This is a genomic window from Streptococcus equinus (genome assembly GCF_900104225.1).
GTDB lineage: Bacteria > Bacillota > Bacilli > Lactobacillales > Streptococcaceae > Streptococcus > Streptococcus equinus_D.
Map to the genome: position 1 here is coordinate 288,357 of NZ_FNJK01000002.1, position 115,343 is coordinate 403,699.

General features: G+C 36.2%; 111 protein-coding genes, 3 tRNA genes, 1 other RNA gene and 3 pseudogenes (2 of these 118 cut by a window edge). 97 read left to right on the forward strand and 21 right to left on the reverse strand.

The features are described from left to right. The 10 genes from BLP98_RS04190 to BLP98_RS04230 all read left to right on the forward strand — a co-directional run. A protein-coding gene (locus tag BLP98_RS04190) for a hypothetical protein (protein ID WP_074482240.1) crosses the window boundary here: on the forward strand, positions 1-207 show its 3' end. Its footprint begins 654 nt before the window's first position; 207 of the gene's 861 nt are visible here — the last part of the coding sequence; the start codon falls outside the window, past its left edge; the stop codon is at positions 205-207. Positions 208-305: 98 nt separating this feature from the next. Beyond that, the gene (locus BLP98_RS04195) at positions 306-806 is read left to right on the forward strand and encodes a YkgJ family cysteine cluster protein (protein WP_074482241.1); all 501 of its coding nucleotides are present in this window, start codon (positions 306-308) and stop codon (positions 804-806) included. A gap of 77 nt (positions 807-883) precedes the next feature. Then, positions 884-1,837, forward strand: a complete 954-nt coding sequence (locus BLP98_RS04200; protein ID WP_074482058.1) for a helix-turn-helix transcriptional regulator — start codon at positions 884-886, stop codon at positions 1,835-1,837. Positions 1,838-1,916: 79 nt separating this feature from the next. After that, positions 1,917-2,042 carry a hypothetical protein gene (locus BLP98_RS09625; RefSeq protein ID WP_267888035.1) on the forward strand — a complete coding sequence of 42 codons (126 nt, stop codon included), beginning with the start codon at positions 1,917-1,919 and terminating at the stop codon, positions 2,040-2,042. A gap of 53 nt (positions 2,043-2,095) precedes the next feature. After that, positions 2,096-3,436, forward strand: a complete 1,341-nt coding sequence (locus BLP98_RS04205) for a DUF262 domain-containing protein (RefSeq protein ID WP_074482059.1) — start codon at positions 2,096-2,098, stop codon at positions 3,434-3,436. Beyond that, positions 3,433-5,334 (forward strand): DUF262 domain-containing protein, encoded by a 1,902-nt coding sequence (locus tag BLP98_RS04210; RefSeq protein WP_074482060.1) that lies wholly within the window; start codon positions 3,433-3,435, stop codon positions 5,332-5,334. The genes BLP98_RS04205 and BLP98_RS04210 overlap by 4 nt, the downstream gene beginning before the upstream one ends. A 151-nt stretch (positions 5,335-5,485) precedes the next feature. Continuing rightward, positions 5,486-6,538: an ABC transporter permease gene (locus BLP98_RS04215; protein WP_074482061.1), complete on the forward strand. Its 1,053-nt coding sequence runs from the start codon at positions 5,486-5,488 to the stop codon at positions 6,536-6,538. A 9-nt stretch (positions 6,539-6,547) separates the two neighbouring features. Beyond that, the gene (locus tag BLP98_RS04220) at positions 6,548-7,231 is read left to right on the forward strand and encodes an ABC transporter ATP-binding protein (RefSeq protein ID WP_074482062.1); all 684 of its coding nucleotides are present in this window, start codon (positions 6,548-6,550) and stop codon (positions 7,229-7,231) included. Between the two features lie 83 nt (positions 7,232-7,314). Beyond that, on the forward strand, positions 7,315-7,644 hold the full coding sequence (locus BLP98_RS04225) for a potassium channel family protein (protein ID WP_074482063.1): 330 nt from the start codon (positions 7,315-7,317) through the stop codon (positions 7,642-7,644). 10 nt (positions 7,645-7,654) lie between these two features. After that, positions 7,655-8,341 (forward strand): pyrimidine 5'-nucleotidase PynA, encoded by a 687-nt coding sequence (locus BLP98_RS04230; protein ID WP_074482064.1) that lies wholly within the window; start codon positions 7,655-7,657, stop codon positions 8,339-8,341. Positions 8,342-8,380: 39 nt separating this feature from the next. On the opposite strand, the gene BLP98_RS04235 is transcribed toward BLP98_RS04230, so the two are convergent. Both BLP98_RS04235 and BLP98_RS04240 read right to left on the reverse strand, forming a co-directional pair. Then, positions 8,381-9,052: a Crp/Fnr family transcriptional regulator gene (locus BLP98_RS04235; RefSeq protein ID WP_074482065.1), complete on the reverse strand. Its 672-nt coding sequence runs from the start codon at positions 9,050-9,052 to the stop codon at positions 8,381-8,383. Between the two features lie 79 nt (positions 9,053-9,131). Next, the gene (locus tag BLP98_RS04240) at positions 9,132-9,998 is read right to left on the reverse strand and encodes a LysR family transcriptional regulator (protein ID WP_074482066.1); all 867 of its coding nucleotides are present in this window, start codon (positions 9,996-9,998) and stop codon (positions 9,132-9,134) included. Positions 9,999-10,104: 106 nt separating this feature from the next. Between BLP98_RS04240 and BLP98_RS04245 the strand changes: the two genes are divergently transcribed. The 21 genes and pseudogenes from BLP98_RS04245 (at position 10,105) to BLP98_RS04340 (ending at position 29,335) form a co-directional block, all read left to right on the forward strand. Continuing rightward, positions 10,105-11,130: a YeiH family protein gene (locus tag BLP98_RS04245; protein ID WP_074482067.1), complete on the forward strand. Its 1,026-nt coding sequence runs from the start codon at positions 10,105-10,107 to the stop codon at positions 11,128-11,130. Positions 11,131-11,290: 160 nt separating this feature from the next. Continuing rightward, positions 11,291-12,667 (forward strand): NAD-dependent succinate-semialdehyde dehydrogenase, encoded by a 1,377-nt coding sequence (locus BLP98_RS04250; protein WP_074482068.1) that lies wholly within the window; start codon positions 11,291-11,293, stop codon positions 12,665-12,667. 143 nt (positions 12,668-12,810) lie between these two features. After that, positions 12,811-13,131 (forward strand): T7SS effector LXG polymorphic toxin, encoded by a 321-nt coding sequence (locus tag BLP98_RS09545; RefSeq protein ID WP_234792789.1) that lies wholly within the window; start codon positions 12,811-12,813, stop codon positions 13,129-13,131. Between the two features lie 159 nt (positions 13,132-13,290). Beyond that, positions 13,291-14,343, forward strand: coding sequence for a hypothetical protein (locus BLP98_RS04255; RefSeq protein ID WP_234792790.1), 1,053 nt, complete (start codon positions 13,291-13,293; stop codon positions 14,341-14,343). Next, a complete protein-coding gene (locus tag BLP98_RS04260) occupies positions 14,340-15,047 on the forward strand; it encodes a hypothetical protein (protein ID WP_074482069.1) in 708 nt (235 codons plus the stop codon). Before BLP98_RS04255 ends, BLP98_RS04260 begins: the two co-directional genes overlap by 4 nt. Positions 15,048-15,056: 9 nt before the next feature. Next, positions 15,057-15,515 (forward strand): hypothetical protein, encoded by a 459-nt coding sequence (locus BLP98_RS04265; protein WP_074482070.1) that lies wholly within the window; start codon positions 15,057-15,059, stop codon positions 15,513-15,515. Continuing rightward, positions 15,515-15,969, forward strand: a pseudogene (locus BLP98_RS04270) (DUF5085 family protein). The gene BLP98_RS04265 and the pseudogene BLP98_RS04270 overlap by 1 nt, the downstream one beginning before the upstream one ends. 96 nt (positions 15,970-16,065) lie before the next feature. Next, positions 16,066-16,965 (forward strand): hypothetical protein, encoded by a 900-nt coding sequence (locus tag BLP98_RS04275; protein ID WP_074482071.1) that lies wholly within the window; start codon positions 16,066-16,068, stop codon positions 16,963-16,965. A gap of 193 nt (positions 16,966-17,158) precedes the next feature. Then, positions 17,159-17,887, forward strand: a complete 729-nt coding sequence (locus tag BLP98_RS04280; protein ID WP_074482072.1) for a hypothetical protein — start codon at positions 17,159-17,161, stop codon at positions 17,885-17,887. Then, on the forward strand, positions 17,880-18,806 hold the full coding sequence (locus tag BLP98_RS04285) for a hypothetical protein (RefSeq protein WP_234792791.1): 927 nt from the start codon (positions 17,880-17,882) through the stop codon (positions 18,804-18,806). The genes BLP98_RS04280 and BLP98_RS04285 overlap by 8 nt, the downstream gene beginning before the upstream one ends. After that, entirely contained in the window at positions 18,784-19,599 is an 816-nt protein-coding gene (locus BLP98_RS04290; protein WP_074482073.1) for a hypothetical protein, read from the forward strand. The genes BLP98_RS04285 and BLP98_RS04290 overlap by 23 nt, the downstream gene beginning before the upstream one ends. Further along, on the forward strand, positions 19,592-19,912 hold the full coding sequence (locus tag BLP98_RS04295; protein WP_234792792.1) for a DUF4176 domain-containing protein: 321 nt from the start codon (positions 19,592-19,594) through the stop codon (positions 19,910-19,912). Before BLP98_RS04290 ends, BLP98_RS04295 begins: the two co-directional genes overlap by 8 nt. A gap of 100 nt (positions 19,913-20,012) precedes the next feature. Continuing rightward, positions 20,013-20,894 carry a hypothetical protein gene (locus tag BLP98_RS04300; protein ID WP_074482074.1) on the forward strand — a complete coding sequence of 294 codons (882 nt, stop codon included), beginning with the start codon at positions 20,013-20,015 and terminating at the stop codon, positions 20,892-20,894. Continuing rightward, positions 20,887-21,195: a DUF4176 domain-containing protein gene (locus tag BLP98_RS04305; protein ID WP_074482075.1), complete on the forward strand. Its 309-nt coding sequence runs from the start codon at positions 20,887-20,889 to the stop codon at positions 21,193-21,195. The genes BLP98_RS04300 and BLP98_RS04305 overlap by 8 nt, the downstream gene beginning before the upstream one ends. 213 nt (positions 21,196-21,408) lie before the next feature. Beyond that, positions 21,409-23,208, forward strand: a complete 1,800-nt coding sequence (gene uvrC, locus BLP98_RS04310; RefSeq protein ID WP_074482076.1) for an excinuclease ABC subunit UvrC — start codon at positions 21,409-21,411, stop codon at positions 23,206-23,208. After that, positions 23,195-23,569, forward strand: a complete 375-nt coding sequence (locus BLP98_RS04315) for an ACT domain-containing protein (protein WP_074482077.1) — start codon at positions 23,195-23,197, stop codon at positions 23,567-23,569. The genes uvrC and BLP98_RS04315 overlap by 14 nt, the downstream gene beginning before the upstream one ends. 22 nt (positions 23,570-23,591) lie before the next feature. After that, positions 23,592-24,548: a ketopantoate reductase family protein gene (locus tag BLP98_RS04320; protein ID WP_074482078.1), complete on the forward strand. Its 957-nt coding sequence runs from the start codon at positions 23,592-23,594 to the stop codon at positions 24,546-24,548. Positions 24,549-24,664: 116 nt separating this feature from the next. Continuing rightward, on the forward strand, positions 24,665-26,383 hold the full coding sequence (locus BLP98_RS04325; RefSeq protein ID WP_074482079.1) for a hypothetical protein: 1,719 nt from the start codon (positions 24,665-24,667) through the stop codon (positions 26,381-26,383). Positions 26,384-26,504: 121 nt separating this feature from the next. Beyond that, positions 26,505-27,107 carry a nitroreductase family protein gene (locus BLP98_RS04330; RefSeq protein ID WP_074482080.1) on the forward strand — a complete coding sequence of 201 codons (603 nt, stop codon included), beginning with the start codon at positions 26,505-26,507 and terminating at the stop codon, positions 27,105-27,107. A gap of 165 nt (positions 27,108-27,272) precedes the next feature. After that, on the forward strand, positions 27,273-28,679 hold the full coding sequence (gene pepV, locus BLP98_RS04335) for a dipeptidase PepV (RefSeq protein ID WP_074482081.1): 1,407 nt from the start codon (positions 27,273-27,275) through the stop codon (positions 28,677-28,679). A gap of 71 nt (positions 28,680-28,750) precedes the next feature. After that, on the forward strand, positions 28,751-29,335 hold the full coding sequence (locus BLP98_RS04340; protein WP_074482082.1) for a uracil-DNA glycosylase family protein: 585 nt from the start codon (positions 28,751-28,753) through the stop codon (positions 29,333-29,335). 390 nt (positions 29,336-29,725) lie between these two features. On the opposite strand, the gene mnmE is transcribed toward BLP98_RS04340, so the two are convergent. Then, positions 29,726-31,099: a tRNA uridine-5-carboxymethylaminomethyl(34) synthesis GTPase MnmE gene (gene mnmE, locus BLP98_RS04345; RefSeq protein ID WP_074482083.1), complete on the reverse strand. Its 1,374-nt coding sequence runs from the start codon at positions 31,097-31,099 to the stop codon at positions 29,726-29,728. A gap of 270 nt (positions 31,100-31,369) precedes the next feature. Between mnmE and rpiA the strand changes: the two genes are divergently transcribed. From rpiA to BLP98_RS04385, 8 genes are all read left to right on the forward strand, one after another. Next, positions 31,370-32,044 carry a ribose-5-phosphate isomerase RpiA gene (gene rpiA, locus BLP98_RS04350; RefSeq protein ID WP_074482084.1) on the forward strand — a complete coding sequence of 225 codons (675 nt, stop codon included), beginning with the start codon at positions 31,370-31,372 and terminating at the stop codon, positions 32,042-32,044. A 148-nt stretch (positions 32,045-32,192) separates the two neighbouring features. Then, positions 32,193-33,404: a phosphopentomutase gene (locus tag BLP98_RS04355; RefSeq protein ID WP_074482085.1), complete on the forward strand. Its 1,212-nt coding sequence runs from the start codon at positions 32,193-32,195 to the stop codon at positions 33,402-33,404. Between the two features lie 10 nt (positions 33,405-33,414). Then, positions 33,415-34,227 carry a purine-nucleoside phosphorylase gene (locus tag BLP98_RS04360; RefSeq protein WP_074482086.1) on the forward strand — a complete coding sequence of 271 codons (813 nt, stop codon included), beginning with the start codon at positions 33,415-33,417 and terminating at the stop codon, positions 34,225-34,227. A 37-nt stretch (positions 34,228-34,264) separates the two neighbouring features. Further along, positions 34,265-34,969, forward strand: a complete 705-nt coding sequence (locus BLP98_RS04365; RefSeq protein WP_074482087.1) for a type 1 glutamine amidotransferase — start codon at positions 34,265-34,267, stop codon at positions 34,967-34,969. Further along, positions 34,953-36,245 (forward strand): chloride channel protein, encoded by a 1,293-nt coding sequence (locus BLP98_RS04370; RefSeq protein WP_074482088.1) that lies wholly within the window; start codon positions 34,953-34,955, stop codon positions 36,243-36,245. Before BLP98_RS04365 ends, BLP98_RS04370 begins: the two co-directional genes overlap by 17 nt. Next, positions 36,202-36,909: a purine-nucleoside phosphorylase gene (gene deoD, locus BLP98_RS04375; RefSeq protein ID WP_074482089.1), complete on the forward strand. Its 708-nt coding sequence runs from the start codon at positions 36,202-36,204 to the stop codon at positions 36,907-36,909. The genes BLP98_RS04370 and deoD overlap by 44 nt, the downstream gene beginning before the upstream one ends. Beyond that, positions 36,909-37,679, forward strand: a complete 771-nt coding sequence (locus tag BLP98_RS04380) for a LytR family transcriptional regulator (RefSeq protein ID WP_074482090.1) — start codon at positions 36,909-36,911, stop codon at positions 37,677-37,679. Before deoD ends, BLP98_RS04380 begins: the two co-directional genes overlap by 1 nt. Positions 37,680-37,842: 163 nt before the next feature. Next, entirely contained in the window at positions 37,843-38,142 is a 300-nt protein-coding gene (locus tag BLP98_RS04385) for a type II toxin-antitoxin system RelB/DinJ family antitoxin (protein ID WP_074482091.1), read from the forward strand. On the opposite strand, the gene BLP98_RS04390 is transcribed toward BLP98_RS04385, so the two are convergent. Continuing rightward, positions 38,108-39,010, reverse strand: coding sequence for a LysR family transcriptional regulator (locus BLP98_RS04390; RefSeq protein WP_074482092.1), 903 nt, complete (start codon positions 39,008-39,010; stop codon positions 38,108-38,110). The two genes, BLP98_RS04385 and BLP98_RS04390, sit on opposite strands and share 35 nt — an antisense overlap. A 359-nt stretch (positions 39,011-39,369) precedes the next feature. Here BLP98_RS04390 and BLP98_RS04395 point away from each other — a divergent pair, with 359 nt between their 5' ends. From BLP98_RS04395 to BLP98_RS04510, 25 genes and pseudogenes are all read left to right on the forward strand, one after another. Next, positions 39,370-39,807: a hypothetical protein gene (locus tag BLP98_RS04395; RefSeq protein WP_074482093.1), complete on the forward strand. Its 438-nt coding sequence runs from the start codon at positions 39,370-39,372 to the stop codon at positions 39,805-39,807. A 246-nt stretch (positions 39,808-40,053) separates the two neighbouring features. Continuing rightward, positions 40,054-41,430: a sugar transferase gene (locus BLP98_RS04400; RefSeq protein ID WP_074482094.1), complete on the forward strand. Its 1,377-nt coding sequence runs from the start codon at positions 40,054-40,056 to the stop codon at positions 41,428-41,430. 2 nt (positions 41,431-41,432) lie between these two features. Continuing rightward, the gene (locus BLP98_RS04405; protein ID WP_074482095.1) at positions 41,433-42,890 is read left to right on the forward strand and encodes a flippase; all 1,458 of its coding nucleotides are present in this window, start codon (positions 41,433-41,435) and stop codon (positions 42,888-42,890) included. Further along, positions 42,890-43,996 carry a UDP-galactopyranose mutase gene (gene glf, locus BLP98_RS04410; protein ID WP_074482096.1) on the forward strand — a complete coding sequence of 369 codons (1,107 nt, stop codon included), beginning with the start codon at positions 42,890-42,892 and terminating at the stop codon, positions 43,994-43,996. The genes BLP98_RS04405 and glf (BLP98_RS04410) overlap by 1 nt, the downstream gene beginning before the upstream one ends. Positions 43,997-44,013: 17 nt before the next feature. Next, positions 44,014-45,024 (forward strand): annotated as a pseudogene (locus BLP98_RS04415) (NAD(P)H-dependent glycerol-3-phosphate dehydrogenase); the annotation flags it as partial. Between the two features lie 57 nt (positions 45,025-45,081). Beyond that, positions 45,082-45,480, forward strand: a complete 399-nt coding sequence (gene tagD / locus BLP98_RS09550; RefSeq protein WP_234792797.1) for a glycerol-3-phosphate cytidylyltransferase — start codon at positions 45,082-45,084, stop codon at positions 45,478-45,480. An 11-nt stretch (positions 45,481-45,491) separates the two neighbouring features. Then, positions 45,492-46,307, forward strand: a complete 816-nt coding sequence (locus BLP98_RS04420; RefSeq protein WP_074482097.1) for a LicD family protein — start codon at positions 45,492-45,494, stop codon at positions 46,305-46,307. Positions 46,308-46,327: 20 nt separating this feature from the next. After that, positions 46,328-47,167: a LicD family protein gene (locus tag BLP98_RS04425; RefSeq protein ID WP_074482098.1), complete on the forward strand. Its 840-nt coding sequence runs from the start codon at positions 46,328-46,330 to the stop codon at positions 47,165-47,167. A gap of 28 nt (positions 47,168-47,195) precedes the next feature. Then, the gene (locus tag BLP98_RS04430; protein WP_074482099.1) at positions 47,196-48,260 is read left to right on the forward strand and encodes a glycosyltransferase; all 1,065 of its coding nucleotides are present in this window, start codon (positions 47,196-47,198) and stop codon (positions 48,258-48,260) included. 43 nt (positions 48,261-48,303) lie between these two features. Continuing rightward, positions 48,304-49,551, forward strand: a complete 1,248-nt coding sequence (locus BLP98_RS04435) for a hypothetical protein (RefSeq protein WP_074482100.1) — start codon at positions 48,304-48,306, stop codon at positions 49,549-49,551. Positions 49,552-49,560: 9 nt separating this feature from the next. Continuing rightward, the gene (locus tag BLP98_RS04440; protein ID WP_074482101.1) at positions 49,561-50,556 is read left to right on the forward strand and encodes a stealth family protein; all 996 of its coding nucleotides are present in this window, start codon (positions 49,561-49,563) and stop codon (positions 50,554-50,556) included. Positions 50,557-50,919: 363 nt separating this feature from the next. Then, on the forward strand, positions 50,920-52,440 hold the full coding sequence (locus BLP98_RS04445; RefSeq protein WP_074482102.1) for an LCP family glycopolymer transferase CpsA: 1,521 nt from the start codon (positions 50,920-50,922) through the stop codon (positions 52,438-52,440). 5 nt (positions 52,441-52,445) lie between these two features. Next, entirely contained in the window at positions 52,446-53,177 is a 732-nt protein-coding gene (gene cps4B / locus BLP98_RS04450; RefSeq protein ID WP_074482103.1) for a capsular polysaccharide biosynthesis protein Cps4B, read from the forward strand. An 8-nt stretch (positions 53,178-53,185) separates the two neighbouring features. Beyond that, positions 53,186-53,875, forward strand: coding sequence for a Wzz/FepE/Etk N-terminal domain-containing protein (locus BLP98_RS04455; protein WP_074482104.1), 690 nt, complete (start codon positions 53,186-53,188; stop codon positions 53,873-53,875). Positions 53,876-53,889: 14 nt separating this feature from the next. Further along, complete coding sequence (locus tag BLP98_RS04460) at positions 53,890-54,612, forward strand: tyrosine-protein kinase (RefSeq protein ID WP_074482105.1); 723 nt, start codon at positions 53,890-53,892, stop codon at positions 54,610-54,612. A gap of 21 nt (positions 54,613-54,633) precedes the next feature. Further along, positions 54,634-56,010, forward strand: a complete 1,377-nt coding sequence (locus BLP98_RS04465; protein ID WP_074482106.1) for a sugar transferase — start codon at positions 54,634-54,636, stop codon at positions 56,008-56,010. Positions 56,011-56,063: 53 nt separating this feature from the next. Continuing rightward, positions 56,064-57,476: a flippase gene (locus tag BLP98_RS04470; RefSeq protein WP_074482245.1), complete on the forward strand. Its 1,413-nt coding sequence runs from the start codon at positions 56,064-56,066 to the stop codon at positions 57,474-57,476. Positions 57,477-57,485: 9 nt separating this feature from the next. Then, positions 57,486-58,595 carry a UDP-galactopyranose mutase gene (gene glf, locus BLP98_RS04475; RefSeq protein WP_074482107.1) on the forward strand — a complete coding sequence of 370 codons (1,110 nt, stop codon included), beginning with the start codon at positions 57,486-57,488 and terminating at the stop codon, positions 58,593-58,595. A gap of 17 nt (positions 58,596-58,612) precedes the next feature. Continuing rightward, positions 58,613-59,404: a DUF4422 domain-containing protein gene (locus BLP98_RS04480; RefSeq protein ID WP_074482108.1), complete on the forward strand. Its 792-nt coding sequence runs from the start codon at positions 58,613-58,615 to the stop codon at positions 59,402-59,404. Between the two features lie 21 nt (positions 59,405-59,425). Further along, positions 59,426-60,778: an O-antigen polymerase gene (locus BLP98_RS04485; RefSeq protein WP_074482109.1), complete on the forward strand. Its 1,353-nt coding sequence runs from the start codon at positions 59,426-59,428 to the stop codon at positions 60,776-60,778. A 53-nt stretch (positions 60,779-60,831) separates the two neighbouring features. Continuing rightward, positions 60,832-61,935: a glycosyltransferase gene (locus BLP98_RS04490; RefSeq protein WP_074482110.1), complete on the forward strand. Its 1,104-nt coding sequence runs from the start codon at positions 60,832-60,834 to the stop codon at positions 61,933-61,935. 20 nt (positions 61,936-61,955) lie between these two features. Continuing rightward, positions 61,956-63,086: a glycosyltransferase family 1 protein gene (locus BLP98_RS04495; protein ID WP_074482111.1), complete on the forward strand. Its 1,131-nt coding sequence runs from the start codon at positions 61,956-61,958 to the stop codon at positions 63,084-63,086. 13 nt (positions 63,087-63,099) lie between these two features. Then, positions 63,100-64,077, forward strand: coding sequence for a Stealth CR1 domain-containing protein (locus BLP98_RS04500; RefSeq protein ID WP_074482246.1), 978 nt, complete (start codon positions 63,100-63,102; stop codon positions 64,075-64,077). 2 nt (positions 64,078-64,079) lie between these two features. Further along, the gene (locus BLP98_RS04505; protein WP_081341160.1) at positions 64,080-65,273 is read left to right on the forward strand and encodes a glycosyltransferase; all 1,194 of its coding nucleotides are present in this window, start codon (positions 64,080-64,082) and stop codon (positions 65,271-65,273) included. A gap of 115 nt (positions 65,274-65,388) precedes the next feature. Next, positions 65,389-66,444 (forward strand): glycosyltransferase, encoded by a 1,056-nt coding sequence (locus BLP98_RS04510; protein ID WP_074482112.1) that lies wholly within the window; start codon positions 65,389-65,391, stop codon positions 66,442-66,444. Positions 66,445-66,555: 111 nt separating this feature from the next. Here the strand turns inward: BLP98_RS04510 and BLP98_RS09310 are convergent. Further along, a pseudogene (locus BLP98_RS09310) lies at positions 66,556-67,866 on the reverse strand (transposase). Between the two features lie 288 nt (positions 67,867-68,154). On the opposite strand from BLP98_RS09310, the gene rfbD reads away from it, so the two are divergent. Continuing rightward, positions 68,155-69,009, forward strand: a complete 855-nt coding sequence (gene rfbD, locus BLP98_RS04525; RefSeq protein WP_074482114.1) for a dTDP-4-dehydrorhamnose reductase — start codon at positions 68,155-68,157, stop codon at positions 69,007-69,009. A 254-nt stretch (positions 69,010-69,263) separates the two neighbouring features. Here the strand turns inward: rfbD and BLP98_RS04530 are convergent, their stop codons facing one another. Together BLP98_RS04530 and mazE are read right to left on the reverse strand one after the other, a co-directional pair. Further along, positions 69,264-69,608: a type II toxin-antitoxin system PemK/MazF family toxin gene (locus tag BLP98_RS04530; protein WP_142349355.1), complete on the reverse strand. Its 345-nt coding sequence runs from the start codon at positions 69,606-69,608 to the stop codon at positions 69,264-69,266. Then, a complete protein-coding gene (mazE, locus tag BLP98_RS04535; protein ID WP_074482116.1) occupies positions 69,598-69,810 on the reverse strand; it encodes a type II toxin-antitoxin system PemI/MazE family antitoxin in 213 nt (70 codons plus the stop codon). The genes BLP98_RS04530 and mazE overlap by 11 nt, the downstream gene beginning before the upstream one ends. A gap of 211 nt (positions 69,811-70,021) precedes the next feature. Between mazE and BLP98_RS04540 the strand changes: the two genes are divergently transcribed. The 8 genes from BLP98_RS04540 (at position 70,022) to BLP98_RS04575 (ending at position 78,016) form a co-directional block, all read left to right on the forward strand. Continuing rightward, positions 70,022-71,584 carry a hypothetical protein gene (locus BLP98_RS04540; protein WP_081341162.1) on the forward strand — a complete coding sequence of 521 codons (1,563 nt, stop codon included), beginning with the start codon at positions 70,022-70,024 and terminating at the stop codon, positions 71,582-71,584. A 542-nt stretch (positions 71,585-72,126) separates the two neighbouring features. After that, positions 72,127-72,933 carry a dihydroorotate dehydrogenase electron transfer subunit gene (locus BLP98_RS04545; protein WP_074482118.1) on the forward strand — a complete coding sequence of 269 codons (807 nt, stop codon included), beginning with the start codon at positions 72,127-72,129 and terminating at the stop codon, positions 72,931-72,933. Positions 72,934-72,945: 12 nt separating this feature from the next. Then, a complete protein-coding gene (locus BLP98_RS04550) occupies positions 72,946-73,890 on the forward strand; it encodes a dihydroorotate dehydrogenase (protein ID WP_074482119.1) in 945 nt (314 codons plus the stop codon). Positions 73,891-74,108: 218 nt separating this feature from the next. Beyond that, complete coding sequence (gene pyrF / locus BLP98_RS04555; protein ID WP_074482120.1) at positions 74,109-74,801, forward strand: orotidine-5'-phosphate decarboxylase; 693 nt, start codon at positions 74,109-74,111, stop codon at positions 74,799-74,801. A gap of 58 nt (positions 74,802-74,859) precedes the next feature. After that, positions 74,860-75,489 carry an orotate phosphoribosyltransferase gene (gene pyrE, locus BLP98_RS04560; protein WP_074482121.1) on the forward strand — a complete coding sequence of 210 codons (630 nt, stop codon included), beginning with the start codon at positions 74,860-74,862 and terminating at the stop codon, positions 75,487-75,489. Positions 75,490-75,562: 73 nt separating this feature from the next. Further along, on the forward strand, positions 75,563-76,063 hold the full coding sequence (locus BLP98_RS04565) for a YbhB/YbcL family Raf kinase inhibitor-like protein (protein ID WP_074482122.1): 501 nt from the start codon (positions 75,563-75,565) through the stop codon (positions 76,061-76,063). 18 nt (positions 76,064-76,081) lie between these two features. Further along, a complete protein-coding gene (locus tag BLP98_RS04570) occupies positions 76,082-76,735 on the forward strand; it encodes a uracil-DNA glycosylase (protein WP_074482123.1) in 654 nt (217 codons plus the stop codon). A gap of 12 nt (positions 76,736-76,747) precedes the next feature. After that, entirely contained in the window at positions 76,748-78,016 is a 1,269-nt protein-coding gene (locus tag BLP98_RS04575; protein ID WP_074482124.1) for a dihydroorotase, read from the forward strand. Positions 78,017-78,044: 28 nt separating this feature from the next. Here BLP98_RS04575 and plsY read toward each other — a convergent pair whose 3' ends face one another. Beyond that, the gene (gene plsY, locus BLP98_RS04580; RefSeq protein WP_074482125.1) at positions 78,045-78,689 is read right to left on the reverse strand and encodes a glycerol-3-phosphate 1-O-acyltransferase PlsY; all 645 of its coding nucleotides are present in this window, start codon (positions 78,687-78,689) and stop codon (positions 78,045-78,047) included. 223 nt (positions 78,690-78,912) lie between these two features. Here plsY and parE point away from each other — a divergent pair, with 223 nt between their 5' ends. From parE to BLP98_RS04625, 9 genes are all read left to right on the forward strand, one after another. Next, on the forward strand, positions 78,913-80,862 hold the full coding sequence (parE, locus tag BLP98_RS04585) for a DNA topoisomerase IV subunit B (RefSeq protein WP_074482126.1): 1,950 nt from the start codon (positions 78,913-78,915) through the stop codon (positions 80,860-80,862). A gap of 69 nt (positions 80,863-80,931) precedes the next feature. Next, positions 80,932-81,744, forward strand: a complete 813-nt coding sequence (locus BLP98_RS04590; protein WP_074482127.1) for a phosphate ABC transporter ATPase — start codon at positions 80,932-80,934, stop codon at positions 81,742-81,744. A gap of 47 nt (positions 81,745-81,791) precedes the next feature. Beyond that, positions 81,792-84,251 carry a DNA topoisomerase IV subunit A gene (gene parC / locus BLP98_RS04595; RefSeq protein WP_074482128.1) on the forward strand — a complete coding sequence of 820 codons (2,460 nt, stop codon included), beginning with the start codon at positions 81,792-81,794 and terminating at the stop codon, positions 84,249-84,251. 126 nt (positions 84,252-84,377) lie between these two features. Beyond that, positions 84,378-85,400, forward strand: a complete 1,023-nt coding sequence (locus BLP98_RS04600; protein ID WP_039697049.1) for a branched-chain amino acid aminotransferase — start codon at positions 84,378-84,380, stop codon at positions 85,398-85,400. 66 nt (positions 85,401-85,466) lie between these two features. Further along, the gene (locus BLP98_RS04605; RefSeq protein ID WP_006532018.1) at positions 85,467-85,697 is read left to right on the forward strand and encodes a DUF2969 domain-containing protein; all 231 of its coding nucleotides are present in this window, start codon (positions 85,467-85,469) and stop codon (positions 85,695-85,697) included. A gap of 61 nt (positions 85,698-85,758) precedes the next feature. Then, positions 85,759-85,839 (forward strand) — tRNA-Tyr (locus BLP98_RS04610). A 41-nt stretch (positions 85,840-85,880) separates the two neighbouring features. Further along, positions 85,881-85,952: transfer RNA gene (locus BLP98_RS04615), tRNA-Gln, on the forward strand. Between the two features lie 127 nt (positions 85,953-86,079). Further along, positions 86,080-87,276 (forward strand): 30S ribosomal protein S1, encoded by a 1,197-nt coding sequence (gene rpsA, locus BLP98_RS04620; RefSeq protein ID WP_009854084.1) that lies wholly within the window; start codon positions 86,080-86,082, stop codon positions 87,274-87,276. A 70-nt stretch (positions 87,277-87,346) separates the two neighbouring features. After that, positions 87,347-87,418, forward strand: a tRNA-Arg gene (locus BLP98_RS04625). A 185-nt stretch (positions 87,419-87,603) separates the two neighbouring features. Here the strand turns inward: BLP98_RS04625 and BLP98_RS04630 are convergent. From BLP98_RS04630 to BLP98_RS04640, 3 genes are all read right to left on the reverse strand, one after another. After that, complete coding sequence (locus BLP98_RS04630; RefSeq protein ID WP_039697046.1) at positions 87,604-88,299, reverse strand: LrgB family protein; 696 nt, start codon at positions 88,297-88,299, stop codon at positions 87,604-87,606. Further along, a complete protein-coding gene (locus BLP98_RS04635) occupies positions 88,292-88,672 on the reverse strand; it encodes a CidA/LrgA family protein (RefSeq protein WP_039697045.1) in 381 nt (126 codons plus the stop codon). Before BLP98_RS04635 ends, BLP98_RS04630 begins: the two co-directional genes overlap by 8 nt. Positions 88,673-88,802: 130 nt before the next feature. Beyond that, entirely contained in the window at positions 88,803-89,417 is a 615-nt protein-coding gene (locus BLP98_RS04640) for a TVP38/TMEM64 family protein (RefSeq protein WP_043878382.1), read from the reverse strand. A 93-nt stretch (positions 89,418-89,510) separates the two neighbouring features. On the opposite strand from BLP98_RS04640, the gene ssrA reads away from it, so the two are divergent. Further along, positions 89,511-89,861: a transfer-messenger RNA gene (gene ssrA / locus BLP98_RS04645) on the forward strand. A 231-nt stretch (positions 89,862-90,092) separates the two neighbouring features. Here the strand turns inward: ssrA and BLP98_RS04650 are convergent. Genes BLP98_RS04650 through BLP98_RS04660 form a run of 3 tightly spaced genes read right to left on the reverse strand, consistent with a single transcriptional unit; the run spans position 90,093 to position 91,938 of the window. After that, entirely contained in the window at positions 90,093-90,860 is a 768-nt protein-coding gene (locus BLP98_RS04650; RefSeq protein ID WP_074482129.1) for an ABC transporter permease, read from the reverse strand. 9 nt (positions 90,861-90,869) lie between these two features. Then, positions 90,870-91,568, reverse strand: coding sequence for an ABC transporter ATP-binding protein (locus BLP98_RS04655; RefSeq protein WP_074482130.1), 699 nt, complete (start codon positions 91,566-91,568; stop codon positions 90,870-90,872). Position 91,569: 1 nt separating this feature from the next. Further along, entirely contained in the window at positions 91,570-91,938 is a 369-nt protein-coding gene (locus tag BLP98_RS04660; RefSeq protein WP_006532025.1) for a GntR family transcriptional regulator, read from the reverse strand. A gap of 200 nt (positions 91,939-92,138) precedes the next feature. Between BLP98_RS04660 and BLP98_RS04665 the strand changes: the two genes are divergently transcribed. From BLP98_RS04665 to BLP98_RS04705, 9 genes are all read left to right on the forward strand, one after another. Continuing rightward, positions 92,139-95,246 carry a DNA polymerase III subunit alpha gene (locus tag BLP98_RS04665; protein WP_074482131.1) on the forward strand — a complete coding sequence of 1,036 codons (3,108 nt, stop codon included), beginning with the start codon at positions 92,139-92,141 and terminating at the stop codon, positions 95,244-95,246. A gap of 90 nt (positions 95,247-95,336) precedes the next feature. After that, positions 95,337-96,353, forward strand: a complete 1,017-nt coding sequence (gene pfkA, locus BLP98_RS04670) for a 6-phosphofructokinase (RefSeq protein WP_074482132.1) — start codon at positions 95,337-95,339, stop codon at positions 96,351-96,353. Positions 96,354-96,435: 82 nt separating this feature from the next. After that, positions 96,436-97,938, forward strand: a complete 1,503-nt coding sequence (gene pyk, locus BLP98_RS04675; RefSeq protein ID WP_074482133.1) for a pyruvate kinase — start codon at positions 96,436-96,438, stop codon at positions 97,936-97,938. Positions 97,939-98,174: 236 nt separating this feature from the next. After that, complete coding sequence (gene lepB / locus BLP98_RS04680) at positions 98,175-98,732, forward strand: signal peptidase I (RefSeq protein ID WP_074482134.1); 558 nt, start codon at positions 98,175-98,177, stop codon at positions 98,730-98,732. 209 nt (positions 98,733-98,941) lie between these two features. Continuing rightward, positions 98,942-100,756, forward strand: coding sequence for a glutamine--fructose-6-phosphate transaminase (isomerizing) (gene glmS / locus BLP98_RS04685; RefSeq protein ID WP_074482135.1), 1,815 nt, complete (start codon positions 98,942-98,944; stop codon positions 100,754-100,756). Between the two features lie 99 nt (positions 100,757-100,855). Next, positions 100,856-101,191 carry a zinc ribbon domain-containing protein YjdM gene (locus tag BLP98_RS04690; protein WP_039696985.1) on the forward strand — a complete coding sequence of 112 codons (336 nt, stop codon included), beginning with the start codon at positions 100,856-100,858 and terminating at the stop codon, positions 101,189-101,191. Positions 101,192-101,379: 188 nt separating this feature from the next. Next, entirely contained in the window at positions 101,380-102,021 is a 642-nt protein-coding gene (locus tag BLP98_RS04695; RefSeq protein WP_014334657.1) for an amino acid ABC transporter permease, read from the forward strand. Positions 102,022-102,032: 11 nt separating this feature from the next. Beyond that, entirely contained in the window at positions 102,033-102,662 is a 630-nt protein-coding gene (locus BLP98_RS04700) for an amino acid ABC transporter ATP-binding protein (RefSeq protein WP_074482136.1), read from the forward strand. Between the two features lie 24 nt (positions 102,663-102,686). Next, entirely contained in the window at positions 102,687-103,529 is an 843-nt protein-coding gene (locus tag BLP98_RS04705; protein ID WP_074482137.1) for an amino acid ABC transporter substrate-binding protein, read from the forward strand. 159 nt (positions 103,530-103,688) lie between these two features. Here the strand turns inward: BLP98_RS04705 and BLP98_RS04710 are convergent, their stop codons facing one another. Both BLP98_RS04710 and BLP98_RS04715 read right to left on the reverse strand, forming a co-directional pair. Beyond that, on the reverse strand, positions 103,689-104,894 hold the full coding sequence (locus BLP98_RS04710; protein WP_074482138.1) for a cation diffusion facilitator family transporter: 1,206 nt from the start codon (positions 104,892-104,894) through the stop codon (positions 103,689-103,691). A gap of 172 nt (positions 104,895-105,066) precedes the next feature. Continuing rightward, a complete protein-coding gene (locus BLP98_RS04715) occupies positions 105,067-106,398 on the reverse strand; it encodes an alanine/glycine:cation symporter family protein (protein ID WP_074482139.1) in 1,332 nt (443 codons plus the stop codon). A gap of 377 nt (positions 106,399-106,775) precedes the next feature. On the opposite strand from BLP98_RS04715, the gene BLP98_RS04720 reads away from it, so the two are divergent. From BLP98_RS04720 to radC, 4 genes are all read left to right on the forward strand, one after another. Next, positions 106,776-108,239 (forward strand): glycoside hydrolase family 1 protein, encoded by a 1,464-nt coding sequence (locus tag BLP98_RS04720; RefSeq protein ID WP_074482140.1) that lies wholly within the window; start codon positions 106,776-106,778, stop codon positions 108,237-108,239. A gap of 66 nt (positions 108,240-108,305) precedes the next feature. Next, positions 108,306-108,926 (forward strand): histidine phosphatase family protein, encoded by a 621-nt coding sequence (locus BLP98_RS04725; RefSeq protein ID WP_074482141.1) that lies wholly within the window; start codon positions 108,306-108,308, stop codon positions 108,924-108,926. An 87-nt stretch (positions 108,927-109,013) separates the two neighbouring features. After that, positions 109,014-110,132 (forward strand): AI-2E family transporter, encoded by a 1,119-nt coding sequence (locus BLP98_RS04730; RefSeq protein ID WP_074482142.1) that lies wholly within the window; start codon positions 109,014-109,016, stop codon positions 110,130-110,132. A 46-nt stretch (positions 110,133-110,178) separates the two neighbouring features. After that, positions 110,179-110,859 carry a RadC family protein gene (gene radC / locus BLP98_RS04735; RefSeq protein WP_074482143.1) on the forward strand — a complete coding sequence of 227 codons (681 nt, stop codon included), beginning with the start codon at positions 110,179-110,181 and terminating at the stop codon, positions 110,857-110,859. Positions 110,860-110,957: 98 nt separating this feature from the next. Here the strand turns inward: radC and BLP98_RS04740 are convergent, their stop codons facing one another. The 5 genes from BLP98_RS04740 to BLP98_RS04760 form a co-directional block, all read right to left on the reverse strand. Next, positions 110,958-111,599, reverse strand: coding sequence for a redox-sensing transcriptional repressor Rex (locus tag BLP98_RS04740; RefSeq protein ID WP_074482144.1), 642 nt, complete (start codon positions 111,597-111,599; stop codon positions 110,958-110,960). Between the two features lie 134 nt (positions 111,600-111,733). Next, positions 111,734-112,081, reverse strand: coding sequence for a DUF1831 domain-containing protein (locus tag BLP98_RS04745; RefSeq protein ID WP_074482145.1), 348 nt, complete (start codon positions 112,079-112,081; stop codon positions 111,734-111,736). 1 nt (position 112,082) lies between these two features. Beyond that, a complete protein-coding gene (locus BLP98_RS04750; protein WP_074482146.1) occupies positions 112,083-113,198 on the reverse strand; it encodes a cysteine desulfurase family protein in 1,116 nt (371 codons plus the stop codon). 6 nt (positions 113,199-113,204) lie between these two features. Further along, a complete protein-coding gene (locus BLP98_RS04755) occupies positions 113,205-114,176 on the reverse strand; it encodes a ribose-phosphate diphosphokinase (protein ID WP_074482147.1) in 972 nt (323 codons plus the stop codon). 86 nt (positions 114,177-114,262) lie between these two features. Then, positions 114,263-114,832, reverse strand: a complete 570-nt coding sequence (locus tag BLP98_RS04760) for a CYTH domain-containing protein (RefSeq protein ID WP_074482148.1) — start codon at positions 114,830-114,832, stop codon at positions 114,263-114,265. 132 nt (positions 114,833-114,964) lie between these two features. Between BLP98_RS04760 and BLP98_RS04765 the strand changes: the two genes are divergently transcribed. Continuing rightward, positions 114,965-115,343, forward strand: the 5' portion of a protein-coding gene (locus BLP98_RS04765) for a GTP diphosphokinase (protein WP_074482149.1). It continues 287 nt past the right edge of the window; 379 of the gene's 666 nt are visible here — the first part of the coding sequence; its start codon is at positions 114,965-114,967; the stop codon falls past the right edge of the window.

A 115,343-nucleotide genomic window follows, 5' to 3' on the forward strand; every position in this document is an offset into this window, starting at 1 on the left:
GTAGTTGCCATTGATAAAAAGACCGGCAAATATTTTTTCCAAGGAAATATTTATCGGCAAAAGGGCACAGATCCCGTATTTCTTGACCATCTACTTATTGATTTTGAAGGCGCTGGGCAAAATAGCAGAGCTGCAAAAGCTGAATATCATCAATTTATCGATGAAATCAAAGAACAAGAGCGTGTGGCGTTGTTGAAGCTGCGTTGATTATTTTTAGTTTCTAGACTCATGAATAAAGTCTCCACTGGAGACTTTATTTGTGCTATAATATTTTCTGACTGAAAACAATGTTAGAAAGTATGAAAATGACAGATATTGATATTGAACGCTATCACGAATTAGCGCAACAAAAACAAAAAGAACACCGTAAATTTTTAGCTAGTCTCAAGAAAAAAGCGCCTAAAAACTTGGATAAAATCACTCAAGAAATCCATACAGAAGTTTTTAACGAGATTGATTGTACGAAATGTGCTAACTGCTGTAAAAGCTTAGGTCCATTGTTTACAGAAGCTGACATTACCCGTATCTCTAAAGTTTTCCGTATGAAATTAGGGGCTTTTGAAGACATGTATTTGCGCGTGGATGAAGATGGCGACAAGGTTTTCCAATCTATGCCATGCCCATTTTTAGGTGATGACAATCTTTGTACCATTTATGACGTGCGCCCGAAAGCTTGCCGTGAGTTTCCACACACAGACCGCAAAAAAATCTATCAAATCAATAACTTAACCATCAAAAACACCCTTTTCTGCCCAGCAGCCTACCTCTTTGTTGAAAAACTCAAAGAACGCTTGGAAGGGAAATAGAGAAGTTGCCCTCAAGAATGATTGAGGGTCATTCTTATATCTTACAAAATAAAATGTATATATATTTGAGGTGAATGATGAACGATCAGGAAAGAATTCTATCAATCGGTTTGAAAATGCATAATGGAGAGCATTTATCTAAAACTGAACTTGCTAATGAATTTGAAGTAAGTGAAAAAACAATTCAGCGTGATTTTTCTCTGCTGAGGGATTTTGTGGATTGTCAATCAGCAGTATTCGGTGAAATAGTATATGACAACAAGGAACATACTCGTTATTTTAATGGCAAAACATCTTTCAATAAAAAAGATATTTTAGTCATTTCAAAAATCTTGCTTGAAAATCGAGCGTTGAACAAAGAAGAAAATGAAAATCTACTTCAGAGTTTATTAGCTTTGCTCTCAAAAGCTGATAGGAAAGAAATTGAAACAATTATTGCGAGTGAACGTTGTAATTATGCGCCAATTACTGATAGACAAAATCGTATTGAAAAAATTTGGGCTTTCTCTGAAGCGATTCGTCAAGAAAGAGTTTTAGATATCATCTACAAATCTCCTTATAAAGAGAATGAGAAACAACATACAATTTTTCCCGTTTCCCTGTATTATGATGCTCACTATTTTTATATTGTTGCTTTTAATATAAAATATGAAACTTATATGACTTTGAGAATTGATCGAATTAAGGAATGGAAAATTTCTCATGTAAAGAAGCCAGCAATATCATACAGTAAAAAATTTCGAGACGGTGATGTACGTAATCAACATGTAGATGCTTTTTTAGGACAATCGATAACGGTTTGTATTGAGTTTAGTTATGATCCTGATATTGTTCGTGATCAGTTCCCAAATGCAAAAATATTATCAAAGTCGAATGGTAAAACAGTACTATCATTTACAAGTCAAAATACTTCTGGTTTAAAACGTTGGCTTCTTAGTCAAGGTGAGGGGGTGGTCGTTCTAAAACCTGAAAGTTTAGTTGAAGAAATGAAAACTTTTATACAAAAAATGCAAAAAAATTATAAAAAATAATAGCGTGGACAAATATTGTCTATGCTATTTTATATAATAAACATATCAAAAATAAAAAATTATTTAAGGAGTTAAAAAAATGCAAGAATGGGTAGTTATTGATCAATTTGGAAATGTGATTGCACAAGGATTTTTTGACAAGCAGGCAGCAGAATTTTATGCACAAAATATTCCAAATGCAAGTGTTGTCAGAAAAAACAGTTAATCGTGTTTTTTTAAAATCAACTACTTTTGAAAAGAGAGGAAAAATTTGACAGTATGGCACATACTGATGAGATAACATTTAAGGGGATGAGCCTAGGGGAGGTTTTAGCAAATTCGAGGCTAAACATTCCTAATTATCAGAGACCATATAGTTGGAAAGCAAAGAATGTTCGAAATCTTTTTTATGATATAAAAGAGGCTAAACAAAAAGAAAACTATCATCTCGGAACTTTGATTTTACATGAAAATGATAAGACAATTGATATTGTCGATGGGCAACAACGTTTAATATCGATTGCTTTATTTTTAAAAGTGATGGAAAGCTCTACAGGTGAAAAGTATCTTGGCGCTCAACATCTACTGGAACAAGAATACAGTGATCAGTCTTGTCAGCACGCTAAAGAGAATTTTGAAGAGTGGCAAAGACTGGTAGAATCAGAAGGAAAAGATGAGACTGAGAAAATTTTAGAGTTTTTATTGAAAAAATGCGAAGTTTCTGTCATTACCATGCCGAAAGACCATTTAGCTGAAGCTTTTCAATTATTTGATTCACAGAATAATCGTGGAAAATCTCTAGAACCGCATGATTTGCTAAAAGCTTATCATTTGAGAAGTATTGATTCCCCTAAGGAAGATGATATTAAAAATTGGGAGGAGGCAGTCTCAGATGAGCAGTTGCCTTTGAAAGAACTCTTTAATCAGTATCTATTTCGTATGCGTCGTTGGTCTAGTGGTGAAACTGGTTTAACAAAGGTGAATAACAAAAGTTATTTACGTTTTACAGAAGCGTATATTGATAACTTTAAAGGAAATGATTTATCTCAAGATTATCCTTATTTGGGTTTGTATAAAACGTTGGAGGAAAAGAACATAGACTTTCCTAAATCATTATTAATGCCAATTATTAATGGGAAAATTTTCTTTGAATATATTACGGATGCTCATCAAAAAGTTAAAAAGTATCAGGTTCAACAAAGTGAAAAAAACAGCGAGACAACACTCGATAGTCTTTTGAATAGTTGTGGAGTAGATGATAAGGTACTTGCTATTTTGACAAGTAAAAAATCACGATATAATCGCAATCGTAATCTTTTTGAAAATCTCTTAATGTTGTATGTTGACCGTTTCGGAGAGAGTAAAGTTGATAAATCTGTTCTTGAACTGATTTATGTCTGGGCTTATTATCCACGTATTAAAATGAGTGCAATTTATGATGCGACTCAAGCAAACTACGCTGTTGGGAAAAGGCTTAGAGATAGGCATGATTTTCAAAATGTTTTTCAACTTTTGCAGCAATCATCGACACCAGAAGAGTTCAAAATGAATTTTGATCATGAAATCTTTGAAAATACATCTATTCAGGATATTTATGAAAAAGAGGAGTCTAAGAAATGAGCGAGAAAAACACTTGTTTAACAGTTAAAGATTTGTTGCAGGGTGAATATAAAATCCCACTTTATCAGAGAAATTTTGCTTGGACTTATGATGAGATTGAACAGTTGATTGTTGATGTTTCTGATGCTTGTAAGGAAAAGAAGAATGCTTATTATATTGGAACACTCGTTGTAGATTCAGGTAATAACATTATTGATGGTCAACAGCGTACAACAGCTCTAACGTTAATTGCGTTAGCTTTGAAAAAATATGATAAGAATAAGATTCATTTAACTTTTGCAGCACGAAAGCAGTCCAACAAGACTTTAGCAAAGCTTTTAGAATATGTAAAAAATTCGAATGAAGAACTTAAAGAGGTAAAAACTTTACATGATTTTGAATCAAATGAATTGACGATTGGATTTGACAATGCGATTAAAGCTTTGAAGAAAGTTCTTGATGAGGATAAAAAATTAGATAGAGAAACATTTTCAAACTATCTTTTTGAACATGTTAAGATTTTTCAAACAGAATTGTCAACTGATTTAGATTTAAATCTGTATTTTGAGCGCTTTAACTCTCGTGGAGAGCAGCTGCAAGCACATGAGATTATCAAGGCACAGATGATGGATGTCCTAAGAGATACTGCTGAAGAAACACAGAAATTTGCTAAAATATGGGAAGCTTGCTCACAAATGGATAAAGCTGTGATTCTATCCTTTAACCATAAAAGTAGACCTGATGATGATAATTTAGAACGTGAAAAGATTTTTTCAAAAAATTATAACGATTATCAACTGAAAAATATTTATAACAGTATGGAGGCGAAAGAAGTTGGACGATATAAGCTTTCAGATTATCTTAATAACTCTAATGAAGTAACGAAAGAAAAATATCAAGAAAATGATTTGTCTACTTATCGTCCCTTGGTCAATTTTGAAACGTTTTTATATTATGTTTTTTACTTAACTGAAGGTACAAAAAGTGGCGAAATTACGCTTGATGATAAGAAATTGTTAGCTAAATTTGAAGGAAAAATGCGTGGCTTAAAGGATGAAAAGTACAGCTGGGTTATCAAGTTTAGTGAGAATCTTCTTCGATTACGCTTTATTTTCGATAATTTTATTATTCAAAATTTTTTTGAGGATAATAATCGAGATGAGACTAATTGGCTATTAAATAAAGCCATTAGACAAGATAAAAATGCTAAAAAGCATGGTAGGAAATATGTTCAAACAGACTTCTCGCCCACTTTTAGTGGGAATCTAAATACTGAAATTATCCAATTACAATCTATGTTCGCTGTTACTTTTACTTCGAACCGTGATACAAAATGGCTTTATGAGACCATGTCATATTTATTTGAAAATAGTGATAAGCTTGGTAGCGAAAATTTTGCCGAAGAGTTTAAAGGTTTTCTTGAAAAATTAGCAGTGAAATTTGCAGAAGAACGTATCTTTATTGACCATGAAATAAAGAGTTATCAAGAATTTGTTCCAGTTTATGCTTTTAATTTTATTGATTACATTCTTTGGACAAAACGTGATGAAGAGCAATTTAAAAAAGTGTTTTCTGACGCAAAGAATTTTAAATTCAGATATCGTCAGTCAATTGAACATTGGTATCCGCAGAATCCAAATGAAGAAGACACTAATTTAAAAAAATTAGATGATAATTATCTTCATTCTATTGGAAATCTTTGTCTCATTACACAGAGTCAAAATTCAAAATTTAGTAATTCTCGTCCTCAAGCAAAGGCAAAATGGAAAGATGACTTTAGCACTCAAAGTTTAAAGTTACAGTGGATGAAATACATTACAGATAAAGAACAACAGTGGTCTAAGAAACAAATTGATAAAATGTCAAAAGAAGTTAATCAGTATGTAAATGATTTTATTGATTCAGTCTCTAAATCTTAAACTGCTCACCTCCCCTCATTTTGAGGGGAGGTTTTTCTATCCCTTGCTACGCTTACGTTTTCGTGAAAGCGGTAAAATTTGCAATCAAATAAATGTACTTTGTATGAAAATCATAGTAAGCTAACAGTAATCGAAATAGAGGAGGGTACTTATGTTTTTAGCCTGGAATGAAATGAAACACTCGAAGTTGCGTTATGGATTAGTGATTGGAGTGATTTTCTTGATTGCTTACTTGGTCTTTTTCCTAACGGGCTTGGCTAATGGTTTAGCCCAGACCAATCGCTCGGCGGTTGATTCTTGGAAAGCTGACCATATTATCTTAAGCGAACAAGCTAATAAAAATTTACGTTTGTCACGCTTTTCTACAGCCTTAGCAGATGAAGTCAAGGCAGACCAAACTGCTGAATTGACACAAGCTTCAGCAACCATAAAAGCTAATGATAAGTCGAAGGTGAATGTCAATTTATTTGCCATTAAGTCAGATGAATTCTTACGCCCAAAGCTTAGTGATGGAAAGATTTTCTCAAAAACTGGACAAGTTGTCGCAGATAGTAGTTTGAAAAAAGCTTATCAACTAGAGATTGGTGATGAGATTACTCTTGGAGATAGTGGCAAAAAGTTGACCATCACTGGTTTTACGGACAAGGCTAGCTTTAATGTGCAATCTGTTTTGTATCTGAGCAAGGACACACTGACAAGCATTCTCGGTGATAATAGCCAAGCTGCTACCATCAGTGCCCTTGTGGTTCGTGGCAAGGTTAATCAAGTTCCAAAAGGGCTTGAAAGCATGACCACAGCAAGCTTCATCGAGAATCTTCCAGGTTATAAAGCTCAAAATCTGACCTTTTCTTTCATGATTGGCTTTTTAATCGTCATCGCTGCTATAGTGATTGGGATTTTTATCTACATTTTGACCCTTCAGAAGAAAGAAATTTTTGGCGTCTTAAAAGCTCAAGGCATTTCTAACGGCTACCTGTCACGAATGGTTTTCGCACAGACTTTCATTCTGGCACTTTTGGCAGTAGGGTTAGGGCTTTTGGTGACAATGGCTAGCGCTTTAGTGTTGCCAACTAGTGTGCCTTTTCAGATTAGCCCACTTTTCTTTGCAGGCATCAGCGTGCTGATGATTCTTATCGCTGTGTTTGGTGCCCTTTTCTCAGTGGTAAGCATTGTCAAAGTTGACCCTTTAAAGGCAATCGGTTAGGAGATAATTATGACAGCAATTGAATTAATCAATATCAAAAAATATTTCAAAGATGGCCCAGAGCAAATTGAAGCTCTGAAAGAAACCAATTTGACCATTAATAAGGGAGAATTTGTAGCAGTTATTGGGCCATCAGGCTCTGGGAAAAGTACCTTTTTGACCATTATTGGCGGGCTACAATCCCCATCACAAGGTGAGGTCAGACTCAATGGTCAATCATTTAGTCAGAAAAAAGAAAAAGAACGCGCTAAAATGCGTTTTGACCAGATTGGATTTATTCTGCAAGCTTCAAACTTAGTGCCATTTTTAAAAATCAAAGACCAGCTACGTTTGGTTGATAAGGTGGATAAAGAAAAGCAACGTGAGTCGATTGATAGTCTTTTTGCTCAGCTTGGTATCACTGATATCGCAAACAAATACCCTGAGGAAATTTCAGGCGGACAAAGGCAACGAGTGGCTATTGCCAGAGCTTTGTACAATGATCCGACTATTATTTTGGCTGACGAACCAACAGCGAGTTTAGACACCGAAAAAGCTATGGAAGTTGTCAAAATATTAGCCGATGAAGCTAAAGAAAAAAATAAAGCAGTCTTAATGGTTACACACGACAGACGCTTAGTTGCTTATTGTGACCGATTGTTGGTCATGGAAGACGGCGTTTTACGAGAAGAAGAGATTGCTGCTTATCAGTAGTAATGTGTCTTGAGATGCGATGTGTGATATAATGAAGTCAAATCTTACTGACTTAAAAAAGGGTCGTTAGTAAAGGAGACGTCATGATTACTTTTTTCTTGCAAATGCGTCGGACATTGCGTGTCTTATGGTCACTCTTTAAGGATGATGAAACCAGAGGAATTGCTGGTGTCACAGCTGTTTTATTGCTTAGTGGGACACTTTTTTATGCACACGTAGAACATTTTACTTATTTAGATGCCCTTTACTTTTCATTTACAACTTTAACAACGATTGGCTACGGGGATATTTATCCCGTTACAGCGGCTGGAAAGATTTTTACCATGACGTATTCAGTTGTCGGATTAGGGGTTATGGGGAGTTTTCTAGCTGTTGTTGTTAAGAAATTGGGTCAATTGGATAGAAGAAAGTGAGAGGAGATCTGTGATTTATCGTGATTTATTGTTTGATTTGGACCATACTTTGCTTGATTTTAACGCGGCAGAAGATGTTGCTTTGACAGAGCTTTTGACAGAAGCGCGTGTGGGTGATGTTGAGACTTATAAAGAAGTTTATATTCCCATGAATCGTAAACTTTGGAATGATTTAAGTCTGAAAAAGATTACTAAGAAAGAGTTAGTTGACACGCGTTTTTCTCGTTTATTTGCCCATTTTGGGCACGAGGTTGATGGTCATGCCTTTGCCATGCGTTATCAAGATTTTCTTAGCCAACAAGGTCAGATTCTTCCAGGTGCAGATAAGCTTTTAGACCAGCTAAATCAAGAAGGTTACCGCATTTTTGGTGCAACAAATGGCATTACCAAGATTCAAACTGGTCGTATGGCCAATTCAGGAATTAAAGATTATTTTGAACACGTCTTTATCTCTGATGAAGTTGGTTTTCAAAAGCCAGATAAAGGTTTTTATGATGCGATTTCTGGAGCCATTTCACGATTTAATCATGACAAAGCTTTGATGATTGGTGATAATTTGCTGGCGGATATCCAAGGTGGCAATAATGCTGGCATCGATACTGTCTGGTATAACCCAGATAAAAAAGCCAACCACACCGCAGCCAACCCTACCTACACCGTCCACAACTATCAAGAATTGTTAAAATTATTACGATAAAAATAAAAACCGGAAGTTTTAAACTTCTAGCTTTTATCTTTAATAGTCGATTTTGCGTTCTTCGGTGATTAGTTTTGCCATTTGATCAGGATTTATAATATGAATCTGATGGCCTGTTTTTTCAATCATTTCTTCAGCGCGAAGTGCTTTTACCATTCGTGCAATGGTTACTGAGTGCATGCCTAGGTAGCAGGCGATTTCTTGATAGGTAAAGAATGTGTTTAAGGCTAGATTACCAGCTTCACACGGTTCAGCCTGATCAAGTAAGAAGCGGCAAAATTGGACCAAAGCGGGTTCATTTTTACTACTGTGAAAATGTTCCATGAGATAAATATGATTTTCTGTCAATGTATTTAACATCAGGCTAACAACTGAAGGAAAGCCCAACAATTCTTGAAATTGACGATTAGAAATGCGGTAAGCCACGCAAGGCGTTTTAGCAACAATTGAAAACGATTTTTTCCCGTAATAGTTCAAATGTAGCGTGTTCATCAATGGCACGAAGCCGACAAATTGTTGCTTTTTAAAGTAAAGGTAGGTTGTTTCTCTACCATCGCAAGAAATAGATGAAAGAGCACAAATGCCTGAAGATAGGATATAAATATCACCGCTTGTTTCGCCAGCGACGGATTGTGCGAGATTATCTCCCTTTTTAAAGGTCACACGTTCGCCGTATTGATAAAGTTCTGTAATATCTAGTGTAGAGTGCATAATTGCCCTTTCTAAAATTAACATAGGCTATATAACTATATAGTTTACGTTAAAAAAGCGTTTTTATCAAGCTAAAAAATTAGAAGAAGAGCTTAAAAACATCTTGATAATGATGTTTGAAGTGGCTATTTTTGCGCCAAATAAAGGTAAAATCATGGCTCATGGCAGGAATATCCAAAGTGATTTTTTTAAGTTTGCCTGCTGAAATTTCTTTTTGAACCACGCTTTGGTAGACAAAACTAATACCTAGATTTTTTTGGACCAGCTCACAAATGGTATTGAGGCTGCCAATTTCGGTGATTTTGCGAAAATCTGAAATAGTCAGGTTGGCTTCCTTGAGCGTGATTTCAAGCATTTCACGTGTTCCAGACCCTTGCTCGCGAACGATGATAGGATAGGCTAGTAGGTCTTCTAAAGAATAGCTACCGCTTGCTAGGGGTGAGTCGGGAGAAGCGACAGCGATAAAAGGTTCTGTGCGATAAGGCAGAAAATCATACTTTTCTTTTGAAAAGAAACCTTCAATCAAGGCAAAATCAATCTGCCCATTATCAATAGCCTTCAATAGTGTCTCGGTATTGTCCACCAGCATTTTGACTTGAAAGTTTGGGTGATTCGCCAAAATATCCACTAAAGAATCAGTCAAAACATACTCGCCAATGGTCAAAGTAGCCCCAAAATTTAGCGGTTGCAAATCTTGCTTGAGCTGTGTCTTGAAATGCTTAATATCTGTGTCCATAGTCGTCAGCAAATCAAGCAGTTCTTTGCCACTTTGTGTTATCTGGCATTGTTTACCAGAAAACGTGAAGAGTTTGGTTTGATATTCGGTTTCCAAAGCTTTGATATGCTTAGTGACAGCAGGCTGAGTGATATGCAGTTCTTTTGCGGCTTGGGTGAAATTAAGCGTTTCGCAGACTTTCATAAAAGTAAACACACGATAATCAAGCATGACAAATCTCCTTTGCAATCATTATTTGTTATTGTATCATAATAAATCATAATTTTACATTATAGATTGAGCGCGCTATAATGAGTGACGTGAAAAGGAGTTCATTATGTTAACAATTCAGAAAAAAGCGCCAGGAGTGATTCTTTGCGCGATTTTAGCCTTGCCAGCTTGGTTCCTAGGTCAAGCTTTTCCTTTGGTCGGTGCTCCAGTCTTTGCTATTTTGCTTGGCATGTTTGTGGGAAGTTTTTATCATAATCGCAAACAAACCGCCCAAGGCATTGGTTTTACCTCAAAATACATTTTACAGACAGCTGTGGTTTTATTAGGATTTGGTCTTAATTTAGGTCAAGTCTTAAAAGTTGGTGCTCAGTCACTACCAATCATTATTTCAACCATCGCAACGTCTTTAATCGTGGCATTTCTCTTACAAAAATGGTTGAAGCTGGACGTTAATACAGCGACTTTGGTCGGCGTTGGGTCATCTATCTGTGGTGGTTCAGCTATTGCAGCGACAGCACCAGTTATCAAGGCAAAAGATGAAGAGGTGGCTAAGAGTATTTCAGTTATTTTTCTCTTTAACATTCTCGCAGCGTTGATTTTTCCAACTTTAGGAGATTTGATTGGTTTGTCAAATCATGGCTTTGCCCTATTTGCAGGAACGGCTGTTAATGACACATCATCTGTTACAGCGACAGCAGCAGCTTGGGATGCTATTCATCAGTCAAATACTCTGGACGGTGCAACTATCGTTAAGTTAACTCGTACTTTGGCTATTATTCCTATTACACTTGGCTTGTCATTTTATAAGGCTTATAAAGAATCTAAAAATGGTGGAGCTTCTGAGAAGACTTTTAGTTTTAAAAAGGCCTTTCCAATGTTTGTCTTGTATTTCTTACTAGCTTCAATTGTGACAACACTTGCGAGTGCACTTGGCTTTGATACAATGCTTTTTGAGAATCTTAAAGTGTTGTCAAAATTCTTTATCGTCATGGCAATGGGAGCTATTGGACTTAATACAAATCCAGTCAAATTAGTAAAAACAGGTGGTCAAGCTATCGGTGTTGGTGCCGCTTGTTGGATTGCCATTACTTGTGTCAGCCTTTTGATGCAGCATATTTTAGGTATTTGGTAATAGTGAAGAAGTTGAGTAAAAATACTCAGCTTCTTTTTTTGAAACTACGCTTAATTCTTGAAAACGTTTCCTAGAGTGCTATAATGGAACCATACGGACTTGCTTAGGAGATATTAACTAATTTAAGGTATTGTTTTAAGCAAGAGGAAAAGGAGATATTATGGCATACAAAACAACTTACCCTTACACAAACGAAGTTCTAAAAACATTTGATAACGCGACAGATGCAGATTTAGAAGTTGCTTTGGCAAATGGACATGCACTTTATAAAAAATGGCGTGCTGAAGGTGGATTGGACGAGAGAAAAGTTCAATTACATAAAATTGCGGAGCTCTTGCGTCGAGACGTTGATAAATACGCTGAAGTGATGACAAAAGATATGGGAAAATTGTTCACGGAAGCTAAAGGTGAAGTCGAACTTTGTGCAGAAATTGCGGATTATTACGCTGATAAAGCCGAAGAATTCCTCAAACCACGTTCGCTAGAAAATATCAATGGTGATGCTTATTATATCAAGCAAGCCACGGGTGTATTGGTAGCTGTTGAGCCATGGAATTTCCCATTCTATCAAATCATGCGCGTTTTTGCTCCGAATTTCATGATTGGAAATCCGATGATTTTGAAACATGCTTCAATCTGTCCAGCATCAGCACAAGCTTTTGACGATTTGGTTTTGGAAGCTGGTGCACCAGTTGGTGCTTTTAAGAATCTTTTCTTATCTTACGACCAAGTCTCAAAAGCAATCGCAGACCCACGTGTCGTTGGTGTTTGTTTGACAGGTTCTGAACGTGGTGGTGCCTCAATTGCAGCAGAAGCAGGCGCTAATCTTAAAAAATCATCAATGGAACTCGGTGGTAATGATGCCTTTCTTATCCTAGAAGATGCTGACTTTGATTTGCTTGATAAGATAATCTTCTTTGCACGTCTTTATAATGCCGGTCAAGTTTGTACGTCATCAAAACGTTTTGTGGTTGTCGGTCAAGAAAATTATGACAAGTTCGTTGATATGGTGGTTAAACACTTTAAGTCAGCGAAATGGGGTGACCCAATGGACCCAGCGACAACTCTCGCACCATTGTCTTCAGCCGCCGCAAAAGAAGAAGTTCTTGGTCAAATCAAGTTAGCTAAAGAAAATGGTGCAACAGTGGTTTATGGTGATGAACCCATTGATCACCCAGGAAACTTTGTCATGCCAACAGTTTTGACAAACATCACTAAAGAAAATCCAATTTTTAATCAAGAAATCTTTGGTCCAGTAGCTTCAATTTACAAAGTGGACACCGAAGCAGAAGCCATTGAGCTTGCAAACGACTCAAGCTATGGTCTTGGTGGGACTATTTTTTCTAAGAATCTTGACAACGCCAAAGAAGTGGCAGCCAAGATTGAAACAGGTATGTCATTTATCAATTCTGGTTGGACATCACACCCAGAAATCCCATTTGGCGGCATTAAAAACTCAGGCTACGGTCGCGAATTAAGCGAACTTGGCTTTGACGCTTTTGTCAACGAACACCTGGTTTTTGTCCCAAATAATTAATTAGCTCTCCTTTTATTATCCTAATACAGCAAAAGCCACCTGTGGAGCTCATTCAGGTGGTTTTTGGCTTGTTTTATTCTGAAAACTGTTTCAATTTATGTTATAATGATTAGAAAAAATCGGTTAAATTTTGGGAGAGATTTATGAAGATTAAGATGAGCGAGGTCATAGAACAACGTGATAGCCTCAAAAGCTCGATTAGTAAGACCAAGAGTCAACTTTCAAGTGCCAAGAAAAAGCTAAAGAGCGCTGCAAATTCTGATGCTCTAAAAGGTGACGTCAAAGATGCTATTGATAATAAAATCAATAACTACCAAGTGCCTTTGTTGACCAATTATGTGAACAGTTTGGAGGTTATTTCGCAGGGCTATGACAATCTTATCAGCACTTTTAAGAGTATTGTCAGCGAAAACAGTGATAGCGCTATTATTGATACGGACGTTTTGCAGCAGATGGTAGATTAATTCGATTCGCCACTAGAGCAGTTAAAAACTAGCTCAGATGCCATTAACAAGGCTATTGATGAAGTCGCAGACATTGTCGCACTGATCAAAGTGACAACAGACGATGCCGTCTCAGAATTCAAAGGTGGCAAAAAAGTCCTTACCAACACCATCAAGGACATGGGGATTTTTAATAATACTGTCTTTACAAGCGAAGTAGGCGATGTTTTAGACGAACAGAACACGCAAATCAGTAGTTTGTCAGACCTAGGTAGCAGCTCATATACAAGCAAAAAAGCTAAGAACTTTTACAAGAAAACAGACTTCAAAACGGAAGTTAAAGAAGTTAAATCAGTCGTTAATGGCAAAGCTAGGAAAAACCACTTAAAAAACGAACTCGCCAAGAATTTGTATGACTCTAAATATAGTGGGTATTTACTCGAAACTACTCCCTTAGAAGTTCAAGCTGGAATATTGCTTACTAAGACTAAAAAATCTGCTGGTAAAGGCAAAAAAGTTGTAAAAATTTTAGATTCAACTGATAAAGCATTAAAACAGAAGCGATTTATTGGTGGTCGAGAGATGACGGTAGACTCAAAAGGTCGTGTTAAGTTAGATGGACGTTTCTTATATAAAAAGCCTGTTAAGGGGAAATCAGCTCATCTTTACTCTAGAGGAACGAAAGAGTATAAAGATATTGTTGGTGAGGATTTTTCATTTGAAAAGACAACACTTTACAATGGTCGAAAACTTAAGGCAAATGGAAAAGTAGAAATAGACTGGAAAGGTGTCGGAACTTCAGGAAAAGAAGCTTTTAAATCTGGGCTAAAAGATAATTTTAAATCAACAATTAACCCACTTAATGAATTTAAAGGGTTTAAAGAGGCTTCTAATTTCTCTAAAGCTGGCAAGGTTTTAGGCTTTGCAGGGACGGTAATGACGATTGGTTCTAACATCAAAACTGACTTTATTGACGATAGAAGATCATCTACAAAAGAAAAAGTCAGAAATTTTGCAGTAGACACTACAGTCGATGTTGTATCAAGCTCAAGTGCAGCAGCTGCAGGTGCTGCAATAGGAACAGCTGTTGGTGGGCCTCTAGGAACAGTGGCGGGAGCTGCAGCAGGTATTGCCTTTTCTTGGGCTATGAATAAAGGATGGTTTGGAAAAAAATCTGTAAATAATTATGCCAAAGATGGTTTGAAAGGATTAGCAGGGAAATTTGGATTATGAGTAAAATAAAAAAACAGCAAGAAACAGTCATTTTAGAGCGTTATCATGGCCCTTTAATTACAAACGGAGTGGGGTTAGGTTACATTAAAATTTTTCCGTGGATAAATTTTTTTGTAAGTCTCTTATTTTATAGTGCAGCAAAATTCAATGGTGTTAACTTTATTGAAAATCTTTTTTTATGCTGTCTTGTATTTAGCATTATTAGTATAATATATTCATTTTTTAATATTATCATAGAAAAATTTAGTGTTTTGACTTATATTTTTCTTTCGATAACATTTTTTATAACATTGATTGGATTAGATTTTATCAGCTTGATGATGCTTGTAGGAGGAGATGATTTTTATTCTAGTACCTATTCATTTGTTTTTAAACTATTTTCTTTTATTTTTTTAGCCTTCTCTCTTATCATGACTTTCTTTGTCTACCCTTACTTCTACAGACGAGATCGTCGTACAAACGGTGCATACCGAGAAAAAGAATCGAAATTTAATAGTGGGGATAATAAGTTATTCTCAAGTAATTTTTTGCTTATTTTCGGTTTAGTAGTTTTTGTTCCACCACTTTTAACAGGTTACTTGGAGAATGTATTTGGGCTTGTTATCGGAATACTATTTTCACTTGTCATTCCAGCTTTGGTAGTAGATGCTTTTTACGCAGCGCTTTATGCCAAACAACATCCAGAAGAGATTGATGAGCTTTAGGAGATAGAAATGGATATTAAATCGAAAAAATTAAGTCTCGTTCAAATCGTTGGCTTTGAAGCAAGTTTGCCTGAAGAATTTATTTTAGAAGAATTGTGTGCAGAAGCCTATACGTCTTGTCAAGAATTTATAGGAGATATGCTGGATGTGATTTATTCAGACGGACCAGTTTATTTTAAATTCTACCCTTTATCAAGTAGCAAGAGTGATATTGAAATATTTACAACATTTGGCAATGCGATTAATCCAACAGATAAAGAACCTCAGTTATTATTTAAAGAAAGTCTATTGATTGACAGCGAAGATTTTGCGCAGATTAGCTCAGAAGAATTAGCTGACTATTATACGTATTTGGCTTCAAAATATTCGGAAGATGAGCATGAACGTTTAGCGGTTTATCATGTTTTATCACTTTCTTCAGATGATGAGTTAATGATTGATGTATATAGTGATTTGGAGGTAGACTAATGGAATATATTGTAGCTGAGGGAGTTGCTGTTCAGGATACTTTTCGAGCACAAAATGTTGTTAGAAAACGAAAGATTTTTCATATTACGAAATTAAAAAAAGAATTGGATACTTTTTTAACTGCGGTAGAAACGGCTGGCGCACATCCATCAGGACCGCTTGTTTATAGCTTAAATAACGTGCCAGAAGACGGTGATATGGATATTGAATTTTTCCTACCAGTCGAGGAAGACTATATTGACATTAAAGGAATGAAATTTTCGTCTTATTTTGAAATTGATAATGTCATTTTAACAGCAATTAATCACGATTATGAGAAACTAACTAAAGAAGCATACACACGATTATTGTGGACATTGGAACAAATGACCGAGAATTGAACACTCCGTTTTATCATGTTTTACCAGATGATGAAGAAGAAAAAGTCATTATTTTAGTTGGTTATGCGTATTAATAAAGGGCACAATTGTGTCTTTTTATTTTAATATTGATTTTGAATGATTACGGAATTATATCGTTAAGAAGGAAAAAGTTGGAAAGGTGTTAGGAATTGGATAGTACAAAGCAATCAATATTTAATGCAAGTTTTGAAGAAAGTATTAATTTGGAAAATGATGGTTTTCGAAAATTGCAACAAGAGCAACATGATAAATTAGCACGGAAGGTTATTAACGGGAAGCCAACATTTAGTTTTAAAATGCAAGCTTTCGTATTAACTTTGCTTTTTCCAGTTGGTTTTAACTATTTACTTAGTTTAGGAGCTAGTAAATTCACAACGAATGATTTAGGAGAACTTAGGCTGCAACCTGCTAGCCAAAATTTCTTCCCATGGCAAGTTTATGTATTTTTGCTATCTGTTTGGTTACTATTTGTAGTTATAGGAAAATTTTTTAAGCCAGCCTTTATTTTGCCTTATCGTTATCAATTTCATAATTTTACCTATATGATTATTTTATGTATTGAAGCAAATTTAACACTTCTAGGTGTCTTGCTGTCTAATTTATCGATTATATTTATTGTAGGTTATGCTTTTATATGGATTTTTTTACTATATTTTATGACTACCACAAAAGTAAAAGCACTACAGAAAAATATGTTCAATAATAATAGCGAGCCTAGATTACAAGATAGACTTGCAAAAATAATTGGTGCTTATGGTATGGGGGTACTAGGGCTAGCAGTGATTCTTCAGAGAACTTTATCTATCTTCTTAGGAAATAAATTAAGTTCTTTCGAAGATTTAGGAATGTTGTTGCTTTTCCTGATTTGGAATATTCTAGTGCCTGCAGTTGTAATATTTATAGGAACTCCCTATTTTTTACAGGCTTATTACAAACTTAAATATCCTGAACAGTATCGAAAGTATGAAGGTAAATCTCTTGAAGAATGGTATGGAAAGAAATATTTGAAAAAACATAAATTCATTAATGGAACATACGAACAAGGCTAATACTTGAGAGATGGTAGGGGAAAAACACGAGGATCAGAGTGGTTGGATATATGACTATAAAACTTTAACCTTATAGATGGTGATAAGGATGATAAAGGAGGGCTCTAATGCCGTTAACTAATAATATGGATAATCTATCAAATGAGAAGCTTTATTTTAAACCTAAAAAAAGATTTCTGATTTTTTTCCTATTTTGATTTTGCTTCTAAGTTTTATTATAATTAGTATTTTAAAAAATCATTTTCAATTAACAGTGCCATCCACGTTTGTTGCAGTTATTTACTTTGGTTTACTATTTTATCTTTTTAAGAAAAATCAAAGAGATAGACAACTAATCGAGGATATATTGTATCAAAATCTTGATATAAAGAGATATCTTTCTTACTTAGATTATATCTCACAAAAACAAAAAAATGAGAAGCAAAATATTAATTTAACTAATCGAATAATTGTTGATTTCTACAGAGGAAATTTTGAAGCTGCGTGTTTAGCATTTGATAGTGAATTAATTGTTTCAAAAAATGTGTCAGAGAATAGTTTGCTAGTCCAAAAATATTACCACATTTTGAGTGCGATTCACTCTTTTAAGGATGATAACTATATTAATCAACTTTTTTTAGAGTTAGAGAATATTAATTTAAAAAACAAAAAGAACAAAAAGTTTAAAGAAACTCTTTTACAAAATTGTTCGGCAATACGTCAATTAATCATTTTAAATGAAAGTTCATTAGTATTTTCTAAAATGATATCTAGTAAAAAATTGGTTCAATTGATGTTTGATTACTATGAGGGAAGAAATCAGCTAATTCAAAAAAATAAACCTGCTGCCAAAGCAAAATTCCAACAAATCGCAAATGAAAATCCAGAGCTTTTCTATGTTCGTGAGGCTAAGAAATACTTGGAGGAATTAAAAAATGACTGATAGAGAGTTTGGGCAAGCATTTGAAAAAAATTGGAAAGGTAGTGGGCGTTGGATGGCTAATATGAAAAAATCACTATTTAACGCAAGTTTTGAAGAAAGTTTGAATTTAGAAGACGATGGATTTTTACAGTATCAGAAAAAAGACGTTTTTTCAAAGTTAGAGAAATACTATGTTAATGGAAAACCGAAAATATCACTGAGAATACAAGGTGTTATTTTGACTTTAATAGGTCCGATTTTGATGAATTTTATGCTACTTGTTGCCTCAATGATGTTTCATGATTCGGACGAAAATAGTTTAAGAATAACGATATCGAAAGAACCGATTTTAACAGCTGAAGTGTATCTTATTTGTTTAACAATTTGGTTATTGCTGGTGTTAATTGGAAAAATTTTTAGTCAAGCTTTTGTGTTGCCATATCGTTACCATTTTCATGTTATAACCTTTTTGCTGTGGTTCATTATTGAAATTAATTTTATCGGAGTTGATTTGGCTTTGCCAAACATATCTACTTTTGGGATACTATTGTTCTTTTGCGTAGTATTATTTTTTAGTTATTTAATGTTAAAAAAACAGGTTTCTGAATTAAAAAAACGTTTGTATCAAAAAATAACCGATGTGACTTTTAGTGATAAATTAGCAAAGATAATTTTAGGATATGGTGGCTCACTGTTAGGTTTAGCAATTATTATTAAATATATTTCTAAGGCTTTTTCAGTAGAGTTTTCGAGTTATTTAACTGGAATAGATTTTATTTTTCTGTGGGGAATTTTAAATATAGCTATAGTGGCACTTGTAATCTTTATTGAATTTCCAACCTATTTGCATGTTTACTACAAACTCAAATATCCAGAAGAATATCGTAATTGGGAAGGCAAGTCTCTTGAAGAGTGGTATGGGAAAAAGTATTTTAAGTAGTTTTTTAGGAAAAAACTCTTTGAAAAAAGTAGAAAGAGTTCAGCAACTTACAAAAAGGGTAAGATATTTATACTTACTATTCATTTCTTTATTTTTCATTAGTTTTATCTATTCAATCGAGTCTAATACAATATTTTGGATTGTATTAACAAGTTGTTTAACACCCGTAGTTCTTATAAGTTATGCAGTATTTAATAATACTCTTTTAAAGGAAATAGATTCTGTTTTGTTAATACATTTAGATTTAAATACTTATTTAAAAATACTTGATAGTATTGATCCAGAACAAGAAGGAAGAAAGTCACTTTTTTCGAAACCAAGTTACTATTTTAGAGTTGCACTAGTTTATTTATTACTTGGAAGAATTAATAATGCAGAAAAACTATTAGGTAAGGCAAATGATTGTCTAAAGGGAAATAAAAGAATTATAATTAATTATTACTTTTTAGATTCTTTAATTGCTATAGCAAAGAAAGATGTACATCATTTTGAAAATGCATATAATGCACTGTTAGATTTTTCGAAAAAATACGAAGCAGTAAAATCAGTGACTAGATTGGTTAAAGCTATCTCAAATATCGAACGCCAAAATAGTGATGATTATTTTGATAGCCTTAATTCAAAAAATAATTTGGAAAAGATAGTATTTGATTATTATAAAGCAAAAAATCAATTATTGACGGGAAATTATGAAGCTGCCAAAGAAAACTTCCAACAAATCGCAAATGAAAATCTGGAGCTTTTCTACGTTCGTGAGGCTAAGAAATATTTGGAGGAGTTAGATAATGAATAGAGAGCATTTGAGAGAGCATTTGCCAATTGGGACTGTCGTTCGTGTGAATGGTGGTTCGCAGAGTTTAATGATTACGACACTTTTTCCTGTCACTGAAAAAGGTGGAAAAAAAGGTTATTTTGATTTTGGAGCAGTGCCTCTTCCTTTAGGAGTGGTTAATCAGGATTTAGCTTTTTTCAACAAAGAAGATATTGATGAAGTTCTCTTTTTGGGCTATGTTGATGTGTCATTTCAGCAATTGATCGCTAATTACGATGAACTCATTTCAAATATTCAATATCCTAAATTTACAGTTGAAGGTTATAAAAAATAAAGAAGCGGACCGCTTATATCAAAGTAGAATACAATTGTAGGCTATTCTTATAAGATGTGTTCTTTTATAGTTAGTATCAAGAAGTATTTGGAATAGAAAAATGAAAAAATCTATATTTAACGCAAGTTTTGAAGAAAGTTTGAATTTAGAAGATGATGGATTTTTACAATACTATGAGAAGGAACAAAATGAAAAAACTAAAAAATTATCTCAAAAAAAATTTCCAACATTAATAACTAGTCTGACTAGTTTGGTATTGACACTTCTTTTTCCAATAGGCCTTAATTTTATACTAGTCGCAATTATTATGACTTTTAGGGATGATGCTGAAAATTTGACAATTCCAATATCTAAACATGAATTATTAACAGAAAAAGTATATTTATATTGCTTATTATTATGGTTGTTATTTGTGCTGATTGGGAAATTAATTAAGCGTTCTTATCTCTTACCTTATCGTCTTCATTTCCACACAGTTACTTATCTTATTTGGTTAATATTTGAGGTTGATTTGGTAGCTATTGAAATTACATTACCTACCCTTACCATATATGGGATATTGATTTTTATGGTAATACTTTTGCTATTGGGTTATTGCATGTTTAGGATTAGATATCGCACTCTGAAAGAGAAATTATATGCGGAAAAATCAATTATTACAAAGGGAGATAAAATTATCAAAATGCTATCTATTTATGGAGTTGCATTTTTAGGGATAATGTTACTTATTAAGCAATTTTTACTAATTTTCATGGGAGAATTTTCAACTTCCTTAAAAGGTTTGGGGTTGTTTGCCACTTGGTTTATTTTAAATATTGGTGTTGTCGCAATGCTAATATTTATGGAATTTCCATATTATTTATATGCCTACTACAAACTCAAATACTCAGAAGAATACCGTAATTGGGAAGGTAAAACCGTTGAAGAATGGTATGGGAAAAAATATTTGAAAAAACACAAGGAGCTACTAGAACATGAATAAATCAAAAGAATTGTTACCACTTGGAAGTATTGTTTATCTTGAAGAAGGAACTCAAAAATTAGTTATTGTTGGTCGTGGGGCTATTTTTGAAGATCCAGATACAGGTGAACAGGTTTTTGCGGACTATATTGGTGTTCTTTATCCAGCAGGACTGCAAACAAATTCAACGTTATTTTTCCAACATGAAAATATTGATGAAGTTGTTTTTGAGGGTTATCATGATGATGAAGAAGACAGATTTTTAAAAGTTTATCATGAGTGGGAAGAAAATTTGAAAATTCCCCGAAAACAGATTGATTGATTTTAAGGCGCTTTTGCGATTTTTCTATATCTATTAACGCTAGAAGCGACTGTTAGAATCGGAGTCTGTTTTGAGTGAAAAACAAGAAGAAATTATTTTAGAACTTAAATACAGCAAAAGCCACCTGTAGAGCTCATTCAGGTGGCTTTTTGCTCTCAAAATTCCCTAATTCCCTAACAAGCAATGAAAAAGTGATTCTGTTATAATAGAGGCATGAATGAACTGATAAAACATAAATTGGAATTACTGCCAGATAGCCCTGGTTGTTATATCCATAAAGATAAAAACGGCAAGATTATTTATGTCGGAAAAGCTAAGAATCTGAAAAATCGTGTGCGCAGCTATTTCCACGGTAGCCACAATACCAAGACAGAACTCTTGGTTTCTGAAATTGAAGACTTTGAATACATCGTTACTGGGTCAAATACCGAAGCTCTTCTTCTTGAAATCAATTTGATTCAAGAAAATATGCCTAAGTACAACATCAAGCTTAAAGATGATAAATCTTATCCATTTATCAAAATTACAGTGAATGAACAGTACCCACGCTTGATGATTACTCGTCAAATCAAAAAAGATGGTGCTATGTATTTTGGTCCTTATCCAGATTCTGGGGCGGCAACAGAAATTAAGCGACTTTTGGATCGTATTTTTCCGTTTAAAAAATGTACAAACCCAGCTAATAAAGTTTGCTTTTACTACCATCTTGGTCAGTGTAAAGCCCATACCATTTGCCATGTAGATCACGATTACTTTGTGAATATGGCACAAGATGTCAAGAATTTCTTAAATGGGCAAGATAATAAAATCGTTGATGCACTTAAGGAGAAAATGCAAAAAGCATCTGAAATGTTGGAATTTGAACGCGCAGCAGAATACCGTGATTTGCTTCAAGCCATTTCAACCCTTCGCACTAAACAACGTGTTATGAATCAAGATATGATGGATCGTGATATTTTTGGTTATTACGTTGATAAAGGCTGGATGTGTGTTCAGGTTTTCTTTGTTCGTCAAGGAAAACTTATTCAACGTGATGTCAATATGTTTCCTTACTACAATGACCCTGAAGAGGATTTCTTGACCTATGTGGGACAATTTTACTGTGATAGCAAACACTTTGTGCCAAAAGAAATCTTTATTCCACAGGATATTGATGCTGATTTGGTTAAAGCCGTTGTTGATACAAAAATTATCAAACCACAACGTGGTGAGAAGAAGCAGTTGGTTAATCTAGCCATCAAGAATGCTCGTGTTAGCTTGCAACAAAAATTTGATTTGCTAGAAAAAGATATCCGTAAAACACATGGTGCCATTGAAAATATCGGTGAATTGCTCAATATTCCAAAACCAGTTCGCATTGAGGCTTTTGATAACTCAAATATTCAAGGAACAAGCCCAGTTGCTGGGATGGTTGTTTTTGTTAATGGAAAACCAAGCAAGAAAGATTACCGCAAATTTAAGATTAAAACCGTTGTTGGGCCAGATGATTACGCCAGCATGCGTGAAGTTATTTATCGTAGATACAGTCGTGTGATGAAAGATGGATTGACACCACCAGATTTGATTATCATCGATGGTGGTCAAGGTCAGGTCAATGTGGCGCGTGATGTCATTGAAAATAAACTTGGTCTTGATATTCCGATTGCTGGTCTGCAAAAAAATGACAAGCACCAAACGCATGAATTACTCTTTGGAGATCCTTTAGAAGTGGTTGAATTGCCACGAAATTCTGAAGAATTCTTCTTGCTCCAACGCATTCAAGATGAAGTTCACCGATTTGCCATTACTTTCCACCGTCAATTACGCTCTAAAAATTCATTCTCATCAAAACTCGATGGCATTGCTGGACTTGGTCCAAAGCGCAAGCAATTACTCATGAAACACTTCAAGAGCTTGCCAAATATTCAAAAAGCAGACGTGGAAGATATTATCAATTGTGGCATTCCACGAAATGTCGCTGTTGCTGTTAAAGAAAAACTAAGCGAGGAGGAAGCTGTCAATGCTAACTATTAAACCGATTACTGAAGAATTTGCTGTTTGCCAAGTTGAGGATTATTCACAAGTCAATCTGGAAAATCCATTTGTTTTTACTGAGGCAACAGATGATGAAAAATCACTTGTTTGTCCGATTGCACTTGTCCCTGAAAATGCTTTGACAGTTGATAAGACTTGGTCAGCTTTTCGAATCGAGGGTGTTTTAGACTTTTCTTTGATTGGCATTTTATCAAAAATTTCAAGTCTTTTAGCAGAAAATAATATTGGTATCTTTGCCATTTCGACTTATAACACGGATTACATTTTAACGAAAACAACGGATTTTCAAAGAGCGTTGCAAGTGTTAAAAGAGGCAAAATACACGATTTTAGAGTTATAAATAGGGAATTTAAGGAGAGAAAATGAAAATTTTAGTTGTTGGTTTGGGAGTGATTGGGACGACTTATGCTTATCTTTTTGAGAAAGCAGGTCATGAAGTAGAACATTTTATCCGAGAAAGTAGTGATAAGAAGGACATCAAAATGCTTGATATTGACTTGCTTGACGGAAGGACAGCAAAGCAAGGTGTGATGACAAGCGATGTCTATGATGTCAAGCATTGCTCTCAAAAAGAATACGATTTTATTTTTGTTAGTGTGCCGTCCGGCAAGATAGGAAACGTTGTAAAAAGTCTTGATGATTTGCATATTAAGGGAACCGTTATTCTTGCCTGTGGCATTTGGGAAAATAAAGAGTCGCTAGATGCTCTTATGAGTGGGCGTGATTATGTACTTGGTTACCCAGTTGCTGGAGGACATTGTACCTTGACACACTTGGAAGCCTGTGTCTTTGATCATTTCATGCTTGAAAAAGAGGAAAAAACAGCAATTCCAAATTATGCTGATCTTGAAAGATTATTTTTAGATTGTCGAATTAAATTGGAAAAACCATATGACATGTTGGAGTGGATTTGGCTTCACATGGCAATCAATGCAGCAGTGGTTTCGGTAGCAGGAAAATATGGCGATGTCAGTCAGCCAAGTGCTTCTGCAGAAAAGCTTATGAATTCTTCTGCCAGCTTAAAACAAGCAGTGTTAGCCATTCGTGAAATCTCAGCTATTATTGCGGCGCGTGGTGTTCTTTTAAAACATTACCGAAATGAATTGCTGGCTTATCGCTTACCGACATTTATTTCAGTCCCTTTGATGAAAAATATGTTTGCTAAGAACATACTAACTCGTAAGATAATGACTCTTCATGGCAATATAGATGATTTGCTATTTGTCTGTCAATCGGTTTACGATTGTGGGAAAGCTAATCATGTTAAAGCTCCGCTATTTTATGATTCTTGCCAATCGGTATTGTCGGCTGCAAAGTAAGACTAACCAATAAAATGTCGAAAGCAAAATAGAAAATTTCATGGAACCTTCCATTTCTATTTGTAATCTATTTTAAACTGTGCTAACATGGATAGGGATTTTTTAAGGAGATACGCATGTTTAAAAAAATGAAGCAGGGCCTCTCTCAGTTAAGTCAAAAGCACATATGGCTTCCAAGCCTTGTGATTGTCTTGGTTGCTGTCTTATTATTGCTTCCCCAATTAATGTCTCGTGGTGTTATCGCAGGTAGTGATTTCCTATTTCACTATAATCGATTTTACGAGACAGCTATGCAAATTAAGACTGGTAACTTTAGTTATTTTATGTCGCTGTACGGCTTTTACAGTTCAGGACGAATTGTTAATGCTTTGTATGGTCCCTATTTTGCTTACTTTCAGGGGCTCATAGTCCTTATTAGCCGTAATTGGTATACCTACCAATTATTATCACGCTTTTTATTGAGTGTGATTGCTGGCTTTTCGATGTATCGTTTGAATCGCAGAGCTTCTGTCAAACCGAAAATAGCCCTTGGTGTAGCAGTCTTTTACATGATGACCTTCTCGGTTCAATACTGGACGTTTAGACAAGGTTTTTCAAGTTGGGGTGCAGCATTTATGCCTTGGTGTTTAATCCCAGCTGTAGATTTTATCAAGACTAAAAAAGTAGGAGTGCTACGTTTAGCCATATCAGTTGCAGTCATGATGCAAGTGCATATGCTCAGCTGTTTCTTGTTAATTGTTGCTTATTTACCATTTTATCTATATGGCTTTTTTAAATCTGATGATAAAAAGATTGTTTTTATCAAAGGAATTCAGGCAGTTTTACTAAGTTTGCTATTAACGGCAAATGTTTGGGCTGCGCTGATTGATGTTGGACGTAGTAACAATTTGGTTGAGCCTTTCATCAATTCAAAATTGTATATTATGACGGTCAACCAACGCAGTATAGAATGGTTATTAACGCCAAAAGCTTTAGTTTTGGTATTGTTATACCAACTCTATTTTTCATTTAGACATTGGCGTCATTTTGATCAATTGCTGCGTGTGGTCACGGGAGCATTTTTCCTTTTTCTAGTTCTATCAACTAGTATTTTCCCATGGTATACCGTTAATAAACTGAATTTGCCATTGGTGAACTTGATTCAATTTCCTTTCCGTTTCTTTGTGCCTGCTACAGTACTTTTGCTTTTAGCAGCAGCCATGGTTTTAGATCGTTATTTTGATAAGAAATGGTCAAAACTCGTAACCTTAGGATTGCTTGTGGTTAATGTCTTAAGCCTTGCGCAGTTATCACAATTGCAAATGGAAAAAATAGATGAGTATTACAATACCAAACATCCCATTCAACGTAAAAAACATACCTTTATCTGGGGAAATCCAGCGGATGTTCGAGCTAGTTTCTATGACTCAGACATGTTTAAACTCTTGGATATTGTGTCAAAATCAACACCAGACTATTTGCCAACCAATAAATCAAATAAAGACAACAAGTATGTCTTGTATGAGGAATTTGTTCTGGGGCATACAGATGCTTTTAAAAAGACCCAAGGTGATAATAAACTAACTCTGACATGGACTGCAGATGTTAGTGACTGGGCAATTATTCCGGTAGTCAAATACAAAGATACCCAATTAACCCTTAATGGTAAGAAATTAAGTGATAAAGATTACACACTATCCGGTATTGGAACACCAACTGTTATGCAAAAAGCAGGTAAAAATACCTTAACGATTACTTATCATATCAGTGCATGGTTCAAAACCTTGATAGTTGTTAATATCCTATCATGGATAGCAACAGTAGCTTATATTCTGATTAGGAAGATTAAAGACTAGAGCCACAGCTCTGGCCTTTTTACTTTGAAATTTCAAAGTAGCTGTCGTGCAAAATAGCTGTAAACTCTTTCAAAAAATGATAAAATAAAGAAGCATAGAATTTAAAAAGGAGGGTCGCTTAATGAAATTTCTAGAATTGAACAAAAAGCGCCATGCCGTCAAAACTTTCAATGACAAACCTGTAGATTACAAGGATTTGCGCACAGCTATTGAGATTGCTACTTTAGCTCCTAGTGCTAATAATATTCAACCTTGGAAGTTTGTGGTTGTCCAAGATAAAAAAGAAGAACTTGCTAAAGATCTTCCAGAGATTAATAAAAAACAAGTCCAAGAAGCTCAGTATGTTGTAGCGCTCTTTACGGATACAGATTTGGTTCAACGTTCACGCAAAATCGCGCGTATCGGTGTTAAGTCTATGGATAATACTAAGCTTGGTTATTACATGGAAACTTTGCCTGCTCGCTATGCTGATTTTGATGAAAAACGTAAAGGTGAATACCTTGCTCTAAATGCTGGTATTGTTGCTATGAATTTAGTTCTTGCTTTGACCGACCAGGATATTTCTTCAAATATCATTCTTGGTTTTGATAAGTCATTAACTAATGATATTCTAGAAATCGATAAACGTTTTCGTCCAGAGCTTTTGATAACCGTTGGTTACAGTGATAATAAACCTGAGCCAAGTTATCGCCTGCCAGTTGATGAAATTATTGAACGTCGTTAAGGGCGCCAATTTAGGATTTATGCAGAAAACTTGGTTTGGAAAATCATCAAACGAGGTTTACAAATCTTAAAATATGAGTTACTATTGGTAAGTTGACTCAAACGATAAAATATTGGCAGTTTTTCTTTCGTCGGAAAAACTAGCCCTATGGAGGAGTTATAAGAAATGACAGTAGACTTTAAAGCAGAAGTTGAAAAACGTAAAGATGCCATGATGGAAGATCTCTTTGCACTTTTGCGCATCAACTCTGAACGTGATGACAGCAAAGCTGACAAAGAACACCCATTTGGACCTGGTCCAGTTAAAGCGTTGGAACAATTCTTGTCAATGGCTGAACGCGATGGTTACAAAACTCGTAACATCGATAACTATGCTGGTGACTTTGAATTTGGTGAAGGTGATGAAGTTCTAGGTATCTTTGCTCACTTGGATGTTGTGCCTGCAGGTAGCGACTGGGACACAGATCCATATGAACCAGTGATTAAAGATGGTCGCCTTTATGCGCGTGGATCATCAGATGATAAAGGACCAACACTTGCATGTTACTATGGTCTTAAAATCATCAAAGAACTTGGTTTGCCAGTATCTAAAAAAGTTCGTTTCATCGTTGGTACTGACGAAGAATCAGGTTGGGGCGATATGGAATACTATTTCGCACACAATGGTTTGAAAGATCCTGATTTTGGTTTTGCACCAGATGCAGAATTCCCAATTATCAATGGTGAAAAAGGTAACATTACGGAATACCTTCACTTCGCAGGAAGTAACAATGGTGCTTTCACATTGAATACCTTTGAAGCTGGTCTTCGTGATAACATGGTTCCAGAATCAGCAACAGCTGTCTTTACTGCAGACAGCTCTTTGGCTGATCTTCAAGAAAAATTGGCTGCATTTGCTGCTGCTGAAAACCTAACAGCTAAACTTGAAGAAGAAGGCGATGCTTTCCGTGCAACAGTTATCGGTAAATCAGCTCACGGATCAACTCCAGAACTTGGTCTTAACGCTGCAACATACCTTGCAAAATTCTTAGATCAATTTGACTTTGATGGAGCTGCTAAAGTATACCTTGATACAACAGCTAACGTTCTTCACAAAGACTTCACAGGTGAAAACCTTGGTGTAGCTTACACAGATGCCAAAATGGGTGCTCTCAGCATGAATGCAGGTGTCTTCAAATTTGACCGCAATTCAGATGACAACACAATCACACTTAACTTCCGTTACCCACAAGGTACAGATGCTCAAACAATCAAAGCTGAACTTGAAAAACTTGCTGGCGTGACAAAAGTAACTCTTTCAGATCACGAACACACACCTCATTATGTTCCAGCTGATGATCCATTGGTATCAACACTTCTTTCAGTTTACGAAAAACAAACTGGCTTGAAAGGTTACGAACAAGTTATAGGTGGTGGTACATTTGGTCGTCTTCTTAAACGTGGTGTAGCCTTCGGTGCTATGTTCCCAGACTATGTGAACACAATGCACCAAGCAAACGAATTTGCTGACGTTGAAGATCTTTACCGTGCAACAGCTATCTACGCTGAAGCTCTTTACGAATTGATCAAATAATAACCTTTAAATTGAAAAGAAGAGTTCTTTACGACAAAGACTCTTCTTTGTTTTTAGAAAGAAGTGATGATATGGACAGCCTTGAACAATTGATGGCTGATATTATGGCTGATGAGCAAAATGCTAGCTACACAAAACAAGGTATCAAACCACTTTTTACAGTTTCAAAAACAGCTCGAATTAATATTGTTGGACAAGCTCCTGGCATTCGTGCGCAAGAGTCAGGATTGTATTGGAATGACCCAAGTGGTGATAATTTGCGAAACTGGCTTGGTGTTGACCGAGAAACTTTTTATGAATCAGGACTTTTTGCAGTGGTTCCAATGGATTATTATTTTCCTGGTAAGGGAAAATCTGGTGATTTAGCGCCTCGTAAGGGTTTTGCTGATAAATGGCACAAACGTACTTTAGCGCTAGCTCCAGATATTGAATTGCATATCTTAGTAGGTTCTTATGCACAGCGCTATTACTTGCACCAAAAATCTTCAGCAAAATTAACAGAAACTGTAAAACATTATCAAGATTACCTTCCCGATTTTTTCCCATTGGTTCATCCATCACCACGAAATAACATCTGGCAAAGAAAGAATCCATGGTTTGCAGAAGAAGTCATCCCAGAACTTCAAAAACGAGTTAGCGAAATTCTTAAGAAATAAATAATGGGAAGTAAAATTTTTGGCAATCACCAGTTAAGCTGGTGATTTAGACTGAAGAAAAAGTCTTTTTTGATACTTTTCTTAGGTGGTGCCGTCGGCAGCGACTTCCTGCGGAATTCCATGCCTAAGTTTTGAGTCTAAGGTCTCAAAACTCCCGGGTGGCTGATGTAATTAGTCTTCAGCCACTTTCACCACGGCGAAAAGTATCGCTTTCTTGCTCGCTTTGCTCGCAAATGAATCCTAAAATTGAAGTATTACAATGATAAGTTAGAATTCATTTTAGGTTAAAAGCAGGTTTGTCTACATTCTGAATCACCAGTTAGGCTGGTGATTTTCTTTTTAAGAAATGATTTGAAGACATAACAAAAAAATCGCCAATTTGGCGATTTTTTATTTCCCAAGACAGAATTGAGTGAAGAGTTTTGTGATGAGTTCATCAGGAGCAGCATCACCAGTGATTTCACCGAGAATTTCCCAACAACGGGTTAAATCAATTTGTAGAAGGTCGACTGGCATTCCAGCTTCAAGGCCTTCGTTAACAGATTGAAGGCTTTGAACAGCTTTTTCAATCAAAGCAATATGACGAGCGTTTGACAGATATGTGGCATCCTTTTCAACGATACCAGCATTATCAAAGAAGAGTTGATTGATACGTTCTTCAATCAAATCAATGTTTTGATTTTTAAGCACTGAGATGCGAATGACATCATCAGGTAATTGATCAGCTTCAATTTTTTCTGGCAAGTCTGTCTTGTTAAGCAAGATGATGCGGTTACTATTTTTACTTAGTTCAAGAAGTGCACGGTCTTGATTAGTGAGTGGTTCAGAACTGTTAAGGACAAGAAGAACCAAATCAGCTTCTTCGAGAGCTTTTTTAGAACGTTCCACACCAATTTTTTCAACCACGTCATCAGTTTCACGGATACCAGCTGTATCGACCAATTTCAAAGGTACACCTTTGATGTTCACGTATTCTTCAATCACATCACGGGTTGTTCCTTCGATATCTGTAACGATGGCTTTATCTTCGCGAAGAAGATTGTTCAAAAGACTTGATTTACCAACGTTTGGACGTCCAATGATAGCAGTAGACAAACCTTCACGAAGAATTTTACCACGTTTTGCAGTGCGCAAGAGATTTTCCAAAAGTTCTTGGAATTCTTGTGTTTTTTCGCGAATCAATGCTGTTGTCATTTCTTCAACATCATCGTATTCAGGATAGTCAATGTTTACTTCAACTTGAGCCAATGTATTAAGGATTTCTTGACGCGTATCGTTGATGAGTTTTGACAGTGAACCATCCAGTTGTTTAACAGCAATATTCATTGCTTTATCAGTTTTGGCACGGATAATATCCATGACAGCTTCAGCTTGTGTTAAATCAACACGGCCATTCAAAAATGCACGTTTGGTAAATTCACCAGGTTCAGCAAGACGAGCTCCTTGGCGTAAAACCAATTGCAAGATTTCATTAGTGACAGCAACACCACCATGTGTGTTGATTTCAATCACATTTTCGCGTGTGAATGTTTTTGGTGCTAGCATAACTGACACCATTACCTCATCAAGAATCTCATCATTATCAGGGTCTACAATGTGACCGTAGTTGATAGTGTGAGAGGCAACTTTGCTAAGGTCTTTTCCACGATAAACTTTTTGGGCAATAGCTAATGCATCTGTCCCAGAAAGTCTAACAATACCAATTGCCCCTTCACCAAGTGGTGTTGAAATCGCAGCAATTGTATCGAATTCCTTTGTTATCATTACCATTCATTCCTATCTATTTTTGTTACATTTTTTTCAAAATAAATCTTATTTAATTGTAACTCAAAAGCCCCTTTCAAGCAACTTAAAGCGATTATTCAAGTAAAGGCAGAAGAAAGATAATTTTTTGATGAATTTTCACAAAAGAAAAATTGAGAGAAGTTTACATTCTCTAGCAATCAATCCTAGCAAAATTACCCCAAATCATGATATAATAAATAGTTGGAAATAGGTATTTTTTGTTTTTTATATAAATTAGGTGAGGTTGTTATGGAAAAACTTAAAAAAATGGCTGGTGTCACAGCTGCCCAGTATGTTAAAGACGGTATGGTCGTTGGACTTGGAACTGGTTCAACAGCTTATTTCTTCGTGGAAGAAATTGGCCGTCGTATGAAAGAAGAAGGCCTTAAAGTTGTTGGTGTCACAACTTCAAGTCAAACAACTGCTCAAGCAGAAGGCCTTGGTATTCCTTTGAAAGCCGTTGATGACATTGATGTTATCGACGTTACTGTTGACGGTGCTGACGAAGTTGATAGCAACTTCAATGGTATCAAAGGTGGCGGCGGTGCCCTTCTTATGGAAAAAATCGTTGCAACACCAAGTAAAGAGTATATCTGGGTTGTCGATGAATCTAAATTAGTCGATAAACTTGGTGCTTTCAAATTGCCAGTTGAAGTCGTTCAATATGGTGCTGACCGTATTTTCCGTGAATTTGAGAAAAAAGGTTACAAACCATCATACCGCATGGCAAACGGCGAACGCTTTGTAACTGATATGAAAAACTATATCATCGACCTTGATCTTGGCGTGATTGAAAATCCAGTTGAACTTGGAAAAGAATTGAAAGCTATGGTTGGTGTTGTTGAACATGGTCTTTTCAATGGTATGGTTAATAAAGTTATCGTTGCCGGAAAAGATGGCGTTAAAATTTTAGAAGCTAAATAAGAAAGTTTACAGGAGATGTTTTGACTGATTTATAGCCGATAGTCTCCTGTTTGTCTGTTATCAAAATTATTATTTCTAATTATTCTTGCTATGCATATGATTAGGAGGTTTTGGGTGCTAACCGTAACCACCCTAGATTAGGAAAAATATGTCAACATTTAATCGTATTCACCTTGTGGTGTTAGATTCAGTTGGTATCGGTGCTGCACCAGATGCTAACAACTTTGTCAATGCTGGTGTGCCAGATGGTGCTTCAGATACACTTGGTCACATTTCAAAAACCGTTGGACTTAATGTTCCAAACATGGCTAAAGTTGGACTTGGAAACATTCCTCGTGAAACACCACTGAAAACAGTGCCACAAGAAGCACAACCAACTGGATATGCGACTAAACTTGAAGAAGTGTCACTTGGTAAAGATACAATGACTGGACACTGGGAAATCATGGGACTTAACATTACAGAACCATTTGATACGTTCCTAGGTGGATTCCCAGAAGAAATCCTGACTAAGATTGAAGAATTTTCAGGACGTAAAGTCATTCGTGAAGCTAATAAGCCATATTCAGGAACAGCAGTTATTGATGATTTTGGACCACGTCAAATGGAAACAGGTGAGTTAATCATCTATACATCAGCTGACCCTGTTCTTCAAATTGCTGCACACGAAGATGTTATTCCAGTTGAAGAACTTTACAAAATCTGTGAATTCGCGCGTTCAATCACACTAGAACGTCCAGCACTTCTTGGTCGTATCATTGCGCGTCCATACGTTGGAGAACCTGGAAACTTCACACGTACAGCTAACCGTCGTGACTACGCATTGTCACCATTTGGACCAACTGTTTTGAATAAATTGGCTGATGCTGGTATTTCAACTTACGGTGTTGGTAAAATCAATGATATCTTTAATGGCTCAGGTATCACAAATGATATGGGACATAACAAATCAAACATGCATGGTGTTGATACATTGATCAAGACAATGCAACTTCCTGAATTCACTAAAGGTTTGTCATTTACAAACTTGGTAGATTTTGATGCCATGTATGGTCATCGTCGTAACGCTCAAGGTTACCGTGATTGCTTGGAAGATTTCGATAAACGCATGCCTGAAATCTTAGAAAACATGAAAGAAGATGACCTTCTATTGATTACTGCTGACCACGGTAATGACCCAACTTACACAGGTACAGACCACACACGTGAATACATCCCATTGTTGGCTTATAGCCCAGCCTTCAAAGGTAATGGTGTCTTGCCAGTCGGACACTTCGCTGATATCTCAGCAACAATCGCCGAAAACTTTGGCGTTGAAAAAGCAATGATTGGTCAATCATTCTTAGATAAATTAGTATAAGAGGTAATACATGTCTACAATTATTGAAAAAATTGAAGAAGCACGTCAGTTTTTAGTCTCACAAGCTTGTGATGCTCCAGAATTCGGACTTATCCTAGGTTCAGGTCTTGGTGAACTTGCCGAAGAAATCGAAAATGCAGTTGTCATCCCTTACGAAAAAATTCCAAACTGGGGTAAATCAACAGTAGCAGGTCACGCAGGTCAATTGGTTTATGGTGATCTTGGTGGTCACAAAGTCCTTGCTCTTCAAGGGCGTTTCCACTTCTACGAAGGTAACCCAATGGAATTGGTAACTTTCCCAGTGCGCGTGATGAAAGCCCTTGGTTGTAAAGGCCTTATCGTAACAAATGCTGCTGGTGGTATCGGCTTTGGTCCTGGTACTTTGATGGCTATCTCAGACCACATCAACATGACAGGTCAAAACCCATTGATTGGTGCTAACCTTGATGACTTCGGACCACGTTTCCCTGATATGTCAGATGCTTATACAGCAGACTACCGTGCCATTGCCCACAAAGTTGCTGAAAAAATCGGTATCAAACTTGACGAAGGGGTTTACCTTGGTGTGTCAGGTCCTTGTTATGAAACACCTGCAGAAATCCGCGCTTTCCAAACACTTGGTGCAGACGCAGTTGGTATGTCAACAGTTCCAGAAGTTATCGTTGCTGCTCACTCAGGTTTGAAAGTTTTGGGAATTTCTGCAATCACAAACCACGCCGCTGGTTTCCAAAGCTCACTTAACCACGAAGAAGTCGTAGCAGTGACTCAACAAATCAAAGAAGATTTCAAAACACTTGTTAAAGCTGTTTTGGCAGAACTTTAATTTACAATCTTTAGTCTTTGGATAAAAGGAGTGTGCTGTGCGAGTTCATTTTGTTATTCACGAAGCTTTTGAAGCACCTGGAGCTTATTACGATTGGGCGATTAAGCGAGGTCATGAGGTTAGCCTAACAAAGCTTTATCAAGGAGAGAAGTTACCAGTTGACAGCTCTAAAATTGATTTACTCATAGTTATGGGGGGACCGCAGAGCCCTCGTACGACAGTAGAAGAATGCCCGCATTTTGATGCTCAAGCTGAAATGGCTTTGATTAAAGATGCTATCGCACATGATAAACGCATCATTGGTGTTTGTCTTGGCGCACAGTTACTGGGTGTAGCTTATGGCGCACCAGTTGAACATAGTCCTGAAAAGGAGATCGGAAATTTTCCGATTTCCTTGACTCAGGCTGGTAAAACTGATAAACGTTTGACATATTTTGGTAAAACGGTGACTGTTGGTCATTGGCACGGTGATATGCCAGGCATGACAGAAGGGGCGCAAATTCTTGCCGCTAGTCAAGGTTGCCCACGACAAATCATCAAGTATAGTGACAAGCATTACGCTTTTCAATGTCATTTGGAATTTTCAAAAGACATGGTTCAGGATTTACTGGCTCAAGAAGTTGATTATGATGAACAAGTTGCCACACACCCTTATATCCAGACAAAACAAGAAATTTTAACTTATGATTATTCTCAGATGAATCATTTGTTAGAACAATTTTTAGATGCTTATACAAAATAATCGATTTCAAAATTTCAGCTATTGTTTACGTTTTGGAGTAGTTTTACTGGCAACTAGTCTGGTGGCTGGTTTAGGTGGTATCTTACTTCATGAATTTTTAGAAATGGTCGAGAAAATTGTGTTGGGACACGGCGAAGAGGAAAAAATGCTAGCTATTTCCCAAAGACAATTCTTGATGATTGTGATTGCAGGGATAATTTCTACACTTATCTGGTATGTGCTTCAACGAAAAAATCGTCGTCTTATCTCAGTTAAATCTCAGATGAAGGCTGATAATCCTTGCTCTGAACGCCCTGCGTTGGGAATTCATTTGATGAATATCTTCTTGCAGGTTGCCTCAGTGGGAGCGGGATCTCCGATTGGAAAAGAAGGAGCGCCACGAGAACTTGGCGCACTTGGTGCTGGTCGTATTTCTGATTCTTTGCATCTGAGTTTATCAGACCGCCGCCTTGCCATTGCTTGTGGGGCCTCAGCTGGTCTCTCAGCAGTTTATCAAGTACCAATTGCTAGCATCTTTTTTGCTTTTGAGACTTTAGGTGTTGGGCTCTCATTGATGAATGTTATGGCTGTGTCTCTGACAAGTATTTTTGCTAGCCTTATCGCAGGGCTCGTTATATCGGATGCACCCCTTTATCATGGTGGTCAAGTTTCACTTAATCTTGCCACTTGTCTGTTAGCCGTCTTGGTGGCAGTACTTGTCACGCCACTTGCAGAAGGTTTTCGACGTCTGACGCAAAAAGCACAAGTTAAAAAAGAGACTCATGAGGCTATCTTGTGGAAGTTGCCCTTGACTTTCTTGCTTTTAGCTAGTTTTGCCCTTTATTTTCCAGAGATTTTGGGAAATGGCGGAGCTTTGGCACAAGCTGCTTTTGATGGTATGGCTGTGTCCTATGCCATTTCTATTCTTGTCATCAAAGCTTGTTTCGTTTTGCTGACGCTAAAAAATGGTGCTTACGGTGGTACCTTGACCCCGTCATTTTCAATGGGGGCGGTATTAGGATTCTTGTTTGCAGCGCTTTGTCAGTTAGCTTTTCCAGATATTTCGATGAACTCAGCCATGTTAATTGGGTCAAGTGTTTTCTTGGCCATTACTATGAATGCCCCTTTGACAGCAGTTGGACTAGTTGTCTCATTTACAGGGCAAAATTTACAAGCTTTGCCAGTTTTACTCATTGCGGTAGCGGTAGCTGTTTGTATAAATAATATTTTTAAACGTATTGAAAGGAATTTTTATGTCAATCCATATCGAAGCCAAACAAGGCGAAATCGCAGATAAAATCTTACTTCCAGGAGATCCTCTCCGTGCAAAATTCATCGCAGAAAACTTCTTAGAAGATGCCGTCTGCTTTAATAATGTTCGTGGTATGCTTGGTTTTACAGGAACTTACAAAGGTCATCGTGTCAGCGTTATGGGAACAGGTATGGGTATGCCATCAATCTCAATTTACGCGACTGAATTAATCCAATCATACGGTGTTAAAAAATTAATCCGTGTTGGAACAGCAGGTTCACTTAACAAAGACGTTCACGTGCGTGAACTTGTTTTGGCACAAGCTGCTGCAACAACTTCAAGCATGATTAAAAACGAATGGCCACAATACGATTTCCCACAAATCGCTGATTTCACTTTGCTTGATAAAGCATATCACATTGCACAAGACCTTGGCATGACAACTCACGTGGGTAGTGTCTTGTCAGTTGATGCTTTTTACTCAGACTTTGCTGCAAACAACGTCAAACTTGGTCAACTTGGTGTTAAAGCTGTTGAGATGGAAGCTGCTGCTCTTTACTATCTCGCTGCAAAACACGGTGTTCAAGCGCTTGGTATCATGACAATCTCTGATAGCCTTGTTGCTGACGAAGACACAACGGCTCAAGAACGTCAAACAACTTTCACTGACATGATGAAAGTTGGTCTTGAGACTCTTATTGCTGATTAATGCAGGAGATTTACGAGACAATAGGCATCCTTTTGGATGTCTATGCTTATAACCACGCTTGGAAAATAGCAGAGCAGCAAGTGGATTTTCCAACGCAAAGTCGCTACCTTTTGGAAATGTTAAAAGAGCGTCGTGAACTAAATGTTGATTTTGTTTTTGCCCACCAGGCTGAAAATCGAGCCATTTTACGTCATCATGACTTTGATTTGATTATGAACCATCGTCGTGAAGAGCAGCTGGCTAATTACATCATGGACTTAGAGGCTAAGGTCAGAGATGGTAACATTATTGATTTTGTGCGCTCAGTTAGCCCAATTCTTTACCGCCTTTTTTATCGCTTAGCTAAACGTGAAATCCCAAATCTTGAAGATTTTATCCATGATGCTAAAAACGATCAGTATGACACATGGCTTTTTGCAGAAATGAAGCAGAGCGATTATGCTATTTTTCACAAATACCTAACCACTCGCCGTGATGCAAAGGTAACGTCTCGTAGTTTAGCGGAGCTTTTACAATACAGTCAGCTTCCAGAGCATATTAAAGAGTTGATTGTAGAACTCCGTCAATTTGAAAAGTCAGTCAGAAATCCCTTAGCTCACCTTATCAAACCTTTTGATGAAGAAGAGTTACACCGAACAACAAATTTCTCATCGCAAGCCTTCTTAGACAAAATCATTGACTTAGCTATTTATGCTGGTGTCAAATATGATAAAGAAAATTTCTATTTTGATAGCGTTAATGAGATGATCAAAGAAGAACTGAAGGATTGAAAAATACCACTTGGAAATTTTCCAAGTGGTATTTTGGTTATTTGGAACGAAAAGATGCCAAAAAGCTCACATCATACCATAAAAAATGATAAATAAGTGTTTCCAACGGAAAAAAATGTGCTATAATACAATTATCAGAATATTCAGAAAAGAGGTAGACGGTATGTCATTAATCAAAATCGACATCGATGATGAGCTAAGAAATGAAGCTTCAAAAATCTACCGAGAACTAGGTCTTGATATGTCGACAGCTATTCGTTTATTTCTGGTTCAAAGTGTGATAACAAAGGGGCTTCCATTTCCGATTAGACTTGAAAGAATATCACTTTCAAGTCTAATCGGAAATAGCAGAACTGGAAGATTAACTTTTCATAATATCTTATCAAAAACGCCAATGATTATAAAATCATTGGCGTTTTTACATACTCTTAAAAGGTTGTTTCTTCCAAAAGATAGTCAATGAAACGTTCGCCCATTTTAGAAAGGTTAGCTTTTTCGTGGCGAATGTAGACAATATCAATCATATCTTCAACATCAAGTGGAATAGATACAATATCATCTCCGTTTAAGTTGCTGTTTAAGATACCAGTCGCAATGGTATAACCATCAAGACCAATTAAAAGATTGAACAGTGTAGCACGGTCACTGACGACGATTGATTTTTTGTGCGGAATTTGAGATAAAATTTCTTCAGAGAAGTAGAATGAGTTGTGAATTCCTTGATCGTAGCTTAGGTAAGGGAAATCTTCAAGATCTTCCATGGTCACGAGTTTTTTCTCAGCTAACGGGTTGTTTTTGCTGACAAAAATGTGTGGTCGTGTCTTAAAAAGGCTTGTATAAGTCAAGTGATTGTCATCAAACATCTTGGTCAAGACGTCACGGTTGTAACTGTTTAGGAAAAGTACCCCGATTTCTGATCGGAAGTTTTTGACGTCATCGATAATTTCATATGTTCGGGTTTCACGAAGAAAGAGCTCATAACGTGACATATCTGTGCCTTTTAACAAAGAAACAAAGGCATTAACCACGAAAGCATAGTGTTGCGCTGAGACACTAAAGAGTTCACGGTTGGTATTTTTACTCTTGTAGCGTTCCTCGAGAAGTGCTGTCTGTTCAAGGATTTGACGCGCATATGAAAGAAATTCAACCCCATCTTTGGTTAAGGTAATTCCCTTAGGATTTCGAATAAAAATCTCGATTCCCATCTCACGTTCCAAGTCACGAACAGCGTTTGATAAACTTGGTTGTGTAATGAAAAGTTGCTTGGCAGCCTCGTTCATACTGCCGGTTTCCACGATTTTGACGATGTAATGTAATTGTTGTATTCTCATAGCTTTAGTTTAGCTTAAAATTGCAAATCCCGCAAGTAGTCAGAATCTTTAGAATATGTAAGCGTTAAAAGAACGAACAATGAAAATCTGAAAAAAATATGAAAAAACTGTAACCGTTTTGTAACATTTCTACCTAAGGAAAATTATGTTTTCAGAAAACGACACCAACCTAGTAAAAATAAGGATTTTTATCCAAAAATCAATATTAAAAATTCAAAAAATTAAAGATTTGAAAAATTATTTCAATGATGCTAGAATATAAATCATCGCGAATGCAGTATTTCTGTGGGAGGAAATATCACATGGCATTCGAACTCAGTAAAAATTCATAATAATAGACAGATTGGGATGGAGAATTTATGAATTCAAATAATAAGGGAAGCATCGCTTTTGATGTGCTTTATTTAGTGCACCCAAAAGTTGATGAATCATTTTCGAGGATTTCGATGAAGACAAATTCGAGAATGGTTAAGCTATTTAGGACAAGTTTTTTACAAGCGAGAGAGTGTTCTTCTCGGGATTGTAAGAGAAGATTGTTGACGATTGCGTCAATGATTAAGGTAAATCAGGAAAAAATAAGCGAGTTATGTCATAATCAGTCATTTGATCAATCGAGTAAAACTCGTCTTTTAGCTATTTTGGATAAAATCAAAAACTTAAGAGTAATTTGTAGTACGACAAAAAGCATTAAGTATAAGTTTTTCTTCAAAATCATAAAAGCAGTAACGAAACTTGTTATTGAACTCATTTTAGCAGTGGCGAGGATGCCAAATGCTCTTGCTATCACTGTAGCATAAAAAAGATGCCAGTTTTGGGAGAATTGGTATTGTTTAAAGCTTTCAATGACAAAGACAACCTTAAGTTGAGTATTTGAGCTTAATAACTTGAGGCTGAACAAAAATACGTTTGAGCTGGGAACTCGACGTTAACAAGAACAAGCAATGCTTATGGGAAAGCATTGAAAAAATGATAAAAGTTTATTGGGATTTTGTAACTTTTATCGCATAAGGGAAATTAGGATTTTTAGAATAGGGAATAGGACTATGTACAGCGAGAATCTAAGAAAAAAGATTTATTATCTTTTGGCTGATGTTCTGGCTTTGATTATCAGTTACATTGTACTATCAAGCGTATATTCATACGCTATTTTTGATAGTTATTTTTTTGCAGCTTTTTTTGGGATTTTGGTTATATTTATTAGTGTTTTGAATAATGATTATTCATCATTTGCTGGCCAAAATTTTGTAACAAATGCTAAAAAGTCAATCGCTTATGGCTTGAGGGTGAGTATCCTTTTCACATCTGTTTTGTGTTTGGGACATTTTCATTTTGTGAAAATCATTGGTCATCCAGTTTATTACCTTGTCAGTCAGTTGTTTGTCCTCGTGACAATGACCTTATTGATTGGACGTCAGCTAACAACTTATTGGCTTAAAGGACGTCAGGAAGAAGCTAAAAAAGTTTTATTAGTAACTGATTTTAATAATAGCCGAGCTCTAGAAGCCAATTTACAGGCATCAAATTATGACGTCATTGCTTATATCAGCAATTGTGTTAATGCTGAAGTAGACAAAGACGTCCTACAAAACGAAAAGGAAATTAGAGATTTTGTTTCCTGTCATCAGGTTGATGAAATCGTTGTTTCCAGAAATAACCAAGCCATTGTTTCAAAATTCGCCCATTGTTTGAAGTGTTTGGGGATTCCGACGACACTTGATCTCACAGGTAATGCTGGAAAAGCTAATAGTGAGAGTACTTTGATCAAACTTGGTTCAAAGACTTACGTGACTTTTGCCTCAAATATTGTTAAAGGGCGTCAAATTGTTCTAAAACGTTTGATGGATATTGTGATTGCAATTGTCGGTATCATCTTAACAGGATTGGTTGCCTTGATAATCGCACCAATCGTTAAAAAACAATCACCAGGTCCTTTGATTTTCAAACAAAAACGTGTTGGGAAAAATGGTAAGGTTTTTGAGATTTACAAATTCCGAAGCATGTATACAGATGCGGAAGAACGTAAAAAAGAATTGATGGCACAAAATGATTTGGACACAGATTTGATGTTCAAGATGGAAGATGATCCACGAATTTTTCCATTTGGTCATAAACTTCGTGATTGGTCTTTGGATGAGTTGCCACAATTTATTAATGTGCTAAAAGGTGATATGTCAGTTGTTGGGACGCGTCCACCAACCCTTGATGAGTACCATCGCTATGAATTACATCACTTTAAACGCCTGCTAGCAAAACCAGGAATTACAGGTCTTTGGCAAGTCAGCGGACGTAGTGATATTACGGATTTTGAGGAAGTTGTAGCCTTGGACATGGATTACATTCAACATTGGACGCTCTTTACAGACACCAAAATTATTTTAAAAACTTTTGCCGTTGTCTTAAAGAGAGAGGGAAGTAGGTAGTCATGCGAAAAAATAAAAGAAGCTCAGTAAAATTAAATATTGTGATGAACTTTATTTTGACAATGTCTAATTTTATTTTTCCCTTAATTACCTTTCCTTATGTCTCACGGGTACTTTTACCGGTGGGGACTGGTAAGGTTGCCTTTGCGACTTCGATTGTTTCTTACTTCTCCATGGTTGGTATGTTGGGAATTCCAACCTATGGTATTCGTGCTTGTGCTAAAGCAAGAGACAACAAAGATGACTTGTCAAAGACGGTTCAAGAAATCATGGTGATTAATACCATTGCAATGACTTTGTCTTTGATGACTTATATCCTTGCGATTTTCTTGGTACCTAGGATGGCACAGGATAAGACGCTCTTTATGATTAATGTGGCCACTTTATTTTTCAATTTAATTGGCTGTGAGTGGCTTTATAAAGCTTTGGAGCAATATTCATATATCACTATTAGATCAATTATTTTAAAACTTGTATCACTGATTTTAATGTTCATGTTGGTTCATCAAAAAAGTGATTATGTCCTTTATGGGGCCATCACCATTTTAGCTAGTGTTGGATCAAATTTCTTTAATTTCATTAATTTGAGACGTTTTCTTAATTTCAAATGGTACAGCCATATGGATTTGAAACAGCATATTGGTCCAATTTTTAGTTTCTTTATGATGACCATCGCCACAACCATTTATACGAATTTGGATTCAGTGATGTTAGGATTCATGAAGGGAGATGAGGCTGTCGGCTATTACAATGCCGCTGTAAAAATCAAATCGATTCTAGTCAGTTTAGTAACTTCTATGGGGGCTGTTTTACTTCCACGTTTGTCATTTTACATCAAAGAAGGAAGAAACAGAGAGTTCAAGGAACTGACGATTCGCTCATTACAGTTTGTATGCTTTATCTCAATTCCATTGTGGTTTTACTTTACGATTTATGCAAAAGAAGGCATTTACTTCTTGTCAGGTTATGCCTACACAGGGTCAATCCTTCCCATGCAAATCATCATGCCGACATTGTTTTTGATTGGGCTATCAAACTTATTGGGAATTCAAATACTTGTTCCGATTGAACGAGAAAAGGATGTTTTAAAATCTGTTTCGCTCGGTGCGATTGTCAATCTAGTGATTAATGCCATTTGCATTCCGAAATTTGGGGCTTCGGGTGCCGCTTTTGGAACATTGGTTGCTGAATTTTTCGTAACAAGCTATCAGATTTATGTGTTAAAAGATTTTTTGAAAGACATTATGGGTAATATCAAACCGTACAAGAACTTATTGGGAGCATTAGTAGCATCACTTGGTGCTATAGTTGTTGTTTCGGTGTTACACATGACATCACTTTTCTTGACTTTAGTCGTATCAGCATTGGTATTTGGACTTATCTATGGAATATTTGGGATTATTTTAACAGAAGAGTTTACCATCTATTTGTTAAATTATGTTAAAAACAGGAGATTTTAATGTCAAACTATGATTATTTAGTTGTTGGTTCAGGCCTTTTTGGGTCAATTTTTGCCCATGAGGCTGCCAAAAAAGGGAAAAAAGTAAAGGTCATTGAAAAACGTGACCACATCGCAGGAAATATCTACACCAAAGAGGTTGAAGGCATTCAAGTTCATGAGTATGGTGCACATATTTTCCATACATCAGATAAAAAAATCTGGGATTACATCAATCAATTTGCGGAGTTTAATCGTTATACGAACTCACCGATTGCTAACTACAATGGCGAAATTTACAATTTGCCATTTAACATGAACACCTTCAATAAACTCTGGGGTGTGGTGACACCACAAGAAGCACAAGCTAAGATTGCTGAACAACGTGCAGTTCTTGGTGGAAAAGAACCTGAAAACTTAGAAGAGCAAGCTATTTCATTAGTTGGAACAGACATCTACGAAAAATTGATTAAAGGCTATACTGAAAAGCAATGGGGGAAAGCTTGTACAGAATTGCCAGCCTTCATTATTCGTCGTTTGCCAGTTCGCTTGACTTATGACAATAACTATTTCAACGATACCTATCAAGGCATTCCAATCGGTGGTTACACACAAATCATTGAAAAAATGCTAGCGCATGACAACATCGATGTGGAGACAGGCGTTGATTTCTTCGATAAAAAAGAAGAGTACCTCAAAGCCTTTCCTAAAATTGTCTTTACAGGGATGATTGACCAATTCTTTGATTACCAACTGGGTGAACTGGAATACCGTAGCCTACGTTTTGAAACCGAAATCTTAGATACAGACAATTATCAAGGAAATGCTGTGGTTAACTACACCGATGCCAAAACACCTTACACTCGTATCATCGAGCACAAGCATTTCGAATTCAGCACACAGCCTAAGACCATTATTACCAAAGAACATTCTAAGACATGGGAAAAAGGTGATGAACCTTACTATCCAGTGAATAATGACCGCAACAACAATCTTTACCAAGAGTATAAGAAATTGGCGGATGCACAAGGAAATGTCATCTTTGGTGGACGCTTAGGGCAATACCGTTACTACGACATGCACAAAGTCATCGAAGCGGCTTTAGCGTGTGTTGCTGAAGAATTGTAGGATTGAGGGTGATTAAAGTGAAATCGATAGGAGTTATTGGCGCTGGGACCTGGGGACTTGCTTTAGCGCGTGTCTTAGCATCAAATGGGAATGATGTTACGGTATGGTCAGCCATTCCATCTGAAATCGATGAGTTAGTGACGACACATAAAAACCACCGATTGCCTGAAATGGTTATTCCAAACAGCATTGCTTTCACCAAATCTTTGGAAGTAGCCTGTCAGAATAAGGATATTATCTTGTTTGCAGTGCCGTCTTTGTATGTCAGAGAAACAGCTGAAAAAGTGAGAAGTCTGATTCCAGATGATCAGATTATTGTAGATGTGGCTAAGGGGATTGAAAAAACCACTCATTACATGTTATCTGAAGTCATCTCAACTGAGATTAAAAGAGATGGCAAACACGATCACATTGAGATTGTTGCTTTATCGGGACCAACACATGCTGAAGAAGTGGCACTGGATATGCCAACCACCATTGTTTCAGCTTGTGAGAATGAAAAAGCTGCCAAATTTGTTCAAGATGTCTTTATGAATAAAACACTTCGTGTTTATACGAACAGTGACATCAAGGGAGTTGAACTTTGTGGCGCTATGAAAAATATTGTCGCACTTGCTGCTGGTATTTCACAAGGATTGGGATACGGTGATAATGCCAAAGCAGCTTTGATTACACGCGGTATGTCTGAGATTAAACGTTTAGGCCAAGCGATGGGATGCTTGGAATCAACGTTTGATGGACTGGCTGGTGTGGGTGATTTGATTGTAACAGCAACTAGTGAACATAGCCGAAATAACAGAGCCGGTCAATTAATTGGCCAAGGCTACTCTGTTGATGAGGCAATTGAAAAAGTTCAAATGGTTGTTGAAGGAATTAACGCCCTTCCAGCAGCGCTTGAATTATCTGAGACCTTTAAGGTTGAATTACCAATTGTGACAGCCGTCAATAGCATTATTAATGACAAGAAAGATCCACATCAAGTGGTTCAAGCTTTGATGGGACGTCACAAAAAATCAGAAAGCGGCAAATCATTCTTAGCAACGACCTATGAAGCAAAAGTACAAAACAAAAAAAGGGGAAATAAAATGAAAAGGGTTATTACTTATGGAACATTTGATTTATTGCACTATGGACATATCAATCTGTTAAAACGTGCTAAAGCATTGGGAGACTATCTGGTTGTTGTCATTTCATCAGATGAATTTAACTGGAATGAAAAACAAAAGAAATGTTACTTTAGCTACGAACAACGCAAAGCCTTGGTTGAATCAGTCCGTTATGTGGATCTTGTAATCCCAGAGAAAAACTGGGAACAAAAGAAAGAAGATGTTCATGAATATCATATTGATACCTTCGTTATGGGAGACGATTGGAAAGGTAAATTTGATTTCTTGAAAGATGAAGGTGTAGATGTTGTCTACCTTCCACGCACACCTGAAATTTCGACAACACGAATCAAAAAAGATTTGAATGCGAAGGGATAAAGGTGGGAAGTATGGAAGAGTTATCGAAAATTCAAAAAATCATCTGGAACATCATGTCTGAAATCAAGCCCTATCTTATTGAAAATGACATTGACTATTACATGTTAGGTGGGACTTTACTTGGTGCTGTGCGACACAAAGGCTTTATTCCATGGGATGATGATATTGACCTTGGAATTCCGCGTGAGCAATATGATGACTTCCTTAAAAATGTAGCGAAACAATTGCCAAGCTATATGGAAGTTAATACCTTTTATGATGAAACAGACCATCATTATTACTTTGCTCGAATCGTGGACACTCGTTATCATTTAAGACGTATGGGGAGCGAAGTCGAACGTACAGAAGATGCTTGGATTGATATTTTTCCTTTAGATGGTATGCCAAATAATTACTTCATTCGTGAAATTCATAAGATGCGTCTCTTGGTTTCACGTGCTTTCTACCACATTGCGACATTTGACCGTGTCAATCTTCAACGTCCAAATCGTCCTTTGTCAGAACGTTTGGTTATCAAATTTGTCCAATTAACAGGCTTTGGTCGTAATATGGACGCTAAAAAATGGCTATGGAAAATCGATAGCCTATTGAAGAAATATCCCTACAAGGATTCAAAATGGGTCGTTAACTTCATGGGACAATACAAATTTAAAGAAATGTTTCCAAAAACAAAATACGGTCATGGGAAACTGTATGCTTTTGAAAACAATGTCTTACAAGGTCCAGAAGATGCCGATTTTATTTTGTCACAAATGTATGGTGATTACATGACACCACCTAAAGACTCTGATAAAAATGCTCACGCTGCAGAGTTAGAAGTAAGCTAGAAACCTTAGAAAGGATCTACATGACAAAAGAAAATCAAACAGATCTTGAATTCATTCAAGAAAAAGAATTAGAGATGGCTAAAATCATCATGTCTATCTGTGATAAGCATGATATTGAGTATTACATCATGGGTGGGACCCTTCTTGGTGCCGTCCGTCATCAAGGTTTTATTCCTTGGGATGATGATCTTGATATCGGCATGAAACGACAAGATTACGAAAAATTCCTAGACTTGGTTGCTGATGAATTGCCAGATAACTTTGGTCTAAAACATTTCACAACAGACAGTGATTTTCCTTATCCCTATATTCGAATCGAGAATGAAAAGGTTCAGTTGCGTCGTGATTATACGAAAAATAAAACCATACAAAATCTTTGGGTAGATATTTTTCCTTTGGATGGTGTGCCAGCAGGTGGCTTTGAGCGCTTTAAATGGGAAAAGACTTTAACGCTATTGAGGGAAATGCGCAATTTGTCTTGTCTCAGCGAGCTTGTCAACCTAAATAAAAAACACGGTGGTTTCAAAAAATCATTGATTATGCTGGCACTGAATCTAAAGGTTGAAAAATTGTTTAAAACCGGCAATTGGACACGTCGCATCGATGATTTCTTGAAAAGTTATCCAGTAGATGAGATGGAGATGATTGGTAATCCAATGGGAGGGCATTGGTTTAAAGAAGTCTATCCATCATCCTTTTATAAGGAAACTAGCCAGTTAGCCTTTGAAGGGATTAAGATGACAGCCCCTAAAAACTACATTGAAATTTTGCTTAAGATGTACGGGGACTACATGCAATTGCCTAAAGAAGACGAACGTAATTGGCATGGCACAACCTTGTTAACCGATAAAAACAAGTAACAGATTTTTGAAAAATTTAGGAAAAACTATGAAATATTATATTGCAGAACGAAAACCAATCGCAAAGAACATGAAGAATGCCGCTAATAAGGCGCGTGCGGATGTCGAAAAAATCCTTGAGGGTACAGGATATCAAAAAATCGACATCACCATTCCTTATAAAGGCAAACAAAATGCCTTTGCTTCTATTAAAGAAAGCTATCGAAATGTTAAAATTTGGGAGAAAAAACTAGATAGCCTTTCTGCAGGAGATGAAGTGGTGATTCAATTTCCTGTCTTGAGTAAAAACGTCTTTTTATCACGTTTGCTCAAAAAACTAAACCGAAAAAACATCAAAATTGTTATCCTTATTCACGATTTAGAAAGCCTTAGATACATTAACAAAACTAACCTATCATTAGGCCGTAAAATTCGTCTTCGTGTCGAAGAAAAGCCTATCTTATCACAAGCTTCAGGAATTATTGTTCACAACGACAAAATGGGCCAATACTTGATTGATTCTGGTTATGATAGCAAGAAGATTTCATCACTTGAAATCTTTGACTACCTTCATGATGAGTCATTTACAATCAGTCCAAAAACAAAAACTAATGAACTTATCATTGCAGGAAACTTGGATGCCAATAAAATTGGTTACCTCAAGATTATCAATCAAGTTAAAGGTGTTCATTTGCAACTTTTTGGGGCAAATTACACAGCGCCGGAGCATTCTGACAACATTACCTATAATGGTTCATTCTTGCCAGAAGACCTACCAGAAAATCTCCATGGTAGCTTTGGTCTTATCTGGGATGGTGATTCGATTAATTCATGTACCGGTGTTTACGGGGATTATTTAAAATACAATAACCCACATAAAACATCTCTTTACCTATCAACAGGCTTTCCTGTTATTGTCTGGAACCATGCAGCCATGGCTGACTTTGTCTTAAAAGAAAAAGTTGGCTTTGTTGTTACCTCACTAAATGATATTGCCAATGTCATTGCCAACTTGTCAGAAGAAGAGTACAAGGAAATGCTTGCTAATGTTGCTAGAGTGTCAGAACGTCTTCGCCAAGGGTATTATCTGAAAAAATCACTAGGAACTTTTTAAACATGCCAATGAATGATTTTAAGATAGTAGAAAGGAGTTACTCATGTATCCAAAGATAAAGGTTAGAAGAGCTGTCAATGCTTTCTTTTCCTATACATTTGTAACTGCGATTATGCTAAATTCACGTTCGGTATGGATGCACTTAAATCACACGGGTGGTAAGTTTTCAGAATGCATGTTATTGCTTTTGATGGGGTCATTTTTGGGTTATCTCTTGACTAAAGGACGGTTAAATTATAACTATCTGGGCATTACAATGATGATTATTTTGATTGTCACAGGTTATATTGGATTTTGGTTGGTCATCACAAACTATAAGCTGGTATCTGGTAGTAAATTTATCCTAGCGACAGCTACGATTTTGTCTTATTACTATCTCAGTGATGTCAAGGAGAGAAGAGAAGTCTTGTTGCGTTATCGTAATCTTGTTCTTTTTGTGGCAACTGTGTCGATGATTTGCTGGTTACTTTTTTCAATGTTGAAACTTGGTAGCCCGACTTCACATGTCTTTTCAACTTGGACGGGAACTGATGAGCCAAAGTCAGTTGCCAGTTATTATGGCATTTATTTTGAGTCTCAGATACTCCATGGCTTTGTCAGAAATACCGCGATTTTCACAGAAGCACCGATGGCTTCTTTGCAATTTACGATTGGTTTTTTGATTGAGTTTCTAGTCAGTGAGAAAGTACATCCTTTGAATCGGATTTTATTTACCTTAGCGATTTTGAGCACTACCTCAACAACTGGGATTTTGTTGATTCTCTTCTTTTGGCTTTATACCATCATTTCAGCCAAGAATTATGGGACAATCATTGCTTTAATTAAGGTAACCATTGTTCCAGTTGCTTTGATTGCTGCAGTGATTATTGCCAATGTCATGCTGACAGCCAAGATGGGAGAGAGTTCTGGTTCCATCCGAACAGATGATTTTATCGTTGGTATGAAAGCTTGGTCACATAAACCTTTGTTGGGCAATGGTTTTAACAATTCTGATGCCTTAAAAGCCTTCATGGGAGGCTGGCGAAGTTATAATACTGGCTTTAGTAATTCCATTACACAATTATTAGCCCAAGGTGGTTTATGCATGTTTCTACTATATATGTTACCGATTTTCAGTAATTTTAAAAATTTCTTGCGTAATCGTAAATATCGCGTGTTCTTAGTCGGATTTCTCTACTTATTTACTTTTACCATGTTTACTTACCAGTATATTTTGATTTTGCTGATAGCTTTTTTAAGCGACCGTGCTTATGAAAGTCCAGATCTTAGTGTTGATAAATTGAAAGAATAGGAGGTAGTCGTGGACACTAACGTTGATATTGTCCTGCTCTGGGTGGATGGCAATGATCCCGCCTGGCAGGAAGAAAAAAATCACTATTTGCCAGAAGAAAAGAAATACAAAGCGGCGACTAGTGATGCTCGTTTTCGAGATTGGGAAAACCTTCAGTATTTTTTCAGAGGTGTTGAAAAAAACATGCCCTGGGTCAATAAGATTCACTTTGTGACGTGGGGACATTTGCCAAAATGGTTAAATACCGAGCATCCTAAATTACACATCGTTAAACACACCGACTTTATCCCGAAAGAATACTTGCCAACCTTTAACTCACACACAATTGAGTTGAACATGCACCGTATTCCAGGATTAGCCGAGCATTTTATCGAATTTAACGATGATATGTTTATCATCTCGAAGACGACAAAAGAAGATTATTTTGAAAAAGGTTTGCCAAAAGACATTGCTGCGCTGACACCTTATATCGTGAGACCTGATGGCATTGCGCCCATTGTCATGAATAACCTTGAGATTATTAACAAATACTTCTCAGTCAAAGATATCAGAAAGAACAAGAAGTGGTTTTCACCAAAATATGGGAAATACTTGCTTAGAACCTTGCTCTTTTCACGAGGAGCAGCCATCAATGGCATTTATGAACCGCATAATTCGCTATCTTTGATGAAATCAACTTTTGAGGAACTTTGGGAAAAAGAAGGAGAAGTCTTGGATGCAACCTGCCGTAGTAAATTCCGTGAAAAACACAATGTCAATCCTTGGTTGCTGCGTGATTGGCAGTTGATGACTGGACGATTTATTCCTAAAAAGCCAGGTTCAACCAGTTACAATACCCTTCCAAGGGATCTTGATAAGATTATTGAGGTGTTGGAACACCCTAAAAAGGTGAAATGTATCTGCATCAATGATAGTGTACGCATCACTGACTTTGATCAAATGAAGGTAAAAGTCAATCAAGTCTTTGAAAAACTCTTCCCAGAAAAATCAAACTTTGAAAAATAAATAATAAGTGTGGTAGAAATTGATGATATTCAATAATCTATCACACTTTTTTAGCCATAACGTATAAAAATTTTGTTTGGAAATAAAGATAAAAACATGAGAAATTCAGTCATAAAAGTTAGTCATAACGGTTAAAAACGGACGATTTCAAAATGACGAAAATTTTACAAAAATGCAACGAAAATGTGATGATTCGCTCAAATGAGCCATTTTTTAAAAATTAAATCGCTATTATTGACACATTTATGAAAAGGTAAACGAATTATTCTGTAAAGTTTCAAAAAATCTGAAATTGAATATTTGATAAGAAAGTGTTAAAATAAGGACGTTAATGATAATTTAGAAAGCGGAGATTTAATAAAAATGCCGACTTATTCACATCACCATGGTAGTCATCAGGGACATCATCATAGTAGTCATCATAAGCATCATAGAAGTTCAAAACGGCGCTCTCGTTTTAATGGCTTGACGATTGTTAATGGTGCGCTTTTGGTCTTGTATGCATTACTTGCTGGACTTGCGACGTACACCATGTATGCGCATCAGATCTTAGCCTTTAGGCACCTTAACTTAGTTTATACTATTATATTAGTAGCTATTTTTGCGCTTTGTCTGGTCTTGACAATCTGCAAGAAAGGGAAAGTATTGACGACCGTCCTATTAGTGGTTTTCTCAATCATTGCGGCCATCTCACTTTTTGCCTTCAAGTCGATTGTTGATGTGGCTCACAATATGAACGAATCTGCCTCATATTCAGAAATCGAGATGAGTGTGGTCGTTCCAGCCAATAGCTCAGTTAATGATGTCACAGAGCTGTCAAGCGTTCAAGCACCGCTAGATGCTGATAGGAGCAATATTGATGAATTGCTTTCTCATATCAAGGATGATAAGGAAGTTGATTTATCGACTGAGAAAGTTGATTCTTATCAAGTCGCTTATGAAAACTTGGTTAATGGATCAAGTCAAGCTATGGTCTTTAACAGTGCTTACTCAAGTTTGCTTGAAATGTCTTATGACAATTATCAATCAAACCTTAAGACCATCTATACTTATAAGATTAAGAAAAGCGTTAAAGATAAGGCTAAAGCATCAAGTAGTGATGTCTTTAACATCTACATCAGTGGTATTGATACCTATGGTTCAGTCTCAACGGTCTCACGTTCAGACGTTAACTTGATTTTAACCGTTAACATGAAGACGCATAAGATTTTGATGACTGAAACACCACGTGACTCTTATGTTAAGATTCCAGATGGCGGAGCTGATCAGTATGATAAGTTGACCCACGCTGGTATCTACGGTGTTGAGACATCTGAGAAGACACTTGAAAATCTCTATGGCATTAAGATTGATTACTATGCACGACTTAACTTTGATTCTTTCTTGAAATTAATCGATGCCCTTGGTGGTGTGACTGTTTATAATGACCAGGCGTTTACTGCCTATACAAATAAAAATTATTCATTTGAGGTCGGTAATATCAATTTAAGTTCAGGTGAAGAAGCTCTAGCCTTTGTTCGTGAACGTTATAGCCTTGAACATGGTGACTATGACCGTGGTAATAACCAGATGAAGGTCATTCAAGCTATTCTTGATAAGTTGACATCCCTAAAATCTGTATCAAATTATTCTACAATCATTTCTAATGTCCAAGATTCTATCCAGACAGATATGAAAGTAGATACTATGATGAAGTTGGTTAACAATCAACTTGATTCAGGTAAGAAATTTACCGTTACCTCACAAGAAGTAACTGGTACAGGATCAACTGGTCAGTTAGTCTCATACGCTATGCCATCATCAAGCCTTTACATGATTCAATTAGATGATGCTAGTGTGGCAAAAGCTTCCCAAGTTATCAAAGATGTTATGGAAGGTAAGTAAGTTAGATGATAGATATTCACTCACACATTGTCTTTGATGTGGATGACGGACCATCTACTATAGAAGAAAGTTTAGCCTTGATTGGTGAAAGTTATCGTCAAGGTGTTCGTACCATCGTCTCAACCTCTCACAGACGACGTGATTTGTTTAAGACACCTGAGGAAAAAATCTGGGAAAATTTTAAGCAGGTCAAAGAAGCAGCAGAAGCTAAGTTTGACGGCCTTGAGATTTTATATGGTGGCGAACTCTACTATAATAATGCGCTTCTTGAAAAGTTAGAAAATCATCAAGTGCCTCGCATGAATGACACACAGTTTGCTTTGATTGAGTTTAGCATGAAGACTTCATGGAAAGAGATTCATGATGGGCTTAATAAAGTCCTTATGCAGGGCGTTACACCAATCATTGCACATATCGAACGCTATGATGCGCTTGAAAATAAGGAAGAACGCGTGCGTGAGTTGATTAACATGGGCTGCTACACACAGATTAATAGCGCACATATCTTGAAACCAAAGCTTTTTGGAGATAAGTACCGTAAGTTTAAAAAGCGCGCACGTTATTTCCTTGAAAAGAATCTAGTTCACATCGTTGCTAGTGATATGCATAATCTCGATGCTCGTCCTCCTTATATGGACGTAGCGCGAGAAATCATTACGAAAGACTTTGGTGGCAAACGAGCTTACAACCTATTTGAAGGAAATACTAAAACCTTATTAGAAAATAAAGATTTATAGGAGTATATATGAACACAAATGACAACGCAAGTATCGAAATTGACGTTCTCTACTTGCTAAGAAAGTTATGGAGTAAAAAATTCTTTATCGTATTTGTTGGTCTTCTTGTTGGGACAATTGCTTTACTAGGTAGTGTTTTCTTCATTAAACCAAAATACACTTCGACAACACGTATCTATGTTGTTAGCCGAAGTAGTGATGCTAGTCTAACTAACCAAGATCTTCAAGCTGGGTCTTACTTGGTTAACGACTATAAAGAAGTTATCACATCAAATGAAGTCTTATCATCAGTTATTGATCAAGAAAAGTTATCATCATCAACTACTGAACTTTCTAAAGAAATCGCTGTAACTATTCCTACTGATACACGTGTCATTTCAATTGCTGTTACAGATACAGATGCGCAAAGAGCTAGCGATATCGCAAATACTGTTCGTCAAGTGGCTGCTGAAAAGATTAAAGCTGTCACAAAAGTTGATGATGTCACAACACTTGAATCAGCAACAAAACCAAGTCATCCATCATCACCAAATGTTAAGAAAAATGCTGCTATTGGTGCATTAGCAGGAGTTTTCTTAGCTATCGTTGGAATCTTGGTTGCTGAAGTCCTTGATGATCGTGTACGTCGTCCAGAAGATATCGAAGAAACACTTGGTATGACCCTTCTTGGTGTAGTACCAGATGTAGATAAAATGTAAGGGAGAGAATTGTAATGCCACAATTAGAATTAGTAAGAGCCAAAGCTCAAATGATTAAAACCTTGGAGGAGTATTACAATACTATCCGTACAAACATTCAGTTTAGCGGTCGTAACTTGAAAGTTATCGCTTTGACATCTGCTCAACCAGGTGAAGGAAAATCAACCACATCAACTAACCTTGCTATCTCTTTTGCAAAAGCAGGTTTTCGTACATTATTGATTGATGCCGATACTCGTAACTCTGTCATGTCTGGTACTTTTAAATCAAAAGAACGTTATGATGGGTTGACAAGCTACCTATCAGGTAATGCGGAATTGTCAGATGTCATTTGTGATACTACGATTGATAATCTCATGGTGATTCCAGCAGGGCAAGTGCCACCAAATCCAACATCACTTATCCAAAACGATAACTATGATAAGATGATTGAGACAGTTCGTGGACTTTACGATTATATCATCATTGATACACCACCACTTGGTCGTGTGGTTGATGCGGCTATTATTGCTCACAGTTCAGATGCCAGTCTTTTGGTTACAAAACCAGGTGTTGACAAACGCCGTACTATTACAAAACTAAAAGAACAACTTGAACAAAGTGGAGCTGCTTTTCTTGGGGTTATTTTGAATCAATTTGATATTCGTAGAGATTACTACGGTTCATATGGTAGTTATGGTGGCTACGGTTCATATGGTGAGTACGGTAAATCATCGAAAAAAGAAGACAAAAAATAAAGTGTTTTAGAAAAATAAAGTATGTATAGCGAAGATTCGAAAAAGAAATTATTCTATCTTCTCTCTGACATTGTAGCGCTATTAGTAGCATATGGGATTCTAGCAAATATTTATTCATATTCGTTTTTTGAAAGTAAATTCTTTGCAGTTATCTTTGCGGTTCTTCTAGCCCTAATCAGTGTCCTGAGTGATGAGTATTCAAATGTATTAAATAGAGGATATTTACAAGAACATAAAGCGTCGTTAAAGTATGCTACAAGGACGGTTGTGCTGTTATCTTTTGTACTGATACTTGGTAAGTTTCGATTCATCAATGATATCTCAATCATGTCATACACTTTTTTGCTAGTTCTTTTTCTGCTAGTGGCAGGGTTGACTTTTGTCGGCCGAGTATTTGTCAAAAGATGTCTCAAGCCTAAAGAATCTGACAGTAAGAAGATTCTTTTAGTAACTGACTTTAGTGATGAAGAAAAACTTGAAGCAGTTCTTAAGCAAAATAACTATCAAGTGCTTGCTTATATTAGTCACAAAAAGCGTAATGATTTGAAGTACCCAGTTATCTGGGAACTTGATGAGATTCGTGATTTTGTCGCCAACCATCAGGTCGATGAGATCTTTATCAACACCAATTACCAGTCTGATTTTAGAGAAATCGGTCGTTATATTCGCCTGCTTGGTATTCCAACGACTATCAAGGCTGGTAACTTATCAGATTATTATGTGTCTGATAGTGTCGTTAAGAAAATTGATGACTTAACTTTTGTCACAACAGCGGTTAATATTGTCAAATGCCGCCAGCTTGTTCTCAAACGCTTGATTGATATTGTTTTTGCTATTGTAGGAATTATCTTAACAGGAATTGTTGCCCTTATTATTACTCCGATTGTTAAAAAGCAATCGTCTGGGCCTTTGCTGTTCAAGCAAAAGCGTGTCGGTAAAAATGGTAAAGTCTTTGAGATTTATAAGTTTAGAAGCATGTATACTGATGCTGAAGAACGTAAAAAAGAATTGCTAGAGCAAAATGATTTGGATACGAATTTGATGTTCAAGATGGAAGATGACCCTCGAATCTTTCCATTTGGACACAAACTTCGCGATTGGTCTATTGATGAGTTGCCCCAATTCATCAATGTCCTAAAAGGAGAAATGTCAGTGGTTGGGACACGACCACCAACGCTTGATGAATATCATCATTATGAATTGCATCATTTCAAACGCTTGACTACAAAACCTGGTATTACTGGTCTATGGCAGGTCAGTGGGCGAAGTGACATCACCGATTTTGAAGAAGTCGTGGCACTTGATATGAAGTATATCCAAAACTGGAGCATCAGTGAAGATATTAAAATTATTGCCAAAACATTTGGAGTCGTACTAAAAAGAGAGGGAAGTAGGTAGAGTTGATAGTAGAGAAAAATAGGAAAAGAAGCTCCGTAAAATTAAACATAGTCATGAATTTTGTTCTGACTATGTCAAATTTTATTTTCCCATTGATAACTTTTCCGTATGTATCACGTGTTCTTTTGCCTGTCGGAACAGGTAAAGTTGCTTTTGCAACGTCAATAGTTTCATATTTTTCAATGGTTGGTATGTTAGGAATTCCAACCTATGGTATTAGGGCATGCGCAAAAGTTAGAGATGACAGAGACGAATTATCAAAAACTGTTCAAGAAATTATGGTGATAAATTCTGTTGCGATGGGATTATCACTGCTTGTCTATATTATTGCCATAATCTTAGTACCTCGTATGGCACAAGATAAAGTTCTATTTATGATTAATATTGCTACTCTATTCTTTAATTTGATTGGCTGTGAGTGGCTGTATAAAGCATTGGAAGAGTATTCTTATATCACTATCAGATCAATTCTTTTGAAATTAGTATCACTTGTTTTAATGTTCTTGATGGTACATCAAAAAAGCGACTATGTTATTTATGGTGCAATTACTATCTTGGCGAGTGTCGGATCTAACTTCTTTAACTTTATTAATTTACGACGTTTTCTTAATCTAAAATGGTATCCTAATATGAATCTTAGTCAACACGTAAAACCTATTTTTAGTTTTTTTATGATGACTATTGCAACTACTGTATATACTAACCTTGATTCAGTAATGCTTGGATTTATGAAAGGTGATGAAGCAGTAGGATATTACAATGCTGCTGTAAAAATAAAAACAATACTTGTTAGCTTGGTAACGTCTATGGGAGCTGTTCTTCTTCCTAGATTATCTTTTTACATTAAGGAAGGAAAGACTAAAGAATTTAAAGAATTAACCGTTCGTTCTTTACAATTTGTGTGTTTTGTATCAATACCTCTATGGGTTTATTTTACAGTTTTTGCTAAAGAAGGTATTTACTTTTTGTCAGGTGATGCCTATACAGGTTCAATACTTCCTATGCAAATTATTATGCCAACGCTTTTCTTAATAGGAATTTCAAATTTATTAGGCATTCAGATGTTAGTTCCAATGGATAGAGAAAATGATGTTTTAAAGTCGGTTTTTCTTGGTGCAATTGTCAATCTAATAATAAATGCTATTTTTATCCCTAGATTTGGAGCTTCAGGTGCGGCATTTGGTACGTTAGTTGCTGAATTCTTTGTCACAAGCTATCAAATCTATGTATTACGTGATTTTTTGAAAGAAATTGTGGCTAATATCAAATTGTATAAAAATATCATATCTACTTTATTAGCTACTATACTTGTTTTAATAGCAAATATATTATTTATTAGTAATATTTCTTCACTCTTTATAGTATTAGTTATTTCGGCTATTATTTTTGGGCTGATTTACGGCTTAGTAGGGTTGTTACTAAAAGAAGAATTTACTATGTACTTACTACGTTATATGAAAAAATAGGAGATTTTTATGTCAAATTATGATTATTTAGTTGTTGGTTCAGGGTTATTCGGTGCAATTTTTGCACACGAAGCTGCTAAAAAAGGAAAAAAAGTTAAAGTTATTGAAAAACGTGATCATATTGCAGGGAATATCTATACTAAAGAAGTAGAAGGTATTCAAGTGCATGAATATGGCGCACATATTTTCCATACTTCTGATAAGGAAATCTGGAATTACATTAATCAATTTGCAGAATTTAATCGTTATACAAATTCTCCGATTGCTAATTACAAAGGTGAAATTTATAATCTTCCTTTCAATATGAATACGTTCAATAAACTTTGGGGAGTTGTAACACCAGCAGAAGCACAGGCTAAAATTGATGAACAACGTGCCGTTCTTAACGGAAAAGAGCCTGAAAATTTAGAAGAACAAGCTATTTCACTTGTGGGAACAGATATTTACGAAAAGCTTGTCAAAGATTACACTGAAAAACAATGGGGTAAAGCTTGTACAGAATTGCCAGCCTTTATCATTCGCCGTTTACCAGTTCGTTTGACTTATGACAATAACTACTTCAACGATACTTACCAAGGTATTCCAATCGGTGGTTATACACAAATCATTGAAAAAATGCTAGCGCATGATAATATTGATGTCGAAACTGGCGTAGATTTCTTTGATAACAAAGATGAATATTTGAAAGAATTCCCTAAAATTGTCTTTACAGGAATGATTGATCAATTCTTTGATTATCAACTTGGGGAGTTAGAATACCGCAGCCTTCGTTTTGAAACTGAACTCCTTGATATGGAAAATTACCAAGGGAATGCTGTCGTTAACTACACAGATTCTGAAACACCATACACTCGTATTATCGAACATAAACACTTTGAATTCGGAACCCAAGAGAAAACTATTATCACGAAAGAACATCCTAAAACTTGGAAAAAAGGTGATGAACCTTACTACCCAGTAAATAACGATCGTAATAATAATCTTTACCAAGAGTATAAGAAGCTTGCAGATGCGCAAGGAAATGTTATTTTTGGTGGACGACTTGGACAATATCGTTATTATGATATGCACAAAGTTATCGAAGCGGCTTTGGAATGTGTTGAGTGTGAATTAAATTAATGATAAGGAAAAGTGTTTTGAAAGACGTAAAATTAATTGTAGCAACTCATAAAAAATTTCAGATGCCTAAAGATACCAATTTATATCTTCCTCTTCATGTTGGTCGTGAAGGGAAGGAGGATTTAGGTTATATAGGAGATAATACTGGAGATAATATTTCTAGTCTTAATCCTTATTACTGTGAATTGACAGGATTGTATTGGGCGTGGAAAAATCTTGAATGTGATTATCTTGGTTTAGTCCATTACCGTCGATATTTTACAAATAAAAGTCGACCTTATACTGATGACATTAAAATTGATGATGTTATTTTGTTACAAGATGAGGTTGAAGAATTGTTAGCTGAATCTGACGTTATTGTACCTAAAAAGCGTAAGTACTATATTGAGACACTCTATTCGCACTATGCACATACTCTTGATGGTAGCCATTTAGATAAAACACGTGAAATCATTGCAGAGATTTCTCCTGACTATTTAGAGTCGTACGATAAAGTGATGAAGCAACGTAGAGGGTATATGTTCAATATGTTTATCATGAAAAAAGAATTAGTTGATGATTATCTTTCTTGGCTTTTTCCAATCTTAGATAAACTTTATGAAGTTATTGATATGTCAAATTACACTTCTTTTGAAGCTCGTTTATATGGTCGTGTCAGTGAGCTATTATTTAATGTTTGGTTGAACAAAAAAAATATAAAACCAAAAGAAGTTCCTTTTATGTACATGGAAAAAGTGAACATGTGGAATAAAGGTAAATCATTCCTACAGGCTAAATTTTTAGGTAAGAAGTATGGAAAGAGTTTTTAGAATAGTTAGGAAAGTAAAGTTATGATTTTAGTTTGTATTTGTTTGATTTCTTTGTTTTTTGCGATTTTAAACCTCTTTTTGACTAAGAATGATTTTTTTAATCCTGCTGTCATCTTTCCGTTGCTATTTTTGATTCAAGGAATATTTAATATATTTGCGCTAACATATTTAAATTTAGAATTTCATGTTGAAGTACTAATAATATTGTTGATATCATATCTATTATTCACTATTTTTAACTTTATTAATTTGAGGCGAAGACATAGAGAAATTAGTGGCTTTTACTTGGATAATCTGAGTGTAAATAAACCAATAGCTGTCCCGAAGTATGTATATTATTTGGCTATTTTATCGTTTGTTGTTGTGATTTACTTTCAGTATAGACGCTTAGGACAAGTTGCGGCAGTAAGTGGACTCGGAGGAGCAAGTTTGACCGAGAAGATTGCTCTATATGATAAACTCATAAAATTTGATTCAAAACATTTTTCAACTTTAAATATAAATTTACCCAGAATTGTATCAAATCTTTCGATAATAACTCAGGCATTTGGATATTTGATTGCTTATAAAATCGTTCAAAACTTTATTTCAAATAAAACATTTCAAATGTTAGATTTTAGTATTATCATTTTGCTAGTTGGTCAAATGTATTTGGGAGGAAGTAGATCACCAATATTTCGTGTAGTAACATTTATTTTTTTCCTTTTTTATATTCTAAATTTGAATAAAGGATATACAAGAGAGCAAATGCGAAAGGTATTGAGGAAGATTATTCAAGCTTCAATTGTTGTCGTTGCTTTGTTTACAATTAGTTTGACACTTTATGGTCGTGCTGTTGAGTATGATGTATTTCACTATTTATATATCTATCTTGGAGCGCCTTTATACAATTTAGATTTATTTATTCAAAAATATCAGTTTCCTGTAGTTCAAGATTATTTTGGAAGTCAAACTTTTATTTCATTTTGGAATTATTGGCTCCCTAAACGTAATTTACAATCAATAGAATTATATCTTCCTTTTGTAAGATACAACAGCACGTACGAATTGGGAAATGTTTATACGACTTTCTATCAATTTTTATATGATTTTGGTTATATTGGGTTGTGTGTGTTAATGGCGATTATTTCGTTTTATTATACGACTATTTATAGAAGCATTAGGATATCTTCACACAAAAATATATTAACAATGACTCTTTTCATGTATGCATTTTTATTTAACGATTTAATCATGTTGATATTTTCAAATCGATTTTATGAGACGATATTAAATATAAATACATTAAAAATTTTCATTGCAGCATATATTATTAAGTCGGTATTATTTGATAATAGTTTTTATTTTGGAAATTATAAGATTAAGTTACATTAAGTTTTAGTTACTAACTAAATTTAGAAAATATCACATATATTAGAGAGGGTAGGATGGCTTCTCAAGTAAGAGTATTAATGATTTTGCCTACATTTAATTATTCAGGTGGAATTGAGAGTTTTGTAATGAATAATTTACGTCATTTGAATATGAAAGAATTTCAAATAGATATTCTTTCTCACGATGTTAACGCCTTGGATTATGTTTCTGAAGTAGAAAATTTTGGAGGAAAGGTCTTTCTTTTACCTAAATTTTCTCCTAAAAATTTTTCAATCATAAAATCTAACTATGTTGACATTCTTTCGAAAAAACAATACGATGTTGTGCATTGTCATATGGCAAATGCGGCTTTTCTTTATTTGAAATACGCCCAAAGATATAAGGTACCAGTTAGAATTTTACATAGTCATCAAAATAAGGCAGCTGATACTTTGATACATTCACTTAGGAATATTCCACTTTTAGCAATTGGGAAAAAATATGCTAATCACTGTATGGCTTGCACAGCTTTAGCTGGAGATTTTCTATTTCCAAATCATCAGTATGATATAGTTAGAAATGCAATTGATTATAGTGCGTATATTTTCGATGGTGATCGTCGCGTAGCATTACGTAAAAAATTAGGCTTTTTAAAAACAGATATTATAATTGGTCACACCGGTAGACTTACTTCGCAAAAGAATCAAATCTTTCTATTAAGTATACTCGAAAAATTGTCTCTTCAAAATCCAAATTATAAATTAGTGCTGGTTGGTGGCGGTGAGGATAGAGAGTTATTAGGAAAAAAAGTTATAAAGCATGGCTTGAGCGAAAAAGTTAAATTTCTTGGAGATAGAAATGATATTCCAGAACTGTTGCAAGTATTTGACTTATTTGTTTTTCCATCTGTATATGAGGGCTTGGGAATCTCTATTTTGGAGGCACAGGCTAATGGGCTATTCTGTGTAACTTCGACAGGAGTGCCAGAAGATGCAGATATTTCTGCTAATATTGTTCATTTAGATTTGAAACAAGGTGTTGAGATGTGGTGTGAAGTTATTGCAAGTATTGATATTAGTAAGAGAAGCGAGGAGGTTGTTTTAGATCCTAAATATGATATTATAAAAAATGCAGATATATTAGCAGGGTTATATAGATGTTTCTTAAATAGAAGTTAACAGAGTCAAAGGAGAATAATTTGCTAAAAGTACTTATTGTAGGAATGACAGAAAATCCTGGTGGCATGGAGAGTTTTGTACTAAACTATTTACAAAAGTTTGATAAAACAAAGCTTCAGTTTGATTTTTTATCCAATACGATGAATAATATTGCTTACGAAGATATTTTCAAATTAATGAACTGTAAAATGTATCATATTCCTTCATTTGGAAAGTCACCATTAAAAAATAAAATAGAACTTCACCGATTTTTTAAAAAAAATGCAGGTAAGTATGATGCTATCTGGGTACATTTGAATAACTTAGCAAATATTGATTGTCTTAAGTTAGCTAAAAAATATAATATTCCTAGAAGGATTATTCATAGTCATAATTCTAAACATATGGAAACTGGGGTTAAGGGAGCGATAAAAAGATTTTATCATAAGAAAAATCAAATGCTGCTAAAATATTATGCTACAGATTATTGGGCATGCTCGAAAGGTGCCGCAACCTTTTTTTATGAAGATATACATACAGAAAAAGTACAAATAATTCCAAATGCCATTGATGTTGCTCAATCAAAATTTAATCAAAAAGCAAGAAATAAATTGAGAAATCAAAATAATATTGCACCATCTACTTTTGTTTTGGGAAATATTGGACGCTTGCAATATCAAAAGAATCAGGAATTTATATTAGAGGTATTCCGTGATTTTCAGAATATAAGTAAAGATTCAAAATTGATATTAGTGGGTGATGGTCCTGATAAAGAGATGCTAATTAAAAAAACTAATGATTATGATTTGAGAGATAAGGTAATCTTTACTGGTGTTCAGAGTAATATTTCGGAATGGTTGAGTACTTTTGATGTATTTTTCTTTCCGTCAAGGTTTGAAGGATTGGGGATAGCTGCATTAGAAGCTCAAGCAAATGGTTTGCCTGTTATCACATCTACAAGTGTTCCTAAAAAGGTTAATGTTACTGACTTGACAACATTTTTAGATTTAAATGCACCGATTTCTTCGTGGGTTGACGTCCTTCTTTCAGTTAAGAATAATGATAAGCGCTTAAATGGAGACTTGATTGTTCAGAAATTTATTGAAAAGCATTTTGAAATTAGTATTGAAGTAAAGAGGGTACAAAAATTATTACTTGGAGAAGGAGAGTAGTATAATGGTTGAAATACCTAAGATTGATTTTGTTGTGACGTGGGTAGATAATACAGATTTGAATTGGCAGCGCTCAAAGGCTAAATATTCTGGAGATAATTCACTTAACTCAGAACATCGCTTTAGAGATATGAACACTTTTCACTACTGGTTCAGATCAATAGAAAAGTTTGCACCATGGGTTAATAAAATATTTTTAATAACCGAAGGGCATTTACCAGAATGGTTAGATACCTCTCATCCAAAACTTAGAGTGGTCAAGCATAGCGACTACATACCAAAAGAATTTTTACCTACCTTTAATTCAAATGTCATTGAGCTTAATCTTCATCGAATACCAGAATTAAGTGAACATTTTGTTATTTTTAATGACGATTTCTTTTTGACTCAACCGTTGAAACCAGAAGACTACTTTAAAAATGGTTTGCCGAGACTTCTAGGTGTTTATCGTTTTATCATCCCATTGGAGAAGTTTAATCACATTGAGTTGAATAATATTCTGGTGATGAATAAGTATTTCTTTAATAGAAAGGCGTTAAAAAAACACCCATTCAAGTTTTTTAACTATCGATATGGTAAATCAAATTTAACTAATCTATTATCACTAGCAAAAAATGGTATTCCTGCCTACAAGGATATCCATGTTTCACAACCTCATTTGAAGTCAACTTTCAAGAAATTGTGGAGTCTTGAGCCAGAACTCTTTAATAATGTTTCTTCGAATAGATTCCGAACATTAGAAGATGTTAATCATTGGTTGATGGGATATTGGAATATTGAAACTAATATGTTTTATCCACAAGATGTAAACTTTGGTACCTATGTTTCAATAGGAGATAAGGATCGTGTAAGAGAACTATTAACCTCTAAAAAGTATAAGAATATTTGTGTTAATGATGATTTTAATTCTGATAATTTTGAAATGGAAGTAAATAACTTAGTAAAAGTCTTAGATGGAATTTTTCCAGAGAAAGGATCATTTGAAAAATAAATATGAAAAAATTATCATTAGATTCTAATATTGAAGTTGTAAATGATGTAATTGAAGCTCAAAATATTAGTAATAGACCTAAAGTTTTGATGATAGGGGCTGAAAATTTTGGACGTGGAGGTAGATCTGTTATTGCCTGGAATTTAACAGAATCTTTAGTTAAAGACTACCAGGTTGATTTCTTATCAAAAATCAAAGTAAAGGATTCTACTTATTTTGATAAAATAAAAGGGCGCCATGCTCGAATAATTATTGAACCATATAAAAAAAATAAGCTTTCTAAATTTTTGATGCGCTTTTTTATTCTTACTAAATATTTAAGGAAAGAAAAATATGTTATAGCTCATATTAACGCAGATGATGCTTGGGAAGCGACGAAAGGGATTCTTTTAGCGAAGCTTTCAGGTATAAATCGTTATGTGGTGCACGCCCACAGTACTAAAAGTAAGTATGAAAATAGATTTGGGAAAATTTTAATATCACTTTCGAAAAAATATTTAAGAAAGCTTTTTTATATTGAAAGAATTGCTTGTAGTAAAGTAGCGGCTACTTTTTTATTTGGGAGCGATGATAATGTAAGGATTATAGAAAATGGTATATCTCTTAAAGATTATAAATTTAATAAGACTACTCGTATAAAAATGCGAGAAAAACTTAGGTTATCAGAACATGCCAAAGCAGTTGGTACTATTGGTCGTTTATCAGAGGAAAAAAATCCGTTATTTATCTTAAAAATAGTGGAAGAGCTTGTTAATATGGACGAATCCTATCAGTTTGTTTGGATTGGAGATGGTCCATTGAAAAATGAATTAGTAAACAAAGCAAAAGAAAAGGGAGTGTTAGAACACATTAAATTTTTAGGCAATCGATCTGATGTTAAGGACTTATTACAAGCATATGATGTGTTTATTCTCCCCTCTTTATATGAAGGATTTGGAATTGTAAATATTGAAGCACAGGCTTCGGGGCTTCCGTGTCTTGTTAGTGATGCTGTACCAGAATTAGCAAAGGTAAATAGTAACTTTTATTTTCTATCTATCAATGAAAATGCGAAGTCTTGGGCTCAACAGATTGAAAATATCCTAAATTATCGTATTTTATTAAAAGATATGGAATCATTTGAAAAACGCGGCTTTGATATTAAGCAAGGTGCTGACAAATTACGGACGATCTATGAAAAAGTATTATTTAAATAATTAAAAAGATAGTTGTAAAAATCATAAATATAATAAATTTTTATATAGTTTGAGAGAATTTTAAAAGAAAGGAAAACAGTAAGACTTTTGTCTAGAATGTTAAAAGATAATAAGCATGAATAGAAAAATGTATCAGATAGTTGAGATTTCAGAAACTTTAATGCATGCTGGTTCTAAGGCAACTAGTGATGTAGCTGAGATTTTATCTCAATTAGGTGTTGAAGCACTTGAGATAATGACTTTACCTGAAAATAAAAATCCAATCAAAAAGGTAATTCGTCAGTCGAATTATGTTAACCAATGGAAAATCATATATCAAAAGGTAGAAAATGATTCAATTCTATTTCTGCAAAATCCATTTTATCATAAACAATATGGGCGTTTTACTCAGTTAAAAAATTTAAAAAAGAAAAAAAATATTAAAGTAATATCGATTGTTCATGATGTTGGGGAATTGCGAGGATCATTTAATTCAAACTATTATAAGGATGAATTTTCACAAATGATAGAACTGGCTGATATACTTATTGTTCACAACGAAAGGATGAAACAATGGTTTATTGAACATGGAGTTCCATCTTCAAAAATGTTTGTTCTTGAAATTTTTGATTATTTGACAGATAAATCTTTAAAAGAAACTTCTAATTTTGATAAAACTATAACTGTTGCTGGGAATTTAAGTAGAAATAAGTCACCTTATGTTTATAAACTTAATCAGTTATTAAATTTGAACGTTAATCTTTATGGTGTCAATTATGAATTAAATAGTGATACCACTAATGTTGTATATAAGGGGGCTTTTCCATCTAATCAAATTCCTCATGAATTGAATATTGGATTCGGTTTGGTTTGGGATGGAGATAGTCTTGAGACATGTAGTGGTGCTACGGGGAATTATCTTAAATTTAATAACCCTCATAAGTTGTCATTATATCTAGCCTCAGGCATTCCAGTTATTGTTTGGGAGGAATCCGCAGAAGCAGCTTTTGTTTTAAAACATGATGTTGGTTTTACTGTTTCATCAATTTATGAAATTACAAATCATCTAAATAAAATGACGCTACGAGATTATCTTAATTATCAGAAAAATGCAGTAAACCTTGGACAAAAGTTGCAGGATGGTTACTTTACTCAAAAAGTTGTGGCAGATGCTGTAAAAAGTTTAAAATAAATGCTTAAAGTGATAATTTTATCGCTTTTTATCAACTTGTGCCGAGTAATAAAATTATACTTCATCGAGAACAAAAATATGGCTCTTTATCAACTGTAGTGGGTGGCAAAGTTAAGCTATAGCGAGAACAAATGATGTTCTCGCTTTTTTGCTGTTCAAAGCGAGGTAAATGCGTTTTTTAAAGTTGTCACAGTTTCTGTAACCAAAAGCGTTTCGTTTAATATCTCTGATGAACTTGTTGTTTGCTTCAAGTTTGGTATTAGAATAAGGAAGCTTAATGGCTTTAGTGATGTATTTCTGATACCGAATGAAAGTTGTTAATGCTATTTTAAAAGGATGATTAAGTTGAAGCAAAGCTTCCTGAATTAATCCAAAAAATTGTTCGATATTTTTTTCTTGTAAGTGGAAAAGAAGTAATTGATAAAGGCTGTAGTATTTTTCAAGTTGCGGAACGTGTTTAAAAATCTTGTCTAAACACTCTTTAGGCGTTAACGTTTCTCTGAAAGTCCTTGAATAAAAAGCATTAGGCGATAGTTTTCGACGATCCTTTTGAATGAGTTTCCAGTAATATTTTAGAACACGATATTCAAGAGATTTCTTCTCAAATTGTTTCATTATTTGAATACGTGTCTGTTTTAGTGCTCGGTTCATGTGTTGGACAATGTGAAAACGGTCAAGAACAATTTTAGTATTTGGGAGTGAAACAGTCTAGGAATAGACTGTTTCAGCCTGAGCCTAGAAACTGGAGAGCGAAGCAACATGATTAAAGGGATGTAATTACCAGACATGTCCATAGTAACGATTTTCACTCCTTCTCGAGCTTCTTTAGAGTATTTGAAAAAGTGATTACGAATGGTTGTTTGTCGTCTGTTATCAAGGATCGTAATGATTTTCTTCGTGTTATGGTCTTGAGCAATAAAAGCTAGTTTTTCTTTTTTGATAAGAGAATTCATCCCAAGACAGTACTTCAGGTAAGGTTGAAAAGTTATCCTTGAACTGAAATTGTTTAAGCTTACGATACACAGTTGAGGTAGAGAGGGCAAGTTTTTCAGCGATGTGCGTTAAAGCTTCTCGATTAAGTAAGAGTTGAGTTGTTTTCCGCTTCACTAGTTCAGAGATTTGATAGTTTTTCTGAACAAGGGAGGTCTCAGAAACCGTCACTTTATGTCAGTCTTTGCATTGAAATTCTCTCTTCTTCAAACGAATAAGACTAGGGATTCCACCAATTTCAATAAAAGGAATCTTAGAAGGCTTTTGAAAGTCGTATTTGATTTGTTTCCCTTGGCAATGGCAACACTTAAGTGCTGTATAATCAAGCGTAGCTGCTATTTCAATATGAGTTTCACATTGAAAAACTTTAGTTAAAGTGATATTTTTATCTTTAATTCCGATTAATTCTGTAGTATTATAGAGTTGCCTCATATGATTCTTTCTATTTATTGTTTCGTCGCTTTAAATTTTAAGTCATATGGGACTTTTTGTATACTCAAAAGCTCCATAGCTTCTTAGTGGGGATTTACCCACTACAGAAATTATAGAGCCCTTTTTTATAGTGAAGTGTAGAAGTAGCAAGGATCTTTGTTAAATTTTTAGAATTATTTCTAATAATCCCCACTCTTTACTGCTTTTTCTGAAAAAATAGTGTAAAATAGTAGGGAATGATTTAAAAGGTTTGAAAGCCTTTAATTAGATATTATGAGGAGTGCTAAAATGATTTTAGTTACAGGTGCCAATGGGCAATTAGGAACAGAATTACGTTATCTTTTGGATGAACGTGGTGAGGAGTATGTAGCAGTTGACGTTGCAGAAATGGACATCACTAATGCTGAAAAAGTTGATGAAGTGTTTGCACAAGTCAAACCAACACTTGTATACCACTGTGCGGCTTACACTGCGGTTGATGCTGCTGAGGATGAAGGTAAAGAACTTGATTACGCGATTAACGTAACAGGTACTGAAATCGTTGCTAAAGTAGCTGCTAAATATGGTGCAACTCTTGTTTACATTTCAACTGACTATGTTTTTGATGGTAAAAAACCAGTTGGTCAAGAATGGGAAGTTGATGATACTCCAGACCCTCAAACTGAATATGGTCGTACAAAACGTTTGGGTGAAGAAGCTGTTGAAAAATACGCTGAAAAATTCTACATCATCCGTACAGCTTGGGTATTTGGTAACTACGGTAAAAACTTTGTCTTCACAATGCAAAACCTTGCCAAAACTCATGACACATTGACAGTTGTTAATGACCAACACGGTCGTCCAACTTGGACTCGTACGTTGGCTGAATTCATGACTTACTTGACAGAAAACCAAAAAGAATTTGGTTACTACCACTTGTCAAATGATGCTACTGAAGATACAACTTGGTATGACTTTGCAGTTGAAATCTTGAAAGATACTGACGTTGTTGTTAAACCAGTTGATTCAAGCCAATTCCCAGCAAAAGCAAAACGTCCACTTAACTCAACAATGAGTCTTAAAAAAGCAAAAGCAACTGGCTTTGTTATCCCAACATGGCAAGAAGCTTTGAAAGAATTCTACAAACAAGACGTTAAAAAATAAATATTAAAACGAGGGTGAAAGCCCTCGTTTTTTGTCTAAGTGTTAAAAAGTAGGAGACTAGAGATGGTGAAAAGCATTAATGATTTAAAAATTGATGAAAATAAGTGCCTCTTTAAAAAGTTTCAAAAAGAAGTTAAATAGGGATTGCAGAATATCAAGCTGGTAGCTTTTGTATCGAAGAAGCGGTATGAACTATAAATTGAAAAATCTCCAGAAGTTTAATTACTTCTGGAGAAATATGGTATAGAGATGAATTATTCAAAAATAAAACGATTCAATTGTATAACTTTTGCAAAAGAGAAATTATCCAAGATAGTTATTTTTTCAGCACCTCTTGCTTTGTAATCAAAAGTGTGTAATTGAAAAGGGTTAACAAAACCATCAACTTTTTCAGATTGGACTTCCACAAGGAGTCCCTTTTCTTTTAGTTTTTGCTGACCATGTGTTATTGGACAGACAGCAACAAAACCTGTTTGTTTGCTGTAGTTATCGCTTGAAACAACTAACGCAGGACGTCGTTTTTGAATTTCTTTACCTTTTGATGGATTAAAGTCAATCCAAATAATATCCTGCTTTTGAGGAATATATTTATTCATGATCTAAGAGAGTAACCTCCTCAAAATCATCTGTCATATGCAAGTCAGTATTTCCATCAAAAGGGTTAGTCATTTTAGGAACTAGCATAATAACATTATTTCTCCCTTTTTCAATGGTAAATTCTTCACCTATTGAAACTCCCAAATCTTTTGGAAGAGTTATGGTAATTGAATTACCTACTTTTCTTGCTTTTACAAGAGACATAAAATCACCTGCTTTCTACTTGTGTATACCTTGTATACACATTGTACAAAAAGTTAGTTTTTTTGTCAAATAATACCTCGTTCGTTTTTTCTGTGATTCTTTGGCTTTCTTATGATTTTTCGTTGTCCTTTTGCTTATTATATGATATATTAGTAGTAGTAAATTGTAATAAAACTGTAATATAAATGGTAAAGTGAGTGTGGTGGTAGTGATGAAAAATACTAATTCAAATGGACATCGATTATTGATTCAAAAGTTACTTGTCAGCATTCATTACCTAACACTTTTCAGAGATGAGATTGTTTTGGTTGAGAAGACGCCATCATTACTGGGCGCCTCTTTTTCACCTAACGTTGTTCAGTCTGAACTTGGTGAAATTTTGGCTGCTGTGGATGCGCTTTCTAAACAAGAGAAGTTAATTAAATCAACATTTTGGTATGATGAACCATCGTTTAGGTTGATGAATCATTCTTTGGATATTGTAGGTAGCTGGGTTCGCGGGATTGATCATGTTTTAGAAATTTGTGAATCAAAATCTGTATTTCAAGCAATTTTGGGTGATAATCGTCAACGTGTTTTTGGGGTATTGATTGATGTTTTCACCTCTCTTCGAGTGACTAATTTGTCAATCAAAGAAGAATCTGAATATCCGATTTTGGTGGATCCTCTCCAAGTTGTTGAATACAAAAAAAGAGAAATCAATAAGGCAGAGTTGATGGCTAAAATCGATGCTTTGGTGCCTAGAAAGTCTCAAGAAGAATATCATGAACCTGAAGAAGAAAAAGCTGAGACAATTCCAGAGCTTCTTGAAAAAGAATTAGCTAAAAGACAAGAGGCTACTGAGTTATCTGAATCTACTGATAACATTGATAGCAAAGATGTATCAGCGGAAGAGTTTGAAGAGTCTCAAGGACAATCTGAAGCAACTAATCTTGCTGATAAAACACTTGGTAGCCAAGAATTACCTGATCAAGAACTTGCTGAGGCAGTCGAAGTTGAGGAGACATCTCTTGAGGAAGAATCTACTTTGGAAGATAGTAGGATTGAGGAAGCCAAAGAGGACGAAGGATCAGCAACTGATGGCAGTGAAGAATTAGAAGATGATTATCAGCTTGAACCGGACAGTGATGAAAGTGCTGATTCTGAAGCTGATGATTTAATTGAAAAGGTAGAACTTGCTGAAGATCCTGAAAAATCAAATCTAGAGTCAGAAGATGAAGTAGCTGAAGAAGTAGTTTCTGAAGCAACTAGCCTTGATGAAGATGCGGAACCTGCGCTTGAGGTAGCTGATCATCAAGTAGAGAAAGCTCAAGAAGATGAAGAACTTGATAATCTTGACATTGAACAAGAGGAGGAGGTTAATAATGCTTCTGATCCTAACTTGCCAGAGATTAATCCTAAGGATGCTGTGAAGCAATTCCGTCATTATCTTTTCGATCACAAGGGAATGGTCTACGTCATCGATGCTGGCGAAGATTTGAAGCGTGAAATCAAGTTTTATAACCCATTTGATCGCTTTGAAGGTGCCTCTGATGATGTGACTGCGTCTTTAGTCATCTTGGAAGAAATTTTAGACGATTTGCGTAGTCGTAAAAAAGAAATCTTTGATGCTGAAGGGAACTTGATTAGCGAAGCGGCTGAACCAATTCATTTAATGGTTTATGGTCAAAATGTTTTGATGCAAGATAGTCGTTTTGAAACCTTGATGTCTGAAATTGCTCCATTTACTGGTCGTTCAGACTTACACATTCATTCTTATCAAGCTTATAAATAATGAAAAACTTATTTCTTGACAATTTTTTCCGATAACGTGTTACAACACATGTAACGCTAAAGTTTGAAGATACTTATAGCACAACGCAAGAAAAGACAGTAGCTGCAACTACTGTCTTTAATTTTGTTTTCAAAGAAAACTCAGGTTAATGGTTGTCGCGATTGTTTTGAATGTGTTGCTTAAACAATCTGGGAGATTGTTTACGGTTGGGGATAAGAGAAGCGAAGTTTCTCTTACATTTCGAAAGTTTTAGGAATTCCTTGGTTTTCTAAAATATTGAAGCTGCCGCTGGCACCGCATAAGATAAGTATCACGCGAATAAAAAGGATCTTCACTTGCCACAAAAATAATTGACAAGCAAATGAAAACGCGTTATAATATTTAAAATTTGAAAACCTTTAATTAAGTCCAGAGAGACTTTCAAGGTTACTGTAAAAAAGAGTTCTATCTCTAATAAAAAGTGTGAGTATGCTTTGGTGTACTCTGCTTATTTTGCTGTAACCTTGCCTTCTGGCGAGGTTTTTTTGTGTGAAAGGAACACTATGCATTCAAGTTGTAAAGACAAAACGTCTGTATTGAAAGAAAACTTATTGATTGTTAGTCAACGAGAGATTGCTCCTCGTATTTTTGAGATGAAGCTTTCTGGTGAGATGGTCATGGACATGGCTCCTGGTCAGTTTTTGCATCTTCGAGTACCTGATCCAAGTAAATTATTGCGTCGTCCGATTTCGATTTGCCAGATTGATAAAGTTAATAAAGTCGCAACCATTGTTTATCGTGTGGAACGCGCTGGGACAGCTATTTTATCTCAGTTGAAAGCTGGTGATCGTGTCGATACTATGGGACCTCAGGGAAATGGTTTTGATCTTTCTGTGGTTTCTGCAGGGCAAAAAGCTTTGTTAATCGGTGGGGGAATCGGTGTTCCGCCTTTGGTTGAAACAGCTAAGCAATTAGCTGCTAAAGGTGTTGAAGTGATTTCTGTTCTTGGTTTTGCGAATAAAGATGCTGTTATCCTAGAGGAAGCCCTGTCAGCATATGGTAAGGTTTATGTCACAACTGATGATGGATCATATGGAACTAAAGGATATGTATCAACGGTTGTTGATGAGCTTACAAAAGAGTATTCTTTTGATGCTATTTACTCGTGTGGCGCACCAGGAATGTTGAAATACGTTGACCAAAAATTTGAAAACCATCCACATGCTTATCTGTCTATGGAATCTCGTATGGCATGTGGTATGGGGGCTTGTTATGCTTGTGTAGTGCATTTGAAAAACGCCCAAGATGCTGCCAATCAACGTGTTTGTGAAGATGGACCGGTTTTTGAAACTGGAAAAATCATCTTGTAAGGAGGTTTATTCATGTCAGAAAATCGTTTAGCTGTTAGCCTTCCAGGGCTTGATTTGAAAAATCCGATTATTCCTGCATCAGGTTGCTTTGGTTTTGGCCAAGAGTATGCCAAATATTATGATTTGGATAAGTTAGGTTCAATTATGATTAAAGCGACAACTAAGGAGGCTCGTTTTGGGAACCCAACGCCACGTGTGGCAGAAACACCTTCAGGCATGTTAAATGCTATTGGGCTTCAAAATCCAGGTGTTGATGTGGTGCTTTCTGAAAAATTACCTTGGTTGCAAGAACACTTCCCAGAATTACCAATTATTGCTAATGTAGCTGGTTTTTCAAACGAAGAGTATGCTTATGTGTCTGAAAAGATTTCAAAAGCAGCAAATGTTAAAGCTATCGAACTTAATATCTCTTGTCCTAATGTTGACCATGGCAATCATGGCTTGTTGATTGGACAAGTGCCAGAGCTAGCTTATGCAGCTGTGAAAGCTAGTGTTGAGCATTCAGATGTGCCAGTTTATGTTAAATTAACACCGAGTGTTGCTGATATTACGACAGTTGCTAAGGCAGTTGAAGAAGCTGGAGCAACTGGCTTTACCATGATTAATACTTTGGTTGGTATGCGTTTTGACTTGAAGACTCGTAAACCAATCATTGCTAATGGTACAGGTGGCATGAGTGGACCTGCAGTTTTTCCTGTAGCGCTTAAATTAATTCGTCAGGTAGCTCAAAGTACAGATCTTCCAATCATTGGTATGGGTGGGATAGATTCAGCAGAAGCAGCTATTGAAATGATGATTGCTGGAGCGTCAGCCATTGGTGTTGGAACAGCTAATTTTGCAGATCCTTATGCCTGTCCTAATATTATTGACCGTTTACCTAAGGTTATGGATCAATATGGTATCAAAGATCTTGAAACGTTACGACGTGAAGTTCGCCAAGAATTGCGTGGCAAATAAGTTTTGCTATTTTATTAAAAAAGTCAGTAAGTTTTTGACTTTGATATTAAAAAAAGATATAATAATAACAACTGAATAACCTTTAATTGAGTCCAGAGAGGCGAGAAAGGTTCGTGAAAAAAAGAAGATATAGTCTTTGATAATGGGGTGTTTGCTACCCTGCTTTTCGTGTAACCTCGCCCTCGGGCGGGGTTTTCTTTATAGAAAAAGGAGAAAAAATGCACGAAAGTCGTCCGATTATTGCTCTTGATTTTCCATCATTTGATGATGTGAAATCATTTCTTGCTTTGTTCCCTGCAGATGAGAAGCTCTATGTCAAGATTGGTATGGAACTTTATTATGCTGAAGGACCAGAGATTGTTCGTTATGTGAAATCTCTTGGACACTCAGTTTTTCTAGATTTGAAATTGCATGACATTCCAAATACGGTTAAATCAGCCATGCGTGTGCTTTCAAATCTAGGGGTGGACATGACCAATGTTCACGCAGCTGGTGGTGTTGAGATGATGAAAGCGGCGCGCGAAGGGCTTGGACAAGGTCCAAAACTGATTGCGGTGACCCAATTAACATCAACATCAGATGAACAGATGAAAGCAGACCAAAACATTCAGACAAGCTTGGTTGATTCTGTGCTTCATTATGCGAAAAAAGCAGAAGAATCTGGACTTGATGGCGTTGTCTGCTCAGCTTGTGAAGTTGCTGTTATCAAAGAGGCAACTTCAGATGATTTTGTCTGCTTGACGCCAGGAATTCGCCCAGCAGGAGCTGCGGTTGGTGACCAAAAACGCGTCATGACGCCAAGTCAAGCATCAGCTATCGGATCAAGTTATATCGTTGTTGGACGTCCAATTACAAAAGCAGAAGATCCGGTTGCAGCTTACAAGGCTATTTACGACGAATGGAACGCTTAGTATTTAGATACTAGAATTAATTGTTGCTTACTTATAAGTTTAGAAAAGAGGAATAAAAATGACTTTAGCATCACAAATTGCATCAGATTTGCTTGACATTCAAGCGGTTTACTTGAAACCAAACGATCCATTTACTTGGGCATCTGGGATTAAATCACCAATCTATACAGATAACCGTGTGACACTTTCATATCCTGAAACACGTACGCTGATTGAAAATGGTTTTGTTGAAAAAATCAAAGAAGAGTTTCCAGAAGTGGAAGTGATTGCAGGTACAGCAACAGCAGGTATTCCTCACGGAGCTATTATCGCTGACAAAATGAATCTTCCATTTGCTTACATCCGTAGCAAACCAAAAGATCATGGTGCAGGTAACCAAATTGAAGGTCGTGTGAGAAAAGGTCAAAAAATGGTCGTCGTTGAAGACCTTATCTCAACTGGTGGTTCTGTGCTAGAAGCAGTTGCCGCAGCTGAACGTGAAGGCGCTGATGTTATCGGTGTTGTGGCAATCTTTACTTACGAATTGCCTAAAGCAACTGAAAACTTTGACAAAGCAGGTGTGAAATTGGTAACACTTTCTAACTATACTGAGCTTATCAAAGTAGCTAAAGTGCAAGGTTACGTCACTGCCGATGAATTGACTTTGCTACACAAATTTAAAGAAAATCAAGAAACTTGGCGTGACTAATAAAGGTTAGTATTTGGCTACTAAGGTTAAAACTTTAGTGGCCTTCTTGGTTTAAAACTTGAAAGGAGTTATAATGAAACTATCATCAACATTTAAAAATAATGTTTTGCCTGATGCTTATGCTAAAAAAGCTAGTGTTCAGGTTAGGGGAAATGCAGTTATCTCTTTCCCGTTTACGATTGAGGATGCTCCTGAAGGTACGAAGACATTTGCTTGGACTTTTGTCGATTATGATTCTATCCCAGTTTGTGGTTTTGCTTATATTCACTGGGTTGTGGCAAATGTTCCAGCTGATGTAAAAGCTATTTCAGAAGATTTTTCTCGTTTAGACACTAAGCATACTCGTGGTAAAAATAGCTTAGTTAGTAAGTTTCTAAATGAGGATAACTCAGATATTTATGATGGCTATATGGGGCCATATCCACCGGATAAAGACCATATTTATACCCTAACGGTCTATGCTTTGGATTGTGAATTGCCATTATCTGATGGTTTTTACATGAATGATTTGCTTCATGCCATGGAAGGGCATGTCTTGGCAAAAGAAAAGCTAGATTTAGTAGGAAAATACTAAAGCTACAGAGGAGTGAACATGCAACATTCAACATGGCATGAGTTAATTAAAAATGAATTACCAGAGCATTACTTTGGTCGCATTAATCAATTTATGGATGCTGTTTATCAGCAAGAATTGGTATATCCGCCGCGTGAGAAAGTCTTTAATGCTATTCAAACAACGGCTTTAGAAGACGTCAAAGTGGTGATTATTGGTCAGGATCCTTATCATGGTCCGAATCAAGCGCAAGGCTTATCATTCTCAGTACCTGAAGACATTCCAGCACCACCATCTCTTCAAAATATTCTTAAAGAATTGGCTGATGATTTAGGTCAACGCGATCACCACGATTTAACCCCATGGGCACAGCAAGGTGTGCTTTTGCTAAATGCTTGCTTAACAGTTCCTGCAGGTCGTGCCAATGGTCATGCTGGACAAATTTGGGAACCATTTACCGATGCGATTATCAAAGTAGTTAATCAAAAAGAGACACCGGTTGTCTTTATTCTCTGGGGTGGATATGCTCGTAAGAAAAAAGTTTTGATTACGAATCCAATTCATCATGTCATCGAAAGTGCGCATCCAAGTCCACTCTCAGCTTATCGCGGATTTTTCGGTAGCCATCCCTTCTCACAAGCTAATGCTTATCTAAGTCAGGATGGCCTAGAACCAATTGATTGGTTGAAATGATAGGAGTTTAACATGTTACTTATTAAAAATGGTCGTGTCGTTGATCCAAAATCTGGTTTTGATCAGGTTGCGGACGTTCTTGTTGATGGAAAAAAAGTTGTTAAAATTGCTGACTCAATCGAAGAAGCAAATGCAGAGGCCATTGATGCTACTGGTCTTGTTGTAGCTCCCGGTTTGGTTGACATTCACGTGCATTTTCGTGAACCTGGTCAAACTCACAAAGAAGATATTCATACAGGAGCTCTTGCAGCAGCAGCTGGTGGTTTTACATCAGTTGTTATGATGGCAAATACCAATCCGACTATTTCAGATGTTAAAACGTTGAAAGAAGTATTAGCGAGCGCTAGCAAAGAAAATATTCACGTTTATACCAACGCTACAGTCACTAAAAACTTTGATGGTCAAAACTTGACTGATTTTAAAGCACTTCTTGAAAATGGAGCAATCAGTTTTTCAGATGACGGAATTCCGCTTCAAAGCACTAAAGTGTTGAAAGAAGCTTTAGATTTGGCAAAAGCCAATAATACATTTATCTCTGTTCATGAAGAAGACCCAGAATTAAATGGTATCCTTGGATTTAACGAAGGGATTGCACGTGATAAATTCCATTTCTGCGGAGCAACTGGGGTAGCAGAGTATAGTATGATTGCGCGTGATGTCATGATTGCTTATGACCGTGGTGCGCACTTACATATCCAACATTTGTCAAAAGCAGAATCTGTTAAAGTGGTTGAATTTGCTCAACAATTAGGGGCAAATGTCACCGCAGAAGCAGCACCACAACATTTCTCAAAAACAGAAGACTTGCTTCTCATCAAAGGCTCTGCAGCTAAGATGAATCCACCTCTTCGTACTGAAAAAGACCGTTTGGCAGTTATTGAAGGTTTGAAATCTGGCGTTATTTCAGTGATTGCGACTGACCACGCTCCACACCACGCCGATGAAAAGAATGTCGAAGACATCACAAAAGCCCCATCAGGTATGACAGGACTTGAAACATCATTATCTCTTGGTTTGACAAACTTGGTTGCTACAGGTGATTTGACCTTGTCAGAGTTGCTTGCTAAGATGACCATTAATCCATCATCAATGTATGATTTTGATGCAGGGTATTTGGCTGAAAACGGTCCTGCAGACATCGTTATCTTTGCTGACAAAGAAGAACGTGTCGTGTCTGACCACTTTGCTTCTAAAGCCTCAAATTCACCATTTATCGGTGAAAAATTACAAGGTGTCGTGAAATACACTATCTGTGATGGAAACATTGTCTACAAAGCTTAAGAGTAATAAAAAAAGAATTAGCGTTTTGCTAATTCTTTTTTTGTTCTTGATGACTTAAATTCAATCCCCAAGGAACAAGATTTTCCTTGTGTTCTTTAATACGTGTAATGTTATCTTTATGTCTTACAATAATAATACCTGCAATTAAAATAATCACTAATGTGAAGAGCAAGTCGTAGTGCGGAAGTAAAAAGCCAAAGGCTGGAAAAATTAGAACACTAACGACAGCAACGCTAGCGGCAACCACACTTGATAAAGAGATCATACTATAGAGATAAAGGGTAATGACAAAGACAACAAGAAGGAAAAGCAAAAATAGTGGTGCAAAACCAAGAAGGACACCAGCGCTTGTTGCGACTGCCTTACCACCTTTAAATTGTGCAAAAAGTGGGAATGTGTGACCGATTATGGCGAAAAGTCCGATAAGAATTGGAGAGACGCCAGTAACCCCAAAAATAAGAGGAAGAAGTGCAGCAAGTGTCCCTTTTAGCATATCAATGATAAAAGTAATTGTACCTGCTTTAGCACCTAGAACTCGGAAAGTGTTGGTTGTTCCAGTATTTCCGCTACCATGTTCTCTAAGATTTGTGTGGTAGAAGAATTTTCCAATCCAAAGTCCAGTTGGGATTGACCCCAACAAGTAAGCAATCAGAATCATAACTAAAATTTTCATGTTTTCATTATAACATAATCGCTTGTTAAGAAAAGGGAAAATTTGAAAAATAAATGACTTGAAACTTCAAAGCAAATTTGTGATAACGCTTTAAATTTGATATACTATTTCATGAAAAAAATTGGTGATTTTCCTTGTAAAATCGTCATCGAGTTTGATTTTTTTTTGCAAAATACTGAAAAAACTTGTAAGATAAAAAAGATGAATTATTTGGAGGTCGCTTTTGGCTAAAAAAGAAATTAATGTAAATAATTATAATGACGATGCCATTCAAGTATTAGAAGGACTGGACGCTGTCCGCAAACGTCCCGGAATGTACATCGGATCAACAGATGCGACAGGACTACATCATTTAGTATGGGAAATTGTTGACAATGCCGTCGATGAAGCACTTTCTGGTTTTGGTAATCAGATTGATGTGATTATTAACAAAGACGGTAGTGTTACGGTAAAAGACCAAGGTCGTGGAATGCCGACTGGTAAGCATGCCATGGGGATTCCGACAGTAGAGGTTATTTTCACGGTTCTCCACGCTGGTGGTAAATTTGGACAAGGTGGTTATAAAACCTCTGGTGGTCTTCACGGGGTAGGCTCTTCAGTTGTTAATGCCCTTTCTAGCTGGCTAGAAGTTGAGATCACTCGTGATGGCGCTGTTTACAAACAACGTTTTGAAAAAGGTGGTAAACCTGTTACAACTCTTAAAAAGATTGGAACAGCACCAAAATCTAAATCAGGTACTATGGTCACTTTCATGCCTGATGACACGATCTTTTCAACGGTTGATTTTAAATTTAACACGATTGCTGAACGTTTGAAAGAATCAGCTTTCTTGCTTAAAAATGTTACCTTGACATTAACTGATAATCGTCCAGAAGAAGCAGAACACCTAGAATTCCATTATGAAAATGGGGTGCAAGACTTTGTTGAGTACCTTAATGAAGATAAGGAAACATTGACACCGGTCATTTGGGTAACTGGTGAAGATCAAGGCTTCCAAGTTGAAGTAGCACTTCAATACAATGATGGCTTTTCTGATAACATTCTTTCTTTTGTTAACAATGTTCGCACAAAAGATGGTGGAACTCATGAGACTGGTTTGAAATCAGCTATTACCAAAGCTATGAATGACTACGCTCGTAAGTCTGGTTTATTAAAAGAAAAGGATAAGAACCTAGAAGGTTCTGATTACCGTGAAGGGTTATCTGCAGTGCTTTCAATCTTGGTTCCAGAAGAACACTTGCAATTTGAAGGGCAAACCAAAGATAAATTGGGAAGTCCTCTAGCACGTCCAATTGTTGATAGTATTGTATCTGAAAAATTGACTTTCTTCCTTTTGGAAAATGGTGAAGTGGCTTCAAATCTTGTTCGTAAGGCAATTAAAGCGCGTGATGCCAGAGAAGCTGCTCGTAAGGCGCGTGATGAATCTCGTAATGGTAAGAAGAACAAGAAAGATAAAGGGCTTCTTTCTGGTAAATTGACTCCAGCGCAATCTAAGAACCCTAAGAAAAATGAACTTTATCTTGTCGAAGGGGATTCTGCCGGCGGTTCAGCTAAGCAAGGTCGTGACCGTAAATTCCAAGCTATTTTGCCATTGCGTGGTAAAGTGCTTAATACGGCAAAAGCAAAAATGTCTGATATCGTGAAAAACGAAGAAATCAATACCATGATTTATACCATTGGTGCAGGTGTAGGTGCAGAATTTAACGTTGAAAATTCTAACTACGATAAGATTATTATCATGACCGATGCCGATACCGATGGTGCCCACATTCAGACACTTCTGTTGACTTTCTTTTATCGTTACATGCGTCCGCTTGTTGAGACTGGACATGTTTATATTGCCCTTCCTCCTTTGTACAAAATGTCAAAAGGAAAAGGCAAAAAAGAGCAAGTTGAGTACGCTTGGACAGATGGTGAGTTAGAAGAACTTCGTCAAAAATTTGGTAAAGGAGCTCAACTCCAACGTTACAAAGGGTTGGGTGAAATGAATGCTGACCAACTTTGGGAAACAACTATGAACCCAGAGACACGTACACTTATTCGTGTGACAATTGAAGATTTGGCGCGTGCTGAACGACGTGTCAACGTCCTCATGGGCGACAAAGTTGAACCACGCCGTAAATGGATCGAAGACAACGTTAAATTCACCTTGGAAGAAAATACAGTGTTTTAATCGCTATTTACAAAGTTGATTTTTAATGAGTGATATTATAGTCAATTAATATCTTTAGAGGACAAGCTAATGCTTTTAGATATCTGGACTGAAAAATATAGTATTCAATGGGCTGGAGTTTATCATTTGGTTTTATCAGAGTATCCTTTGATAAAAGATTGGGAATTGGAAAAAATTTCTGCTTTTATAGCATACGAGAAATTAAATGCTCGAACTACCCAAATTGTCTGCGAGAATAAAGTACTTCGTGACAAGATAAAAGATATTGAGAGAAGGCCGTGTAAGGAATTTCCATATACTCCAAGTTCTAAAATAGTTGCTTCAACTTATGACGAAAAAGGTAAATATGTATATTCAGATTTTTTAAGCCATACCTGTACCGTTCAAGTAGCGAAAGAAATATTTAGAGAAAACAAGATTCTATCAGCGGTTAAGGCATTTAGATTGTCACCTGAGAAATTAGTTCAGAGTTCTCGTAATGCTGCGGGAGATCCAGCTGACTATTTTCAATATGTGATGCTTGGCTGGTCAAATACAACGTCTGGTTATCGTCTTGCTATGGAAAGGCTTTTGGAACGAGAACCTACAAAAGATGAATTAGGTCCGCTTTTTGTTCCGGGGGTAAGTTTCCATTTCAAATATGATGATATTATTGAAAGTGATGGTTATGTATTTGATGGCTATCACGCTGCGAAGGTTAAAGATGAAATTTCTTTGAACAAGCTTTATCTTTGCATTATTCCTGAGGATAAACGAGAGGTTATTGAGCCTTTGGTTCCAAGTTGTTTAGTCCCTAAAGTATTTTATTTGAAGTACGATGGTGATGGTCTTTCTGCCTGGTCAGAAAAAGTTTTTAATGTTGTAAAAAACTTTGTTAGTTAGTATAGAAAAAGTTAATTTTTTGACGTGAAAAGTAAAGGATAATAATTATGTCAAATGTACAAAATATGTCTCTTGAAGACATTATGGGGGATCGTTTTGGGCGATACTCCAAATATATTATTCAAGAGCGGGCTTTGCCAGATATTCGTGATGGTTTGAAGCCTGTTCAACGTCGTATCCTTTATTCAATGAATAAGGACGGCAATACTTTTGATAAAGGTTTCCGTAAATCGGCTAAATCAGTCGGTAACGTCATGGGTAATTTTCACCCACACGGTGACTCATCTATTTACGATGCCATGGTACGTATGAGTCAAGACTGGAAAAATCGTGAGACCTTGATTGAAATGCATGGTAACAACGGTTCTATGGACGGTGATCCACCGGCAGCCATGCGTTATACCGAAGCACGTTTGTCAGAGATTGCTGGCTATTTGCTTCATGATATTGAGAAAAATACTGTTCCATTTGCTTGGAACTTTGATGATACTGAAAAAGAACCAACGGTTTTACCGGCAGCCTTTCCAAATCTTTTGGTTAATGGTGCAACAGGTATCTCAGCTGGTTACGCAACAGATATTCCACCACACAACTTGGCTGAAGTGATTGATGCGGTTGTTTACCTCATTGATCACCCGAATGCTAAGTTGGACAAATTAATGGAATTCTTGCCTGGGCCAGACTTCCCAACAGGGGCAATTATCCAGGGTAAAGACGGTATTCGTAAAGCTTACGAGACTGGTAAAGGTCGTGTCGTGGTTCGTTCACGTACTGATATTGAAAGTCTTCGAGGCGGTAAAAAACAAATCGTTGTTACTGAGATTCCTTATGAAGTCAATAAAGCGGTGCTTGTTAAGAAAATTGATGACGTTCGTGTCAATAACAAAGTACCCGGCATTGCAGAAGTTCGTGACGAATCTGACCGTGATGGTCTTCGTATTGCTATCGAACTTAAAAAAGATGCTGATGAACAAACCATTCTCAACTATCTTTTGAAATATACAGATTTGCAAGTCAACTATAACTTCAATATGGTTGCCATTGATAACTACACACCACGTCAAGTTGGTATTATTCCAATGTTGACAAGTTATGTTGCACACCGTAAAGAAATTATTGTTGCCCGTTCACAATTTGATAAAGAAAAAGCTGAAAAACGTCTTCACATTGTTGAAGGTTTGATTCGTGTCATTTCAATTCTTGATGATGTTATTGCCCTTATCCGCGCCTCTGAAAATAAAGCTGACGCCAAAGAAAACTTAAAAGTCAGCTATGATTTTTCTGAAGAACAAGCAGAAGCTATTGTAACTTTGCAATTGTATCGTTTGTCAAATACCGACATTGTTGCACTTGAAAACGAAGAAGCAGAGCTTCGTGAACGCATTACAATGCTTAAAGCCATTATCGGTGATGAACGTACCATGTACAATGTCATGAAACGTGAATTACGTGAGGTTAAGAAGAAATTTGCTAATCCACGTTTGACAGAATTGCAAGATGAAGCTGAAACCATCGAAATCGATGTGGCAAGCTTGATTGTCGAAGAAGATACCTTTGTCAGCGTAACAAAAGGTGGTTATATCAAACGTACAAGTCCTCGTTCTTATAACGCTTCAACGGTTGAAGAAATTGGTAAACGTGATGATGATGAATTAATCTTCGTTTCTCAAGCTAAGACCACACAACATTTGCTCATTTTTACAAATCTTGGCAATGTTATCTATCGTCCAGTTCATGAGTTGACAGATATTCGTTGGAAAGATATTGGTGAACATTTGTCACAAACTATTACTAACTTTGCGACAGACGAATACGTTCTTTATGCTGAAATTGTCGATGAATTTGGACCGCAAACTTATTTTGCAGCTACAAAACTTGGACAAATGAAACGCTTCGAACGTAAAGAGTTCACCCCATGGCGTACCTACAAGTCAAAATCTGTTAAATATGCTAAATTGAAAAATGATGATGACATGATTGTAACCATTGCACCAATTGCTTTGGATGATGTCATGGTTATTACACACAACGGTTACGCACTTCACTTCAATATCGATGAAGTGCCAGTAGTTGGTGCCAAAGCAGCAGGGGTTAAATCAATTAATCTTAAAGATGATGATTTTGTAGCAGCAGTCTTTATTGCTAATACTGAAAGCTTCTTTATCTTGACTCAACGCGGTAGCTTGAAACGTATGGCGACTGAACTGATTCCAGTAACAAGTCGTGCTAATCGCGGTTTGCAAGTCCTTCGTGAGCTTAAGTCAAAACCACATCGCGTCTTTATGGCAGGACCAGTACACGCTTCAAATGATGTGCAAAATATTGATTTGTTCACCATTGAGCCACTTGATTCTGATAAGATTGAAACCTTGGAAGTTTACTCAAATAAGGGCAATCACTATCAAGCCATTTTGGAAGATTTGACACTCTCAGAGCGCACAAGTAATGGTTCCTTTATCTCAGATAAAATTTCTGATGAAGGTGTCTTTAGCGCAAGAATTAAATAGCGATAATAAGTCGGAGATTTTCTCCGATTTATTTTTTGAACAAATTTTCAGAATTTTATGAAAAAGTACTTGAAAAAAGATTTAAAAAGCGTACAATAGGATAAAAACAAAGAAAGAGGAATAGTTATGACAGTAGATTTAGACTGGGAAAATCTAGGCTTTGCCTATCGTAAATTACCATTTCGTTACATCTCTTACTACAAAGATGGTAAATGGGATGAAGGAAAATTAACAGAAGATTCAATGCTTCACATTTCTGAAGCATCACCAGCTTTGCACTATGGCCAACAAGCCTTTGAAGGATTGAAAGCCTATCGTACAAAAGATGGTTCAGTACAATTGTTCCGCCCAAATATGAACGCTGAACGTTTGCAACGCACTGCAGATCGTCTTCTTATGCCACAAGTGCCTACAGAAAAATTTATTGATGCTGCAAAACAAGTCGTTCGTGCTAACGAAGAATTTGTACCACCATACGGCACTGGTGCAACGCTTTATCTACGTCCTCTTTTAATTGGTGTCGGTGACATTATTGGTGTTCACCCTGCAGATGAATACATTTTCACTATTTTCGCAATGCCTGTTGGAAATTACTTCAAAGGTGGTTTGGTACCAACAAACTTCTTGATTCAAGACGAATATGACCGTGCTGCTCCACATGGTACAGGAGCTGCAAAAGTTGGTGGTAACTATGCTTCAAGTCTCCTTCCAGGTAAAATGGCGCATGACCGCAAATTCTCAGACGTTATTTATCTTGATCCAGCTACTCACACTAAAATCGAAGAAGTCGGTTCTGCAAACTTCTTTGGTATTACAGCGGATAACGAATTTATCACACCTCTTAGCCCATCTATCTTGCCATCTATCACAAAATACTCACTTCTTTACTTGGCAGAACACCGTTTTGGCATGAAAGCTATCCAAGGAGATGTTAAACTTGATGAATTGGATAAATTTGTTGAAGCAGGTGCCTGTGGTACAGCAGCCGTCATTTCACCAATTGGTGGTGTTCAACACGGTGATGACTTCCATGTCTTCTACAGTGAAACAGAAGTAGGACCTGTTACTCGTAAATTGTACGACGAACTTGTCGGCATCCAATTCGGTGACATTGAAGCTCCAGAAGGCTGGATTTACAAAGTTGACTAATAAATTAAAGCTTGCTCTTGCAAGCTTTTTTGTTTTTCGGTAAAATGAATAGCGTGAGGTGGAAAAATGAGCAAAAAAGATAAAAAAATCGAAATTCAACTTGCTGACGCCAAAGTTACCATCAATAACGCTAATGTCGATGGTTATAATTTGACTGCTGGAAAAAAAGTTATCGGTGAAATTGCTGAGCTTGATAACAAATTTGCTGTTGTCAAAAACGGAGAAGTGGAAGCACTTTTCAAAACTTTAGAGCAAGCAATTGAAAGTATTATTGAAAATTACAACTTAAATCGCTAAAAAATAGCGAAAAGTACTTGTCAGAGAACAAAAACTATGCTAGAATAGTTTTTGTCGTAACGGAAGGGTAGCGAAGAGGCTAAACGCGGCGGACTGTAAATCCGCTCCTTCGGGTTCGGGGGTTCGAATCCCTCCCCTTCCATTTCTGAAATGAAAATTTTAGAATTAATTGAACCTTGTTTTTGGGGTATAGCCAAGCGGTAAGGCAAGGGACTTTGACTCCCTCATGCGTTGGTTCGAATCCAGCTACCCCAGTCAAAGGTATCGAGTTTCGGCTTGACACCGTCAAAGATAAAAGTTGTTGTCGTTGCGGGTTACCTTGAGAAATATTATTGTTGTCAAAAGCTAGCTTAAGCTAGCTTTTGTTGGAGGATTTTTTAGAATGAATGAATTTGAAGATTTGCTAAACAGTGTTAGCGAAGTAAACCCTGGTGATGTTGTCACTGCGGAAGTTTTAACTGTTGATAATGATCAAGCAAACGTTGTTATCGAAGGAACAGGTGTTGAAGGTGTTCTTACACTTCGTGAATTGACTAACGATCGCGATGCTGATATTAACGATTTCGTTAAAACTGGCGACACAGTTGAAGTACTTGTTCTTCGTCAAGTAGTAGGTAAAGATACTGATACAGTTACTTTCCTTGTCTCTAAAAAACGCTTGGAAGCTCGCAAAGCTTGGGATAAACTTGTTGGTCGCGAAGGCGAAGTTGTTACTGTTAAAGGTACACGCGCTGTTAAAGGTGGTCTTTCAGTTGAATTTGAAGGACTTCGCGGATTCATCCCTGCTTCAATGATCGATACACGTTTCGTACGTAACACTGAAAAATTCGTTGGTCAAGAATTTGAAGCTAAAATCAAAGAAGTTGTTCCAGCTGAAAACCGCTTCATCCTTTCACGTCGTGAAGTAGTTGAAGAAAAAGCTGCTGCAGCTCGTAAAGAAGTCTTCTCTAAACTTGAAGAAGGCGCAATCGTTAAAGGTAAAGTTGCTCGCTTGACAAGCTTCGGTGCTTTCATCGACCTTGGTGGTGTTGACGGACTTGTTCACGTGACTGAATTGTCTCACGAACGTAACGTTTCACCTAAATCAGTTGTTTCAGTTGGTGAAGAAGTTGAAGTTAAAGTTCTTTCAATCGACGAAGAAGCAGGTCGTGTATCACTTTCACTTAAAGCTACAACACCTGGACCATGGGATGGTGTAGAACAAAAACTTGCTGCTGGCGATGTTGTTGAAGGTAAAGTTAAACGTTTGACTGACTTCGGTGCTTTCGTTGAAGTATTGCCTGGTATCGATGGACTTGTTCACATCTCACAAATCTCACACAAACGTGTTGAAAATCCAAAAGATGTTCTTTCAGTAGGTCAAGAAGTTAACGTTAAAGTTCTTGATGTTAACGCTGCTGCAGAACGTGTATCACTTTCAATCAAAGCTCTTGAAGAACGTCCAGCACAAGCTGAAAACGAAGAAAAACGTCAATCACGTCCACGTCGTCCAAAACGTGAAGCTAAACGTGATTACGAACTTCCAGAAACTCAAACTGGATTCTCAATGGCTGACTTGTTTGGCGATATTGAATTGTAATTATAAATGAGAAAAGACTTGATTTCCAAGTCTTTTCTTTTTGTTTCGATGTGGTATAATATAGTAGTTGCCACTCTTAGTGTAATGGATATCACGCAAGATTCCGGTTCTTGAAATAGGGGTTCGATTCCCTTAGGGTGGAGTGTTATACCGGTTAGAAAAAGCCAGTAACTGGCTTTTTCTTTTTATATATGCCCATAAAGCCGTGTTGTGAAGCTTGTAGAAGAATTTAAGGAAAGTTGTCGCAAGTTAATATTGGATGGCATTACGAGCAATTTAAGGGCAAATAAAAAGCCTGTGATTTTCACCACAGGCACTTATAAAAGCTTATTTTAAAATAATTTGAGCTACGATTGGACTGATAATAACATAAACGATTCCGGTAACTCCGATAGCAAGTCCGCCCATCGCACCTTCAACGAGACCGTATTTTAGAGCTGTTCCAGTACCGATTGCGTGCCCTGTTCCTCCAAGGCTAAGCCCGATAGCAACAGGATCTTCGATTCGTAAGAGTTTTAAAAAAACGGGTCCAAGAACACTTGTTAAAATTCCTGTAATAACAACGACAACAAGTGTTACAGTTGTTATTCCTCCCATTTTTTCAGTGATACCAACAGCCATTGCAGTTGTTACTGATTTAGGGAATAATGAAATAGCTAGCAAATATTTAATACCAAATGTTTTCGCAACAAGAGCGGTAAAAGTCGTGTTGACGATACAAGCAGCAAGAATACCAGTTAGGATACTTCTGATGTGATGTTTCATCAAGTGGAATGAACGGTAGAGTGGAATACCAAGTGCTACTGTTGATGGAACAATCAATGTGTTAAGATAACTTCCGCCAATGTAATAATCATGGTAGGAAATCTTAGTAATCTTTAAAAAGGCAATAATAAAAAAGGTTGCCAATAGTAAAGGGGTAGTAATTGGGTGTGGAAAACGCCTAAAAATAAGCATGCCCATAAGGTATGCTAGGATTGATAGCATGATACCAAAGATTGGGTTTGTAAGAATATCAGTCATGATGACCTCCTTTATCAACATAGTCTCCCTCAAAGCGTGTTTTGATGAATTGAACAACAAAACCAATAGTAGCAACATTCAAAAAGATAGCTACAAGAATGATAATGGTGATAGGGAGCAAATAATCCTTGATGTCATTGAATCGATCCATGATTCCGACAGCTGCAGGCAAGAACAGAATGGTCATATTATTGAGCAAGAAATTTCCCACAACATCTATGTGTCTCAAACGAATTACCTTGAATTCCAGGGCAAGAAAAAGTAGCACTAACCCAATAATGCTACCAGGAACAGGTAAATTGAGTAAATTAGAAATCGCCTCCCCAATAAATGAAAAGATGAGAATTATCATAAATTGAACGTATAACTTCATTAGTAAACTCCTTCGTTATAAGTCTACTACTATGTAAGAATTTTTCAATACTGTGAAAATGTTTACATGAAATTTTTTTGAAAAATTACAGTTGTAATAAAAAAAGAAAAAGCCGAGCTAAGCTCAGGCTTTAGTGACCTAATAGTAATTTTAGGATATTTCCTCCAAAAATCCAGATATAACTATAAGAAATAATTGAAATTGGCTTGGTTAGTAGGATAATGAAGGTGAAACGTTTTAATGAAATGCGAGATAATCCAGTTATCATCACCACGATATCGGCTGGTGAAATGGGTGATAACATGCAAATGATGAAGAAGTTTTCATAATTTTGAGTGTTAAGCTTCGCTTCGTATTTGTAAAAAGTCTTCTCATCGACAAAAAGTAGAATAAACTTGCGACCATATAGCCTAACAAGAATAAATAGAATGATACTACCAATCACAATACCCACATAGTTGTAAAAGAAGGCTAGGATTGGATCAAAAATTAAAAAGCCAGCAACTGTTGTGACACCACCTGGAATCACTGGGAAGACGACTTGAAAGATTTGCACTAAGATAAAAACTAAAGGCCCACAGACACTGTGTTGATTAACAAAATCTTTGAGTGCATTACTATCGTTTAGAATCCCTAAATGGTAGAACCAGATGACTAAAACAAACGTTCCCAGCAAGGCTAATACTCCCAGAAACTTGATCAGTCGCTGCCAAAAGGCATAGTGGTCGAACATCTTCATTTTCATAATTCTTATCATATCATAAGAATTTCTTTTTTGCTATTTTAAACATTATTTGCTATAATAACAAACGTAGCTTTTGACTATTTTATAATATCTGGGGTCGTTACGGATTCGACAGGCATTATGAGGTACATTCTGCGACTCATCGGCAGATGTAAAAATGCCAGTTAAATATAACTGCAAAAAATACAAATTCTTACGCTGTAGCTGCCTAAAAACCAGCTCGCGTGATCTCTACAGGATTGCTTGTGTTTTGCTAGAGGTTTCATTGATTAGCAAGCTACGTTTGATTATTGCCTAGCTAGTCAAAAAGAGATTTATAGGCTCGCTTAATCTAGGTTTGAGTTATGTATCGAGCTTAAGTTAAATCAAAGACATAACCTATGGTTGTAGACGAATGTATTGGCAGGTGTTTGGACGTGGGTTCGACTCCCACCGGCTCCATAAAAGCTTTTCATAGTTTAGCAAAGTTACGCAAAACGTTGATATATCAACGTTTTTTATTTTTTTGCTTTCCCTAGTTTTCCCTAGTTTTGCCTTTTGGAGAGACCCAAAAAGAAACACAAAAAATTTTTTTCACTATCAGTAGTAGGAAGACTGCGAGAATGTTTTTTGTGCTTTCACCCAGACACAATTCCATATATAAAAATAGTCACCAGAATTTGGTGGCTATAATATTTATTGAATATTAATTTTGTTTTTAAGCAAGTAATGTGTTGCTAAGTAGAAGATGGCACCTTCGATAAAGCACTCAATACAAGAATAGATAAAGAAATGGATAGTAAGGTCACTATTTAGTTCGTGACTTCCGAGGATTTCAGACACTAATAAAACGATGAATGAAACGACGAAGTAGGCAACGAATGCCATAAGACCACGTCTATTAGCAAATAATTGACCAATTGTAATAGCTAAGTAGATGAGCAGAATTCCTGAAATAGAAGAGATTGCTAACCAAAGGAACCCAATTCCCCATTCGGCAGGAGTGAGCATTTTAGCTAATTGTGGTAGGAAAGCTAGAAAATGACCTAGGCCAAAAATCGGTATAATAAGCAACGTCACACCAATAGTAACAACGATAGTGTTAAAGGCAGTCCAAATCAGTGAAGCAATCAGTTTAGATAAAATGATTTGGTGAGTAGATACTGGCAAGGTTAAAGTAAGGTAACCTTCACGACCAAAGATATTTTTATAAAAACGTCGCACGATGATAGCTAGTGTAGCAATCCATGCACTGGCAACGACCACACCGAACATAATTGCCAAAATAATTGGAATGAGTTTAGTGAAGTTGCCAGGGTTGCTTGTTGTATAGTTTTCAGCATAGTCTGTAAGTGTCTTGATGCTAAAGCCAAGGAAGATGGAAATAGCGATAATTGACGCATTAAGTGCGAAGTACCATTTACCGACAGATTTTAGTTCGTATTTTAAAAGTTTTGAAAACATAATTCCTCCCTAAGCTTTGTAAGTCTCACGGAAGAGTGAATCAATGGATTGACCGTTCTCTTCACGAATATCATCCGTATTGCCTTGCAAAATAATTTTTCCGTCTTTAAGGAAAATGATTTCATCAAGGATTGGTTCGATTTCTGAAATTAAGTGCGTTGAGATAATAACGGAAGCCTCTTCACAGTAATTATTGATGATAGTGCGTAAAATGTAGTCACGCGCGGCTGGGTCAACACCACCAATTGGTTCATCAAGAATATAAAGTTTTGCTTGTCGGCTCATGACCAAGATTAGCTGCACTTTTTCTTTATTCCCTTTTGATAGGTTTTTGAGGATATCATTTGGATTAAGGTCTAAATCTTCTAAAAGGTGTTCAGCTTTTTCACGAGAGAAGTCTTCGTAAAAATCTTCGAAGAAAGCAAGGGCATCCTTGATTTTCATATCTTCTCTGAGGTAAGAAGTATCTGGAAGATATGAAATGATTTTTTTAGTGTCGACTGAAGGACGGTAACCATCAATGACGATTTCTCCAGTTGTTGGGTGAAGAAGTCCGTTGATTAGTTTAATCAGTGTTGTTTTCCCGCTTCCATTTGGGCCAAGTAAGCCAATAATCTTACCGGCAGGTAAACTAAGTGTCACATCGTCAACAGCTACATGTTTTTTGTATTTTTTGGTAACGTGATGTAGTTGGAGTAATTGACTCATCCTATTTTTTCTCCTTAATATACGATTCTAGTGTAGTCACAATATCGTCGATTTCAAATCCTATTTTTTGCATGTTATTAACGAATGATTGCAATTCTGCCTCAGCAACTTCTCGACGTTTTTGCATGATGAGGTCAGTGTCATCTGTAACAAAGCGGCCAGATGTTCGTTGAGAGTAAACCATGCCTTCGCGTTCTAGTTCTGAAAAAGCGCGTTGCATTGTGTTGGGATTGACACCGGCTTCTTCGGCTAATTCGCGAACGGTTGGGAGTTGGTCACCGCTTTTTATCTCTTGGCTGATGATTTGCATTTTAATATGTTGTGCAATTTGAACGTAAATAGGTGATTTTTCATCAAATTTCCAGGACATACGATAACCCCTTTCTATTAAATTTTGAAGAAGTCTTATATTAATTAGAAGAAGTCTTGTACTAAATAAATGGTACAGAAATAAGTTTGAAATGTCAAGAAATCAATCGGTATGTTATCTTATTTCATTTTAAATCGAAATGAGGAACTATTTTTAGTGTATAATAGATGAAGAAGTACACAAAGAAAGGAGAGATTTTTATGTTTGCCCAATTAGATACCAAGACAGTCTATTCCTTTATGGATAGTTTAATTGACCTAGAGGGTTATGTCAAAGAAGCCAAAGTATTAGGCTACCAGACCATTGGGATTATGGACAAAGATAATCTCTACGCCGCCTTTCATTTTATGACGAAAGCTAAAGAAAATGGTTTGCGTCCTGTTTTAGGTCTTGAAATAAGTCTTAATTTCCAAGAAAATTTTGCTTTAACCGTGTATTTGATTGCGCGTGATACGATTGGGTATAAAAATTTGATGAAAGTATCTAGTCGTCAAATGACTTCTGGTATTCAGCTGGAAGACCTTAAAGACTATTTGTCAGGTCTTGCGGTTATTGTGCCTTATTTTGATGGCATAGAGGCCTTATCCCTTCCTTTTGATTATTTTATTGGTGTAGATATACATGCAGAAGAAAGAGCTTATAACAAGCCTTTGATTCCGTTACATACTGTTCGGTATTTTAATACTGAAGAAGTTGAAACGCTTCATATGCTTCACGCCATTCGTGATAATATCAGTCTGAAGGATGCCCCCTCTGCCCCTCAAGGTCAGGCTTTAATAGCATGTGATATTTTAACACAAGCTTTTCAGCAGAAATTCCCACAGGCATTAGACAATTTAGAAAAGCTGGTTTCTTCTATTCATTATGAATTTAATAATGAATTAAAATTACCACGTTTTAATCGACAAAAGCCAGCACAAGATGAATTGGTCGAATTGACTGAGGCAGGACTTAAGGCTAAAAAACTTTGGTTACCAGAATATCAAGAACGTTTAAGCAAAGAATTATCTGTCATTCATAAAATGGGATTTGATGATTATTTCCTTATTGTCTGGGATTTACTTCGTTTTGGTCGTAGTCGTGGCTACTACATGGGGATGGGACGTGGATCAGCTGCGGGAAGTCTTGTCTCGTATGCACTTGATATCACAGGAATTGATCCTGTCAAAAACAATCTCCTTTTTGAACGTTTCTTGAATGAAGAACGATACAGCATGCCCGATATTGATATTGACCTACCAGATGTGTATCGGAGTGAGTTTCTTCACTATGTTCGTAATCGATACGGCAGTCTTCATTCGGCTCAAATTGTAACCTTTTCAACTTTTGGTGCGAAGCAGGCTATCCGAGATGTTTTTAAACGTTTTGGTGCCCCTGAGCATGAACTGACTAATATCACTAAGAAAATCGGTTTTAGAGATAATCTGACATCAGTTTATGAAAAAAATCTAGCCTTTCGTCAAATTATTAATGCTAAGATTGAGTACCAAAAAGCATTTGCTATTGCTAAGCGTATAGAAGGAAATCCTCGTCAGACCTCTATCCACGCAGCCGGTGTTGTGATGAGCGATGATAATTTGACTGAGCATATTCCTTTAAAAGCTGGGGAAGACATGATGATTACCCAGTATGATGCTCAAGCGGTTGAAGCAAATGGTCTTCTTAAAATGGACTTTCTTGGCTTACGAAACCTTACGTTTGTGCAACGCATGCAAGAAAAAGTGGCTAAAGATTATGGCATTAACATTGATATCAAGTCTATTGATTTAGAGGATCAGAAGACGCTTGCTTTATTTGCTGCTGGAAAAACTAAGGGAATTTTCCAATTTGAGCAACCAGGAGCTATTAACCTCTTGAAACGAATCAAGCCGAAAAAATTTGAAGATGTTGTTGCTACAACAAGTTTAAACCGACCTGGTGCTAGTGATTATACGGAAAACTTCATCAGACGTCGTTTCGGACAAGAAGCAGTGGATTTGATTGACCCTTTGGTAGCACCAATCTTAGAGCCAACCTATGGCATTATGCTTTATCAAGAGCAGGTCATGCAGATTGCTCAAGTTTATGCTGGTTTTACGCTCGGTAAAGCGGATTTGTTACGTCGTGCCATGTCGAAGAAAAAGGCTGACGATATGCAAAAAATGGAAAGTGAGTTCTTAAAAGGAGCGCAAGCCCTAGGACGCCCGCTTGAGACAGCTAAGGACTTATTTTCACGTATGGCTAAGTTCGCCGGCTATGGCTTTAATAGAAGTCACGCATTTGCTTATTCAGCCCTAGCTTTTCAATTAGCTTATTTTAAGGCGCATTATCCTGCTGTTTTCTATGATGTTATGCTCAATTGTTCAAGCGCTGACTATATTACAGATGCTATGGAGTCAGAGTTTCGTATCAAGAAGATTGATATTAATACCGTTCCTTACAATGATAAAATATCCGATGGTCAAATCTATCTTGGCTTGAAGAACCTATGTGCTCTTCCTCGCGACATGTGTTATTGGATTATTGACCATCGACCATTTTCAAGTATTGAAGATTTTTTGACAAAATTACCTGAAAACTACCAGAAGAAAGAACTGGTGGCACCTTTGGTAGAAATCGGTGCTTTTGATGCTTTTGAAAAAAATCGGCGAAAAATTATTGAAAATCTCGAGCCACTCTTTATCTTTGTCAACGAGTTAGGAAGTTTGTTTGCGGAAACTTCTTATAGCTGGATTGATGTAGATGATTTTCCAAATGCTGAAAAATATCGACAAGAGCAGGGGTTGCTAGGAGTGGGAATTAGTCCTCATCCTCTTCTTGAAATTGGAAAAAAATCATCTATTCCATTTACTGCTTTAACTGATTTACATGAAAATACTGAGGAGACTATTCTTGTAGAGTTATCCCAGATTCGTGTGATTAGAACCAAAACAAAAGGTGAACAGATGGCTTTTCTAAATGTGACTGATACGCAGAAAAAATTAGATGTGACTTTGTTCCCAGAAGTTTTCGCACGCTATAAAGACATGTTACAAGAAGGAAGATTCTACTATTTATCAGGTAAGATTCAAAATCGTAACAATCGTTTGCAGATGATTTTAAATCATGTGCAAGAGGCAAGTAGTGAACGTTTGTGGTTATTATTGCCAAATCATTTACATGATTCCCAAGTATCAGCTATCTTATCAGAATACCCGGGAAATATTCCTGTTATTTTGCATTATCAAGATAGTAAGCAAACCTTACAGAGTCAGAGACATCTTGTTAAAAAAGATGCTGAACTTTTACAGGCTTTGAAACCATATACAGTGAAAACGATTTATCAATAAAAATTTAGTAAAAATAAAATAAAGTAAAGCTTTTTACAAAGTAATGTGCTATAATAAGAACGTTAGATTAATAAAAGGAGTATTAGCAAAATGAAACGTATTGCTGTTTTGACTAGTGGCGGCGACGCTCCTGGTATGAATGCTGCTGTTCGTGCAGTTGTTCGTAAAGCAATTAAAGAAGGAATGGAAGTCTTCGGAATCAACCGCGGTTATGCTGGTATGGTCGATGGCGACATTTTCCCATTGGACGCTCAAAGTGTTTCAAACATTTTGTCACGTGGTGGTACTTTCCTTCAATCAGCTCGTTACCCTGAGTTTGCAACTCTTGAAGGACAACTTGCTGGTATCGAACAACTTAAAAAACGCGGTATCGAAGGTGTCGTTGTTATCGGTGGTGACGGTTCTTATCACGGTGCTATGCGCTTGACAGAACATGGATTCCCAGCAGTTGGTATCCCAGGTACAATCGATAACGATATCGCTGGTACAGATTACACTCTTGGGTTTGACACAGCTGTAAACACAGCTATGGAAGCTCTTGATAAAATCCGTGATACATCTTACAGTCACAAACGTACATTCGTTGTTGAAGTAATGGGACGTAACGCTGGTGATATCGCTCTTTGGGCAGGTATTGCTGCAGGTGCTGACCAAATCATTATTCCTGAAGAAGAATATGACATCAACGATGTTGTTGCAAAAGTTAAAGATGGTTACGAAAACAAAGGTAAAGAACGTCACCTTATCGTTCTTGCTGAAGGTGTAATGCATGCTGAAAAATTTGCAGAGTTGATGAAAGAAGCTGGTGACACTAGCGACCTTCGTGCAACTAACCTTGGTCACATCCTTCGTGGTGGTGCACCATCACCTCGTGATCGTGTTCTTGCTTCTTGGATGGGTGCTCACGCTGTTGAATTGCTTCAACAAGGTCGTGGTGGACTTGCAATTGGTATCCACAACGAAGAATTAGTAGAAAGCCCAATTCTTGGTACTAAAGAAGAAGGTGCTCTATTCTCATTGGCAGAAGATGGTAACATTATCGTCAACATGCCACACAAAGCACGTCTTGACTTTGCTCAATTGAATCGAGACATTGCTCATTTATAATAGTATAGTATTTATAGATTAAAAATTATTGTTATTAATAGTCGTTCATTCGGCTTAAAAATAAAGGGAGTTTCATATTATCATGAATAAACGCGTAAAAATCGTTGCAACACTTGGTCCTGCGGTTGAAATCCGTGGCGGTAAAAAATTTGGTGAAGATGGATATTGGGGTGAAAGCCTTGATGTTGAAGCATCAGCACAAAAAATCGCTCAATTGATTAAAGAAGGTGCAAACGTCTTCCGTTTCAACTTCTCACACGGTGACCACGCTGAACAAGGTGAACGTATGGCTACTGTACGTCGTGCAGAAGAAATTGCTGGTCAAAAAGTTGGTTTCCTTCTTGACACTAAAGGTCCTGAAATCCGTACTGAACTTTTTGAAGGCGACGCTAAAGAATATTCATACAAAACTGGTGAACAAATCCGTGTTGCTACAAAACAAGGTATCAAATCAACTCGCGATGTTATCGCTTTGAACGTTGCCGGTGCTCTTGACATCTACGATGATGTTGAAGTTGGTAAACAAGTTCTTGTTGACGATGGTAAACTTGGTCTTCGTGTTGTTTCTAAAGACGATGCAACTCGTGAATTTGTTGTTGAAGTTGAAAACGATGGTATTATCGCTAAACAAAAAGGTGTAAACATTCCTTACACTAAAATCCCATTCCCAGCTCTTGCTGAACGTGATAACGACGATATCCGTTTCGGTCTTGAACAAGGTCTTAACTTTATCGCTATCTCATTTGTACGTACTGCAAAAGACGTTCAAGAAGTTCGTGCTATCTGTGAAGAAACTGGTAACGGACACGTTCGTTTGTTTGCTAAAATCGAAAACCAACAAGGTATCGAAAACATTGACGAAATCATCGAAGCTGCTGATGGTATCATGATCGCTCGTGGTGACATGGGTATCGAAGTTCCATTTGAAATGGTTCCAGTTTACCAAAAAATGATCATCACTAAAGTTAACGCAGCTGGTAAAGCAGTTATCACAGCAACAAACATGCTTGAATCTATGACTGAAAAACCACGTGCAACTCGTTCAGAAGTATCTGACGTGTTCAACGCTGTTATCGATGGTACAGATGCTACAATGCTTTCTGGTGAATCTGCAAATGGTAAATACCCAGTTGAAGCTGTTCGTGCAATGGCTACAATCGATAAAAACGCTCAAACTCTTCTTAACGAATACGGACGTCTTGATTCATCATCATTCGCTCGTACTTCTAAAACAGAAGTTGTGGCTTCAGCAGTTAAAGATGCAACAAGCTCAATGGATATCAAACTTGTAGTTGCTCTTACTGAATCTGGTAACACTGCTCGTCTTATCTCTAAATACCGTCCAGATGCTGACATCTTGGCTGTAACATTTGACGAAAAAACTCAAAAATCACTTATGATTAACTGGGGTGTTATTCCAGTTGTAACTGAAAAACCTGCATCAACTGATGACATGTTTGAAGTTGCTGAAAAAGCTGCTCTTGAATCTGGATTGGTTCAATCAGGTGATAACATCGTTATCGTCGCTGGTGTTCCTGTTGGTTCAGGTGGTACAAACACAATGCGTATCCGCACTGTAAAATAATTAAAAAATAAAAAAGCCTATCATATCAAGCTTTATCGCCTGTGTGATAGGGCTTTTTTTATATAAAAGTGGTAGTATGGGGCACAAAAGGGGCAAAAACAGGACATTGTTTATCTTTTTAACCAATTTTTAGATAGTATGCAAGTATTTCTCGCTTAACATTGTGTCAAAAGTCACATAGTTACTTTTTTTATGTACAGAAACATGGTATAATGGAATAAAGAATAGGAGAAATTATGGTTAAGCGCGATTTTATTCGAAATATTATTTTAGTCTTAATTGCTATTTTAGCGATTTTCTTGTTGAGAATTTTTGTATTTTCAACGTTTAGAGTGCATGAAGATGCCGCTAATTCATACCTATCCAACGGTGATGTTGTAGTAGTTAATCGTAATCGAGAACCACGCTACAAAGATTTTATTGTTTACAAGAAAGATGGCATTTTTTACATTAGTCGTGTAGTTGCTACAGCTGCTCAAAGTGCGACTGTCATGGATGATATTCTTTATATTGACAATAAAGTTAAAGAAGAGCCATACATCAGTAAAATTAAATCAGACTATTTATCAACTTCTGATACTCAACAGCCTTTTACATCTGATTTTTCTGTTAATACTGTTTCTAATGGTAAATATGACAAAGTTCCAAAAGGAAGTTACCTTGTTTTAAACGATGATCGTCAGAACACAAACGATAGTCGTAGTTTTGGATTAATTAAAGAAAGCCAAATTCGAGGTGTTGTGACGTTTAAAATCTTCCCGCTAAATCAATTTGGTTTTATTACAACAGAGTAGTTTAACTACTCTGCTTTTTGTTGCTTTTCTTTTGCTTTTATACCAATCAACAATTGGTATAGTTAAAATTATACCAATGTTTTTGTTGACAAGCAATAAGTAAAGTTATATACTGTTGCTGTAAGGTTTTAGAGAGTCTTTATTAGACTATACCAATTTTAAAAAATAAGAAAGAGATAGTAGGAATTCCCTACTAAAGGTAAAAAAATATGTGTGGTATTGTTGGTGTTGTTGGAAATAAAAACGCAACAGATATCTTGATGCAAGGTCTTGAAAAATTAGAATACCGTGGTTATGATTCAGCAGGAATTTATGTTACTGAAGGCGTTAACCAAGGTCGTTTAATTAAATCAGTCGGACGTATTGCTGACCTACGTGCTAAAATCGGAATTGATATGGCTGGTTATACAGGTATTGGTCACACACGTTGGGCAACACATGGTCAACCAACTGAATTAAATGCTCACCCACATACATCTGAAACTGGACGTTTTGTCTTAGTTCACAATGGTGTTATTGAAAATTATTTACAAATTAAAGAAACATACCTTTCAAATCATCATCTTAAAGGTGAAACTGATACTGAAATTGCAGTTCACTTAGTTGGTGAATTTGTTGAACAAGGGTTATCAGTTCTTGAAGCTTTCAAAAAGGCATTGAATATTATTGAAGGTTCATATGCTTTTGCTTTAGTGGATGCTGAAGATCCAGACACAATTTACGTTGCTAAAAATAAATCACCACTTTTGATTGGTTTGGGTGATGGCTATAATATGGTTTGTTCAGATGCCATGGCTATGATTCGTGAAACAAGTGAATTCATGGAAATTCATGATAAAGAATTAGTTGTTTTGACAAAAGATTCTGTATCAGTAATGGATTATGAAGGCAATGCCATTGAACGTGATTCTTACACAGCTGAGCTTGATTTGTCTGATATTGGTAAAGGAACTTACCCTTACTACATGTTGAAAGAAATTGATGAACAACCAACTGTAATGCGTAAATTAATCACAGCTTACACAGATGATAACAATCAAGTGACTGTTGATCCAGAAATCATCAAAGCTGTTCAAGAAGCAGATCGTATCTACATTCTAGCTGCAGGAACATCTTATCATGCTGGTTTTGCATCAAAATCATTCCTTGAAAAATTAACTGATACACCAGTCGAACTTGGTATTGCTTCTGAATGGGGCTACAACATGCCGCTTTTGAGCAAAAAACCACTCTTTGTGATGATTTCTCAATCTGGTGAAACTGCTGATAGCCGTCAAGTATTGGTTAAAGCAAACCAAATGGGTATTCCAAGTTTGACAATTACAAACGTTCCTGGATCAACCCTATCACGTGAAGCAACATACACAATGCTTTTGCATGCTGGTCCAGAAATTGCGGTTGCTTCAACTAAAGCTTATACAGCTCAAATTGCGACTTTGGCTATCCTCGCTAAAGCAGTTGGTGATGCTAATGGAAACAAAGCTGCAGCTGAATTTGATTTGGTTCATGAATTAGCAATCGTTGCACAATCAATTGAAGCAACACTTTCTGAAAAAGAAGCTATCGCAGCAAAAGCAGAAGCACTTCTTAAAGAAACTCGTAATGCTTTCTACATTGGTCGTGGTTCAGATTATTATGTGGCTATGGAAGCAAGCTTGAAATTGAAAGAAATTTCATATATTCAATGTGAAGGTTTTGCAGCTGGTGAATTGAAACATGGTACCATTTCATTGATTGAAGAAGGTGTTCCAGTTATTGCTCTTATCTCAAGCAATCCTGTTCTTGCTTCACACACTCGTGGTAATATCCAAGAAGTTGCAGCTCGTGGTGCAAGTGTTCTTACAATCGTTGATGAAAGTCAAGCCCGTGAAGGTGATGATATCATCGTATCAACAGTACACCCATTCTTGTCACCAATTGCTATGGTTGTACCAGCTCAATTGATTGCTTATTATGCAACTCTTCAACGTGGTTTGGATGTTGATAAACCTCGTAACCTTGCGAAATCGGTTACTGTTGAATAAATCTCTTGCCAAAACTTACTTTCTAAGGTAGAATGGATATTGTAACTTTTAACTTTAGGACAGTCATAAAGTTATAGCAATTTTTGATAAGGAGAAATGATGTCTTTACCAAATTGTCCAAAATGTAACTCTGAGTATGTTTACGAAGATGGATTAATGTTAGTTTGCCCAGAGTGCGCTTATGAATGGAACCCAGCTGATTCAGTTGAAGAAGAAGATGGCTTGGTTGTTCTTGATAGCAACGGAACTCGTCTTGCTGACGGTGACAGTGTTACTATCGTTAAAAACTTGAAAGTAAAAGGTGCACCAAAAGATCTTAAACAAGGAACTCGTGTTAAAAACATTCGTCTTGTTGAAGGTGACCACAACATTGATTGTAAAATCGATGGTTTCGGTGCAATGAAATTAAAATCAGAGTTTGTTAAAAAACTATAATGACATTAACGCTATGAGCTTTTCTCGTAGCGTTTTTTATATTTAAAGATATTATTTACATAAATATAGTTATGTTATTTAAATTCATTTTTATAAGGTCAAATGATAAAATATTCTTCTTTACTCCCCAATTGTTTGAAAATTTGATATAATACTATAATAGTAACAAATTCTTTTTAGGAGATAACATGTCATATATTTCACAAGTTCTGCCTAGCTTGTTAGATGGCGCTGCGGTAACTTTGCAAGTTTTCTGTATTGTTATTGTGCTTTCCATTCCGATTGGCGCTATCCTAGCTTTTTTGATGCAGATTAAATTTAAACCTTTGCAATGGTTGTTGACATTATATGTATGGATTATGCGTGGAACACCATTGCTATTGCAACTTATTTTCTTCTACTATGTTTTACCAAGTGTAGGAGTAGTTATGGACCGTATGCCTGCGGCTATTTTGGCATTTACCTTGAATTATGCAGCTTATTTTGCTGAAATTTTCCGTGGTGGGATTGCTGCTATTCCTAAAGGGCAATACGAAGCTGCAAAAGTTTTGAAATTAAATCAGTTGCAAACTATTCATTATATTATTTTGCCACAGGTCTTCAAGATTGTTTTGCCAAGTGTTTTCAATGAAATTATCAACCTTGTCAAGGATTCTTCACTCGTTTATGTTCTTGGTGTTGGTGACTTGTTGCTTGCAAGTAAAACAGCTGCTAACCGTGATGCAACACTTGCACCGATGTTTGTGGCGGGAGCTATTTACTTGCTTATGATTGGTATTGTTACCTTGATTTCAAAACAAACTGAGAAAAAATTTGATTATTATAAATAAGAGGTGACCAGATGTTAGAATTAAAAAATATTTCCAAACAATTTGGTCAAAAGAAAATTTTTGATCATTTTAATTTAACAATTGAAGATGGTAAAATTTTGTCTCTTGTAGGACCTTCAGGTGGTGGTAAAACTACTTTACTACGCATGCTTGCTGGTCTTGAAAAAATTGATTCGGGTGAAATCATCTATAATGGTGAAGTTGTTCCGATTGATCACTTAGAGACACTTAACTTGCTTGGTTTTGTTTTCCAAGACTTTCAATTGTTCCCACATTTGTCTGTTTTAGATAATTTGATTTTGTCACCTGTTAAAACAATGGGAATGACAAAAGAAGCGGCAAAAGAAAAGGCGCTTGGTCTTCTTAAACGTCTTGGTTTGGGAGAACATGCGGATGCTTATCCTTACTCATTATCAGGTGGGCAAAAGCAACGTGTCGCCCTTGCTCGTGCGATGATGATTGATCCTCAAATCATTGGTTATGATGAACCAACGTCAGCGCTTGACCCAGAATTACGTCAAGAAGTTGAAAAATTGATTTTACAAAACCGTGAAGCTGGGATGACTCAGATTGTTGTTACCCATGATTTACAATTTGCAGAAACGATTTCAGATCACATTTTAAAAATTAATCCAAAATAACAGAAAGTCTTATTAGGTGTTTTTATGAAATTTAAAAAAGTTCTTTTAAGTGCTTTAGCGCTGGTTGCAACCCTTAGTTTAGCTGCTTGTGGCTCATCGTCTTCAAAAAAAGTTGCTAAGACGGATCAGTGGGAAACTTACAAGAAGGATGGAAAGATTACCATTGGTTTTGATAATACATTTGTTCCAATGGGATATGAAGATGAAGACGGAAAAAATGTTGGTTTTGACATTGATTTAGCTAATGCCGTTTTTGCTGAATATGGTATTAAAGTTAAATGGCAATCAATCAACTGGGATATGAAAGAAACTGAATTGAACAATGGTACCATTGATTTGATTTGGAATGGTTATTCTATCACTGATGAACGTGCAAACAAAGTTCTCTTCACAAATCCTTACATGGTCAATGAACAAGTATTGGTAACTAAAAAATCATCTGGTATTACAAGTTTTGCTGGTATGAAAGGTAAAGTGCTTGGAGCTCAATCTGGTTCATCTGGTTATGATGCCTTCAATGCTAATCCAAAAGTTTTGAAGGACATTGTATCTGGTGGAGATGCTACTCAGTACGAAACATTCACACAAGCGCTTATTGACCTTAAAAATGATCGTATCGATGGTCTTTTGATCGATAAAGTTTATGCTAACTATTACCTTGAACAAGAAGGTGAATTAGATAACTACAATATCATTTCTAGTGAATTTGATGGTGAAGACTTTGCCGTTGGTGCTAGAAAAGCAGATAAAACATTGGTTAAGAAAATCAACCAAGCTTTCCAAAAACTATATCAAGAAGGTAAATTCCAAGAGATTTCAAACAAATGGTTTGGTACTGATGTCGCAACTGATGCTGTTAAAAAATAATGTCTTAAAGTTCTAAGTAGAAATGCTTAGAACTTTTTTAATACCTTTTGAACATTTTTTCTTGAATATCAATTTGAGAGTGCTATAATATAGAATAGTTAACCAGTTAACAAAAATCTAAGCGCCAAAAAACCAGGAACAGAAGTCCTGGTTTTGAGGTTAATGTTGAGAAGTTTCGGTTTGTGGTGTGATTTGGTGGAAGACAAGGAACCATTTTTCCTTACGTCGCCAAATACTAGTATGAGTTTTATCATCGAGTTTGTAAGTGATAAGCTTTGTTTTTTGACTAATAGAAGTCATTTTAAATTCTTCAATATTACTCATGTAGTGTCTTTCTCGAACAGTCATTTCGGATTTGGTATACGATTGGCCATCTACGTCTATGAGATAGAAGCTATCTGAGATTAATTCTTCATAATCGGGAATCTTAGCAAGAATTGTTTTTTCTGCTTTATAGAGTTTCTTGTAGACGTTATCCCAAATTTCATCTTCTGGAATGGCTCCAGGTTCGACATGAACATCAGTATCGTAGACTGAGAATTGTTTTTGGAGGATTTCCTCGATTTGTTCGGTAACTTCGTGACTTTCGTAAACAGATAAATCTGGATTCATTTCAACAACGATATCAAGGTAGATATTGCTACCATATGAGCGGCCACGTTGAGATTTTACGTTTGAGACTTTTGGAAGTTTTAGAATAGCTTCTTTGTATTTTTTGAGTTCTTTTTCATCAAAGCCATCTGATAAGCTAAAGGCACTTTCCATAAAGATATCGTAGGCTGTTTTTAAGATAAAGTAAGTGATTACGATGGCTGCTAGTCTATCAATGATAACTAAGTTAAATGAGGCAGCTAGAATGGCCACAGAAGTACCAATAGAAGTGACAGCATCAGAAAGGTTATCTTTTGCAGCGGCAACCAAAGCGCTTGATTTAACACGTTTTGAGAGGCGTTTGTTATGAAGATAGACACCATACATGATTGCGGCTGAAATGACACCTACAACGGCACCTTCTGGATCAAGCGGTGTTAGATTTCCAGAGATGATTTTTTCAATAGTTTGGATGAGAACTTGGAAACCAATGTAGAACATGATGAGAGAGGTAATCAAGCTAGAGAGGTCTTCAATTTTCCAGTGACCAAAGCGGTGGTCTTCATCAGCTGGTTTACTGGCTAAATGTAGTCCGATGAGGAGCACAACGTTTCCTAAAATATCAGATAAGTTGTTAAAACCATCGGCGATAAGAGAAGAGGAACTAAGAGCATATCCAGTAATCAGCTTTAGTAAAGTAATAACAAGATAGGCGATAATGCTAACAATCGGCCCGCGTTTTGCTAAGCGAAGATTTTCTTCTTGTGTTGACATAAGAAATGCCTCCTTTATTCAAATGGGGTTATAATACGTGAGTAAATATTTTAAATTAAGGCTATCTTTTATTATATCACTAAAAGTCACCAATGTGGCATTAGAATCTGCATAAGAAACGCTTTTTTTAAGCTTAATAAGTAGCAAAAAAACTAGGAAAAAATCCTAGTTTTTATTTATGACTATCAAAATATTGTTTAGTTTCTTTAATGATAACTGGTGAAAGGGCTAGTAGGGCAATCAAGTTAGGAATTGCCATCAAACCGTTAACGATATCAGCGATAACCCAAATAGTTTCAAGACTGATATAACCACCTAGTGCAACCATCGCAATGAAAATGAGACGGTAAACAGGAATAGCTTTCACTCCAAAAAGGAATTCGAAACAACGCTCTCCATAATAGCCCCATCCAAGAATTGTTGTGAAGGCAAAGAGAATTAAACTAAATGTTAAGGCGTAAACTCCAAAGTTCCCAAAAACAGTAGAGAAAGCAGATTGTGTTAACGTTGCTCCATTAAGGTTACTTGACCAACCACCTGTGACGATAATTGATAAACCAGTTAAAGTACAAATAATGATGGTATCAATGAAAGTACCAGTCATAGATACCAGTCCTTGTTCAACGGGTTGTTCAGTTTGGGCAGCAGCTGCAGCAATTGGCGCAGAACCAAGACCTGATTCATTAGAGAAGATACCACGAGCAATACCAGCTTGAATAGCTGTAATCACAGTTGCACCAGCAAAACCACCTGTTGCAGCTTTTCCAGTAAAGGCTGATTTAATAATCAAAGCGATGCTTGGGATAATTTGATCACAATGGAATGCAAGAATTGTGATAGTTGCTAGAATGTAAATAATCGCCATAAATGGAACAATCTTTTCAGCAACTTTTGAAATAGACTGGATACCACCAAAAATAATGATACTGACAAGAACGGCTAAGACGACACTAATAATTTTTGGTGACCAACCAATAGTATTACTAAGTGAATCGGTAATTGAATTGACTTGTGTAAAAGTACCTGAACCAAATAAAGCAACCATTACTCCAAAGATAGAGAAGGCAATTGCTAAAGGTTTCCAGTGTTTTCCCATCCCATTGACAATGTAGTGCATTGGACCACCGGAAATTTCTCCGTTAGCATCAGTTGTACGGTATTTAATCGCTAAGACACCTTCAGCATATTTGGTTGCCATTCCGAAGAAAGCTGCCATCCACATCCAAAGAAGTGCTCCTGGACCACCAAGCTTGATGGCTGTTGCGACACCAACGATGTTACCTGTACCTACTGTTGCCGCAAGGGCAGTAGCTAGTGCGGCAAAACTTGAAATATCCCCTTTACCTTTCGCTTCAGATGTAAAGATAAGTTTTAAAGCCTTTGGAAGGCGGAAAACTTGCAATAATCCTAAGCGAGAAGACAAATAAATCCCTGTACCGACAAGCAGAACAAGAAGAGGTGGTCCCCAGACTAGACTGTCTAAAGACGATAGAAAATTATACATAATCAAACTCCTAAGTCAGTCATAGTACTGTAATCATTGGTTAAAGGGTAAATCATCAGTAGACTCTTTATCTTTTAGCCATTAAATAAGTACTATTTATTAAAAAATACATTCTATTTTCAGAAAAAATAGAATAATTTCAACTAATTAATTATATAGAGAGAAAGGGCTTTTGTCAAATTTTCTTCTATAGAGTGACTTAAATTTGCAACCTATTTCAGTAGGTAATTTCATTTTTCTGAAAACCATTTTCTAGTAAAATAAGATATTTATCTTGTAATCATTTGATAGTATTAGTTTTTAAGATGATAGTGATAGAAAACACTTACATTTCAATATATAATACAAGAGTAAACTAAAATATGAGGTGATAAAATATGACAAAACAATTTCCAAAAGACTTTTTGTGGGGTGGTGCAACAGCTGCCAATCAATTTGAAGGGGCATGGAATGTTGATGGTCGAGGACCAGCTACGTCAGATACGTCACGTGCAGTAGCACCAGAAGAACGAAAATCAATGGGAAGCGAGTTTAACACACCAATGACTCGTGCTAAACTGGATGCAGCTTTGAGTGATACTGAAGGCTTGTATCCAAAACGTTGGGGATCAGATTTCTATCACCGTTATAAAGAAGACATCGCTCTTTATGCTGAAATGGGTTTTAAAACATTTCGTATGTCAATTGCTTGGTCACGAATTTTCCCAAATGGTGATGATGCGACGCCAAATGAAGCAGGTTTAGCGTTTTACGATAGTGTTTTTGATGAACTTAAGAAATATGGCATTGAACCGCTAGTGACACTTTCTCACTACGAATTTCCGATTCATCTAATTACTGAATATGGCGGCTGGAAGAATCGAAAAGTGATTGATTATTTTGTTCGCTATGCTGAAACAGTTTTTAACCGTTATAAAGACAAAGTCAAATATTGGTTGACCTTCAATGAAATCAATATCATCGGTATGACAGGGTATTTGTCAGGTGGTCTTTTGTTTGAAGATGGTAAATTGAACTTACAAGACATGTATCAAGCGGCACATCATCAATTTGTGGCATCAAGTCTGGCAACAAAAGTTGGTCATGAAATTAATCCTGATTTTAAAATCGGTTGTATGTTAGCGCGTATGCAAGCTTATCCAGCAACGTGTAACCCCGATGATGTGATGGAAGAAATCAAAAAAGATCATGAAAATCTTTTCTTCTCGGACGTTCAAGTTCGTGGGAAATACCCATCGTATGCTAAACGTTTCTTTAAGGAAAACGATATCGAATTAGAAATTGCTGATGGAGATTTAGAAATTCTTGAAAAATATCCTGTTGACTTCATGTCATTCTCATACTATATGAGTTCGATTGCACGCAAGAAAAAATCTGGCGAAGAAACGGCTGGAAATCTTATTCTAAGTGAACCAAATCCATATCTTGAAGCTTCAGATTGGGGTTGGCAAATTGATCCTGTTGGTCTTCGTATTACTTTGAATAACCTTTATGATCGTTATCAAGTGCCACTTATGGTCGTTGAAAATGGTCTAGGAGCTCTTGATAAAGTAGAAGAAGATGGTTCAATTCATGACCAATATCGTATTGATTACCTTGAATCTCACGTTAAACAAATGTATGAAGCAATCGAAGACGGTGTCGATTTAATGGGATATACTTGGTGGGGTTGTACAGATCTTGTTTCAGCATCAACGTCTGAAATGTCAAAACGTTATGGATTTGTTTATGTCGATGCTGACGACCAAGGAAATGGGACATTCAACCGTTCACGTAAAGATTCTTTCTTCTATTACAAGGATTTAATCGCAACGCGTGGCGCTAATATTTTAAATGATTAATAGTCTAAACTCAGCTGAAAAACTTCAGCTGAGTTACTTTGGTCTAATGAGATAGTGGAGGAGAAGATGGTTAAAACATTTTATGTAATGAGACATGGACAAACGCGATTTAATGCACAAGGGCGTATTCAAGGGGCTTGTGATTCCCCTTTGACAAAGCTTGGTATCGAGCAAGCTAAGGCAGCAAGACAGTATTTTGAGCAAGAAGGGATTCATTTTACGCGTGTTTACTCTTCAACACAGGAAAGAGCTTGTGACACAGCAGAGCTAGCAACTGGTCGAACAGATTATATTCGCTTGAAAGGTATCAAAGAGATGGATTTTGGTGACTATGAAGCCCATCAAGAGTATCTTAATCCACCAGTTCACAAAGAAGATGGTTCTGGTTATCGTGATTTCTTTGTTCGCTATGGGGGTGAGTCTAATGTTCAGGTTTATGAACGCATGTATCAGACGATTCATAGTATTGTAGAAGAAAGTAAAGAAGATGAGACTCTTTTATTTGTTAGCCACGGAGGAGCCATTACTCAATTTTATTTGCATGCTACCAAAAATCCATCAATTCCTAGAAAACGTCCCGCTAATTGCGCTATTTTTAAAATTACGGATGACGGAGAAGACATGCTTGTTCAATCAATTTATGATCCAAGTTCGCAAGAATATGTTTTTGAACGTCAGCAAAAGTGATGATTATCAGTAAAACAGCAGACTTTTCGACATTTTAACAAAATTTGCTATAATGGGAATAACTGAATGAAGGAGAACTTATTTCCCATGAAATTTGAGAAAAAACATGTCTATTATATAGTTCTTGCTTTTGTGATATGTTATGCTATTCAAACTTATTGGAGTACAGGAGCATCACTTGTTACGACGGTTTTTAAAGCCAGTCAACCTTTTTTGATTGGTGCTGGCATTGCTTATATTGTCAATATTGTGATGAGCCTTTATGAGATGGTTTTTACTCGTTTTATTAAAAATAAATACCTTTTGAAGATGAAACGAGCTGTCTCAATGATTCTAGCTTATCTGACGTTTGTTTTGTTAATTTGTTGGTTGTTTTCAATTGTTTTGCCAGATTTGATTGCTAGTATTAACTCTCTTTTAAAAATTGATACTAGTGGTGTTGCCAATTTTATCAAAGAAGTTAATGATAATAAGCTTGTAAAAGAACTTTTTGCTTATTTTGGTAGTTCATCTGATATTACGGCTGCTTTATCAGAATACAGTAAACAGATTTTAAATCAAGTTTTATCAATCTTGACCAATATTTTGACATCTGTTAGCGGTATTGCTTCAACTGTTTTAAATGTCTTTATTAGTTTGATTTTTTCAATTTATGTTTTGGCAAGTAAAGAGCAGTTGGGAAGACAATTCAACCTTCTAATTGATTCTTATCTTGGAAAATACGCCAAGACAGTTCACTATGTTTTGGATATTTTACATACTCGTTTTCACGGTTTCTTTGTTGGGCAAACTTTAGAAGCGATGATTCTTGGTAGCTTAACGGCTCTTGGAATGGCTTTGCTCCATCTTCCTTATGCAGCAACGATTGGAATTTTGATTGCTTTCACAGCTTTAATTCCAGTTGTTGGGGCATATATTGGTTTGACAATTGGTTTTATTTTAATTGCGACCCAATCTGTCTCACAAGCCGCTTTATTTGTGATTTATTTGGTTGTTCTTCAGCAATTTGAAGGAAATCTTATCTATCCGCGCGTGGTTGGTGGCTCAATTGGTTTACCAGGAATGTGGGTACTGATGGCAATCACTATTGGAGCCGCTCTTTGGGGAGTTTTAGGAATGTTAGTTGCTGTACCTTTGGCTGCTAGTCTTTATCAGATTATCAAAGATAATGTTGCTAAGCGCCAAGAACAAAATCGTTTAGAATAATTAAAAAATACCTCTAACTTACGAATAAATAAGTGGAGGTATTTTTATGTATGCAATTGAAATGAAATCAGATGCCATGTTACCACGCGAGCGCTTGAGAGATTTGGGTGCAGAACAGTTAAGTAATCAAGAACTATTATCCATTTTATTGCGAACAGGCACAAAAACAAGACCTGTTTTAGAAGTTGCTAATGATATTTTAAAACATATAGAGTCACTGGCTGATTTTCAGCATTTATCCTTACAAGAATTGCAAAAGATTAAAGGCATTGGTTATGTCAAATCCATTGAAATTAAAGCTATGATTGAACTAGCTAAGCGTATTAGTAAGGCTGAATACATTCAAAAAGAACGAATTATGAGTAGCGAACGTTTAGCCAGAAAGATGATGTTGGAGCTAAGTGATCATAAACAAGAACATTTAGTAGCCATTTATTTAGACACTCAAAATCGGATTATTGAACAAAGAACTATTTTCATTGGTTCTGTACGACGCTCCATAGCAGAGCCACGCGAGATTTTGTACTATGCCTGTAAGAATATGGCAACATCAGTAATCATTGTTCACAATCACCCATCAGGTTCTCCAGCGCCAAGTGAAAATGATTTACGTTTTACTGAGAAAATGAAGCGAGCTTGTGAAGATATTGGGCTGATTTGTTTAGATCATATCATAGTAGGGAAATACCAATATTATAGTTTTAGAGAAGAGACAGATGTTTTGTAAGATATCAAAAAAGCCTGAGATATAATACCTCAGGCGAGAAAAAGTATTCTAATACTAAATCAGTTTAGCTAAGCAAAAAGTAGTTGGATTTTGTTTTATTATTGATTAGATTGACTCATAAAGTAAAGAAGTGTTTGTAATTCACTTGTTAAGTCAACATATTGGACGATAACACCTTTAGGAACATTAAGGTGGACAGGAGAGAAGCTCAGAATTCCACGGATACCAGCTTCAACCAAAATATCTGCCACCTCTTGAGCTTTGGTACTTGGAACCGTTAAAATAGCTGTCTCAATGCCAGCCTCTTGTGCGTGTTCTTTAAGTGACGAGATACCATAAATAGGAATACCATCAGAAGTTTGATGTCCAACAACCTCATTGTCATCCGTATCAAAAGCCATAGCAATTTGCATCTTATTACGATCATGGAAGCGGTAGTGAAGTAATGCTCGTCCGATATTTCCGCAGCCTACCAACAAAACATTTGTTGTAGAGTGGTCGTTCAAAATATCAGCGAAGAAATTCATTAGTTTTTTGACATCGTAGCCAAAGCCACGTCTTCCTAGTTCACCAAAATATGAAAAATCTCGGCGGACTGTCGCAGAATCGATTCCCATAGCATCTGCAATTTGTTTTGAACTTGCTTTTTCGACATTATCTGTATTAAAACGTTTAAAAATACGATAATAAAGTGATAGTCGCTTAGCTGTTGCTTTAGGAATAGATTTCTCAGTAGTCACAATACCATCTCCCTTTTACTTGTTACATCTATTGTAACAAAAACTTTGTGAAATTAAAAACAAATTTTGTGAAAACATTAAAAAAAACAACTCCAGAACTACATTAGAGTAGCGAAGGAGCTGTTTTTTGCTAATTAAGCTTCTTTTTTAGTGAAAATATCACGTTCAACAAGGCTATCCATCAAGAAGTAGAATTTTTCTTGGAGGATTTTATTGTCTTCAGATTTGAAGATGTTAACAAAGCGAAGACCTGACTTATCAGTGATGCTTAGTTTAAAACCTGTTAAATCTTTATTGATAGTGATTTTCAATGGGAATCCGTCACCTGAATTAGGCACTTTTTCCAATAAACGCGTTAATTCGTAATTACCGACACGATTTTGTACAAAAGTTGTGTCACGAAGCGTGTATTTTTTAATGTTATCGCTAATAGCATAGCTGTAAAGACAGTCTTTTAAAGTGATTTCTTTTTCAAATGCCATCCTATTTTCCTACAATTTCTTTTAATTTTTTAGCGAGTTCTTGAACTTCTTCAATAGTGTTGAGTTCAGAGAAGCTAACGCGAATTGATTCTGTCAAACGTGGTGAATCCTCACCATATAGGCTTGCCAAAACATGACTTGGATCAACAGTACCAGCGGTACAAGCAGAACCAGTTGAGACAGCGATACCAGCTAAGTCAAGTTGTGTTAGGAGAATACCGTTGTTTTTATTTGGAAAACCAATATTAAGCACGTGTGGCATTTTGTTTTGGCTACCGTTGATGTAATAATCTAATCCAGAAATAGCATCAAGAAATGTTTGACGCAAGTCTTGAACGTGTTTGTAATTAGCATCCTTATTAGCAACAGCGTCTGATAAGGCTTGTGCCATACCAGCAATACCAATCATATTTTCAGTACTAGCTCGGCGTTTTTCTTCTTGCTCTCCACCATGAAGCAAGTTGTCAAAGTGTTGTGGTGTTGAATAAAGGATACCAACACCTTTAGGCCCATGGAATTTGTGAGCAGAAGCTGATAGGAAGTCAGCTTTAATCTCTTCAGGATAAACATCGATTTTTCCCATTGCTTGAACAGCATCGACATGAAAAGCAGCTTGATGGTCTTGAAGCAGTTCACCGATTTCTTTAACAGGAAGCAAATCACCAGTTTCATTGTTAGCAAACATTGTGCTGACTAAAATCGTGTCATCACGAAGCGCATCAGCAACTTGTTTTGCTGAAATGTGATTGTTTTCCGGTTTTAAATAAGTGATTTCAAAACCAAAGCGTTTTTCCAGATATTCCATTGTGTGAAGCACTGAATGGTGTTCGATGGAAGTCGTAATGATGTGTTTTCCTTTAGCTTGGTTAGCTAGAGCATAGCCTTTGATGGCAGTGTTGTTGCTTTCAGTAGCACCAGAAGTAAAGATAATGCGGCGTGGGTCAGTTTTTAAAGCTGAGGCAATTGTTTGGCGGTATGAACGCAAACGCTGGTTAGCGTGACGTCCAATTCCATGAATACTTGATGGGTTACCAAAATCGTTAGCCATGATTTCTGTCATTGCATCAATAACAGAAGGTGTGAGAGGGGTAGTTGCAGCATTATCGAGATATATCATATATAATTAGTCCTTCTTAGCGTTATATGAGAATAATGGGCTGAGCGGAGCTTTTTCGTGGATACGAATAATAGCATCAGCAATCAACTTGCTTGCTGAAAGATATTTAATATTTTTTGGCAAGCGTTCGTTAGTAGCAACTGAGTCAGTTACTAAAATTTCTTTGATAGGAGCAGCATCAAGGCTTTCTGCAGCAGCACCAGCAAATAATCCGTGGCTTGCTACGGCGTAGATTTCTGTTGCACCATCGCGTTCAACGATTTTAGCAGCTTCAGCAAATGTTTTACCAGTGTTCAAAATGTCATCGATAAGGATTGCTTTTTTACCTGCAACTTCACCGATGATGTAACCTTCTTCGCGGTGAGCATCATCTTCTGCGTAATCGATAATAGCGATTGGTGAATCAAGAGTTTGAGCCAAGCTACGAGCACGTTTGATACCAGAGTTTTTAGGGCTGACAACAACAACGTCTTCACCTTTCAAACCAAGGTCGCAGTAGTATTTAGCAAACAATGGAACAGTAAAGAGGTTATCAACTGGTACATCAAAGAAACCTTGAACTTGAACAGCGTGAAGGTCAAGTGTCAAAAGACGGTCAACTCCAGCTTTAACAAGCATGTTTGCTACAAGTTTAGCTGTGATTGGTTCACGTGATGCAGCGATGCGGTCTTGACGTGAGTATCCGAAGTAAGGGATAACGACATTGACAGTGTGGGCGCTGGCACGTTTACAAGCGTCTACCATAATCAAGAGTTCCCATAGGTTGTCATTAACAGGATAGCTAGTTGATTGGATGATGTAAATATCATCACCACGAACTGTTTCTTCGATGTTAATCATGATTTCGCCGTCTGAAAACTTGCGTGTTGACACTTTTCCAAGAGGGACTCCAACTTCGTCCGCAATTTTTTGTGCAATCTCTACGTTAGAAGAAAGAGAAAATAGCTTGAATTGTTTGTCGGCGTAATGTTCTGCCATGATATAAATAAACTCCTTTAAAATTAATACTTATATTTTACCAAAAAAACTGAAATAATTCAGCATTTTCTAAGGAAAAAGCGTGGTTAAATTCGCTTAAGGGTTGCGCTAAAGCGAGCAACTTTGCTTTTAGCGTATTTGAAATCAATGTCATGCTGAGCTAAGAAGTTATCAAAATCTTTCTTGCCTTTTTCAGCGTTTTCAACTTCAAGTTCAAGTTCATAATCTTTAATGTCAGCATACTGGTTGCTATCAAGAGCCATAAGACCAATATCAGTCATTGTTTCACGACGTGTTGTTGTTAGGCTACCAAAATTTTTAAGGCTTGATAGTTTAACTCCATTTTCTTCAATTAGTTTTAGAAAATCAACTTCTGGAAATTTTCCTGATTTGATGATTTCTTTTGCTTCAGCGACGCTTAAATCGTAGTTATATTCTAAATTTCCAACTTCTTTAGGAATTTTTAGTGTAATCTCAGCGCGATTTGGCAATGTCCGAATGCGAAGGGACATGCGGTGAGCTTTCATATCGAAATTCTCTGAATCGAAGTAGTAGTTCGTCTGTGTAATAGGCGTAACATGTGAGAGTTGACTGTTCAGACGATTGAACTCGTCTTTAGTGAGTAATGTTTTGTACTCAATTTCAAGGTGTGTCATAAAAATAATTTCCTTTTTTTCACCATTATAATTTGGTATAATAAAATTGTTATATTTAATTCTATACAAAAGTCAATTTTTTGACAAGGATTGGTCATGTCCGCGTGACAAGTCCATTAGGAAGGAAACTTTATGGATTGGGAGAAATTTTTAGATCCATATATACAAACTGTTGGTGAACTGAAGATTAAATTACGTGGAATTCGTAAACAATTCCGCAAGCAAAATCGACATTCGCCGATTGAATTTGTGACTGGTCGTGTTAAATCAGTCGAAAGTATCAAGGAAAAAATGGTGCTACGCGGGATTAAACCAGAGAATATTGCACAAGATTTGCAAGATATTGCTGGTCTTCGTATCATGGTTCAATTTGTTGATGACGTTGATGAAGTTTTAACGCTTTTGCGTAGTCGACATGACATGAAAATTGTTCAAGAACGAGACTACATCACACACATGAAAGCAAGTGGTTACCGTTCATATCATGTCATTGTTGAATATCCTGTTGACA

What these genes read in the sequence shown, in the direction of transcription:
- BLP98_RS04240 (WP_074482066.1), bottom strand. Translation starts at nt 9,998, where the DNA reads ATGCTTGATTATCGTGTGTTTACTTTTATGAAAGTCTGCGAAACGCTT.
- BLP98_RS09625 (WP_267888035.1), top strand. Translation starts at nt 1,917, where the DNA reads ATGCAAGAATGGGTAGTTATTGATCAATTTGGAAATGTGATTGCACAA.
- BLP98_RS04485 (WP_074482109.1), top strand. Translation starts at nt 59,426, where the DNA reads ATGATTTTAGTTTGTATTTGTTTGATTTCTTTGTTTTTTGCGATTTTA.
- BLP98_RS04435 (WP_074482100.1), top strand. Translation starts at nt 48,304, where the DNA reads ATGTATCCAAAGATAAAGGTTAGAAGAGCTGTCAATGCTTTCTTTTCC.
- BLP98_RS04395 (WP_074482093.1), top strand. Translation starts at nt 39,370, where the DNA reads ATGAATTCAAATAATAAGGGAAGCATCGCTTTTGATGTGCTTTATTTA.
- glmS (WP_074482135.1), top strand. Translation starts at nt 98,942, where the DNA reads ATGTGTGGTATTGTTGGTGTTGTTGGAAATAAAAACGCAACAGATATC.
- BLP98_RS04370 (WP_074482088.1), top strand. Translation starts at nt 34,953, where the DNA reads ATGCTTATACAAAATAATCGATTTCAAAATTTCAGCTATTGTTTACGT.
- BLP98_RS04325 (WP_074482079.1), top strand. Translation starts at nt 24,665, where the DNA reads ATGTTTAAAAAAATGAAGCAGGGCCTCTCTCAGTTAAGTCAAAAGCAC.
- BLP98_RS04470 (WP_074482245.1), top strand. Translation starts at nt 56,064, where the DNA reads ATGAATTTTGTTCTGACTATGTCAAATTTTATTTTCCCATTGATAACT.
- BLP98_RS04510 (WP_074482112.1), top strand. Translation starts at nt 65,389, where the DNA reads ATGAATAGAAAAATGTATCAGATAGTTGAGATTTCAGAAACTTTAATG.
- BLP98_RS04460 (WP_074482105.1), top strand. Translation starts at nt 53,890, where the DNA reads ATGCCACAATTAGAATTAGTAAGAGCCAAAGCTCAAATGATTAAAACC.
- BLP98_RS04245 (WP_074482067.1), top strand. Translation starts at nt 10,105, where the DNA reads ATGTTAACAATTCAGAAAAAAGCGCCAGGAGTGATTCTTTGCGCGATT.
- mnmE (WP_074482083.1), bottom strand. Translation starts at nt 31,099, where the DNA reads ATGATAACAAAGGAATTCGATACAATTGCTGCGATTTCAACACCACTT.
- BLP98_RS04590 (WP_074482127.1), top strand. Translation starts at nt 80,932, where the DNA reads ATGCTTTTAGATATCTGGACTGAAAAATATAGTATTCAATGGGCTGGA.
- pyrF (WP_074482120.1), top strand. Translation starts at nt 74,109, where the DNA reads ATGCACGAAAGTCGTCCGATTATTGCTCTTGATTTTCCATCATTTGAT.
- BLP98_RS04425 (WP_074482098.1), top strand. Translation starts at nt 46,328, where the DNA reads ATGACAAAAGAAAATCAAACAGATCTTGAATTCATTCAAGAAAAAGAA.
- BLP98_RS04390 (WP_074482092.1), bottom strand. Translation starts at nt 39,010, where the DNA reads ATGAGAATACAACAATTACATTACATCGTCAAAATCGTGGAAACCGGC.
- BLP98_RS04215 (WP_074482061.1), top strand. Translation starts at nt 5,486, where the DNA reads ATGTTTTTAGCCTGGAATGAAATGAAACACTCGAAGTTGCGTTATGGA.
- BLP98_RS04745 (WP_074482145.1), bottom strand. Translation starts at nt 112,081, where the DNA reads ATGGCATTTGAAAAAGAAATCACTTTAAAAGACTGTCTTTACAGCTAT.
- glf (WP_074482096.1), top strand. Translation starts at nt 42,890, where the DNA reads ATGTCAAACTATGATTATTTAGTTGTTGGTTCAGGCCTTTTTGGGTCA.
- BLP98_RS04755 (WP_074482147.1), bottom strand. Translation starts at nt 114,176, where the DNA reads ATGGCAGAACATTACGCCGACAAACAATTCAAGCTATTTTCTCTTTCT.
- BLP98_RS04600 (WP_039697049.1), top strand. Translation starts at nt 84,378, where the DNA reads ATGACAGTAGATTTAGACTGGGAAAATCTAGGCTTTGCCTATCGTAAA.
- BLP98_RS04405 (WP_074482095.1), top strand. Translation starts at nt 41,433, where the DNA reads ATGCGAAAAAATAAAAGAAGCTCAGTAAAATTAAATATTGTGATGAAC.
- BLP98_RS04300 (WP_074482074.1), top strand. Translation starts at nt 20,013, where the DNA reads ATGAAAAAATCTATATTTAACGCAAGTTTTGAAGAAAGTTTGAATTTA.
- rpiA (WP_074482084.1), top strand. Translation starts at nt 31,370, where the DNA reads ATGGAAAAACTTAAAAAAATGGCTGGTGTCACAGCTGCCCAGTATGTT.
- BLP98_RS04565 (WP_074482122.1), top strand. Translation starts at nt 75,563, where the DNA reads ATGAAACTATCATCAACATTTAAAAATAATGTTTTGCCTGATGCTTAT.
- radC (WP_074482143.1), top strand. Translation starts at nt 110,179, where the DNA reads ATGTATGCAATTGAAATGAAATCAGATGCCATGTTACCACGCGAGCGC.
- tagD (WP_234792797.1), top strand. Translation starts at nt 45,082, where the DNA reads ATGAAAAGGGTTATTACTTATGGAACATTTGATTTATTGCACTATGGA.
- parC (WP_074482128.1), top strand. Translation starts at nt 81,792, where the DNA reads ATGTCAAATGTACAAAATATGTCTCTTGAAGACATTATGGGGGATCGT.
- BLP98_RS04540 (WP_081341162.1), top strand. Translation starts at nt 70,022, where the DNA reads ATGAAAAATACTAATTCAAATGGACATCGATTATTGATTCAAAAGTTA.
- BLP98_RS04445 (WP_074482102.1), top strand. Translation starts at nt 50,920, where the DNA reads ATGCCGACTTATTCACATCACCATGGTAGTCATCAGGGACATCATCAT.
- BLP98_RS04725 (WP_074482141.1), top strand. Translation starts at nt 108,306, where the DNA reads ATGGTTAAAACATTTTATGTAATGAGACATGGACAAACGCGATTTAAT.
- deoD (WP_074482089.1), top strand. Translation starts at nt 36,202, where the DNA reads ATGTCAATCCATATCGAAGCCAAACAAGGCGAAATCGCAGATAAAATC.
- BLP98_RS04320 (WP_074482078.1), top strand. Translation starts at nt 23,592, where the DNA reads ATGAAAATTTTAGTTGTTGGTTTGGGAGTGATTGGGACGACTTATGCT.
- BLP98_RS04430 (WP_074482099.1), top strand. Translation starts at nt 47,196, where the DNA reads ATGAAATATTATATTGCAGAACGAAAACCAATCGCAAAGAACATGAAG.
- BLP98_RS04550 (WP_074482119.1), top strand. Translation starts at nt 72,946, where the DNA reads ATGTCAGAAAATCGTTTAGCTGTTAGCCTTCCAGGGCTTGATTTGAAA.
- BLP98_RS04655 (WP_074482130.1), bottom strand. Translation starts at nt 91,568, where the DNA reads ATGAGTCAATTACTCCAACTACATCACGTTACCAAAAAATACAAAAAA.
- BLP98_RS04575 (WP_074482124.1), top strand. Translation starts at nt 76,748, where the DNA reads ATGTTACTTATTAAAAATGGTCGTGTCGTTGATCCAAAATCTGGTTTT.
- BLP98_RS04750 (WP_074482146.1), bottom strand. Translation starts at nt 113,198, where the DNA reads ATGATATATCTCGATAATGCTGCAACTACCCCTCTCACACCTTCTGTT.
- BLP98_RS04715 (WP_074482139.1), bottom strand. Translation starts at nt 106,398, where the DNA reads ATGTATAATTTTCTATCGTCTTTAGACAGTCTAGTCTGGGGACCACCT.
- BLP98_RS04315 (WP_074482077.1), top strand. Translation starts at nt 23,195, where the DNA reads ATGCTAACTATTAAACCGATTACTGAAGAATTTGCTGTTTGCCAAGTT.
- BLP98_RS04260 (WP_074482069.1), top strand. Translation starts at nt 14,340, where the DNA reads ATGAGTAAAATAAAAAAACAGCAAGAAACAGTCATTTTAGAGCGTTAT.
- BLP98_RS04255 (WP_234792790.1), top strand. Translation starts at nt 13,291, where the DNA reads ATGGGGATTTTTAATAATACTGTCTTTACAAGCGAAGTAGGCGATGTT.
- BLP98_RS04545 (WP_074482118.1), top strand. Translation starts at nt 72,127, where the DNA reads ATGCATTCAAGTTGTAAAGACAAAACGTCTGTATTGAAAGAAAACTTA.
- BLP98_RS04210 (WP_074482060.1), top strand. Translation starts at nt 3,433, where the DNA reads ATGAGCGAGAAAAACACTTGTTTAACAGTTAAAGATTTGTTGCAGGGT.
- pepV (WP_074482081.1), top strand. Translation starts at nt 27,273, where the DNA reads ATGACAGTAGACTTTAAAGCAGAAGTTGAAAAACGTAAAGATGCCATG.
- BLP98_RS04305 (WP_074482075.1), top strand. Translation starts at nt 20,887, where the DNA reads ATGAATAAATCAAAAGAATTGTTACCACTTGGAAGTATTGTTTATCTT.
- mazE (WP_074482116.1), bottom strand. Translation starts at nt 69,810, where the DNA reads ATGTCTCTTGTAAAAGCAAGAAAAGTAGGTAATTCAATTACCATAACT.
- BLP98_RS04330 (WP_074482080.1), top strand. Translation starts at nt 26,505, where the DNA reads ATGAAATTTCTAGAATTGAACAAAAAGCGCCATGCCGTCAAAACTTTC.
- BLP98_RS04605 (WP_006532018.1), top strand. Translation starts at nt 85,467, where the DNA reads ATGAGCAAAAAAGATAAAAAAATCGAAATTCAACTTGCTGACGCCAAA.
- BLP98_RS04640 (WP_043878382.1), bottom strand. Translation starts at nt 89,417, where the DNA reads ATGAAAATGAAGATGTTCGACCACTATGCCTTTTGGCAGCGACTGATC.
- BLP98_RS04295 (WP_234792792.1), top strand. Translation starts at nt 19,592, where the DNA reads ATGAATAGAGAGCATTTGAGAGAGCATTTGCCAATTGGGACTGTCGTT.
- BLP98_RS04650 (WP_074482129.1), bottom strand. Translation starts at nt 90,860, where the DNA reads ATGTTTTCAAAACTTTTAAAATACGAACTAAAATCTGTCGGTAAATGG.
- BLP98_RS04340 (WP_074482082.1), top strand. Translation starts at nt 28,751, where the DNA reads ATGGACAGCCTTGAACAATTGATGGCTGATATTATGGCTGATGAGCAA.
- BLP98_RS04490 (WP_074482110.1), top strand. Translation starts at nt 60,832, where the DNA reads ATGGCTTCTCAAGTAAGAGTATTAATGATTTTGCCTACATTTAATTAT.
- BLP98_RS04265 (WP_074482070.1), top strand. Translation starts at nt 15,057, where the DNA reads ATGGATATTAAATCGAAAAAATTAAGTCTCGTTCAAATCGTTGGCTTT.
- glf (WP_074482107.1), top strand. Translation starts at nt 57,486, where the DNA reads ATGTCAAATTATGATTATTTAGTTGTTGGTTCAGGGTTATTCGGTGCA.
- rpsA (WP_009854084.1), top strand. Translation starts at nt 86,080, where the DNA reads ATGAATGAATTTGAAGATTTGCTAAACAGTGTTAGCGAAGTAAACCCT.
- BLP98_RS04465 (WP_074482106.1), top strand. Translation starts at nt 54,634, where the DNA reads ATGTATAGCGAAGATTCGAAAAAGAAATTATTCTATCTTCTCTCTGAC.
- BLP98_RS04720 (WP_074482140.1), top strand. Translation starts at nt 106,776, where the DNA reads ATGACAAAACAATTTCCAAAAGACTTTTTGTGGGGTGGTGCAACAGCT.
- BLP98_RS04400 (WP_074482094.1), top strand. Translation starts at nt 40,054, where the DNA reads ATGTACAGCGAGAATCTAAGAAAAAAGATTTATTATCTTTTGGCTGAT.
- BLP98_RS04660 (WP_006532025.1), bottom strand. Translation starts at nt 91,938, where the DNA reads ATGTCCTGGAAATTTGATGAAAAATCACCTATTTACGTTCAAATTGCA.
- BLP98_RS04420 (WP_074482097.1), top strand. Translation starts at nt 45,492, where the DNA reads ATGGAAGAGTTATCGAAAATTCAAAAAATCATCTGGAACATCATGTCT.
- pyk (WP_074482133.1), top strand. Translation starts at nt 96,436, where the DNA reads ATGAATAAACGCGTAAAAATCGTTGCAACACTTGGTCCTGCGGTTGAA.
- BLP98_RS04205 (WP_074482059.1), top strand. Translation starts at nt 2,096, where the DNA reads ATGGCACATACTGATGAGATAACATTTAAGGGGATGAGCCTAGGGGAG.
- cps4B (WP_074482103.1), top strand. Translation starts at nt 52,446, where the DNA reads ATGATAGATATTCACTCACACATTGTCTTTGATGTGGATGACGGACCA.
- BLP98_RS04665 (WP_074482131.1), top strand. Translation starts at nt 92,139, where the DNA reads ATGTTTGCCCAATTAGATACCAAGACAGTCTATTCCTTTATGGATAGT.
- BLP98_RS04195 (WP_074482241.1), top strand. Translation starts at nt 306, where the DNA reads ATGACAGATATTGATATTGAACGCTATCACGAATTAGCGCAACAAAAA.
- pyrE (WP_074482121.1), top strand. Translation starts at nt 74,860, where the DNA reads ATGACTTTAGCATCACAAATTGCATCAGATTTGCTTGACATTCAAGCG.
- BLP98_RS04380 (WP_074482090.1), top strand. Translation starts at nt 36,909, where the DNA reads ATGCAGGAGATTTACGAGACAATAGGCATCCTTTTGGATGTCTATGCT.
- BLP98_RS04760 (WP_074482148.1), bottom strand. Translation starts at nt 114,832, where the DNA reads ATGACACACCTTGAAATTGAGTACAAAACATTACTCACTAAAGACGAG.
- BLP98_RS04710 (WP_074482138.1), bottom strand. Translation starts at nt 104,894, where the DNA reads ATGTCAACACAAGAAGAAAATCTTCGCTTAGCAAAACGCGGGCCGATT.
- BLP98_RS04360 (WP_074482086.1), top strand. Translation starts at nt 33,415, where the DNA reads ATGTCTACAATTATTGAAAAAATTGAAGAAGCACGTCAGTTTTTAGTC.
- BLP98_RS04695 (WP_014334657.1), top strand. Translation starts at nt 101,380, where the DNA reads ATGTCATATATTTCACAAGTTCTGCCTAGCTTGTTAGATGGCGCTGCG.
- BLP98_RS04285 (WP_234792791.1), top strand. Translation starts at nt 17,880, where the DNA reads ATGACTGATAGAGAGTTTGGGCAAGCATTTGAAAAAAATTGGAAAGGT.
- plsY (WP_074482125.1), bottom strand. Translation starts at nt 78,689, where the DNA reads ATGAAAATTTTAGTTATGATTCTGATTGCTTACTTGTTGGGGTCAATC.
- BLP98_RS04250 (WP_074482068.1), top strand. Translation starts at nt 11,291, where the DNA reads ATGGCATACAAAACAACTTACCCTTACACAAACGAAGTTCTAAAAACA.
- BLP98_RS04730 (WP_074482142.1), top strand. Translation starts at nt 109,014, where the DNA reads ATGAAATTTGAGAAAAAACATGTCTATTATATAGTTCTTGCTTTTGTG.
- BLP98_RS04635 (WP_039697045.1), bottom strand. Translation starts at nt 88,672, where the DNA reads ATGAAGTTATACGTTCAATTTATGATAATTCTCATCTTTTCATTTATT.
- uvrC (WP_074482076.1), top strand. Translation starts at nt 21,409, where the DNA reads ATGAATGAACTGATAAAACATAAATTGGAATTACTGCCAGATAGCCCT.
- BLP98_RS04225 (WP_074482063.1), top strand. Translation starts at nt 7,315, where the DNA reads ATGATTACTTTTTTCTTGCAAATGCGTCGGACATTGCGTGTCTTATGG.
- BLP98_RS04235 (WP_074482065.1), bottom strand. Translation starts at nt 9,052, where the DNA reads ATGCACTCTACACTAGATATTACAGAACTTTATCAATACGGCGAACGT.
- BLP98_RS04355 (WP_074482085.1), top strand. Translation starts at nt 32,193, where the DNA reads ATGTCAACATTTAATCGTATTCACCTTGTGGTGTTAGATTCAGTTGGT.
- BLP98_RS04455 (WP_074482104.1), top strand. Translation starts at nt 53,186, where the DNA reads ATGAACACAAATGACAACGCAAGTATCGAAATTGACGTTCTCTACTTG.
- BLP98_RS04220 (WP_074482062.1), top strand. Translation starts at nt 6,548, where the DNA reads ATGACAGCAATTGAATTAATCAATATCAAAAAATATTTCAAAGATGGC.
- BLP98_RS09545 (WP_234792789.1), top strand. Translation starts at nt 12,811, where the DNA reads ATGAAGATTAAGATGAGCGAGGTCATAGAACAACGTGATAGCCTCAAA.
- BLP98_RS04200 (WP_074482058.1), top strand. Translation starts at nt 884, where the DNA reads ATGAACGATCAGGAAAGAATTCTATCAATCGGTTTGAAAATGCATAAT.
- BLP98_RS04630 (WP_039697046.1), bottom strand. Translation starts at nt 88,299, where the DNA reads ATGACTGATATTCTTACAAACCCAATCTTTGGTATCATGCTATCAATC.
- BLP98_RS04290 (WP_074482073.1), top strand. Translation starts at nt 18,784, where the DNA reads ATGGGAAAAAGTATTTTAAGTAGTTTTTTAGGAAAAAACTCTTTGAAA.
- lepB (WP_074482134.1), top strand. Translation starts at nt 98,175, where the DNA reads ATGGTTAAGCGCGATTTTATTCGAAATATTATTTTAGTCTTAATTGCT.
- BLP98_RS04385 (WP_074482091.1), top strand. Translation starts at nt 37,843, where the DNA reads ATGTCATTAATCAAAATCGACATCGATGATGAGCTAAGAAATGAAGCT.
- BLP98_RS04700 (WP_074482136.1), top strand. Translation starts at nt 102,033, where the DNA reads ATGTTAGAATTAAAAAATATTTCCAAACAATTTGGTCAAAAGAAAATT.
- BLP98_RS04705 (WP_074482137.1), top strand. Translation starts at nt 102,687, where the DNA reads ATGAAATTTAAAAAAGTTCTTTTAAGTGCTTTAGCGCTGGTTGCAACC.
- pfkA (WP_074482132.1), top strand. Translation starts at nt 95,337, where the DNA reads ATGAAACGTATTGCTGTTTTGACTAGTGGCGGCGACGCTCCTGGTATG.
- rfbD (WP_074482114.1), top strand. Translation starts at nt 68,155, where the DNA reads ATGATTTTAGTTACAGGTGCCAATGGGCAATTAGGAACAGAATTACGT.
- BLP98_RS04505 (WP_081341160.1), top strand. Translation starts at nt 64,080, where the DNA reads ATGAAAAAATTATCATTAGATTCTAATATTGAAGTTGTAAATGATGTA.
- BLP98_RS04690 (WP_039696985.1), top strand. Translation starts at nt 100,856, where the DNA reads ATGTCTTTACCAAATTGTCCAAAATGTAACTCTGAGTATGTTTACGAA.
- BLP98_RS04570 (WP_074482123.1), top strand. Translation starts at nt 76,082, where the DNA reads ATGCAACATTCAACATGGCATGAGTTAATTAAAAATGAATTACCAGAG.